The following is a 113,306-nucleotide window of genomic DNA, read 5'->3' as shown; positions in this document are numbered from 1 at the left end:
GCCGCGACGCCCGCCCGGCGCCGGGTGCTGGTCCTCGCCGGCGCCCCGGGGCCCTGGCTGCCGCCCGGCTTCGACGTCGTACCGCAGTGCGCGGGCGGCCTCGACGCACGGCTCGCGGACGCGTTCGCCGGGTGCGCGGGGCCCGCCCTGCTGATCGGGATGGACACCCCGCAGGTGACGCCGGAGCTGCTCGACGTGGACTTCGCGGGCTGCGACGCGTACTTCGGGCCGGCGGAGGACGGCGGCTTCTGGGCGCTGGGCCTGGCCCGCCCCGACCCGGCCCTGCTGCGGGGCGTGCCGATGTCGACGCCGGTGACGGGGGCCGTGCAGCGCGAGCGCCTGCTGGCGGCGGGGCTGCGGGTACGGGACCTGCCGCCCCTGCGCGACATCGACACCGCCGCCGACGCCCGGGCCGTCGCCGCACTGGCCCCGCACGGCCGTTTCGCCGCCCGGCTGGCGGCGTGCACGGCGGGCGCGGACGCGCGGGTGGGCCGATGAGCGGCCACGGGCGCGCGGTTGGGCGGCTCGAGAGCGGCCCAGCGGACGGACCGGGGTACGGCTCCGCCGACGGCCCGCCAAGCGGATCAGCCGGCAACCCGGCGAACGGAACGGCCGGCGGCCAGGCAAGTGGATCCCCCGACGGCCCGAGCAACGGACCGACGGTCGGCCGGACAACCGGATCCCCCGACCGCCCAGGCAACGGACCGACGGGTAGCCGGACAACCGGATCCCCCGACCGCCCGGCACACGGATCCCCCGACGGCCCGCCCCGCGCCGCAGTGAACGGCTCCGCCCGCCCGCTCAGCGGCCGGCCGACCGCCACACCCGGCCGTCTTGCGGAGTCGCCGTTCCCTCTGGCGGGTCCGGCGCCCTGGGCCGGCTCCGATCCCTACGCCGCCGCGCTGCGGGCCGGTCGCGGCCCGCTGTTCCTGCGGCGTACCGACGGGTGGCTGCTGCCGTTGGAGGTGGAGCGGTGGTGCGCGGAGCCCGACACGGTCGACCTGGAGGTGCTGGACCGGTGCGAGGGCGCCGTCCTCGACGTGGGCTGCGGACCCGGCCGGCTGGTCGCGGAACTCGCCGCCCGGGGCCGGACCGTCCTCGGCATCGACGTCAGCGAGGCCGCCGTGGCCCACACCGTGCGGTCCGGCGGCCAGTCGCTGCGGCGCTCCGTCTTCGAGCCGCTGCCGGGGGAGGGCCGCTGGGACACCGTGCTCCTCATGGACGGCAACGTCGGCATCGGCGGCGATCCCCGCGCCCTGCTCGCCCGCGTCGCCGCGCTGCTCGCCCCCGGCGGCCTGCTGATCGCCGAGACCGCGCGGGTGGACGTCGACGAGCGCGCCCATGTGCAGCTCGTCGACGTCACCGACGGCCACGCGTCCGGCAGCCCCTTTCCCTGGGCGCGGATCGGCACCCGCGCCCTGCTCGCCCGCGCGGCCGCCGAGGGCTGGCGGACCGTCGCTCAGTGGACGTCGGGGGACCGCCCCTTCGTCGCGCTGCGCAGCGACCGCAGCGACCGCACCGCCAGCAGCAGCGCCGAGCCGCCGAACAGCACGGCCGTGATCAGCAGCCAGCGGGCGAGGTAGCCGTCCGCCGACAGCCCGGTGACCCCCCGGTACCCCGCGTCGACCCGGCCGGCGATCAGCGGGAACCACACCAGCAGGAGCAGCCCCGAGAAGGCGGCCGGGACGCGCACGTACATCGCCCACCGACGGCGGCCGGCCGCGCCGAGCCCGCCGGTGACCGCCCGGTCCGCCGCCGAGTACAGCGGCAGCAGCACCAGGTCGTGCAGCAGCGCCGCCCCCACGAACCACAGGACCACGCCCAGCCAGTCGTCGGCGAGCAGCCGCACCCCCGCGTAGCCCGCGAGCGCGAAGGAGCAGGCCAGCAGGAGGATCTGGAGGGGGCTGCCGATCGCGGACCGGAGCCGGCCGCCCGGCCTGCCCGGCCTGCCCGGCCTGCCCGGCCCTCGCGACTCGTGTACACGGTTCATCCCAGGTCTCCGAACGTCATCCGGGCTACCCACTTGGTGTTCAGCACGCCGGGCGCGGCGGGCACGATGATCCGCGCCGGGTAGCCGTGGTCCGGGCTCAGCGCCTCGCCGTTGACGTACAGGGCGAGCAGGGAGCGCGGGTCGGCGACCTGGTTGGCGCGCAGGGCGCCGCTGCGGAAGGCGCCGCGCCGCTGGAGGGACTCGACGAACACGTCGGGCGGGTCGTCCTCGTGGCCCACGCGCGCGGCGAGGTCCCGCAGCCGCACCCCGCGCCACCACTGGTCGGACGTCGACCAGCCCTCGACGCAGGCGATGGGCAGGGCCTCGCTGTGCTGCTCCATGGCGAGCAGGTCGGCCCGGCTGAGCCGGACGGTCCCGGAGCGGCCCTCGAGGACGAGCCGCCACGTGTCCTCGCGGGTCTCGGCCGGGTCGATCCCGGCGTACGCGGCCGTCTTGTTGATCTGGAAGCCGTTGGGGCCGTTGCCCGGGTCGGGTCCGCCGTGCGGGGAGAGGACGGCCGTGGCCCGCAGCGGCGGGTCGAAGCTGCGGCCCGCGTTCGTGGCGAACATCAGCAGCGAGCCGCCGCCCACGAACCACAGGGCACCGCGCCGCGAGACGGTGGGCGGCGCGGGCCGGGGCGACACCAGGTCGTCAGCCTCCTCGCCACGCTCCCCCGCCGCCTCCGCACCGCGCTCCTCGCGCATCGCCCGGAGGTTGCGCAGCGCCAGCGGCGTCTTCAGCACGGCGTGCGCGACGAACGCGGCGAAGAAGACCCACGCGCCGTAGAAGTGCAGCGGGTAGAAGGAGCCGGGGAAGAGGTACTCCAACTGGATGTTGAGCACCCCGGTCACGAACTGGAACAGCGCGCCCCCGACCAGCAGCAGCAGCGAGATCCGCTCCAGCGCGTGCGCGGCCGAGCGGACCGGCGGCAGGGTGAACAGCCTCGGCACGACCGACCACAGCTTGGCCAGCAGCACCGGGATCAGGGTGAGCCCGAGGGTGACGTGGACACCCTGGTTGAGGCGGTACAGCCACGCGGGGTCGGTCGGCCACGCGAAGAGGTAGAAGCCGAGGAGCCCCTTGTCCGGGGTCTTGTCGTTGACCGGGGACAGGTCGGGGTTGTAGGCGGCGTACGAGAGCAGGCCGGTCACGAACAGCACGGTGATGCCGACGAGCAGCACGATGCCGAGCACGGACGTGAACCGGGGGCCGCGCACGGGGCTGCGCCAGAAACCCGGGGAGGAGGGAAGCCGTGTGGCGAGGTCTCGCATGTCCCGACCGTAGGCAGCGGGAGGCCCCGAAAGGGGTCCACGACCCATGACGAAACGCTGACGTCCGCCGTGTGCGCCGTCCGGCCCGCGATCTTCCGCCCTACGGTGCCGGTGTGACCCGCCTCCGCTCCGTCCCCCGCGACCTGTACGCCGCCGCGGCGGCCGTGCTGCTCGTGGCGGCCGCCATCCTGGTCGGCCGCCACGTGTACACCTACGACGACCTGATCGTCGGCTGGCCACCCCTGCTGGGCCGCTGGGACCCGCACCTGGGCCCCGGCACCCCGGCGGCCGTCCTGGTGGCGGCGGCGACCGTGGCGTACGGGCCGGCCGTCGCCGCCCGGCTGCGCTGGCGCGCGCTGCTCCCCGCGGCGTGGGGCGCGGCGATGGCGTGGACCTGGTCGCTGGCCCTGATCGACGGCTGGGAGCGGGGCATCGCCCGGCGGCTGACCACCGGTCAGGAGTACCTGTCGGTCATGGACCGCTGGCGGGACATCCCGGCGACCCTGCGCGACTTCAACGGGCACATCCTGCTGCACTCCCCCGACAACTGGCCCGCCCACGTCGCCGGCCACCCGCCGGGCGCCACGCTCACCTACGTGCTGCTCGACCGGATCGGGCTGGGCGGCGGGGGCTGGGCCGGGACATGGACGATCACCGTGGGCGCGACGGCGTGCGTGGCGGTCCTGGTGACAGTGCGGGCCCTGGCCGACGAGCGCCTCGCCCGCCGGGCGGCGCCGTTCCTCGTACTGGCACCGGCCGCGGTGTGGATGGGCACCTCCGCCGACGGCTACTTCGCGGCGGTCGCCGCCTGGTCGGTGGCACTGCTCGCCCTCACCGTCACCGGACGCTCCCTGTGGTGGGCGGCGGGCGCGGGCCTCCTCTTCGGCCTCACCTGCTACCTCTCGTACGGCCTCACGCTCTTCGCCGTGATCGGGGCGGCGGTGCTGCTGCTCGGCCGGCGCGGGGTCCGCGAGCGCCCGCTGCTGTTCGTGCCGCTGCTGGCGGGCATGGCGGTGGTGCCGGTCGCCTTCACCGTGATCGGCTTCGACTGGTGGGAGGCGTACCACCTGCTCGTCGAGCGCTACTACGAGGGCGCGGCCGCCGTCCGCCCCTACGCGTACTGGGTGTGGGCCAACCTCGCCTGCACGGTGCTGATCACGGGCGTCGCGACGGCGGCGGGCCTGCGCCGGGCGGTCGCCCGCCTCGCCGCCCGGCGACGCGGCGGGCCGCCCGAGACCGGCGGGACCCTCCGGGCGCAGGACACCGCGGACGCCACCGGGCAGGCCCGCCTCGCGTTCCTCGTCTGCGCGGGCCTGCTCACCCTGCTGATCGCCGACCTGTCCGGCATGAGCAAGGCGGAGACGGAACGCATCTGGCTCCCCTTCGCCCAGTGGCTCCTCCCGGCGTGCGCGTTCCTCCCTCACCCACGAGCCTGGCTCGCCGCCCAGGCGATCCTGGCCCTGCTCGTCAACCACCTGGTGGCGACGGGCTGGTAGGACCGCACGGGGTCAGCCGAGCGCGTCTGCCCGGTCGGCCGCCGGTGCCGACCGCGTCACCGGGCGGTCCAGCGCCTCGACGACCGAGCCGTGGAAGCGGTGCACCGCATCGTCGACGCTGCGGATGAAGCCGGACTCGGTCCTTCCCCGCGTGCTTCCCATGCCCTTGAAGAGGGAGAGCCGGAAGCCCGTGATCTGTGAGCCGTTCTTCGGGATCATGTCTCCGGGCTCCGGGCGCAGCCGTTCGAGAGTGCCGCGCGGCCCGCCCGTCTCAGCTTCGACGAGGGTCTCGACGTGCAGGTCCGCCGGCGCCTCAGCGAGCCGCCGGACCAGTCGCTTGGCCCAGGTGAGGGGGTAGCCCTGATCGGGTGCGGGGATGTCGAACGAGGTGCGAAGCTTTCCCGTGCGCAGGTCCGCGGTGATCGCGAGGACACCCGGGGTGCCCTCGATACGGAGTTCGGCGTGCAGCCTGCCGTCCGTGCAGAGCCGGTCCGCCATCTCGGCGCGACGGGCTCCGGGGTCGGCACCGCGCCTGGCGCGCCGCACGGGCAGCACCTTGTGCCCCAGCTCCCCGCCGAGGCCCAGGCAGACCTGCCTGATGAGGCGTTCCCAGCTCTCGACCACTTCGAGCAGGCGCGGATCTCCCTGGCACAGGGTCTCGTCGTCGATGCCCCGCCGGACCGGCACCCAGGCCGCGCCCATGTTCTGGAAGCCGTGGCAACCGGAGTTCTCGTGCTGGAGGTAGTGGAGAAGCTCTTGGAGCAGCCAGGCGTGGGCGGCGTTGCCCACGCCCTCGTGCCGCAGCAGCATCTGTGCCTGGTGCGCCACCTCGGCCCAGGACAGGTGCCAAAGCGCCACCTTGTGCTTGCGCCGACCGTCGATCTTGACATCGACGAGCGGACTGCCCTCCAAGGCCACATCGTTGGAGAGCGTGATGACGGCCTCGTAGCCTCGCCTCGCGGCGATGTCCGCGTACGCCTGCACCTGCTCGGGCTTGAGCGCGTTGCCGTTGGTCTTGGTCTCGACGAGTGCTGTCCACAACTTGCCCGCCCGTTCGACCCGGATGACGCCGTCGGGCCGGCGCGGGCTGTCCCCGTGGGGCAAGGAGACCTCGGTGAAGGTCTCCATGCGCCCCGCCGGGGCACCGAAGGCGGCCGTGAGCCTCCTGCCGAACTCCGGGACCTGTGCCATCACCGACAGCAGCACCGAGGTGGCGCGCGTCTCGCGGTCCCGGTCGCTCTTGAGGGCGGAGACCGGGAAGAGCCTCGCCTCCGACCAGGAGTCGTTCTCCGCCAGGGACTTCTTCACCGCCTTGGGCAGCGTGACCTTCTTCTTCGCGGTGCGCGGGCGCGCGGCGGCCTTCTTCGGCCGAGGGTCCTCCTGCGAGCGACGGGGAGCGGGTACGGACTCCAGCGGCGCCGCCGCCTCCGGCCCGGCTCCCGGCGCGCGGGGGACGTCCGATTCCCCGGCGGCCGGGCGGCTCTCCTCCGCTCCGTCCGGCTCGGGCACGGCGTCCTCCGCGTCGTCGTCGACGTCCACGCCGAAGTCCGTCGCCAGGCCGGCCAGGCCGTTGTCGTATCCCTGACCGACCGCCCGGAACTTCCACTCCTCGCCCCGGCGGTACAGCTCGCCGAAGATGAAGGCACTCACCGAACCGGCGTCGTCGATCGCGAACCGCAGCAGGTCGTCGCCGGAGCCGTCGGCCATGGTCACACGCAAGTCGTCGAGTTCACCGAACCGGGCGCCCTCGTACCGGCTCGCCGCCACCACCACTCGTTCCACGTCCGCCGGGATCGCCGTCAGATCGAAGCCGATGCGGTCCTCGCTGCCCTCTCCCGCCGGCGCCTTGCCCAGGAGCTGCACACTGCCGTCGGCGGCGACGGGGTTGTTGTAGAAGTAGAAATCGGCGTCGCTGCGCACCTTCCCGTGCCCGTCCAGCAGGAGGACGGACACGTCCGCATCGCCCTGGCCGGTCGGGCTGGCCCAGCCCAGGCTCACGATCACCGAATCGGCGTTCTCGCTCAGGGCCGACAGACCGATGTTGGACCCCTTGACCATGTCGTGCATCAAACCCCCCAGACACTCACGTTCGAGCACGAACGGGCTCCCCTAGCCCGTCCGATCTGACGCAGCGTGTGACCCAAGGCACACTCTGCGCACGGCGCACTCTAATGCGTGGCGAGGCCATTCGGGGGGCGGGCGCTCAAGGCGCCCGGCTGGGTGGAACGGCGTGCGGCCGGCCAACCGGGCCGGCCGCACGGGGTCAGGACGTCACCGGCGCCGGGCCCACCAGCTCCGTCAGGACGTCCTCCATCGTCACGAAGCCCAGGACGGCGCCCGTCTCGCCGGTGACCGCGGCCAGGTGGCTGTCCTCGGTGCGCAGGGCGGTGAGGGTGTCGTCGAGCGGGGTGTCGATGCGGACGCGGGTGACGCGGTGCAGGGCCGAGCGCGGGAACGGGCGGTCGCGGTCGGTGAGGCCCAGGGTGTCCTTGATGTGCAGGTAGCCCAGGACCGTACCGCCGGGGCCGGTGACCGGGAAGCGGGAGTAGCCCGCCTCGGCGGCCATGCGTTCCAGCTCGGCCGGGGTGACCGTGTGGGGGACCGTGCGCATCTTCTGCGACGGGACCAGGATCTCGCCGACCGGGCGGGTGCCCAGCTCCAGCGCGTCGCGCAGGCGCTCGCCGTCGGCCGGGGTGAGCAGCCCGGCCTCGCTGGCGTCGACCACCATGCGGGCCAGCTGGTCGTCCGTGAAGACGGCCTCGACCTCGTCCTTCGGCTCCACCCTGAGCAGCTTGAGCAGGGCGTTGGCGAAGGCGTTGATGCCGAAGACGAACGGCTTCAGGGCCCGGGTGAGGGCGACCAGCGCGGGACCGAGGAACAGGGCGGTGGTCGCCGGGGCGGCCAGCGCGATGTTCTTCGGGATCATCTCGCCGATCAGCATGTGCAGATACGTGGCGAGGGTCAGGGCGATCGCGAAGGCGACCGGGTGGACCAGCGCGTGCGGCATGTGGACCGCCTCGAACACCGGCTCCATCAGGTGCGCGATGGCCGGCTCCGCGACCGCGCCGAGCACCAGCGAGGAGACGGTGATGCCGAGCTGGGCCGTGGCCATCATCTGGGAGATGTGCTCCAGGCCCCACAGGGTCATCCGGGCGCGCTTGTCGCCCGCCTTCGCGCGCGGCTCGATCTGGCTGCGGCGCACCGAGATCAGGGCGAACTCGGCGCCCACGAAGAACGCGTTGGTCAGCAGCGTCAGCGCGCCGATGAAGAGCTGTACGGCGGTCATCGGGCCATCTCCCGCTGCTCGTGCTCCGGCTGCCCGCCCACCAGGGGCGCGGGCGCGGTGACGCGGAGGCGGTCCGCGCGGTGGTGGTCGACGTCTAGGACGTCGAGGTGCCAGCCGTCCAGGTCGACGACGTCGCCCTTGACGGGGATGCGCGCGAGGTGGGTGGCGACGAGACCGGCCAGGGTCTCGTACGGCCCCTCCGGCGCGGTCAGGCCGATGCGCCGCAGGTGGTCCAGGCGCAGCGAGCCGTCGGCCTCCCAGGCCGTCCGGCCGTCCGCCCGCGCGGGGGCGGGCAGCAGGTCCGGTATCTCGACCGGGTCGTGCTCGTCGCGCACCTCGCCGACGACCTCTTCGACGATGTCCTCGACGGTGGCCACGCCCGCCGTGCCGCCGTACTCGTCGATGACGACGGCCATGGTGCGGGCCCGGCGCATGCGCTCCAGGAGGCGGTCGGCGGGCAGGCTGTCCGGCACCAGGAGCGGCGCGGCGGCCAGCTCGGTGACGGGGGTGACCGCCCGGCGCTCCGGCTCCAGGGCCAGGACGTCGCGGATGTGGACGGTGCCGATGACCTCGTCCAGGCTGTCCCGGTAGACCGGGAAGCGGGACAGGCCGGTGGCGTGCGAGAGGTTCGCGGCGTCGGCGGCGGTGGCGTGGGCCTCCAGGGCCTTGACGTCCACGCGCGGGGTCATGACGTTCTCCGCGGTCAGCTCGCTCAGGTGCAGGGTGCGGACGAACAGCTCGGCCGAGTCCGCCTCCAGGGCGCCCTCGGCGGCCGAGTGCTGGGCGAGGGCGACCAGTTCCTCGGCGCTGCGGGCGGACGCCAGCTCCTCGGCAGGTTCCAGGCCGAAGCGGCGTACGAAACGGTTCGCCGTGTTGTTCAGGTGCCGGATGAACGGGCCGAAGGCGGTGGTGAATCCGCGCTGCGGGCCCGCGACGACCTTCGCGACGGCCATCGGGCGGGAGATCGCCCAGTTCTTGGGGACCAGCTCGCCGACGACCATCAGGACGACGGTGGAGAGCACCACACCGAGCAGCGTCGCCACCGTCGAGGCGGCGGCGCCCAGGCCGATCGCCGTCAGCGGGCCGCGCAGCAGCACCGCGATCGACGGCTCGGCCAGCATGCCGATGACCAGCGAGGTCACCGTGATGCCGAGCTGGGCGCCGGAGAGCTGGAGGGTCAGGGAACGTACGGCCTTCAGGGCTCCGTCGGCACCGCGCTCGCCGGACTCGGCGGCACGTTCCAGGTCACCGCGCTCGACGGTGGTGAGGGAGAACTCGGCCGCGACGAAGACCGCGCAGGCCAGGGTGAGCAGGAGGGCCAGCAGGAGCAGCAGGACCTCGGTCACCGTGCCACCCCGCTTCCTTCACGCGCATACGGGGGCACTGGCGGGCCGGCCGTGGCACGGCCGGTACTGGGAGGCTCCATTACGGAACGGGACTCCTTAACGGGGTCGGCGGGCGCCGGTACCAGCCGCGCGCCCGAGGGTTTCCCTCACATGGTAAAGGACCTGCAAAGAGAAGGGGAGTGCTCGCGCACCCCGCTTCTACTCACCTGTAGAGAACGGTGCGCCGGTCCGCGTTGTTCCGGCCCTGATAACTTCTACATGACTGTAGATACTAGGCTCTCCCGACCCGTACGGAGTTCTCATGGCCCTGTGGGACCGCTTCAAGGAGTCCGCGTCGCAGATGCAGACGCAGCTCGTGGCGAAGAAGAACGACCTCAAGAGCGGCGCCTTCCGCGACGCGAGCATGGCGATGTGCGCGCTGGTCGCCGCGGCCGACGGCACCGTCGACCCGGCGGAGCGGCAGCGGGTCGCCCAGCTGATCTCGGCCAACGAGGTGCTGCAGAACTTCCCCGCCGACGACCTGCGCCGCCGCTTCGAGGAGAACCTGGACAAGCTCACCGCCGACTTCGCCTTCGGCAAGGTCGGCATCCTCCAGGAGATCGCCAAGGCCAGGAAGAAGCCCGCCGAGGCGCGTGCCGTGGTGCAGATCGGCATCGTGATCGGCGGCGCCGACGGGGACTTCGACAAGGACGAGCGGGCCGTGGTGCGGGAGGCGTGCTACGCGCTGGACCTGCCGCCGCACGAGTTCGACCTCTGAGGTCTCACCCGCCGTCGCGGCCGCCCGCGCGGGTGCGGTGCGGGCCCAGTTCGCGCAGGACCTCGCCGAGGTCCGCGGCGGTGAGCGCGGGCGCCGGCAGGGCCGGTGCAGCCGGCCCGGCCCGCAGGCCGGCGAGGAACAGGGCGAGCGGGCGGCGCCAGGCGTCCGGCGCGGTCGCGGCGGTCAGCGCCGGGACCGCGCGGCCCAGCGCCGCCAGCCCGAACAGGACGTCCTCGGTGGTGACGTCGGCCCGCACGCTGCCCTCGTCCCGGCAGCGGACCAGCAGCGCGTCCACGGTCCGGCGGTTGTGCTCGTGCACGGCCTCCAGACTGTCCACGCCCCGCAGATGCGTGGTCATCAGGTCGTTGGAGCCGCGGTCGGCGGCCAGCGCCGCGAAGACGACGTCCAGATAGCCGGTGAGGCCCGCCCACGCGTCCGGCGCCCGCCGGGCCCGCTCACCCGCCTCCATCGTGCCGGTCAGCGAGTCCCGGAACACGGCGTCCACCAGCGCGGCGCGGGTGGGGAAGTGGCGGTAGAGCGTGGCGTTGCCGACCCCCGCCCGGCGCGCGATCACGTCCAGCGGCGCGTCAAGACCCTGCTCGGTGAACACCTCGTGGGCCGCCTCCAGCAGAAGCTCCCGGTTGCGTCGCGCGTCGCGTCGCTGCCGGGGCGCTCCCTCGCGTGCGCCGACGGTCATCCTCACCCTCCGGATCGTGCGAACCGGGGAGTACTCCCCGTGCCCTCGGTACCGATGCTATCGTCGGCCGCGCAAACGGGGAGCGCTCCCCGTTTAACGTCCCGTTCCATCGCCGTCCCCGGTTCGCAGGAGGTCCCATGGCCGCGCCCATCCCCGACGAACCGGGCGCCCTCCGGGCCGCGGGCGCCGTCCACCGGGTGTCGATGCCGGGGAGCGGGGAGAGCTGGCTGGTCGTCACGCGCGACGCGGCGCGGGCCGCGCTCACCGACCCCCGGCTGCGCAACGACATCCGGCACTCCGCCTCCTGGGACTCCGACGGCGGCCACGCCATCGGCCGCAACATGCTCCAGAGCGACCCGCCGCAGCACACCCGTCTCCGCCGCCTGGTCGCCGGCCACTTCGCACCGGGCCGGATCGCCGCCCTGCGCCCCGGCGTGGAGCGCGTCGCGGGGGACCTGCTGGACGCGCTGCCGCGCCGGGGCACGGCGGACCTGGTCGCCCGGTACGCGCTGCCCCTTCCGGTGACGGTGATCTGCGAACTGCTCGGCGTGCCCGGGGCCGACCGCGAGGTCTTCCACACCTGGTCCAACGAGCTGGTCATGCCCACCTCGCCCCAGGCGGCGGAGGCCGCGGCCGGCGCGCTGACCGGCTACCTCACCGATCTGACCGGCGCCGAGCGCGACGCGCCGGACGGCACCCTCCTCGGCGACCTGATCGCCGCCGCGGACGCCGGAGGCCTCACCGCCGAGGAACTGCTCGGCATGGCCTTCCTGATCCTGGTCGCCGGCCACGAGACGACGGTCAACCTGATCTCCGCGACCGTCCACAGCCTCCTCACCCACCCCGGCCAGCTCGACCGGCTGCGCGCCGAGCCGGACCTGGCCGGGAGAGCGGTGGAGGAGTCGCTGCGGTTCAACTCCCCCGTGCACGCCTCCGCGTTCCGCTTCGCGGCCGAGCCGCTGGAGCTGGCGGGCACTCCCGTCGCGGCCGGCGACTCGGTGCTCGTCTCCCTCGCCGCCGCCTCCCGCGACCCCGGCCACTTCCCCGACCCCGACCGCTTCGACATCGGCCGCGCGCCCCGCGGCCACCTCGGCTTCGGCCACGGCCTCCACCACTGCCTGGGCGCCCCGCTGGCCCGGATGGAGGCCACCGTCGCCGTACGCCTGCTCCTGGAGCGGTACCCCACGCTCGCGTTCGCCACCGACCCGGCGACGCTCACCTGGCGCACGAGCACCCTCCTGCGGGGGCTGGCGGAACTGCCGCTGCGCCTGGGCTGACCACGGGCGTCAGGACGGGTCCTCCGGTACGGCGGACAGCAGGCTGTGGACGACCGGGCCCGCCGAGCCGCCGCCGGTGACGCCCTCCTCGACGACCACGGCGACGGCCACGTTGCCGCGGTGGGCGACGAGCCAGCCGTTGTTGTCCTGGTCGTCGGAGACCTCGGCGGTGCCGGTCTTCGCGCCGACCTCGCCGGGCAGGTCGGCCAGGACGCGCGCGGTGCCGTCGGTGACGGTGTCCCGCATCAGCCCGCGCAGTTGGGAGACGACCTCGCGGGGGAGCGGTTCGGTGCGGGTGCCGTCCTCGTTGCCCGCGGTGACGGACGGCTGGTGGAACTCGCCGGAGACCGCGGTCGCCGTCACCGACGCCATGATCAGGGGGGTGGCCTGGATCCGGCCCTGCCCGATCATCGACGCGGCCTTCTCGGTCTCGTCCTTGGGCACCGGCACCGAGCCGTCGTACGTCGGGATGCCCACGTGCCACTCCTGGCCGACGCCGAAGTAGGTGCGGGCGACCTCGCCCAGCTCCCCCTCCCCGAGCTTGCCGCGCAGGCTGATGAAGGCCGTGTTGCACGACTCCATGAAGTCCTTGCGGAAGGTGGCACCCGGGTGCTCCGACGTCTCGACGTTGTGGAACTCCTTGCCGACCGTCAGGTACTTGGGACAGTCCACGACGTCGTCGGGGGCGACCGCGCCCTTGAGCAGCAGGGCGCTGCTGGTGACGATCTTCCAGGTGGAGCCGGGCGCGTAGGTGCCGGAGGCGGCGCGGTTGAAGCCGCCGGCGGGGGAGTTGGCGAAGGCCAGGACCTCGCCGTTGTCGACGCGCAGGGCGACGAGCGCGGCGTTCTTGCCGTCGGCCTTCTCGAGGGCCTGCTCGGCGGCGGACTGCCAGGTGGCGTCCAGGGTGGTGCGCACGGGCCGGTCCGCCGTCGCCGGGTCGGGCTTCTTGCCGAAGGACGCCTCGGTGCGCACGGTCTCGCCGCTGGCCCGGTCGACCAGTTCGACCGCGCCGCGCGGGCCACCGCCGCCCGAGTCGCCGGCGAGCCTGCCCAGGAGCGGTGCCAGGGACGGGTACCGCGCGCCGTTGAGGGAGGTCCCCTCGCGGTCGGTGACCTTCGGCGGGGTGGTCTCGGCGCGCTCCAGCCGGAACTTCTCCGTGTCGCTCAGCCGCGGGTGCACCAGGGACAGCCGCCAGTCCACCTTCCAGGCGCCGTCCTCCTGTTCGCGCAGCGGCAGCCGCGACTCGTACGTCCAGGTGCCGAGGCCGCTGATCGGCATCCGGGCGGTGAACGGGACGCCGAGGGTGCCGTCCTCGGCCTCCTTCGCCTCCTTCCCCGCCGTCAGCTTCGGCTTCTCGATGTCGAGCCCGGCGGTGAAGCTCTGCAGCACCTCCTCGGCCGGGCCGGGTCTGGTGGTGCGGCCGGCCGCGTCCGGCAGGCGTCCGGCGGACCAGTCGGCGAGGAACGCGCGCGCCTGCTCCATCGCGGCGGGGTCCGGGCCGTCGTCGCCGCCGCGCTCGAAGGGCCCGAGCCCGGCGGCGTACGAGCCGCCCGCGGCGATCGCGAGCACGACCGCCACCGCGGCGACGGCCCGCACGCCGTTGCGGGGGCCGCGGCGACGGGAGGAGGAGAGGTACGGGGCGTCGGGCATGGGAGTTCCCTGTCTGTCGGGGCGGTGGGGCGGTGGGGTGGCCGGGTGGCGGGGTGGCGGGGTGACCGGGTGGCCCGGGGGGCGGGGTGGCGGGGTGGCGGGGTGGCCGGGGGGCCGGGGGGCGGGGTGACCGAGGGGCGGGGTGACCGGGGGGCCGGGTGGCCGGGGGGGGCCGAGTGGCGGGGTGGCCGAGTGGCGGGGTAGTGGCATCGGGGGCGGCGCGGCGCGCGGCGGCGGGGTCAGCGGCCCGCGGCGGCGAAGAAGTCGAGGAGGGTGCCGGTGGCGTCCAGGTCCTTGCTGACGGGGCCGAAGCCCTCGGGCGGGGCGGCGGTCGTACCCGGCCAGGTGTGACCGGCGTCGTGGACGACGAGGAGCCGCACGGTGCCGGCGTCCGTGCCGCCCCGGCCGTCCTTCGGCCGCCAGACGGTCTCGTCGTAGCCCTTCCGCGCCCGCGTGACCGGGACGCCCGCGCCCCCGGCGTCCGCGAACGCCTCCGCGGTGTCCCGTGCCGACAGGCTCGGCAGGATCGGTTCCTCGGGGTCCGGCGGCGGGGAGGGCAGACCGGCCAGGGGCCGTACGGGGTCGTCGGCGCCGTAGACCACCAGGACCGGGACGGGGCCGGTGGGCTTCACGGCGGCGTCGCCCGCGGCGAGCTGGCCGGAGACCGAGGCCGCACCCGCCAGCAGGGCGGGGCGTTCGGCGGCCATGCGCAGGGCCATCGAGCCGCCGTTGGAGAACCCGGCGACGTAGACCCGCCGCGGGTCGGCGTGCTCGGTGCCGACCAGGTGCTTGATCAGCGCCTCGGTGAACCGCACGTCGCGCCCGGGGTCGGGACGCTGCCCGGTCGCCTCGGCGCCCGCGCCCCAGCCCTGGTCGAGGCCCTCGGGGAAGGCGACGAGCATGCCGCGCTGCTCGGCGGCCCGTTGCAGCCCGCTCTTCTCCCGCAGGTCCGCGGCGCTCTCACCGCGGCCGTGGAAGGCGATGACGAGGGGCCTGCGGCCGTCGGCGGCGGGCCGGTGCAGGAGGTAGCTGCGGGTGTGGCCGTCGACCCGCAGCTCCCCGGCGACCTCCGGCGCCGCCGTGGCCGTACCGCCGGTGCCGGACTGGCCGCTCGCCGGTGGCGCGGCGTCCGGGCGGGAGGAGTCGGCCGAGCAGCCGGCCAGGGGGAGCACGAGGCCGAGGGCGAGCGCACCGGGCCACCGGCGGAGGCGGGATGCGAGGTCGCGGAAGGAGAGCATGTCCCGAGGAGAGCAACCCCGCCGGGCCCTTGTCCAAGATTCATATGGATGTTGGATCGATCAATCCCCGATATGATTACTGCTCGTGGACCTGGTGCGGCACCTGGAGTGCTTCGTGGCTGTTGCAGAAGAGTCACACTTCGGGCGTGCCGCCACCCGGCTGGGCATGGCCCAGCCGCCCCTGTCGCAGCGCATCCAGCGGCTTGAGAAGGAGTTGGGCGTCCGGCTCTTCGAGCGCACCAGCCGCCAGGTGACCATCACCGAGGCGGGCACGCTGCTGCTCGCCGAGGCCCGTGAGCTGCTGGCCCGCGCCGAGTCCCTGCGGGCCACCGCGCGCCGGGTCCGCGACGGCGAGACCGGTCTGCTGCGCGCCGCCCTGTCCCCCGACATCTCCGGCGAGACCGTCGCCGCGCTGCTGGCGGACTTCCGGCGACGCCACGCGGGACTGGAGCTGGAGCTGCACGAGCTGTCCACCGCCCAGCAGCTCGCCGGGTTCGCCGCGCACGAGCTGGACGTCGGCCTGATCCACCACCCCTGCGACGTGGCCGGCCTGGAGCTGGGCCCGGTGCTCCGCCGCGACCTCGGCGTCCTGCTGCCGCGCGGCGCCCCCCAGGCGGACCGGGCGGAGGTGCCGCTCGCCGCCCTGACCGGCTACGACCTGGTCCTCTTCCCGCGCGCCGACGCCCCCGCGGTCTACGACGACCTGCTCACCGCGTGCGCCCGGGGCGGCTGGACGCCCGGTGCCGTACGGCACGGCCAGGGCGCCAGCTTCGTACGCGGCCTGGTGCTGTCGTCCGGGGCCGTCGCCCTGTGCCCGCGCGACACCCGGCTGGTGACGCCCGGCGACCAGGACCTGGTCTGGCGCCCGCTGGCCGGGGCCGCGCCCGCCTGGCGGCACTCCGTGGCCTGGCCGAAGGGGCGCGGCGACGCCGCCGTCGGCGCCTTCACGGACGCGGCCAACCACGCCCTGCGCACCACGGCCGACGCCCACTCGGAGGCCCCCGCCCGGCCCCTGCACCTTCGCCCGGCATCGGAGTACTGGCTATGACGGCCCGCGTCGCCTTCCCCCACCCACCGTCGCCCCGTGCCGCCGCGCCCGCGACGGGCCACCGCCCGGTGTTCCCCACCACCGCGCGCCCGGCGTCGCCCGATGCCGCCACACCTTCGACCGGCCTTCACCCCGCGCCTCCCGCCCCCACCCGAGCGGCCGGCCGGGCCGCCGCAACCCTCCCCCGACCGGGCAGGCGCCGGCGCACCCTCCCGGCCGGCCCGCCCCCCGGGACCGCCCGCACGACCCCCCGCCCCGGAACCCCCACCTCCCGCCCGCGCCCCGCACCCCTTTCGCCGTGCGCCGTCCCCACCCGTCCCCGTCCGGCATCGGAGCCACGGTCATGACCGACACCGCCACCGCGGCCCGGCTGGGCGCGGCCTTTGCCGAGGCCGGGGTCACCGGGTGGCTGCATGCCGTGGACGTGGACTCCGGTGCGCAGGTGGAGGCCGGTGCCGACCAGGCGGTGTGCACGGCGAGTGTCCACAAGGTGTGCGTGCTGGTGGCGCTGCACGAGCAGGCGGCGGCCGGGGTGCTCGACCTCACCGAGCAGGTCGAGTGCCCGGCCGAGGGGCGCACCCCGGGGCCCACCGGCCTGTCGGCGATGCTGGACCCGGTCCGGCTGTCACTGCGCGACGCGGCGTTCTGGATGATGTCCGTCAGCGACAACACGGCCGCCGACCTGCTGCTGCGCCGGGTCGGTCTGGACGTCGTCAACCGGACCACCGAGCGGCTCGGCCTGACCCGGACGCGGGCCGTGTACGGCTTCGGCGAGATGCTGTCCACCATGCGGGAGGACGCCGGGCCCGCCGGCGCCCGGGCCCTGACCGACCCGCACGTCATCACCCGGCTGCGCGCCCTGGACCCCGCCCGCACCAACCGCAGCACCCCCCGGGACATGACCCGGCTGCTCACCGCGGTCTGGCGGGACGAGGCGTGCCCGCCCGAGTACGGCGCCGCCATGCGCCGGATCATGGGCCTCCAGGTCTGGCCGCACCGCCTGGCCTCGGGCTTCCCCTTCGACGACGTCCACGTGGCCGGCAAGACCGGCAGCCTGCCGACCCTGCGCAACGAGGTCGGCGTCGTCGAGTACCCCGACGGGGGCCGCTACGCCGTCGCGGTCTTCACCCGCACCGCCCACACCGCCGCCACACTCCCGGCCGCGGACGCGGTCATCGGTACGGCGGCCCGGATCGCGGTGGACGCGCTGCGGGCGCCGTGAACCGCCGGGCCCGGAGACCGAAGAGACATATCGGGCGCTTTATCCCATTCGGGGGTACATAATCAGAACATGAGTACGGCAACGTATGAACTGCTGGCCGCCTCCGACGCGGTCAACGTGACAGTGGCCTTCATCCTCGGGCTGGTGGTCGCCGGCGCGCTCATCGGCGCCGTACGGATCGGCATGCGGGTCATGGACCGGGAGTCCGACCGCCCGCGCGCCGAGGATCAGCCCCACCTTCCGGAGACCGGCGCCGTCCGCGAGGAGCGGGAGATGCGGGAACCCGACGAGATCCCGCTGAACCAGGACGGCAGCCCACGGCTCATGCCCTACGAGCTGCACCACTCGGGCAGCCGCCGGGGCGAGGACCAGCGACGAAAGCGCTGGCTGCCCGGTTCCAGCGGAGCCTTCGGCAGCGGCGGCTCCGGGCACCACTGAGCGCTCCGGCGGCGAGCGGACACGGCGAGCCGTCCGGCAGACGCGGCGGATGCGCCCGGCGGACACGGCGGAACCGCATGCGCCTGGCGGACACGACGGAGCCGCCTGGCCCGGCGGTCCAGCGGCGAGCGGACACGACGGGAGCCGCCCAGCAGACACGGCGGATACGGCCGACGGACACGACGGAGCCACCCGGCAGACGCGGCGGAGCCGTCCGGCGGAGCCGCCCGGAGCGCGGGGGCGCGGGTGGGCGCGCGTAGGGTCGCCGGGACCGGCCCCCCGCAGCCCAAGGAGCCCCCGCCGTGACGACCGCCCCCGGCCCGCCGCAGCCCGTCCCCGTGATCATCGACTGCGACACCGGCGTCGACGACGCCCTCGCCCTGCTGCTCGCGGTCCGCCACCCCGGACTCGACCTGCGCGCGGTCACCTGCGTGGCCGGGAACACCGACGTGGCGGGCGTCGTACGGAACACGCTGACCGTGCTGGAGCAGGCCGGCGCCCCCGACATCCCCGTCGCCCGGGGCGCCGAGCGGCCGCTGATCGAGGGCGTACGCACCGCCCGGCACGTGCACGGCCACGACGGCATGGGCGACCTCGGGCTGCCCCCGCCCACCCGCACCGCCGCCGACGTGGACGCGGTGACCCTGCTGCGCCGGGAGATCCTCGCCTCCCCGCGCCCGGTCACCCTGATCCCCACCGCACCGGCGACCAACATCGCGCTGCTGCTGCGCACCCACCCGGAGGTCACCGCGAACATCGAGCGGATCGTGTTCATGGGCGGCGCGGTGACCACCGGGAACGCGACGCCGGTCGCCGAGTTCAACGTCTGGCACGACCCGGAGGCCGCCGCGATCCTGCTCGGCGCCGGGGTGCCGATCACGATGTACGGCCTCGACGTCTTCCAGCGGGTGATCGTCCCGGGCCCGGACGTGCGCCGCCTGCGCGCGAGCGGCGAGCCCGGCACCCGGCTCGCCGGTGAGCTGCTCGCCCACCGCGGCCCGGCCACCGACGAGTCGGACCCCGGCGGCGGCCTCGGCGACGCGGGCGCGGTCTGCGCGGTGCTCGACCCGGCGGGCCTGACCACGCACCGGCTGCCCGTCGAGGTATCCCTGGCTCCCGGCCCGGCCCGCGGGCAGACCGTCGTCGACCGCCGCGTCCGCCCCGGCGAGTCCGAACTCCATGACGGGACCCGGGAGCAGCCCCTGGTGGACGTGGCCCTGGACGTGGACGTGGACCGCTACGTGGAGCTGTATCTCTCGGCGGTCGAGCGCAGGACTCCGTAGCCCTCGGCGCGTCGCGGGCCCGCGGGTTCGCTTTTCGGGTGATGTGGACAGATCTATTCGTGTCGCCCGCACGCCCGCGAAGGAGACCGCGTGACCGTACGCAGCACCGCCGCCAAGCCCGACCTGTCGTCCAAGGACCCCAACTGGTGGCGGCAGGCCGTCATCTACCAGGTCTACCCCCGCAGTTTCGCCGACGCCGACGGCGACGGGCTCGGTGACCTGCGCGGCATCACCCAGCGCCTGACCCACCTGGCCGCCCTGGGCGTCGACGCCCTGTGGCTCAGCCCGTTCTACCCCTCCGAACTCGCCGACGGCGGCTACGACGTCGACGACTACCGCGACGTCGACCCGCGCCTCGGCACCCTGGACGACTTCGACGCGATGGCCGCCGAGGCGCACCGGCTGGGCCTCAAGGTGATCGTCGACCTGGTCCCCAACCACTCCTCGCACCGCCACGCGTGGTTCCTGGAGGCCCTGGAGGCGGGCCCCGGCTCCGCGGCCCGCGACCGCTACGTCTTCCGCGACGGCCGCGGCACGCGGGGCGAACTCCCGCCCACCGACTGGCAGTCGGTCTTCGGCGGCAGCGCCTGGAAACGGGTGCCGGACGGGCAGTGGTACCTGCACCTGTTCACCCCCGAACAGCCCGACTTGAACTGGGAGAACGAGCAGGTCCGCGCCGACTTCCGCACCACGCTGAAGTTCTGGTCGGACCGGGGCGTCGACGGCTTCCGCATCGACGTCGCGCACGCCCTGGTCAAGGACCTGGCCGAGCCGCTGCGGGACCTCGGCTCCCCCGAGCTGAGCGGCGAGGCGGCGCTCGCGGAGTTCGCTCCGGGCACCCACCCGTTCTACGACCGCGACGACGTCCACGAGGTCTACCGCGACTGGCGCAAGATCTTCGACACCTACACCCCGCCCCGCATGGCGGTGGCCGAGGCGTGGGTCCCGGGCGCCCGTCGCGCGCTGTACGCCCGCCCGGACGAACTGGGCCAGGCCTTCAACTTCGAGTATCTCCAGGGCGGCTGGGACGCGGCGGAGCTGCGCGCGATCATCACGGGCTCGCTGGCCGACGCGCACGCCGCCGGTGCCTCGGCGACCTGGGTGCTCTCCAACCACGACGTGGTCCGGCACGCCACCCGCCTGGTGCTGCCGCCGGGCACCGACACCGACGCCTGGCTGCTGTCCGGCGGCCACGCCCCGGCCGTGGACCCGGCGGCCGGACTGCGGCGGGCCCGCGCGGCGACGCTGCTGATGCTGGCGCTGCCCGGTTCGGCGTACGTCTACCAGGGGGAGGAGCTGGGGCTGCCCGAGGTGGCCGACCTGCCCACCGAGGTCCTCCAGGACCCGATCTGGGAGCAGACCGGACACGTCCGCAAGGGCCGCGACGGATGCCGGGTGCCGCTGCCGTGGACGACGGAGGGACCGTCGTACGGCTTCGGCGCGGGCGCCGCGTGGCTGCCGCAGCCGCCGGTCTTCTCGGCGTACTCGGTCCAGGCCCAGGACGGGGTGGCGGACTCGACCCTCGAGCTGTACCGCACGGCCCTGCGCCTGCGCCGCAAGCTGCTCGACGGCGAGTCGCTGACCTGGTCCGACGACGTGCCGGACGGGGTCCTGCGGTTCGACCGCACGGACCGCTGGCGCTGTGTCACCAACCTCAGCGGTGCCACGGTCGACCTCCCGGCCGGCGAGGTACTGCTGAGCAGCAGCCCGCTGGACGACGGCCGCCTGGGCCCGGACACGACGGTCTGGCTGGGGCTGTAACCGCGTACCGTCCCCAACCCTCACCCGGACGGCCGCGCGCGCTGGTGGCGGGGCGGGGACGGTGGTGGCCTGGGGGGTGCGGCCGGGCCCGGAGCGGCGCCGGCCGCACCGGCCCTCCAGGAGGCACCGATGCAGCACGCCCCCGCCGCCCGTCCCCGGCTCGCCGCCCTGCTGTCGGCGGTCCTGGCGCTCACGGCGGCCGCCTGTGCCGGGGGCGGGCGGACGGCGGAGCACCCCGCCACGCCCGCACCGACGGCTCCGCGGTCCCCGGCCGCGCCGGCACCGGCCGCCGTGCCGCCCGTGCTCACCGAGGGTCAGGCGCGGGCGGCCCTGATCACGGCGGACGACCTGGGGGAGGCGTGGGAGCCGACACGGGGCGCCGCGACCTGGCGGGACGAGCTGCTCAAGGCCACCGCCGAGCGGCCGGACTGCCGTCGCCTGCTGGACGTCCTGTACACCGAGGACCTCTTCGGCACCGCGCCGCGCGCCATGGCCGCCCTGGACGACACGGACGGCGGGGCCCAGCTGCACTACCGGGTCACCTCGCACCGCGCCGCCGACCTCGACCGGACACTGACCTGGCTCGGCACGCTGCCGGACACCTGCGGGCACTTCACGTCCCGCGCCGCCCACGGCCCCGCCCGGGACGTCCGGGTCACCGCCGTGCCGCTGCCGGAGGCGGGCGAGGCCCGACAGGGCGTCCGGGTCACGCTGAACGCCGGGGAATCCGTCCTCACCGTGGACCTCGTCGCCGTCCGCGTCGGCGACGACGCCGCCGCCCTGACCATCGGCACCCTCACCGAACCGTCCGACGACCCCACGTGGACAGCGACCGAAACGGGCGCCCGACGCTTGACGGAGGCCCGGCGACAGGGGCGGGTGCAGGTGTAGGGCGGGCGGCGGCGGGACGCCCGGGCCGGTCCGGGGCCGGCGGTCGGTCGCCGGGCGGCGGTCGGCCGGGCCCCGCGTCACGCTCGGCGGGCGGCCGGTCACGCCCCTGGCCGGCCGGCTGGACGACCGCCCGCACGAGCGCACGGCGCTTGGCGGACGCCCGGCGTCGAGGAACGGGCGCAGGTGCGGGACTGGCCTCCAGCGGGGCGACCGAGCCCTGGTCCGCGGGCAGCCGGGCCACGGTCTGCGGCCGGCGGGCGACCGACGCCCCCCCCCCCGCGGCCCGGGCGCGCAGCGCTCGGCACGGGCCCGCGGCAGCGACGGGCCCGGGCCGGGGTTCACGGCCCGGGGCCCCCGTCATGGCCGAAGTGTCTGCGGTGGGTCAGTACCTCGCGGGCCACGGCCTGGACCGTGCGGTCGCGGGCGAAGGCGTCGGCGCGCAGCCGGGCCAGGGCCTCGTCCGCGCCGATGCGCAGCTGGGCCATGATCATGCCGACGGCCCGGTAGACCTCGTCGTGGTCGCCGGCCACCTCGTCCAGCCAGGCCCCCTCCCGGCGCGGCAGGGCCATCAGGGCCACCGTGATGACCCCGGCCACCAGCCGTGCCGTGCGCAACTGCGGCGCGCTCAGGCCGCCGGGGCTGTCCCGGTAGAGGTCGAGCGTGCCCAGGCACGCGGCGTCGGTGCCCAGCGGCAGCGCGTAGACCGCGTGGACGCCGACCGCCGTGGCCTGCTGGGCGAAGAACGGCCACCGCCCGGCGTCCGCGCCGCACGTCAGGTCGCAGGCGAGCACCGGCACGCCCTCCTCGACGGCCGTCACGCAGGGGCCGGTGCCGAGCGTGGCCTGGATCTCCGCCAGGTACGACGCGCGGTCCCCGCTGGCGCACAGCCGCACCGGCACGCCCTCGCCGCGCAGCGACGCGCTCGCCCCGGTCACCGGCAGCAGCCGTACGGCCACCGCGCACATCCGCCCGGGCACCTCGGCCGGCGCCGCGCCGCGCACCTCGGCGGCGATCAGCTCGGCGGCGGCGGAGCCGTCCGGGAGCCCGCGGGGTTCGTCACTGGGCGGCACGCGCACCGCCTCCTTCCCACCCGGCGGCCGAGGGCCGACTACCCCTGCCCGACCGGCGGAAACCGGCGGAAACCGGCGGGACGTGACGCGCCGCGCTACAGCGGTGGCTGCGCCGGCGCCGGACCCAGGGTCGTGGTGCCCGGCGCGGTGCGGTGCCCCAGGCCGGTGCGGTACGCGTCGAGGGCCGCCTCCACACGGCCGGTGCGGCGCAGCAGGTCGCCGAGGAGCCGGCACAGGTCGGCCAGGTCACCGGCCGCGCCCGCCCGCTCCAGCAGGCTCAGCGCGCGGACGTAGTGCTCCTCCGCGGCCTCGGTGTCCCGGGCGTCCTCCGCGATGATGCCGAGCAGCCGGTGCGCGCCCGCGGAGTGCACGGCCCCGCGCTCGGAGGAGAGGTCGTCCAGCACCTCGTGCAGCAGTGCGGCGGCCTCCTCGGACTTGCCGCGCCGGTGCAGTACGTCGGCCAGCTCGACGGCGACCTGGCTGCTGTAGAGGGCGGCACGGGTGGCGGCGAGCATGCTCAGCGCCTCGCGCATCTCCTCCTCGGCGCGCGGCAGTTCGCCGTTCTGGGCGTAGACGTACCCGCGCATCCAGTGGCAGTTGGCCAGCTCGGTGCGCAGGTGCAGCGTGCGGTACAGCTCGGCGGCCTTGGCGAGCGACGCGTCCGCCTCGGCCAGGCGGCCCTCGGCGAGCAGGGTGCGGGCGACCGAGCGGTGCATCCGGGCGACCAGCGCGGGGTCGCCGGCGCTGGGGGCGAGGGAGAGCGCGAGTTCGGCGGCCTGGGCGGCGCGCGCGTGGGCGCCCATGTCCATGTACGGGCCGATCGCGCTGGCGTAGAGCAGCAGCAGCGCGTCGGGGTCGTGCAGGCCGCCGCGGTTCAGCTCGTCGAGGGTGGACTCCAGGAGGTAGACGGCGTACCGCAGTTCACCGGCGAGGTAGTGCGCGACGGCGCGGCCGCGCAGGGCGGGCACCCGGCCGGGCAGCGGGGCTCCGGCGTCGGCGAGGCACCGCTCGGCCCGTTCGAAGTACTGCCGTCCGGCGGCCAGTTCGCCGGTCTCCAAGGCGCATTCGCCGAGCCCGAGCAGCGCGGCGGCGCGTTCCTCGGGCAGTTCGTGCGCCTCGGCCTCGGCGAGCAGCGCGGTGTACTGCCCGGCGGCCTGTTCCGCGCCCTCGGTGGCGAGGGTGCGCTGCGCCTCGGTGAGCCTGAGCCGCAGATCCGTGGCGAGCCGTGCCGGACGCCCGGTGGCCAGCTCCTCGTAGCCCACGCCCAGCCGCTCGGCGAGGTGCCGCAGCGCCTCGTCGGAGGGGCGGACGCGGCCGGCCTCCAGGGTGGAGATGTAGGCGGGTGTGTACGCCGGTTCGGCGAGCTGGCGCTGGGTCATCCCGCGCTCGGCCCGCAGTCGTTGCACCCGGCGTCCGATGGCCCCTCGGTCGTCACGGTCCCCCACTGCCAACTCCCCTTGAGGCTCTTGCCGTTCGACTCGGACGGCTCTAGGTTAAACCGCGTATTAAGCGCGCTTAACAGTGCTTGACACGATCCCCGGATCCCGCAGAGGACGCCGTGCCCGTACGCACCCGCACCGCCGAACGCTACGCCAGAGCCGTCGCCGCCGCCCTCGCCGCCGTGGCCTGCCTCCTGCTGGCCGCGAACGCCGGCCCGACGTCCGCGGCCGGCGCACCCGTCCCCGTCGGGGAGACCGCCCCGCAGCCGGCGGACGTGGCGTCCGTGGACCGCTGAGGGACGTCCGGGCGACACCGGGGGCGCCGCACCCTGCCCCGGCGGCCGCGGACTGTGCCCGTCGACCGCCCCCTCCGCGGCCGCGTGCCGATGGGCCGATGGGCAGATGGGCAGATGGGTCAAGCCCGGACGGGTCCGGCTCAGGAAAGGAGCCGGCGTGCGGGCACACCGTGACCGGGACACCGACCGGGAGGCTGCCGCCGTCCAGCGTCAGGCGCTCCGCCGACCCGCGCAGGACCCGAGAGACGCCCGGATGCCGGGTCTCCCCGCTCAGCCCTGGGTCTGCAACCGGCTCAGCTCCCGCCGCACATGGTCCAGGGCGCCCTCGCGGCGCCCGGGTACGCGGCCGCGCAGCGCGGCGAGGGCCGCGCCCAGTTCCCGGGCCGGGACGGTGTCGCGCACCCGGCCCCACTGGTGGTGGGCCCGGTCGACGGCCGCCTCCACCGCGGGTGACTGCGGGGGCTGGCCGGCGCCGAGGCGCGCCTCGGCCACCGTCAGCCAGGCCCGGCAGCTGCGCACCGGGTCGCCCGCGAACATCGCCAGGTCGGCCCGGACCTCCGTCCAGTGCAGCGCCTCCTCGGAGGCGGGCCCGTACGCGTGCGCGGCGGCCCCCTCGTGCCGGGCGGCGAGGGCGTCCGCGTCCGGGTGCCGGCCCGCCTGAACGGCCGCGGCGATGACGGCGTGCGGGTCGCCCGCGGCCGGCCCCGGCCCCGTCAGCACCAGGTCCGCGCCGGCCGCCGCGCCGCTGCCCGCCGCCTCGGCCGCCGTTCGGGCCAGCGCCTGCTGGTGCAACGCGTCGGGGGGCGGCCGGTGCCCGCTGCGCAGGATCGTGGCGAGGGCCCGCATGTACGAGGGGACGGCCAGCGTCCGCCGCGCGGGCGGCGGCGCGACACGGCCGTAGACGGCGTTGTTGCGCCCGCAGTCCAACGCGTTCAGCGGATCGGGTGAACCCGCCCGCAGCCACTGCCAGGTCTCGTGGTCGGCGTGCAGGTCGAGCAGCAGCGTCGTCGCACCGCTCGGCCGCAGCCGCAGCTCCTCGCGGATCCAGTGCCAGGGCAGGGCCGTGTAGCGGACGGTGGCCGGGGTGGTGCGGGCCAGGGCCAGGTGCGGCAGGCGCTGGCGCCGGTCCAGCTGGAGCTGCCCGACGACGTAGACGGTCAGCGGTCCCGGGGCCGCCGCCGCGGCGCGCAGCCGGGTGAGCACGGCCTGCGGCTCCAGCGGGTCGGCGAGTTCGACGACGTTCGCCGTGTCGGTGCCGGACAGCACGGCGGGCGGCACGGCCGCGAGCACGGGGAGGACGGAGGCGGCGTCCACCAGGCATCCCCTGCCCACCGGCGACGCCGCGAGCAGCAGCACGGTTCCGGGCATGTCCCCTCCCCTGTCGATCACGTACGGCAGCACCGTAACCGCTGCGGCCGCGAAGCGGGGCGCTCAGGGCCACCTCGGGGGCCGCCCCACCCGCCGTACCGCGAAGACCGTGGTGTCGTCGGCCAGCCGCCCCCGGCAGTGCCGCAGCGTGCCGTCCCGTACGAGGGTCACCAGCCGCTGCGGCGCGGCGTTCGCGGCGTCGGCGGCGACGGCGCTGGCGACGGCCTCGCCGTGCGGGAAGAACCGCCCCTGGGGATCGCGGGCCTCGGTGACCCCGTCGGTGACCAGCAGCAGCGCCTCGTCGTCGGCGAGCGCCGCGCGGCTCACCGCCACCAGGGGGCGGGAGATGAGATCGCTCATGCCCAGGGGCAGCCCGCCGGCGACCGGAAGGGCGCGTACGCCGCCGGGGCTGACCGCCAGGGGCGGCTCGTGGCCGAAGACGACGATCTCCACGGCGTGGGGCAGGTCGAGGCGGAAGCTCACCAGCACGGCCGTGGCGAACCGGTCGCCGTCGGCTCGGCCGAGGGCCGCCGTGTGCGCGCGGTGGCGCAGCATGCGGATCTCCAGATGCCTGGCGACCACGGCGAGGTCCGGCTCGTGGTACGCGGCGTCCCGGAAGGTGCCCAGCAGGGCGGCGGCCGCGTCGACCGCGCCCAGGCCCTTGCCCTGCACGTCACCGAGGAGGACGCGGGTGCCGTGCGGCCCGGGCTGGATGTCGTAGAAGTCGCCGCCGACGCGGGCCTCGCTGTCCGCGGCGAGGTAGACGGCGGCGTGCTCCAGGCCGCCGAAGCCCACCGGGAGCGGGCGCAGCACGGTGCGGCGCGTCGTCTCCGCGATGTCCCGCATGTGCAGCATGCGCTGCTCACCGCCGACCCGGACCGCGGCCACCACCACCGCCACGCCGCCGCCGATCACGACGAGCATCAGACCGGGCAGCCCGGTCTCCTCCCGGTGCTTCCAGACCATGTCGGCGAGGAGGTAGACGACCACCGCCAGCAGCGAGAACACGGCCGTGGCCCGCACTCCGCATACCGCGGCGGCGACACCGGGGACGAGGACGGTCCAGGAGATGATCTGGAACACGTCGGTGCTGACGTCGGCCAGCGCGATGCCGGCGAGCAGCACCGCGGGGATCAGCCAGGCGACGCTGTGCCCGCGCACGCTGAGCAGTTCGTTGCGGGACACGACGTCGCCGCGGCCGGCCGCCTGGACCAGCCGTCCCCACTTCCACCGGCCACGCACCGGCCTGCGCACGCGACCCCTCACAGCAGCAAGCGAAGCACGCCCCCCGGCGCCCCGCATCCTGACTTGCCGCCCGGCCCGCCCAGGTGTGCCCTGGAAGTCGGGGCGAGCGAGAGGAGTGCTCCATGGCTCACGCGGCACCGACACACACACCGCCCGACGTCTACGGCGCGCGGACCCACCTGCTGATGAAATGGGCGATGCCGCTGGCGATCGGCCTGGTCTACGGCTACTGGGTCGCGTCCGTCCGCCGCCACGGCGGGCCCATCACCGGCTGGAACCTGCTGGTCGGCTTCCTGAGCGTTCTCGTGTTCTTCGTGCTCTTCGTCGCGGTCCGCGCGGTCGCGGCCCGGTTGCCGCGGGAGGGGCACGCGGTGCTGTGGGGCGCGTTCGCGGGCAGCGCGCTGGGGTTCCTGTACTCCGGCAGCGGCGTGGCCATGTTCACGTCCATCCTGGTGTCCCTGCTGCTGGCGGCGGCGGTGACGGCGTCGCTGTTCTACCGCTACTACACCCACCAGGACGCCGAGGAGGCGCGGGCGGCGCGTACGTAGGGGCCATATGCAGTCATCCCGGTCGCCGCGGGTGGCCGCCCGGGCTTGCCTGGGAGGGTGGCCCCGCGTCTGAGGAGCGGCCTGTCGGCCGTACTGATCTCGCTCGCCTGCCTGCTCGCACCGTGCGGCACGCTGGCGGGCTGGGTCGCGTACGGGCTGGCCGACACCGGGCGGTACGTCGCGGCCATGGCGCCGCTCGCCGACGACCCGGACGTACGGGACACGGTCGCCGACACCCTGGGCGCCGGAGTCGCCGACGAGGTCGCGGCCGGCCCCGGCAACGGCGCCGTGCGGCTCTTCGTGCGGGACGCGGCCCGTTCCTTCGCCCGGACCGAAGCCTTCCGCGTGGGCTGGGAGGCGGCGAACCGCGCCGTCCACGTCGCCGTGCTGCGCGCCCTGCGGGACGACGGGGCACGGGGCCGGCCGGTCACCGTCGACCTGGCGCCCGTCACCGCACGCGTACGGGAGCGGCTGGCCGCGGACCACGTGTCGTTCGCGCGGCGCATCCCGGTGCGGCACACCGCGGTCACCGTGCTCCCGGCCCACGAGGTGGACCGGCTCAGGAAGGGCTACCACGTGCTCGACGTCGCCGCCTTCTGGCTGCCGCTCGCGGCGGTCGTCTTCGCACTCGGCGGCATCGCGGTCGCCGCCTGCCGACGCCACGCACTGACGGCCGCCGGGATCGGCACGGCCCTGGGCGGGGCCCTGCTCGCCCTCGCCGTCGTGCTCGGCCGCAGACTCACCGTCGCCGACCTCCCCGGCCCGGTGGACGGTCCCGCCGCGGGCGCCGTCTACGACGCCCTCACCGAGACCCTGCGCACGGCCTCCTGGCTCCTCGTCGCCCTCGGCCTCACGGTGGCCCTGACCTCCTGGCTCACCACCCGCCTCCTGCACCGCCGCCGGCCTCCCGCACCACCGGCCCCGGATCCCACGGCCCCCGGACCGACCCGCACGAGGCTCTGAAATCGCTTGGCGGCGCCCGCCCGCGGTCGGCTACCGTCACCGCTCATGCCCGAGACGACGACCCTGTGGCGCCCCACGGGCCCCGAGGAGCTGGCACTGGTCGAGGCGGCCGACTGGACTGCCTGGCCGCCGCGCCTGCCCGAGCAGCCGATCTTCTACCCCGTCCTCAACGAGGACTACGCGGTCCGCATCGCGCGCGACTGGAACGTCCCCGCCTCCGGCTCCGGCTACGTCACCCGCTTCGAGGTCGACACCGCCTTCCTGGAGCGCTACCCGGTGCGCCAGGCCGGCGGGGAGACGATCCTGGAGCTGTGGGTCCCGGCGGAGGAGCTGGCCGAGTTCAACCGGCACATCGTCGGACGTATCGAGGTCGTGCGGGAGTTCCACGCACCGGCGTAGGGCCCGGCGCGCAACTTTCGCCGCACCGTCCCCGTCTTTGAGGGAGGATTCGGGCATCGCATCCGCGAGCGGAGGGCCGGTACGTGGACACGGACACCGACACGGCGACCGGTGAGTGGACGGACTCCCCCGGCCGACCGGCCGGGCGCCGCGCCGGACGGCGTTTCGGAGCCTGGTGCGCGGCGCTGCTCTTCGCCCTGGTGAGCGTGGTCGTCGGCTGCCGCGTCGCGGACACCGACGGCGTCACCCCCGTACCGCAGCTGCTCGCCTTCCTGCCCTGGCTGCTCGTGCCGGCCGGCGCCGGGCTGCTGCTGACGCTGCTCGCGCGGTGGTGGACCGGCGCGGTGTGGGGTGTCGCGCTGCTCGGCCTGCTGGCCTGGTTCATCGAGCCGTACGGCAAGTCCGCCGACCCGGCCGGACCGCCCCTCGCCGAGCTGCGGGTGCTGACCTCGAACGTCGAGTTCGGACAGGGCACCGACGCGCTCGTCGCGGCCGTCCGCGAGGAGCAGCCCGACCTCGTGTTCGTACAGGAGTGCGAGTACACGTGCGACGCGGCACTGCGCCGCGACCTCGCCGCCGACTACCCCCACCGGCAGGCCGTCGAGGGCGGCGGCTCCGAGGGGTCGGTCATCCTGAGCACCTACCCGCTCGAGGCCACCGCCGGCGTCCCCGCCACCATGGGCATGCCGGGCGCCGTCGCGGACGTGCGCGGCCACGCCGTACGGCTCCAGCTCGCCCACCCCATGCCGCCGCTGCCGGACCAGGTGGGCCTGTGGCGCGACGAGCTGGACGCGCTGCGGGACGCGGTCGCCGGGGACCGCTCCACGCCCGCCGTCGTGGCCGGAGACTTCAACGCCTCCCAGGACCACGCCGCCTTCCGCCGCATCCTCGACACCGGGCTGAGCGACGCCGCCCGGCTGTCCGGGGCCGACCGCACGGTCAGCTGGCCGGCCCGGACCAGCCCGGCGTTCGGCGCGCAGATCGACCACGTCCTCGTGTCGGAGGACTTCGCCGCGCGCGGCGCCCGGTTCCTGGACCTGGCCGACACCGACCACCGCGCGCTGGTCGTCGACCTCACGCTGCACGGGGCCGGCTGACACCGGCCCCGCACGGCGTGACCGCCGGGGCTCAGACGCCGATGTCCTCGCCGTCCGCGCGCCACACCGCCACGACCGCCGGCCGCACGATCTTCCCCGGCCCGTCGGGCCAGGTGCTGGCGGGCTCCTCCACCGACGCTCCGTCCACCTCGCCCGGGTGCTGCACGGCGACCAGCACACGCCGGTCCTGGATGAGCGGCCCGCAGGTCTCCGCGCCGGTCGGCACGGTCAGGAACTGCTTCAGCTCGCCGCGCCGGTCACCCTTGGTCGCGACACCGAAGAGGCCGTCGTGGGTGCCGAGCGCGTTGCCGTCCGTGGAGATCCACAGGTTGCCGTGGTCGTCGAAGGCCACGTTGTCCGGGCAGGAGATCGGGCTGACCCGGTCCTTCGGGAAGCCCGCGAAGTAGGTCGCCGGATCCTCCGGGTCGCCCGCGACCAGGAACAGCGACCAGGCGAAGCTGGTGGCGTCGGCCCGGTTCCAGCGCTCGGTCAGCTCCAGGACGTGCCCGTGCTTGTTGGCGTTGCGGGGGTTGGCCTCGTCCGGCTTGGCGTTGGACCCGACCCCGCGGTTGGTGTTGTTGGTGAGGGCGACGTACACCTTGCCGGTCGCCGGCGACGGCTCGATGTCCTCGGGCCGGTCCATCTTCGTCGCGCCGACCTTGTCCCCGGCGAGCCGCGTGAAGACGCACACCTCCTCGGCGCTCATGCCCTCGACGTGCGAGACGGCACCGTCCTCGGTCGCGGTGACCAGCGGGATCCAGCGGCCGCTGCCGTCGAACTCGCCGTCGCGCGGCAGCTTGCCCGTGCCGTCGATCTCGATCGCCGGGGAGTCGCCGCTGAGCTTCGCGACGTACAGGGTGCCCTCGTCGAGCAGCGACAGGTTGTGCTCGCGCGCCGAACGGCTGCCGCCGTGCCGCATCCGCTTGCTGCCGACGAACTTGTAGAAGTAGTCGAACCGCTCGTCGTCGCCGGTGTAGACGACCGGGCGGCCGTCCCAGGTCAGCCGCACGGTGGCGGCCTCGTGCTTGAAGCGGCCGAGGAGCGTGTGCTTGCGCGGCGTGGACTCGGGGTCGTACGGGTCCAGCTCGACGACGTACCCGAAGCGGTGCACCTCGTTCGGCTCCTTGGCCACGTCGAACCGCTTGTCGAACCGCTCCCACTTGCGCTCGGTGGCGCCGGTCCCGATCCCGTACCGCTTGTCGGTGTCGCGGTTGCTGTTGGCGAAGTACTGGTTGAAGTTCTCCTCGCCGTGCAGCGTCGTGCCCCACGGGGTGGTGCCGCCGGAGCAGTTGTTGAGGGTGCCGAGCACCTTGCGCCCGGACCGGTCGGCGGAGGTCCTCACCAGGTCGGAGCCGGCGGCGGGCCCGGTCAGCCGGAACTCGGTGGTGGCGGTGACCCGCCGGTTGAGCCGGTGCCGCGAGACGGGCGTCAGGTTGCCGCTCCTGCGCTCCTCCTCCACGGCGACGACGGACAGCCCGTGCGCCGCCCAGGCGATCTCGACCTGCTCGCGCGTCGGGTTCTCGGGGTCGTAGCCCCGGAACATGAGGACCTCGTCGGTGTACTCGTGGTTGGCGACGAGGACCTGCCGGTCGCGTTCGCCGCGCAGCGGCAGCAGCGCCAGGAAGTCGTTGTTGTACCCGAACTGACCGGCCTGGGCCTTCGCGGTCTGCTTCTCCGGGTCGAAGGCGGGCGCCCCGCGCAGAATGGGTTCACCCCAACGGATCACGACGTCCTGCCGGTAACCCTCCGGAACGGTGACCTTGTCGTCCTTGTTGGGTGCGACGGGCGTGAACCGCAGCCCGCGCGCGCCCTGCGGTTTCGGGTGGTGCCCGTGCCCCCGGCCCGCCACCGGCGCGGCCTGCGCCGACGGCGCCCCGGCCACGCCCACGGCCCCGGCACCCGCCGCGGCGACGGTGACGACGGCCGCGGCACGCATCATGGAACGGCGGCTGAGCGCACCGGCGATCACGTCACCGACGTATTCGTTGGAGCTGGTGTTGGGCACCTCGTGGAAGCAGGCGTCCCCACACCGGAAGCGACAGGTCATGGCGGACCGGCCGCCCGGGTGCGAACCGGACGACGGTGTCCCGATCAACGGCAGCAGCTTGCGCACTGTGTTCTCCCCTGAGAAACCCTTGGATGCCCTTGGTGTCAGCGCGACCGTAGGTGCACATACGTGCGGGAGCCGGGCGGCGCGGTGAACGGCGGGTGAACCCGTGGCAGCCGGAGGGGAATTGCCGCGCCGTCTCGATCCCACCTTGACGCGCCCGTGCTTTCGTGGCAGACCCTGCACAAGATCACAAGTCGGGACCGCTAACCTTACGTGTCCGTCCTGGCCAGGGATTGACGGGCATCAACTCACCCGAAGGGTTGCGCACATGGGCATTCTCACTCTCCTGCGGAACGCGTTCGGCCGGTCACGCAAGGAACAGACCGCCCCTGCGGAGGGTGCGACGCAGGAGACGGCACCGCCGGTCACCGCGCCGGAGCCGAAGCTCCCGTCCCAGCCCACCGCACCCCCGGAGACCCCGGCCCAGCCGGAGTCCACCCAGGTCCCCGAGCCCCGCTCGGAATCCACCCCTGACGAACACGACCTCGTCAAGGCCGCCTTCACCAACGTCAACGTCCCGAAGCCGTCCGCGGAACCGACCCCGGCCCCAGAGGCAGAGACGACCCCGGAGCCGAAGCCCGATCCCGAACCGGAGCCGAAGGCGAAGGCCGAGCCGAAGCCCGATCCCGAACCGGAACCGAAGGCGGAGGCCGAGCCGAAGCCCGAGCCGCACGCAAAGCCCGAACCGAAGCCGAAGGCGGAGGCCGAGGCGAAGCCCGAGCCGAAGGTCGAGGCGAAGCCCGAGCCGGAGGCGAAGGCAGAGCCGAAGGAGAAGGCGGAGGCCCCCCAGCCCGCAGCCGCCGACGACGAGGACGCCCCACAGGGGCCACCCGCACCCGACAACGAAAGCCGCACGGGTGGTGCGGGTGGGAACAAGGACTCCGAAGGCGAAGCCGAGGAGACCACGCACCCGGAGCCGGAGGCCCCCGCCGAGGAGACCACGCACCCGGAGCCGCAGGCCGACGCGACCCCGAAGCCGGCGACCACACCCGCCCGCCTCCGATCCCGCGCCCCCGCCCTCACCACCGCCTACAAGGCCGCCGCCACCACCCTCAAGACCCACGACCTCACCGGCACCCGCGCCAAGGTCCACCTCGTCCTCGACCGCTCCGCCTCCATGCGCCCGTACTACAAGGACGGCTCCGCCCAGGCCCTGGCCGAGCAGACCCTCGCCCTCGCCGCCCACCTCGACCCCGAGGCCACGGTCCACGTCACGTTCTTCTCCACGGAGCTGGACGGCACCGGCGACCTCACCCTCACCGACCACGAGAACAAGATCGACGAGCTGCACGCAGCGCTCGGCCGCATGGGCCGCACCAGCTACCACGCCGCCGTCGAGGCAGTCCTCGCCCACCACGAGAAGGAAGCCCCCGGCACCCCCGCCCTGGTGGTCTTCCAGACCGACGGCGCCCCGGACGCCAAGACCCCGGCCACCCAGTCCCTCACGGACGCCGCCAAGAACCACCCGAACGTCCACTTCTCCTTCGTCGCCTTCGGCGACCCGGAGAACAAGGCCTTCGAATACCTCCGCAAGCTCAAGACGGGCAACACGTCGCACTTCCTCGCCGGCGAGACCCCGAAGGAGCTGACCGACGAGGAGCTGTACGAGGGCGTACTGGCCAGCTGGCGCCCGTAGCGACAGCGCACCTCACCCGCAGCACCCGGGCCGCTCCCTTCCACTCACTGAAACGGAAGGGGGCGGCCCAACCCGTGTCGGCTACGATTTCAAGGTTCCACGGACGACCGGAAACACGTGATCGTCACTCCACGTAGCGACTTGGGAGCAGCCCGCGATGGCTCGACACCTCATCACCAGCGCCCTTCCGTACATCAACGGGATCAAGCACCTGGGCAACATGGTGGGGTCCATGCTCCCGGCCGACGTCTACGCCCGGTACCTGCGCCAGCGCGGCCACGAGGTCCTCTACATCTGCGCGACCGACGAGCACGGCACCCCCGCCGAGCTGGCCGCGAAGGAGCAGGGCGTGCCCGTCGCCGAGTTCTGCGCGTCCGCGCACGACGCCCAGAAGGCGGTCTACGACGGCTTCGCCCTCGCCTTCGACTACTTCGGCCGCAGCTCCTCGCCGCAGAATGTCGAGATCACCCAGCACTTCGCCCGCAGGCTCAACGAGAACGGGTTCATCGAGGAGCGCGCGATCCGCCAGGTGTACAGCCCGGCCGACGGCCGCTTCCTCCCGGACCGCTACGTGGAGGGCACCTGCCCCCACTGCGGCTACGACAAGGCCCGCGGCGACCAGTGCGAGAACTGCACCAGGGTCCTCGACCCCACCGACCTGATCGAGCCGCGCTCCGCGATCTCCGGCTCCACGGACCTGGAGGTCCGCGAGACCAAGCACCTCTTCCTCCTCCAGTCCAAGCTCCAGCACGAGGTCGAGGAGTGGGTGGCCCGCCACGAGGAGGAGTGGCCGCAGCTGGCCGCGTCCATCGCCCGCAAGTGGCTGAACGAGGGCCTGCACGACCGCGCGATCACCCGCGACCTGGACTGGGGCGTCCCCGTCCCGGCCGACACCTGGCCGGACCTGGCGGCCGAGGGCAAGGTCTTCTACGTGTGGTTCGACGCGCCGATCGAGTACATCGGGGCGACGAAGGAGTGGGCGGACCAGGACCCGGAGAACCGGGACTGGAAGTCCTGGTGGTACGACGCCGACGACACCGTCCGCTACACGGAGTTCATGGCCAAGGACAACGTCCCGTTCCACACGGTGATGTTCCCGGCCACCGAGCTGGGCGTCCGCGAGCCGTGGAAGAAGGTCGACTACGTCAAGGCGTTCAACTGGCTGACGTACTACGGCGGCAAGTTCTCCACGTCCCAGAAGCGCGGCGTCTTCACCGACCAGGCCCTGGACATCCTCCCGGCCGACTACTGGCGGTACTTCCTCATCGCCAACGCCCCGGAGTCCGACGACTCGTCGTTCACCTGGGAGCACTTCACCGCCACGGTCAACAAGGACCTCGCGGACACGCTCGGCAACTTCGTCAACCGCGTGCTGTCCTTCTCGAAGAAGCGCTTCGGCGAGGCGGTCCCGGCCGGCGGCGAGCCCGGTGAGGCGGAGACCCGGCTCGGCACTGAGATCGCCACGCTCCTCGCGGAGTACGAGGCGCAGATGGAGGCGCTCCAGTTCCGCAAGGCCGCCGCGGCCCTGCGCGCCCTGTGGTCGGCCGGCAACTCCTACCTGGAGGAGAAGGCCCCCTGGCTGGAGATCAAGACCGACAAGGACGGTGCCGCGCTCACCCTCCGCACGGCGATGAACCTGATCCACCTGTACGCGGTGGTCTCGGAGCCGTTCATCCCGGGCACCGCCGCGGCCATGCGCCAGGCCTTCTCCCTGGAGCAGGACACGGCGACCTGGATCACCCCCGACGAGGCCCGCGCCCTGACGACGGTGGCGGCCGGCACCCCCTTCACGGTCCCCCCGGTCCTCTTCGCCAAGCTGACGGACGACGACCTGGACGCGTACAAGGAGCGCTTCGGCGGCGAGCCGCAGCCCGCGTAGCAGCGCCACACGGGAGGGCCCGGGAGCAACCGCTCCCGGGCCCTCCTGCGTCCGTTACACCGAGCGCACCGCGAGGATCACGAGGGGGACCAGTCCATGGCACTGTTCGGCAACGCCCACAGCATCGACCCGGCCCAGGCCCAGCAGGAGTACGCGCGCCTGCTCGGCCAGGGAGAGCAGGTGTACGCCGCGTACCTGCTGATCCGCGACACGATCCTGTTCACCGACCGGCGCCTGATCCTGATCGACAAGCAGGGCATCACCGGCAAGAAGACGGAGTACCACTCGGTCCCGTACCGCAGCATCACGCACTTCGCGGTCGAGACGGCCGGCACCTTCGACCTCGACGCGGAACTGAAGATCTGGCTCTCCGGCTCCCAGGTCCCCATCCAGAAGACCTTCACCAAGGGCGTCGACATCTACGAGGTCCAGGCCATCCTGACCCAGTTCGTGGCCCGGTAGCCGAGGAGGTCAGCTCCCGGAGGCGTACGCCACGAAGTCCGCCCAGGCGTCGGCGCCGAGCGCGAGGCGCGGCCCGGCGTCGCGGTACTTGGAGTCGCGGACGTGGGTGGTGCGGGGTGTGAGGGCGATCTCGACGCAGGAGTTGCCGTCGCCGCTGCTGCTGTAGCTGCTCTTGAACCACGTCAGCGTGGAGTCGTCCCTGGTGCTCATGTCTCTCCAAGCATCTGCTCGATGAACGCCCGCGATTCCCGGGGCGTGAGCGCCTGGGCCCGGATCATGCTATAGCGCAGGTCAAGGATGCGGATCTGCTTCGGGTCGCTCACGGGGCGGCCGTTGAACGCGCCCTCGGAGCGGCCCACGGCCGTGCCTTCCGGGAACTTCAGCTCCTCGATGAGCCCGCCCGTGCCGAAGTGGTCCTCGACGTCCGTCGGCATCACCTGGATCGACACGTTCCGCAACTCCCCCAGCTCAAGCAGGCGTTCGAGCTGTCGACGCCACACCATTCTGCCCCCAACCGGCCGCCGGAGCGTCGACTCTTCCTGGACGAAGGTGAGCGTCGGCGCGGGTGACCGATCGAAGATCGCGCGGCGAGCCATGCGTGCGGCCACCATGCGCTCGGTCTCCTCGTCCGAGTAGGCGGGAAGCCACGCGCCGAACAGTGCCCGCATGTGCCCTTCGGTCTGCAACAGTCCCGCGACGTTGCTGTTCTCGTACACTCCGATCTCGACCGCCCGCGCCTCCATCTGCGCAAGATCCCGCACCTTCTTCGGGTACCGGACCTTGGCCACGTCCTCCCGCATCGCCGCGAGCAGCCCGCCCGCCCCCAGCACCTCGTCCGCCCGCTCCAGGTACTCGGGCCGGGGAATCCGCTTCCCGCCCTCGATCTTGTAGACGAGGTCCTCGCCGTACCCCACGGCCCTGCCGAAGTCGCCTGCCCGCATCCCCACGGCCTCGCGCCGCAGCTTCAACTGCCGCCCCACCGTGGCGATCACCGCCACGCCCCACTCGTCGTCCGGGTCGACCTCCCACCCCGGCTCGTCAGCCTCGGTCCTGAGCTGCCGAACCTCGCCGTCCACCGACATGCGCGCCCCTCCGTCGTACCGCCCCGTACCAGCCACGCCCTACCCGTCAACGACGCCCCGACAAGCCTGGACACGACCGGACAGATCACACCCGGCCCGCCCCCGAAGCCACCGCAACCTGACGCTTCAAGCTCCGGTCCGACCTGCGCCCCTATGAACTACTCACTGGAGAGAAAGAACCCACCCATGACAACGGCCAAGGGCCCGGAACCGACACACGGTTCCGGGCCCTTCGCCGGTAAGACGGTCGCCGCCTACTTCGGCTGCGGCTTGCGCACCGTCAGGTGCAGCTCCCTCAGCCGGGACTCGTCCAGCTCCGTCGGGGCGCCCATCATCAGGTCCTGGGCGTTGCCGTTGAGCGGGAAGGCGATGGTCTCGCGGATGTTGGGCTCGTCGGCCAGCAGCATCACGATGCGGTCCACGCCCGGGGCGATGCCACCGTGCGGCGGGGCGCCGAAGCGCAAGGCGCGCAGCATGCCGGCGAACTCGCGCTCGACGGTCTCCGCCTCGTAGCCCGCGATGCCGAAGGCCTTGAGCATGATCTCCGGCTCGTGGTTCCGGATCGCGCCCGAGGACAGCTCCACGCCGTTGCAGACGATGTCGTACTGCCAGGCCAGGATGTCCAGCGGGTCCTGGTTCTCCAGCGCGTCCATGCCGCCCTGCGGCATCGAGAACGGGTTGTGGGAGAAGTCGATCCTGCCCGTCTCCTCGTCCTTCTCGAACATCGGGAAGTCGACGATCCAGCAGAACCGGAAGACGTTCTCCTCGAAGTGCCCGGCGCGCTTGGCGGCCTCGACGCGGACCGCGCCCATGATCTTGGAGACCTCGTCGAACTCACCCGCGCCGAAGAACACCGCGTGCCCGGCGGCCAGCGAGAGGCGCTTGGTCAGCTCGGCGACGTTCGCCTCGGTGAGGAACTTCGCGATCGGGCCGGTCAGCGAGCCGTCCTCGGCGACGCGGACCCAGGCCAGGCCCTTGGCGCCCTGCTCCACCGCGTAGTCACCGAGCTGGTCGAAGAACTTGCGCGGCTGGCCGGAGACGTCCGGCACCGGCAGCGCGCGGACGTGCTTACCGGCGAAGGCCTTGAACTCCGAGCCCTCGAAGACGTCGGTGATGTCGACCAGCTCCAGCTGGGCGCGCAGGTCCGGCTTGTCGGAGCCGTACTTCAGCATCGCCTCGCGGAACGGGATGCGCGGGAACGGCGAGGTCACGTGGCGGCCGTTGCCGAACTCCTCGAACAGCTCCGTCATCAGCCGCTCGATCGGACGGAAGACGTCCTCCTGCTCGACGAAGCTCATCTCGACGTCGAGCTGGTAGAACTCGCCCGGCGAGCGGTCCGCGCGGGCGTCCTCGTCGCGGAAGCAGGGCGCGATCTGGAAGTACCGGTCGAAACCGGAGATCATCAGCAGCTGCTTGAACTGCTGCGGGGCCTGCGGCAGGGCGTAGAAGCGGCCTGCGTGGAGGCGGGAGGGGACGACGAAGTCGCGGGCGCCCTCGGGGGAGGTCGCGGTGAGGATCGGCGTCGCCATCTCGTTGAAGCCGAGGGTCACCATCTTGCTGCGGATCGAGGAGATCACCGACGTACGCAGCATGATGTTGCGGTGCATGCGCTCGCGGCGCAGGTCGAGGAAGCGGTACTCCAGCCGCCGCTCCTCGTTGACCCCGTCCTCGGTGTTGATCGTGAAGGGCAGCGGCTGGGCGGCGCCGAGCAGCTCGACCTCGCCGACCTCGACCTCGACCTCGCCGGTGGGCAGGTCGGGGTTGATGTTGTCGGCACCGCGGGAAACGACCTTGCCGTCGACCCGAACGGTCGATTCCTTGGTCAGCTTGTCCAGCGCCTCGTACGCCTCGGTGCCCGGACGGGCGACGAGCTGCGTGATGCCGTGGTGATCGCGCAGATCGATGAAGAGGATGCCGCCCAGGTCGCGCCGATTGTGCAGCCAGCCACTCAGCCGGACGTCGGTACCGACGTCAGAGGAGCGGAGCTCGCCGCAGGTGTGGGACCTGTACCGATGCATCGTCGTTCATCCAGCCTTCGCGGATCGGGGATGGTGTTTCGCGTTTCACGTGAAACAACCCCAGCGTACCGGGCACCCAAGGCTGCCCTCCTCCCCTTTGGCCGCCGGGGCCCCGCCGCGAGCGGTGGCAGCGGGCGAACACCTCTTCTTACAGTGGGCCCATGCGCACTGGTGAGCCCCTGCCCGAGGTGGGGGACGTCCTCGCCGCCCTGGCGACCGGCCTGTGGCACTGGGACACCGCCACGGGTGAGGTCACGGTCGACGCGGTGGCCGCCCGCCTGCTGGGGCTGTCCGCGCAGCAGGTGACCCTCACCGAGGCGCAGGTACGGTCCCGGCTGCATCCGGTCGACTGGAACGAGATCACCGGTGTGATCCAGCTCGCCGTCGCGGAGGGCACCCTCGCCGAGGTCCGGATCCGGATCATGGACGAGCGGGGCCATGTCGTCCGGGTGGTCCGCAGCCGCTCCAAGCCCTCCTTCGACCCGGTGCGCAAGGCGTACGAGCTGACCGGCACCCTCCAGGAGGTCACCGAGCCCACCCCCGGCAGCCGCGCGGGGCGCAGCGCGGTCACCGGGGACTGGCGCCGCTCGCGCGAGGCGTTCCTGCTGGACGCGGGCCGCGCCCTGGCCGAGGCACGCTCCACGGAGGAGGTGCTGCGGGTCGCCGCGGCCCTGTCGATGCCGGGGTTCACACCGGACGGGCTCGCGGTCTTCGGGGTCTCCGGCGACCGCCTCACCGTCATCGGCCACCACGGGCAGCCCGAGCCCGAGGTCAACCCGTTCGTGGACATGTCCCTGGACACCGACTACCCGGCCGCCGAGGTGGCCCGCACCGGCCGGGCCGTCTACCTCTCCTCGCCCCAGCAGTACCGCTCCCGCTACCCCACGACCTGGCATCTCGCCGAGCGCTTCGGCCGCCGCTCCTGGGCCTACCTGCCGCTGACGGTGGCCGGCCGCACCATGGGCGCCTGGCTGGCGGCCTTCGCGTACCCGGTCACGTTCACCCCGGACGAGCGGTCCGTGCTGACCACCGTGGCGCGGATGCTCGCGCAGGCCCTGACCCGGGCGGGCGCCGCCGAGACCCAGCGGGAGCTGACCGACGGGGTCCAGCGCTCCATGCTGCCCGCGCTGGGCCCGGACATCCCCGGCATGGACATCGCCGCCCGCTACGTCCCCACCGGCGGCGGACTCCAGGTCGGCGGCGACTGGTACGACATGATCCCGCTGCCCGGCGAGCGCTTCGCCATCGTCATCGGCGACGTACAGGGGCACGACGTGCGGGCGGCCGCGCTGATGGGCCAGCTGCGCATCGCGCTGCGCGCCTACGCCTCCGAGGGCCACCGCCCGGACGCGGTGCTCTCCCGCGCCTCGCACTTCTTCCACGGTCTGACCCGGTCCGACGAGGACCCCGGCGACATGCGCTTCGCGACCTGCTACTACGCCGAGGTCGACCCCGCGACCGGCACCGTGGAGAGCGCCCGCGCCGGACACCTGGACCCGGTCGTGCGCATGGCGGACGGGACGGCGCTGATCCTCGCCACGGCGGGCGGGCTGCCCCTCGGCATCGACCCGGACACCGACTACCCGACCACCCGGCTCGCCCTGGAGCCCGGAGACACCCTGATGCTGTGCACGGACGGCCTGGTCGAGACCGGCGGGCACGACCTCCAGACCGGCTGGCACCGCCTGCGCGTGGTCCTGGAGGACCACGAGGGCGGCCTGGAGGAACTCGCCGACGCACTGGTCCAGGCCGTGCACGGCCCCTCCTCGCACCACACCACCGGCCCGCTGGCCGACCGGCGGGAGGACGACATCGCCCTGCTGCTGCTGTGCCGGCAGGGCGAGGGCTGCGGCTGCGGCGACAGCACGGTGGCCCGGCCGACGGTGCGCCGCGCCATGCTCTCGGTCGCGCAGGCCGAGCCCGCCCGCATCGCCACCGCCCGGCAGCACCTGCGCGACCTGCTGCACGACTGGCCCGACGAGGACCAGCAGGACGCGGCGGTGCTGCTGCTCTCCGAGATGCTGACGAACGTCCTGGTGCACACCGACACCGACGCCCTGCTGGTCGCCGAGGTGGCCGGCGAGCCCGGCGAGCGGCGGATCCGGGTGGAGGTCACCGACAACGGCGACGATCTGCCGCACAAACGCCGCCCGGGGGAGATGGCCTCCTCGGGACGCGGCCTGATGCTGATCGAGCTGCTCGCCGACGCCTGGGGCGTCGCCCCGCGCGGCAAGGGCAAGAGCATCTGGTACGAGCTCTACGAGTCCGCGGGCCCGGCGGACGGCCCCGCCGACGATTCGGCGGCGGCGTAGCGCTTCTGCAGCTCGTGGACGATCCCGAACGCCGCCGCGGTCAGCGGCACGGCGAGGAGCATCCCGAGGATGCCGGCCACCGACGCCCCCGCGGTCAGCGCCAGCAGCACGACCGCCGGGTGCATCTGCACGGTCCGGCTCTGGATCATCGGCTGGAGCACGTGCCCCTCCAGCACCTGCACGGCCAGGACCACCCCGAGCGCCCAGAGCGCGATGACGAACCCCCGGTCCGCCAGCGCGACCAGCACGGCGACGGTGCCGGAGATGAACGCCCCCAGGTACGGGATGTAGGCGCCGACGAAGACCAGCGCGCCGAGCCCCACCGCGCCGGGGACGCGCAGGATCAGCAGCCCGACGGTGATGCAGAGCGCGTCGATGAGGGCGATCAGGGTGGTGCCGCGCATGAAGCCCTCGACGGCCCCGAAGGCGCGCCGGCCCATCGCCTCGACGGTGTCGGCGGCACCGGGCGGGGCGAGGGCGCGCACCGTGCCGACGGCCCGGTCGGAGTCGCGCAGGAAGAAGAAGACCAGCAGCAGGGCGAGCACCGCCACGGCGATCATCTCGCCGACCACGCTGAGCCCGGTCACCACGCCCGAGGCGGCCGTGCCGCCGAACTTGCCCAGCAGCTCGCGGGCGTTGGACGCCATGTCCTCCAGCGAGGTGCCCGCCGCCCCGAAGTGGTCGGCGATGTCGCGCGCCGCGTTCCGGACCGAGTCGACGATCTGGTCGCCGGTCTCGATGAGCGCGGACACCACGATGTACATCGCGCCGCCGACCACGGCGACGACGGCGACGCAGGTCAGCGCGGCCGCCAGCGAGCGCTGCACGTGGGCCTTCACCAGCCGCTTGTGCAGCGGTCTGAGCAGGGCGGTGCCGAGCAGCGCGAGCAGTGCCGGTGTCACCGCCGTGCGCAGCTCGACGCAGAGCCGGATCGCGACGTAGGCGACACCGCTGGCGAGCAGGATGACGGCGCACCAGGCGGCGAGCCGGCGGACCGGGCCGGGGAGCAGGTGCACGTCCCCAGCCGATCACGCCCCGGGCGGGCTGTCCTGCGCGGACGCCCCGCCCGGGTGACACGGCGTCAGGACCGGTCGCTCCTCAGGCCGGCGGGCGCGCGCCCGCCGGCCGAAGCCGCTCGTACACGGTCAGCCGCCGTCCGCGGACCTGCTCGTCGCCCACCACGGTGAAGTACTCCTCCAGCACCGCGGTCTTCGCCTGGTCCCGCCGCGCCGACGGCGGGCGGGCCACGCCGGGCGCGTCGGTGACCAGCAGGATGCGCCGCTGCGCCAGCATCGCGGACCGTATGCGGGCCGGGTCGGCCTCCTCGCCCTTCAGCGTCCCGGACTCCACGGGTGTCTCCCGCAGCGCGACGTCCCGCACTCCCGCGAAGGCGTCGGGGGAGACCAGCGCGGTGTCGCGGCGGGCCGCCGGTATGAAGACCACCGCGTCGCCGGGCCGCTTCACCCTGCGTACGTCCGCCGCCGCCGCGAGGACGTCGTCGACCCTGCTGGCCGGGGACCGCTTGGCCAGTGCCTGCGGCAGCAGCGCGACCACGGCGGCGGTGACCACCACGGGCACGAGCCAGGACGACGCTCCGGGGGAGCGTGCCGCGAGGGCCGCGGCGGCGGCGTTCAGGCCCGCCCCGATCAGCAGGGCCAGACCGAGCATGCTGAACAGGACGTAGCGGTCCAGGAACAGGGGACGGACCAGGGAGAGCGCGGCCAGGGCGAGCTGCGGCACCGCCAGCAGCGGCAGTCCGACGGCTGCCACCGACGGCCGTCCCGCCCTCGGCCGGCTCGGCAGGGCGCAGAGCGCGCCGATCGCCAGCAGGACGGCGGGGCCGATCATCATGTGCCAGGTCAGCGGCGGTATCCAGGAGACCTGGCCGGACTGGCGCCGACTGAAGAGGATCAACGGCAGCACACCGGCCACGGCGACCGCCGAGGCGGCCGCCCAGCGTCTGAGGACGGCCGGCGTCGCCCGCGCCCACACCAGCGTCGCCGCGTGCGCGGGCAGGATCAGCAGCGACAGCCAGTTCAGCAGCCCGCACGCCAGGAGCGCGGCGGCGTAGGCAGCCCAGTGCGGCGTCCGGCCGCGGCCCTGGAGCAGCGTCACCAGCAGCAGCGTCGAGATGGCCGCTCCGGCCGTGACCATGGCGTACGGGCGGCCCTCCTGCAGATAGAACTGCACGGCCGGGACCAGCCCCAGGACCAGCCCGCCGACCAGGCCCGCCCGGACTCCGGCCAGCCGGTGCCCGATGACCGTGACACAGGCGGCCGCCACCGCCGTGGCCAGCACGGAGGGCAGCCGCAGGGTCGTCGTGCCCGGCCCGAAGCAGGTGAAGAGCCCGTGCATCAGCAGGTAGTAGAGACCGTGCACGACGTCGACCCGGCCCAGCATGTGCACGGTGTCGGCGGCCGGCCGAAGGGCCACCTGCCAGGTCGCGGCCTCGTCCCGCCACACGCTGTCCTGCCGGGAGAGCCCCCACAGCCCGAGGGCGAGGGTCCACACGACCGGGATCGACCAGAGCGGCGGGCGCCGCCGGAGACAGGCCACGGCGGCGGCTTTCCAGGGATTCATGAAGCAGCGGACCGTTCGGCACCTCGAAGGTGGTGGTGCGTGTTCTCGTGGACGGCGAAGACGGAGTCGCACCGGTCACGGACACGGTCGTCGTGCGTGGCGATGACCACGGCGCATCCCGCGTCGCTCATGTCGCGCAGGACGTCGGTGACGACGTCGGCGTTGGCGTGGTCGAGGGCGCCGGTCGGCTCGTCGGCGAGCACCAGGGAGGGTTCCTTGACGATGAGCCGGGCGAGCGCCACCCGCTGCTGTTCCCCGCCGCTGAGCCGGTGGACCTTCTCCTGCTCCCGGCCCGCCAGGCCGACGCGGTCCAGGGCGCCCGCGACACTCACGCCGGTGCGGTTCCGCCGGCCCCGCCGCTTCGTGCGCGCGACCTCCAGGTTGTCGGCGACGGTGGCGTTGTCGATCAGGGCGTAGTTCTGGAAGAGGTGGCCGAGGACGTCGCGGCGGAAGCGCCGGGCCTCCTGCCTGCCGAAGCGGGTGATGTCGACGCCGTCGTGGAGTATCGCGCCCGCGGTCGGCCGGTCGAGGAGGCCGAGGCAGTGGAGGAGGGTCGACTTGCCCGATCCGCTGGGGCCGACGAGGGCCAGCATGCGGCCGCGGTCGATGTCGACGGTGACTTCGGACCACAGGGTGCGGCTGCCGAAGGTCTTCGCCAGTTTCACGATCTCGATCACAGGGGTGCTCCTGCCGGGTGGGGGGTTCTCGTCCGCGAGAGGCTCATGAGTCGGCCGCCCCCTCCTTGACGACGCGGCGGTGGAAGACGCCGAGTGCGATGAGCACGGCGCACACCTGGACGGCCACGAGAGCGGTGATGGCGGCGAGGTCCGACGTGGTCGTCTCGACCGCCGGGAACGGAGCGGGGATGCCGCGGTCGGTGAACTCCGCCAGCTCCTGGTTCTGCCGCCAGACCCGCACGGGAACCCAGCAGGCGAGGAACACGGCCAGAATCCCCTCCGAGGCGAGGACGAGGCGGTGGTTGGCCGTGAACCTCCAGCCGCTGACGTGCCGGGCGAAGACGGTCTGGGCACGTCTGCGCACGTGGATCATGCAGACACCGACGCCGGTGACGACCAGGACGGCCACAGCCGCGGCGAGGTTGAAGAGCTGCAGCCGGAAGTCGTGCACCGCGTCCCGCAGTTTCAGCGCGGCGCTCTGTCCCACCGGACGCACGGAGGTGACGTAGGTCCCCAGTCCGTTCGGGTCCGCCGTGATCGCGCCCAGGGCGTCCTCCCGGTCGGGAAAGACGATGCCTTCCTGACTGGCGAACGCGGTGTAGGTGTCGTCGGAGAGGATCCGGGAGCCGCTGGGCACCACGACCAGGACGGGGTCGCGCACCAGGGACCGGTCGTCGTCCGGGCGGTGGGCCGTGTTGGGGCTCAGAGCGCCGGAGTTGTAGCCGAACAGGCGCTGACCGTCCTTCGCCCGCAGCGACGTCACCTCCAGCTTGCGGCGGACCTCGGGTGCGAGCCGCCCGAACATGTCGGGGAGCCCGGCGCGGATGTCCGCGGTGTGGCCGGCGAGGGAGTCGGGGACGATGAGCCGCACGGCGTGGGCGTCCGGGCCGCTCCCGTCCGGCGACCGTGCCGCGTACCGGCGTCCGGTCGGGTCGAGGACCGGCTGCCGGGCGAGGAAGGTCTCGTTGACGACGAGCATCTCGCCCGCTGGGAGCCGGACTTCGGAGGAGGCGTCCCGGAGGTCGCGGCGCCCGGCGACGACGATCTCGCCCGCGGTGTCGGACCGGCGCAGCCACCCGCCGACCTGGGCGATGACCTTGCTCTGCTCACCCACCAGGCTGCCGTTGAGGCGGATGGTGACGGCGTCGCCCGCCCGGGCGTAGGCGCTCCGGGTGTCCTGCCGCGCCATGACGTGCTGCCAGGCCAGGGCCACGTCCATGGCGACGGCGAGCGCGAGGAGCAGCGCCGGGACACGCACCAGGTAGGTGGCGACGAGCGCCGCCCGCCCCGGCAGTTCGCCCTTGAGGGCGCGCACCAGCGCCACCTTGGAGATCAGGACGAGGGCGGCCGCGTGGGTGGCCAGGACCAGGAGGACCAGCGGTCCCGCCAGGGCGACGGCCACCGACGCGAACAGCCCCAGCCAGGCGAGTCCGTTGTAGTAGCCGAGAAAGCCGAGTGTCACGGCCGCCACCGCGCAGCCGGCGGCCGCCCAGAACCCCGCCAGTTGCCGGAGGTCACGGGCGAGGACGTCCCACAGGGACTTGCCCTGGAGGCGCAGCACCCCGTACGCCTTGGCACTCAGCAGTACGCTCGCGCCGGTCGTCGCCGCCGCGGCGAGGGCCACGACCCAGAAGGTCCAGAAGAGGTCGTCGCCCGAGAAGAACTGGGCCAGTTCACCGGCCGAGAGCGGGTGCTGCACGCTTGCGCGCAGTCCGAGCCCGCTGAACTCGGCCACCAGCGCGTCGGCGGCCTCGGGCGATCCGAACACGTAGTAGAAGCCCCGCGGATCCCGCTGCCCGATGTCGGCGAGGGGATGCACGCGCGTGTCGACGTGCGCGCTGAAGCCCGGGTATCCGTCGCGCAGCCACGAAGCGGCGTCGGAATGCGGGGCACCCGTGCTCAGATAAAGGTGCCGAATTCCGTCGGGATTCCGCACGTCGGGGGCCTCACGAGCCACCGAGATCTCGTGTTCCTCCGAGAACTCGGTGATCTCGCGGGCCACCCGGGCACCACTCACGGAATCGTCGGACTCGAACACCCAGACCTGGGCCGAATTTCCCAGTACCAGTTGCTCGTCCAGCCCCCGCACGAAGAGAAAGGCCATCATCGCTGAGGTGGCCAGTACGGCGGCATGGACGTATTTGATACCTCGGTGGAGCATCGGTCACCTAGGTCCGGGTATTCGATCGGTGAGCAGTGGCGTACGGCGGAAGGTCAGCAGGACGCGTCGTAATGGGCGCTGTTGGGGTGGACGCTCGACTTCTCCACCGAGGCCTTGGACCACTTCTTGTTGGCGGTGCAGCCGCTGTACGCCCAGCTCCTTCCGTGAACGGAGGAAGCGTGGTAATTGACGCTGTGGTAGAAGTTCGAGTAGGCGTAGTTGGCGCCCACGTCGTAGCTCCACCGGCCGCCACTGACGTCGACCGACTTGGCCAGCGCGGGAGTGGCGACGGCCATGACGATGGCACCGGCGGCGGCTGCGGCCTTGAGGCCGTTCTTCATACGCATGTGTGACTCGCTTCCGTTCTTGCCTGCTGAAACGCGCATGGGTGTGCCCTGACGCGCATGGGTGAGCCCCGACGGGCATGGGTGTGCCCGCAGGGATGGGTGTGCCCTGACGGGCGGAAGAAGACGGGCAGGCCCGGGTCAGAGCTGCTTGACCGACTTCTGGGTGCAGTGCTTGGCGCGATATCCGCGGGGCATCTGGTCGTTGGCGTTCTTCTTGGCCGCCTTCTTGGCGTCCGAAGCCGTCTTTCCGGTGCCGTGCCCCTGCACGAACCCATGAGCGGTGTCATCCGAAATGCGCTTCTTGGTGCACTGGAAGTGCGCCGTCCAGCCCCGTGCCGCTTCGGCGGGAGCGGCGACGCTCAGTGGAATCACCACCGCCACGGCAGTGGTGAGGAGTGGGCCGATGACAAGCATTCTGCGCATGAGTGTTGATCCCCCTTGAAATGTGTGGGGGCACACCTCATCCCGCCTTGGCCCAGAGGCCAATGCGGGATGTGAGTCTTGCTCTCGCCCCCGTGAAAAGCCACTCGTTCCCGGTGGTCGGCCGGGTGAGTGGACGTCCAGAAGTTACGCGGCGGGGACGGAGTTTATCCAGTCACTACGGGGTGACCATGATCACTGCACATTGATGGAACGCGGAGGACACCTGCTCCGGATGGCTCGCGCCACTTCGTCTCCGCTAACCTCCACACCCATGAAGCAGCGGCAGCAGAAGAAACTTTCCCGCCACCTCTTCGAAGCGATACTGCTGGGGGACGCCGCTCGTGCGCGGACGGTGCTGCGGGCCGGCGCCGACCCCGAGCGGGGCGACGGCGAGGGCACGCTCCCCCTGTACGAGGCGGCGGTGAGCGGCAGGACCGAGATCGTGCGACTGCTGCTGGAGGCGGGCGCCGCTCCCGACACCGAGAGCCGCGGAGTCGGCGCGGAGGGCACCCCGTTGTGCGCGGCGGCGTGCTGGGGGCACGCGGAAACCGTGCGGGAACTGCTGGCGCACGGCGCCGATCCGGGGCTCCGGGAGGACCACGGAGCCGGCCGCTCCCCCCTGGAATGGGCGAACGACGGCCCCCACCCCGAGACCGCCGCGCTCCTGATCGCGGCGGGGGCGGCGCCCTCCACGGAAACCGTGTAGCCACCGCCCCCCCGCCGGGCGCCGTCGGCGCCGGAGGACCTACAGACCGTCCTCGGTCATCCCGTGCACCGCCGGGACCGTCCCCAGCCGGCCCTTCTGGAAGTCCTCGAAGGCCTGCTGGAGCTCGTCGCGCGTGTTCATCACGAACGGCCCGTAGTGCGCCATCGGCTCCCGGATCGGCCGGCCGCCGAGCAGCACGACCTCCAGGTCCGGCGTGTGCGCGTCCTGCTTCTCGTCCGCGCGGACGGTCAGCGAGCCGCCGGCCCCGAAGACCGCCGTCTGCCCGAGGTGCACCGGACGCCGCTCGGCGCCCACCGAACCGCGGCCGGCCATCACGTACGCCAGGCCGTTGAAGTCCTCCCGCCAGGGCAGGGTGACCTCGGCGCCCGGGGCGAGCGTGGCGTGGACCATGGTGATCGGCGTGTGCGTGATCCCCGGGCCGTCGTGACCGTCCAGCTCACCGGCGATGACGCGGAGCAGCGCGCCGCCGTCGGGGGAGGTGAGCAGCTGGACGGAGCCGCTGCGGATGTCCTGGTACCTCGGGGCCATCATCTTGTCCCGGGCCGGCAGGTTCACCCACAGCTGGAGCCCGTGGAAGAGGCCGCCGGACATCACCAGCTGCTCCGGCGGCGCCTCGATGTGCAGCAGTCCGGAGCCCGCCGTCATCCACTGGGTGTCGCCGTTGGTGATGGTGCCGCCACCGCCCTGGCTGTCCTGGTGGTCGAAGATCCCGTCGATGATGTAGGTGACGGTCTCGAAGCCGCGGTGCGGGTGCCAGGGGGTGCCCTTGGGCTCTCCGGGCGCGTACTCCACCTCACCCATCTGGTCCATCATGATGAACGGGTCGAGATGGCGGTAGTTGATCCCGGCGAACGCGCGGCGCACCGGGAAGCCCTCCCCCTCGAAACCGCTGGGAGCGGTCGTGACGGTCAGCACGGGGCGTGCGACGGCGTCTGCGGACGCGGATACACGGGGCAGCGTCAACGGGTTCTCGACGGTCACTGCGGGCATGTCGGTACCTCCTCGGGTACGCCCACTTTAGTTGAGCGTTGAACTTCTTGCCAGTCCGAACCACGAAAGCCCGGAGGGCATTCCCTCCGGGCTCGTCCAGCAGTGGCGGCCGCGACGCCTAGCCATACATACGGCGCATCGCAAAATCGACCATCTGTTCGACGGCCTTCGCGTCGAAGACCATCCGGTGCTCGCCCTCCATGTCCAGGACGAAGCCGTAGCCGGTCGGCAGCAGGTCGATCACCTCCGCCCCGGTGATCACGAAGTACTTGGACTCCTTGCCCGCGTACCGGCGCAGTTCCTTCAGGCCGGTGAACATCGGGATCACGGGCTGCTGGGTGTTGTGCAGCGCGAGGAACCCGGGGTTGTCGCCGCGCGGGCAGTAGACCTTCGACGTCGCGAAGATCTGCTGGAAGTCCTCGGCGGACATCTGGCCGGTGGTGAAGGCGCGCACCGCGTCCGCAAGGGAGGGCGGGGACGGCTCGGGGTACAGCGGCGGCTGCTGCCCGTATCCGCCGCCCATCGGCTGCTGCGGCGGCGGGGCGTACTGCTGCTGCTGAGGACCCGCGGTCTGGTCGTAGCCGTACATGCCGCAAAGAGTAACGAGTAACGAGTCACAGATGACCCGCTCGGGGTTGCTTCTTATTACCGACGGGTAGCATCATCGGTAGCGAGGCTGAGCTACTGCTTGGTACGCACAGTCGGTATGTGTACAGATGCGAGGATCCAGTGCCTCGCCGATCTCTCAACGGAGCCGTCGCCATGGGGCACTACAAGCCGAATCTCCGGGACATCGAGTTCAACCTCTTCGAGGTGCTCGGCCGTGACAAGGTTTACGGCACCGGCCCGTTCGCGGAGATGGACACCGACACCGCCAAGAGCGTCCTGGAGGAGCTGACCCGCCTCTCGGAGAACGAGCTGGCCGAGTCCTTCGCCGACGCCGACCGCAACCCGCCGGTCTTCGACCCGGAGACCAACACCGCGCCGGTCCCGGCGTCCTTCAAGAAGAGCTACCAGGCCTTCATGGACTCCGAGTACTGGCGCCTGGGCCTGCCCGAGGAGATCGGCGGCACCACCGCGCCGCGCTCCCTGATCTGGGCCTACGCGGAGCTGATCCTCGGCGCCAACCCGGCCGTGTGGATGTACTCCTCCGGCCCGGCGTTCGCCGGCATCCTCTTCGAGGAGGGCAACGAGGTGCAGAAGCACATCGCCTCGTTCGCCGTCGAGAAGCAGTGGGGCTCCACCATGGTCCTCACCGAGCCGGACGCCGGCTCGGACGTCGGCGCGGGCCGCACCAAGGCGGTCCAGCAGGAGGACGGCTCCTGGCACATCGAGGGCGTGAAGCGCTTCATCACGTCCGGCGAGCACGACATGTCGGAGAACATCCTCCACTACGTCCTCGCCCGCCCCGAGGGCGCCGGCCCCGGCACCAAGGGCCTCTCCCTGTTCCTCGTCCCGAAGTACGAGTTCGACTTCGAGACCGGCGAGCTGGGCGCGCGCAACGGCGTCTACGCCACCAACGTCGAGCACAAGATGGGCCTGAAGGCCTCCAACACCTGCGAGATGACCTTCGGCGACCGCCACCCCGCCAAGGGCTGGCTGATCGGCGACCGGCACGACGGCATCCGCCAGATGTTCCGCATCATCGAGTTCGCCCGCATGATGGTCGGCACGAAGGCGATCTCCACCCTGTCGACGGGCTACCTGAACGCGCTGGAGTACGCCAAGGAGCGCGTCCAGGGCCCCGACCTGGCCAACTTCATGGACAAGTCGGCCCCCAAGGTCACCGTCACGCACCACCCGGACGTCCGCCGCTCCCTCATGACGCAGAAGGCGTACGCCGAGGGCATGCGCGCGCTGGTGATGTACACCGCGTCCGTGCAGGACGAGATCCAGGTCAAGGAGGCGAACGGCGAGGACGCGTCGACCGAGCACGCCCTCAACGACCTGCTCCTGCCGATCGTCAAGGGCTACGGCTCGGAGAAGGCCTACGAGCAGCTCGCCCAGTCGCTCCAGACCTTCGGCGGCTCCGGGTTCCTCCAGGAGTACCCGATCGAGCAGTACATCCGCGACGCCAAGATCGACACCCTGTACGAGGGCACCACGGCGATCCAGGGCCAGGACTACTTCTTCCGGAAGATCGTCCGCAACCAGGGCGCCGCGCTGAACTCGCTCGCCGAGGACATCAAGAAGTTCCTGGCGCTGGCCACCGGCGGCGAGGAGCTGTCCGGCGCCCGCGAGCACCTGGCCAAGGCGGCCGTGGAGCTGGAGGCCATCGTCGGCCTGATGCTCACCGACCTCGCGGCCACCGAGCAGGACGTCAAGAACATCTACAAGGTCGGGCTGAACACCACCCGCCTGCTGCTCGCCTCCGGCGACGTGGTCGTCGGCTATCTGCTGCTCAAGGGCGCCGCGGTGGCCGCCGAGAAGCTGCCGACCGCCTCCGCCCGGGACAAGGCCTTCTACACCGGCAAGATCGCCGCCGCGAAGTTCTTCGCCGCGAACGTCCTGCCCGGCCTGACCCTGGCCCGCAAGGTCGCCCAGGGTGTCGAGCTGGACCTGATGGAGCTGGACGAGGCCGCGTTCTAGGCCCTTCCGGCTCAGGGGCCCGCGCCTCCCCGGTCCGATCGGTACCGGGGAGTCCGGTCTCCACACTCCCCACACACCCTCACGAGGGCCCGCTCCCGGCAGACCGGGAGCGGGCCCTCGTACGTCGTTAAGGTGAACCCCATGAGCGCACCGTCCCGCTTCGACCGCGGCCACACCGACGACCTGATGTCCTTCCTGGCGGCCAGCCCGACGCCGTACCACGCGGTGGCGACCGCCGCCGAGCGGCTGGAGAAGGCCGGATTCCGGCAGGTCGCCGAGACGGACGCGTGGGAGGGGTCCGCCGGCGGCAGGTACGTGCTGCGCGGCGGCGCGCTCGTGGCCTGGTACGTGCCGGAGGGCGCCGAACCCCACACCCCCTTCCGCATCGTCGGCGCGCACACCGACTCCCCCAACCTGCGCGTCAAGCCGCGCCCGGACAGCGGGGCGCACGGCTGGCGCCAGGTCGCCGTGGAGGTCTACGGCGGCCCTCTGATGAACTCCTGGCTCGACCGCGACCTGGGCCTGGCCGGCCGGCTCTCGCTGCGCGACGGCTCCACCCGGCTGGTGAACATCGACCGCCCGCTGCTGCGCGTTCCGCAGCTCGCCATCCACATGGACCGCAACGTGTCCGCGGAGGGCCTGAAGCTCGACAAGCAGCGCCACCTCCAGCCCGTCTGGGGCCTCGGGGACTCCGTGCGCGACGGCGACCTGATCGCCTTCCTGGAGGAGGAGACGGGCCTGGCCCGCGGGGAGGTCACCGGCTGGGACCTGATGACCCACTCCGTGGAGGCCCCGGCCTACCTGGGCCGCGACAACGAGCTGGTGGCCGGGCCGCGCATGGACAACCTCCTGTCGGTGCACGCCGGAACGGCCGCGCTGATCGCGGCCGCCGCCTCGGCGGCCGACCTCTCGTGCATCCCCGTACTCGCCGCCTTCGACCACGAGGAGACCGGCTCCCAGTCGGACACGGGCGCCGACGGCCCGCTGCTCGGCAGCGTCCTGGAGCGCTCGGTGTTCGCGCGCGGCGGCTCGTACGAGGACCGGGCGCGCGCCTTCGCCGGCACCGCCTGCCTGTCCTCCGACACGGGCCACGCCGTCCACCCCAACTACGCGGAGCGGCACGACCCGACGCACCACCCGCGCGTCAACGGCGGCCCCCTCCTCAAGGTGAACGTCAACAACCGCTACGCCACCGACGGTTCGGGCCGCGCCGTCTTCGCCGCCGCCTGCGAGAAGGCCGACGTCCCCTTCCAGACCTTCGTCTCCAACAACTCCATGCCGTGCGGCACCACCATCGGCCCGATCACCGCGGCACGGCACGGCATCAGCACCGTGGACATCGGCGTGGCGATCCTGTCGATGCACAGCGCCCGGGAGCTGTGCGGCGCCGACGACCCGCACCTGCTGGCCAACGCGCTGGTGGCGTTCCTCCGTCCGTAGACCGCGAGACGCCGAACGGCGTTCCACGGCATGCGGGTTGACACCCGGGGTACCCGAACGGAACCGGATCGACCGGAAACCCGGATCCGACCGGCTCTACAGGGAGGCGACACTCATGGGCCTCGGCGGGTGCATCATCCTCATCGCCGTGGGAGCCATCCTCACGTTCGCGACCGACTGGGACATGCAGGGCGTCAACCTCGACCTGGTCGGGGTCATCTTCATGGTGGTCGGCCTGATCGGTGTCGCGACGTTCAGCAGCATCGCCCGGCGCAGGCGCGTCATGGTGCCGCCGACGACCCAGGTCGTCGAGGACCGCTCCCACCAGCCGCGCGACGGCTACAGCAACGGCTACGGCGCCTGACCGGCCGCACGCCGCGCGCGGGCACGCTCATCCTGTCGGCCTACCGGCCGCGTTCCCCGGCGTCCGGCGGGGAAGCGGTCCGGACATGAGATTCCTCGTGTACGACCGGCTCCTCGGCATCGGTGACGACTACTGGATCGAGGACGACACCGGCAGCAAGGTGTACCTCGTCGACGGCAAGGCGATGCGGCTGCGGGACACCTGGGAGCTGAAGGACGCCCAGGGACGCGTGCTCATCGACATCCACCAGAAGATGCTCGCCCTGCGCGACACCATGGTGATCGAGCGGGCCGGCGAGCCCCTGGCGCGGATCAAGCGGAAACGTCTCTCCCTGCTGCGCAACCACTACCGCGTCGCCCTGGCCGACGGCACCGAGCTGGACGTCAGCGGCAAGATCCTCGACCGGGAGTTCGCCGTCGAGTACGACGGCGAACTGCTGGCCGTCATCTCCCGCCGCTGGCTGACCCTCCGGGACACCTACGGTGTGGACGTCGTACGGGACGACGCGGACCCGGCGCTGCTGATCGCGCTGACCGTCTGCGTGATCCACCTGGCGGAGAAGGAACGGGAGAAGGACGACGGCGAGGACGACTGAACGGACGGGCCGGCCGGAGACGGGCCGGCCGGATACGGGGCGGCGGCTACCGCGGGCGCGGGGCCGCCAGCCCCATCACACGGTCCTTCAGGGCCGGGAACTGCTCCCGGGTCGTCGCCACCTTCGCCGGGTCGAACTCCACCGTGAGGACCTCCTCACCGGCCCCGGCCTCGGCCAGCACCTCGCCCCAGGGGTCGACCACGATCGAGTGGCCGGCCTGCGGAACTCCCGCGTGCGTCCCGGCCGTTCCGCAGGCGAGGACGAACGCCTGGTTCTCCACCGCCCGCGCCTGGGCGAGGAGCGTCCAGTGGGCCCGGCGGCGCTCCGGCCAGCCCGCCGGGATCACGAGCGTCTCGGCCCCGGCGTCGACGAGCGAGCGGAAGAGTTCGGGGAAGCGCAGGTCGTAGCAGGTCGCCACACCGAGACTGGTCTCCGGCAGACGGACCGTCACCGGCTCGCGCCCCGCGCCCATCAGCACGGCCTCGCCCTTGTCGAAGCCGAAGCGGTGGATCTTGCGGTAGGAGGCGGCAAGGTCGCCGGAGGGGGAGAAGACGAGCGAGGTGTTGTAGAGGACTCCGTCCGGGGCGCGCTCGGGGACCGAACCCGCGTGCAGCCACACGCCCGTGTCGCTCGCCGCCTTGGCCATCGCCTCGTGCGTGGGGCCGGTCAGCGGCTCGGCCCGCGCCTCGAAGTCGTCGAAGGCGAACGCCCCGGTGGTCCACAGCTCCGGCAGCACCACGAGATCGGCGCCCGCCTGCTCCCGTACCAGAGCCGCCGCGCGCACTCGGCGCGCTTCGGGAGTTTCGTCCTCATTCACGGCGATTTGGATCAAAGAGGCGCGCACACTACCACCGTCCTGGCGTTCGAGCCGTCCACACGGGCCTACGATCGTCACACGAAAGCACTGCCGGGGTGCCGCACAGCAGCGTAACTTAGCGTCCCAAGACGCCCGCCGACCGCAGCCACCGCCCACTGGCACCGCCGCCACCGCCCGCCCGTGTACCGACCGCCGAGGGGTCCCGTTCCGTGAGTCTGCATCCCACCCTCCAGCCCTACGCCGACGCCTGGACTCACTCCATCGAGGCGATATCCGAGCTGGTCCAGCCGCTTGCGGAAGCAGAGTGGAACCGCCGTACCCCCTGCCCGGGCTGGTCGGTGCGAGACATCGTCTCCCATGTCCTGGGCCTGGACTCCGAGATGCTCGGCGACCCCCGCCCCATCCACACCCTGCCGCGCGACCTCTACCACGTCACCAACGACCACCAGCGCTACACGGAGATGCAGGTCGACGTCCGCCGCCACCACACGGCCCCCGAGATGACGTCCGAGCTGGAGTACATGATCATCCGGCGCAACCGCCAGCTGCGGAACGAGTCGCGGGACCCCGGTACGAAGGTGCGCGGCCCGCTCTCCACCGAGCTGACCCTGGAGGAGGCGATGCGTGGGCACGCCTTCAACGTGTGGGCGCACGAGCAGGACCTGCGCACCGCCCTCGGCCGCCCCGGGAACCTCGACTCCCCGGGCGCGCACGTCGCCCGTGACGTCCTGCTCGACGAGCTGCCGGCCGTCGTCGCCGAACGCGCGGACGCGCCGCGCAGCTCGGCCGTCGTCTTCGACGTGCACGGCCCGGTCGAGTTCCTGCGCACGATCCGCGTCGACATCCAGGGCCGCGGCACCCTGGAGACGGCGCCCGCGCTCGGCCCGGCGGCGACGCTGACCATGGACTGGGAGACGTACTTCCGCCTGGCCTGCGGCCGCGTGAGCCTCCAGGCGTCGGCGGACCGCATCAAGACGGAGGGCGACCCGGACCTGACGGACGCGATCCTGCGCCACTTCACGGTAACCGCGTAGCTGCGGGCAGTCGTGCCTCCCCCAGTGCCTGAACGGCCTGGGAGGTACCCCCAGGGGCGGCACGGGTGGGCGCAGCGGCACCCCGTCACGCCGGGCTGCGCACCCACCCCCGCCCCGCACGCACGCCGGTGCCCTACACAGGAACGTGCACCGTCTCCACCCGACTGGCGACCAACCGCTCGCTCTCCCGCCGAGCGGCCCGCTTCCGCAGCCGCAGGATCTGCGTGATCCCCAGCGCCTGCAACACGAACACGGAAGAGAACGCGACGCCGTAGTCGTCCCCCGTCGCGTCCAGCAGCACCCCCACCGCGAACAACGTGGTCATCGACGCCACGAAGCCCCCCATGTTCGTGATCCCGGACGCCGTGCCCTGCCGCTCCGGCGGATTGGCCGGCCGCGCGAAGTCGAAGCCGATCATCGACGCCGGCCCGCACGCCCCGAGCACGGTGCAGAGCACGACCAGCAGCCACATCGGCGCGTGGTCGGCCGGGTAGGCCAGCGTCACCGCCCACAGGACCGACGTCGCGCCCACCGTGCCCAGCGCCAGCGGCAGCCGCGCCGCGTGGTGCCGGGCGATGATCTGGCCGTAGACCAGGCCGACGGTCATGTTGGACAGCACGACGAGGGTGAGCAGCGTGCCGGCCGTGGCCTGGGACAGCCCCTGCGCCTCGACCAGGAACGGCATGCCCCACAGCAGCAGGAAGACCATCGCCGGGAACTGGGTGGTGAAGTGCACCCACAGCCCCAGCCGCGTCCCCGGTTCCCGCCAGGACAGCGCGATCTGCCGCCGTACGTACGCGGCCCCCTGATGGGGCACCGGCTCCGGCTCGTGCCCCTCGGGGTGGTCCTTCAGGAAGAGCAGCAGCAGGACGAAGACCACCACACCGGCGAGCGCGCTGCCCGCGAACGCGGCCGTCCAGCCGACGCCGTGCAGCAGCCGGGCCAGGACGAGGGTGGAGACCAGGTTGCCCGCCATGCCGACGAGACCGGCGAGCTGGGCGACCATCGGCCCCCGGCGGGCGGGGAACCAGCGGGTGCCCAGCCGCAGCACGCTGATGAAGGTCATCGCGTCGCCGCAGCCCAGCAGCGCCCGCGAGGCGAGGGCCATCCCGTACGACGGTGAGAAGGCGAAGCCGAGCTGCCCGGCCGTGAACAGCACCACGCCGATCCCCAGCACCCGCTTGGTGCCGAGCCGGTCGACCAGCAGGCCGACGGGTATCTGCATACCGGCGTAGACCAGCAGTTGGAGGATGGAGAAGGTGGACAGCGCCGAGGCGTTGACGTGGAAGCGGTCGGCGGCGTCGAGACCGGCGACCCCCAGCGACGTGCGGAAGATGACGGCGACGAAGTAGACGGAGACGCCGATGCCCCACACGGCCATCGCGCGCCGGCCGCCCGGCGGATCGCCGGGCAGGCCGGTCCCGGCCGAGCCGGCCGTGCTCATCGGACCTCCCCCCGCGCCAGGTTCGAGAACCAGCCCACGTGGCGGCCGACGACGGCGACCGCCGCCTCCGCGTCCCCCGAACGCAGCGCGTCGAGGATCTCCTCGTGCTCGGTGAGGGTCTTGGCGATCCGGTCGGGATGCGAGTACATGACGGCGACGCCCATGCGCAGCTGGCGATCGCGGAGCTGGTCGTAGAGGCGGGAGAGGATCTCGTTGCCGCCGCTGCGGACGATCTCGGCGTGGAAGCAGCGGTCGGTGACGGAGGCGGCGACGAAGTCCCCGGCGGCGGCCTGCTCCTTCTGCCGGGCGAGCAGTTCCTCCAGCCGCTCGACGAGGCCGGGCGGTGCGGGTACGGCCTTCCTGGCCGCGTGCTCCTCGACCAGCAGCCGGGTCTCCACCACGTCCGCGATCTCCTGGGCGGACACCGGCAGGACCAGGGCCCCCTTCTTCGGGTAGAGCCGGATCAGGCCCTCGACCTCCAGCCGGAGCAGGGCCTCGCGCACCGGCGTGCGGGAGACCCCCACGGCCTCGGCCAGCTCGCCCTCGGTGAGCAGCGTCCCGCCCTCGTAGCGGCGCTCCAGGACGCCCTGCTTGACGTGGGTGTAGACGCGGTCCGCCGCGGGGGGTTGCTTCACTGCCGTGGTCATGCCGACAGGATAGATACAACAGGGACGCAAGACGGGGCCGGTCCAGCATGCGGACGTCCGGTCACCTTTGAGGGGGACCCCTCACCCCTACTACCAGGGGGACCCCTCACCCCGCCCTGCCGCAGGGCAACCTTCCGTGCTATTCACGAGTCGCACAGTCGCGGCCCCATCCGCACCGACCGCAAACAGGCCGCGCCTCAGGGGAATTCACCACAATCGGGGTACTTGACTTGATAAACAGCATTCTGGGCAGCCGCTCCCGCAGAGCCGCCGCCGTCACACTGACCGGCGGCGCCGTGCTCGCGGCCGGTGTCCTCGCCTCCGCACCCGCCCAGGCCGCCGAGCCCGGGTGGAAGGCCGGCGGCGTGCGCACCGTTTCCCAGCCCACTCACTCGTGGAAGGCCAACGGCGTCCGCACCGCCGTCCCGGCACCGTCGATCGCCGCCAAGGGCGGGTTCTTGATGAACGACGCGAACGGCGCTTCGCTGTACACCAAGGCCGCCGACACCAAGCTCTCCACCGGCTCCACGACCAAGATCATGACCGCCAAGGTCGTGCTCGCGCAGCCGAAGCTGGACCTGGACGCCAAGGTCACGATCCAGATGGCGTACAGCGACTACATCGTGTCGAAGAACGCCTCCTCCGCCCGTCTGATCGTCGGCGACAAGGTGACGGTCCGGCAGCTGCTCTACGGGCTGATGCTGCCCTCCGGCTGCGACGCGGCGTACGCGCTGGCCGACAAGTTCGGCTCGGGCTCCACGCGGGCGGCCCGGGTGAAGTCGTTCATCGGCAAGATGAACTCCACCGCCAAGAGCCTCGGCCTGAAGAACACGCACTTCGACTCGTTCGACGGCATCGGCAACGGCAAGAACTACTCCACGCCGCGCGACCTGACGAAGCTCGCGAGCAACACGATGAAGAGTTCGACCTTCCGCACCATCGTCAAGACCAAGAAGTACACGGCGAAGACGGTCACCAAGACGGGCGGCACCCGCACCATGGCGGCCTGGACCAACACCAACACGCTGCTGAGCAGTTACAGCGGCGCCATCGGCGTGAAGACGGGCTCGGGCCCGGAGGCCAAGTACTGCCTGGTCTTCGCGGCGACCCGGAAGGGCAAGACCGTCATCGGCACGGTCCTGGCGTCCACGTCGTCCACCCAGCGCGCGACCGACGCCACCAAGATCATGAACTACGGCTTCGGCAAGCTCTGACCGGACCGGGCCGCGCCTCCCCGGCGGGGACGCGCGGCCCGGTTCCTCCCGGCTACGCCCAGCTGATCAACCGCTTCGGCTGCTCCAGGACCGCCGCCACGTCGGCGAGGACCTTGGAGCCCAGTTCGCCGTCGACCAGGCGGTGGTCGAAGCTCAGGGCCAGGGTGGTCACCTGACGCGGCTTCACCTTGCCCTTGTGCACCCACGGCTGGAGCTTGATCGCGCCGACCGCGAGGATCGCGGACTCCCCGGGATTGAGGATCGGTGTGCCGGTGTCGACGCCGAAGACGCCGACGTTGGTGATGGTCACCGTGCCGCCCTGCATGGCGCCGGGGCTGGTCCTGCCCTCCCGCGCCGTCGACACCAGCTCGCCCAGGGACCCCGCCAGCTGCGGCAGCGTCTGGGCGTGGGCGTCCTTGATGTTCGGGACGATCAGGCCCCGCGGGGTCGCGGCGGCGATGCCCAGGTTGACGTAGTGCTTGACCACGATCTCCTGCGCGGCCTCGTCCCAGGAGGCGTTGACGTCCGGGTTGCGCTTGATCGCGACCAGCAGGGCCTTGGCGATCAGGAGGAGCGGGTTCACGCGCAGGCCCGCGTACTCCTTGTCCTGCTTCAGCTCCTCGACCAGCCTCATCGTGCGCGTCACGTCGACCGTCACGAACTCGGTGACGTGCGGCGCGGTGAACGCCGAGCCGACCATCGCCGCCGCCGTCGCCTTGCGGACGCCCTTGACCGGGATCCGGGTCTCGCGCGCGGTGTCGTGCGACGCCGGCGCCGCCGGGGCCGGGGCAGCCGCCACCGGGGCCGCCTGCGGTTCCGGCCGGGCCGGTGCGACGGCCGCGTGCACGTCCTCGCGCGTGATGATGCCGTCCGGGCCGGAGGGCACCACGGTCGCCAGGTCGACGCCGAGGTCCTTGGCCAGCTTGCGCACCGGCGGCTTGGCCAGCGGGCGCTCGCCGGGGACCGGCGCGGCGGCCGGGGCGTGGCCGTTGCCATGGCCGTTCATCTCGGCCTGGATCGCGGCCGCCGCCGGGGCCTGCCGGTCGTCCGGGGACTGTGCGCCCTTGCGGGGGCGGCGGCGGGTCGCCGAGGTGGAGACCCCGTACCCGACCAGGACCGGCTGGCGGCCTTCCGGCTTCTTCTCCTCCGCGTCGGCCGGCGCCTCCTCGGCCGCGGCCGGGGCCGCCTCCTGCACGGGGGCCTCGGCCGCCGCGCCGCCCACGGCGACCGCGATGATCGACGTGCCCACGTCGACGGTGGTGCCCTCGGGGAAGTGCAGCTCGCGGACCACGCCGTCGTAGGGGATGGGCAGCTCGACGGCGGCCTTGGCCGTCTCGACCTCGCACACCACCTGCCCGTCGGTGACCGTGTCACCGGGCTGGACGTACCACTTGAGGATCTCGGCCTCGGTGAGCCCCTCGCCCACGTCGGGCATCTTGAACTCACGCACGGAGCTGTCCGTCATCGTCGTCACGCTCCCCTCCTCAGTACGCCAGCGAGCGGTCGACGGCATCCAGCACCCGGTCCAGGTCGGGCAGGTACTCCTCCTCCAGACGCGCCGGCGGGTACGGGGCGTGGTAGCCGCCGACCCGGAGCACCGGGGCCTCCAGGTGGTAGAAGCAGCGCTCCGTGATCCGGGCCGCGATCTCCGCGCCCGAGCCCAGGAACACCGGTGCCTCGTGGACCACGACCAGGCGGCGGGTCTTCTCCACCGACGCCTGGATCGTGTCGAAGTCGACCGGGGAGATGGACCGCAGGTCCACCACCTCCAGCGACCTGCCCTCCTCGGCGGCCGCGTCGGCGACCTCCTGGCAGAGCTTCACCATCGGGCCGTACGCGGCCAGCGTGAGGTCGCCGCCCTCGCGCACCACGCGCGCGGTGTGCAGCGGGCCCGGGATGGCCTCCCGGTTGACCTCGGCCTTGTCCCAGTAGCGCCGCTTGGGCTCGAAGTAGATCACCGGGTCGTCGCTCTGGATGGCCTGCTGCATCATCCAGTAGGCGTCCGCCGAGTTCGACGGGGAGACCACCTTCAGGCCCGCCACGTGCGCGAACAGCGCCTCGGGGGACTCGGAGTGGTGCTCGACCGCGCCGATGCCGCCGCCGTAGGGGATGCGGATGACGATCGGCATCTTGACCTTGCCCAGCGAGCGGGCGTGCATCTTGGCCAGCTGGGTGACGATCTGGTCGTAGGCCGGGAAGACGAAACCGTCGAACTGGATCTCCACCACCGGGCGGTAGCCGCGCAGGGCCAGGCCGATGGCGGTGCCGACGATGCCGGACTCGGCCAGCGGGGTGTCGATGACCCGGTCCTCGCCGAAGTCCTTCTGGAGACCGTCGGTCACCCGGAAGACGCCGCCGAGCTTGCCGACGTCCTCGCCCATGATCAGGACCTTGGGGTCCGAGTCCAGTGCGCGGCGCAGCGACTCGTTGATCGCCTTGGCCAGCGCCATCTTTTCCGCTGCCATGTCAGACCCCCTCTGCCTCGGCGAACGACGCCTGGTAGGCGGCGAACTGGGCTCGCTCCTCGTCGACGAGCGCGTGCCCGTCCGCGTACACGTTCTCGAAGATGGCGAACCGGTCCGGGTCCGGCATGGCACGGACCACTTCGCGCACTCGTTTGCCCAACGCCTCGCTCTCCGCCTCCAGTTCCGCGAAGAATCCCTCGTCCGCGTGGTTTGCGGCCTCCAGGAAGCGGCGAAGACGCAGGATCGGGTCCTTCGCCTCCCAGGCGGCACGCTCGTCGTCGTGCCGGTAGCGGGAGGGGTCGTCCGAGGTGGTGTGGGCGCCCATGCGGTACGTGTACGCCTCGATGAGCGCCGGGCCCTCGCCGCGCCGCGCCCGCTCCAGCGCCCAGCGGGTGACCGCGAGGACGGCCAGCGCGTCGTTGCCGTCGACGCGGACGCCGGGGAAGCCGAAGCCCTGGGCACGCTGGTAGAGCGGCACGCGGGTCTGCTTCTCGTTGGACTCGGAGATCGCCCACTGGTTGTTCTGGCAGAAGAACACCACGGGGGCGTTGTAGACGGCGGCGAAGTTGAACGCCTCGCTGACGTCGCCCTGGCTGGAGGCGCCGTCACCGAAGTAGGCGATCACGGCCGAGTCCGCGCCGTCCTTGGTGATGCCCATCGCGTAGCCCGTGGCGTGCAGCGCCTGCGAGCCGATCACGATGGTGTACAGGTGGAAGTTGTTGCCGTTGGGGTCCCAGCCGCCGTTGTTCACGCCGCGGAACATGCCGAGGAGGTTGGTCGGGTCGACCCCGCGGCACCAGGCGACGCCGTGCTCGCGGTAGGTCGGGAAGACGTAGTCGTCCTCGCGGGTGGCCCGGCCGGAGCCGATCTGGGCGGCCTCCTGGCCGAGCAGCGAGGCCCACAGGCCCAGCTCGCCCTGGCGCTGGAGGGAGGTGGCCTCGGCGTCGAAGCGACGGGTGAGCACCATGTCGCGGTACAGGCCGCGCAGCTCGTCGGGGGTGATGCCGTCGACGAACGAGGCGTACTCGGCGTACGGCGAGTTCTTGCCGGGCTCGACGCGCTCGCCCTCGGGCGTCAGCAGCTGCACCAGCTCCGTCTCGGAGCCCTTCTGGGCAGCATTGCGTGTGGTGCGGGTGGTGCGTGCGGTGCGCTTGCCGGTGGTCTCGGCTTTGGTGCCGGTGGTACCGGCCGCCTTGCTTCCGGCGCTGCGTCGCGGCTTGCGCGCGGCAGTGCTCTCGGTCACGTGTGCTCCTCCGTCGGTCCGACCCCCGGGTTCGCCGGAAGCCAGTGCGGCTCACCTGTTTCCCGGTGGTCGCACGAGGGTGGGTGCGGCCCGATCGGGGGACAGGCGTGACAGGTGCCCCGGCGAGCGCCCTGCGAACAGCACGTTACCCAGTGCTCCACATTTCTGTGAAACCCCTCCTGACCTGCGTTTTTACTCGGATTTCCAAGTAAATCGGCGAAGTGCGGAAGTTGTCCTGGTCACAGCCTCGCAGGGGGCCGGAACAACGGCACGTTATCCCGGCCACCCCGGGCACGGGAAGAGCCGGTGTGTGAGACTGACCGCGTGCGCGAAGACGGAAATATCCGGGTATTCCTCCTCGACGACCACGAGGTGGTGCGCCGGGGGGTGCACGATCTGCTCTCGGGCGAGTCCGACATCGAGGTGGTCGGCGAGGCCGGCACGGTGGCCGACGCCGCGGCCCGGGTCATGGCCACCCGTCCGGACGTGGCGGTGCTGGACGTCCGGCTGCCCGACGGCAGCGGCGTCGAGGTGTGCCGCGACATCCGCTCCCGGGACGAGTCCGTCCGCTGCCTCATGCTGACCTCCTTCGCCGACGACGAGGCCCTCTTCGACGCGATCATGGCGGGCGCCTCCGGCTACGTCCTCAAGGACATCCGGGGCGCCGAGCTGCTGAGCGCCGTACGCGCCGTGGCGGCCGGAAAGTCGCTGCTCGACCCCGCGGCCACCGCGCGGGTGCTGGAGCGGCTGCGCGACGGCGGCGCCAAGCCCGACGACCGGCTGGCCCGTCTGACCGACCAGGAGCGCCGCATCCTGGAGCTGATCGGCGAGGGGATGACCAACCGCGCGATCGGCGAGCGGCTGAACCTGGCGGAGAAGACGATCAAGAACTACGTGTCGAGTCTGCTGGCCAAGCTCGGGATGCAGCGGCGTTCCCAGGCGGCGGCCTTCGTGGCCCGGCTCGAGGCGGAGAGCCGCTGAGCCGCCCGAACCGGGACTTACGTCCCGTCCTGCCGGGGCGGGCGACTCTGTCGCCGCCGCCTCCGCTCGCACACAGTGAGTGCATGCCCACCGACGCACAACACGCCGTAGGCCTGCTCGCCCGCACCGCCTACGGCCGCGCCGCCACGACCATGCGCGCCCTGCCCTTCCTCGCCTTCGCGCGCCACATCGTGACCGACGCCCGGGTCCTGCTGCGGATGCCGAGGAGCTGCGGCTACCACCAGGTCTGCGCCGGGAGCGTCGTCGCGTACGGCGCCGACAACCTGAGCACCGCCGGGCCCGGCGAGAGCCTGTGGACGGCGCAGGTGGTGGGCCGGTGCGAGGCGCACGAGCCGAGTGCCGCCGAGGTCGAGCGGTTCGGCCCCGCACGGCGCCGGGTGGACGGCGAGCCGTTCGATCCGGTCTATCTGCGGATCGACCCGCAGTTCGGTTCGGTGCACGTCACGGAGGGCGCCGTCGGCGCCCTGTGAACCCGCGGCGCTCCGGTCAGCCGTTGTCCCCTTCGCCGCCCGGGGCGCCGGTCCCGCCGCCGCCCTCGGTGCCGCCGGTCGGATCGCCGGTCGGGTCGCCGGTCGGCCCGGTCGGGTCCGTCGTCGGGTCGTCCGTGGGCGTCGTCGGATCGCCGGTCGGGTCGCCGGTGGGGTCGCCGGTCGGCTCCTCCGTCTGGCTCTGGGAGGGCGTGTACGAGGGTGAGTACGACGGCGTCCAGTCGCCGCCGCCGGTGCCGCCCCCGCCGTTGTCCTGGTCCGTGCCCGGGTCGGTGCTCTCCTGCGTCTCCTCGTCGCTGGGCGACGGGCTGGGCGACTCGTCGCCGGTGCTCTCCGAGACGCTGGCGGACGGACTCTTGTCCGTGTCGGTGCCGCCCTTGCCGTCATCGCCGTTGTTCAGGGCCAGCGCGACGCCGGCCGCGATGGCGATGACCGCGAGGACGGCCAGTATCCACAGCTTGCCGCGGCCGCTGCCCTTGTTGCCGTTGCCCTCGAAGCCGCCGTCGTCGCCCCCGCCGTAGCGGCCGGGCAGGATCGGCTGCGGGATCTGCTGGGTGCCCGACGCGCCGTGGCCGGGGTTCGGCATCACCGACGTGCCGGCGAGACCGGCCGCCGGCGTCTGCCGGCCGTCGTGGGCGGTGACCGGGCCGGTGTTCCAGGTGCCGGTGTGGCTGCCCTGCTCGTAGAGCATCTGGAGCCCGTACTGGACCAGCCCGCGCATCTCCTCGGCGGTCTGGAACCGGTCGTCGGGCTCCTTGGCCAGCGAGCGCATCACGAGGCCGTCCAGCTCCGGCGGGGTGGCGTCGGAGACCTCGGACGGGGGCGTCGGGATGTCCTGGACGTGCTGGTAGACCACGGACAGCGGGGTCTCGCCGGTGAACGGCGGGCGCAGCGCGAGCAGTTCGTAGAGCAGGCAGCCGGTCGCGTACAGGTCGGAGCGGTGGTCGACGGCCTTGCCGAGGGCCTGCTCCGGGGAGAGGTACTGCGGGGTGCCCATGACCATGCCGGTCTGCGTCATCGTCGTGGACGCGCCGTGCAGGGCGCGGGCGATGCCGAAGTCCATCACCTTCACCGCGCCGTTGTTGGTGATGATGACGTTGGCCGGCTTGATGTCGCGGTGCACGATGCCGTGCTGGTGCGAGTAGGCGAGCGCCTCCAGGACACCGGAGACGATGATCAGCGCCTGCTCGGGGCCGGGCGCCTCGGCGTTCAGGAGGAGGTCGCGGATGGTGCGGCCCTCGACGATCTCCATCACGATGTACGGGACGGACTGGCCGCCGACGAAGTCCTCGCCGGAGTCGTACACGGCGACGATGGCGTGGTGGTTGAGGCCGGCCACCGACTGCGCCTCGCGCGTGAAGCGCGCCTTGGAGACCGGGTCCTCGGCCAGGTCGGCACGGAGCAGCTTGACCGCCACGGTGCGGCCCAGGCGGACGTCCTCGGCCGCGAACACCTCGGCCATGCCGCCCCGCCCGAGTCTGCGGGTCAGCCGGTACCGGCCGTCGCCGACCAGGCCGCCGTTGCCCCAGGTCTCCGGCGCGTCAGCCATACCGCCGCCATTCGCCTCGGGATCGGACGGGCCCTGGGCGCGCTGCTGCTGTGCCATCAGTCCTCGCCGTCGTTTCTGCCCGCGGTGCGCGCGGTGTTGTTACGGTCTCCGTCGGCCACGCTACAGGCTCCGCGGCGGCCTCCGGTCCGGGATGGGGGGCCGGGACCGGACATGAGACGGACCGGTCATGAAACCCTGGTTCCTTACTGTCGTGCAAATTCTGTGTACCGGCGGTACGACGGCTGTAACGCTTCCGCGACGCTTCTTTCGCGTACGGTCACGGAACGGGCACCGCGCTTGACGTGTCAGTGCCCTCGGGCAGACTTGGCCGGGAATAGCACTTTCGATCACGAGCGCGCGGCCTGCTGCCACCGGCGCCGCGGCGCCTATGGGGGACGCAGAGACATGAGCCAGGACGCCGGACAGGGCCGGTACGCGGGGCGCGCGCTCGCCGGCGGCCGCTACCAGCTGCGCGACTTGCTCGGCGAGGGCGGTATGGCCTCCGTGCACCTGGCGTACGACTCGGTCCTCGACCGCCAGGTCGCGATCAAGACGCTCCACACCGAGCTGGGCCGGGAGCAGGCCTTCCGCGAGCGCTTCCGCCGCGAGGCCCAGGCCGTGGCCAAGCTCACGCACACCAACATCGTCTCGGTCTTCGACACCGGCGAGGACGAGCTGGACTCCATGACGACGCCGTACATCGTCATGGAGTACGTCGAGGGCCGCCCGCTGGGCTCGGTGCTCGACGAGGACGTCCGGCAGCAGGGCGCGATGCCCGCCGACAAGGCGCTGAAGATCACCGCGGACGTGCTGGCGGCCCTGGAGATCAGCCACGAGATGGGCCTGGTCCACCGGGACATCAAGCCGGGCAACGTGATGATGACCAAGCGCGGCGTGGTCAAGGTCATGGACTTCGGCATCGCCCGCGCCATGCAGTCCGGCGTCACCTCGATGACGCAGACCGGCATGGTGGTCGGCACCCCGCAGTACCTCTCGCCGGAACAGGCCCTCGGCCGCGGCGTCGACGCCCGCTCCGACCTGTACTCGGTCGGCATCATGCTGTTCCAACTGGTCACCGGGCGGCTGCCGTTCGACGCGGACTCGCCGCTGGCCATCGCGTACGCGCACGTGCAGGAGGAGCCGGTGGCCCCCTCCTCGGTCAACCGGTCGCTGCCCCCGGCGGTGGACGCGCTGGTGGCCCGCGCCCTGAAGAAGAACCCGAACGAACGCTTCCCGAGCGCCGAGGCCATGCGGGACGAGTGCCTGCGGGTGGCGCAGTCCTTCCACGCCGCCCCGCCGAGCATCGTGCCCGGCGCGGCCGCGGCGAGCGGCGCCGGTGTCGGCTCCGCGGTGTTCCCGCCGGTCGACCAGGGCACCCCGGCCCCCACCGGCCCCGTCCAGACGCCGTACCAGCCGACCCCGGCCCCGAACCCGTACGGCGGCCCGGCCCCCGCCACGCACTCGCCCGCCGCCTACGGCTACCCGCAGCAGGGCGGCTACCAGACGCCCGCCCCGTATGGGCAGCACGGGCAGCACGGGCAGCAGGGCGCGTCCACGCCGCCGCCGTACAACCTGACGCCGTCGGCCCCGGCCTCCGGCGGCGCGGGCGGCGGCAGGAACAACAAGCCGGTGATCATCGGCTCGATCGTGGTCGCCGTGGTGGCCGTCGGCGGACTGGTCGGCGCGCTGCTGATGAACGGCGGCGGCGGTGAGGACCCGGAGGGCGGCGCCTCCCCCAGCGCCTCCGTGTCGGCGTCGAAGGCGGCGGGCTACCGCGGGCCGGACAAGACGAAGACCATGGAGAAGGACGAGTGCACCGAGCCGGAGGAGTCGTACAACGACCCCGACAAGATCAAGGTGCCGGACTTCACGTTCAAGTACATCGCCTCGGTCAAGGAGTGCTTCAACGCCGCGGGCTGGCGGATGAAGGTCGTCGAGGTCGACGAGAACACGTACGGCGAGGGCTCGATCCGGGACCAGTTCCCGGCGGCCGGCACGGACGTCGACCCGGAGGACATGCCGGAGATCCAGCTCAAGGTCTCGACGGGCAACCCGGCCTCCGAGTGAGCGCGTGACACCGCGAAGGGCCCGGCAGCAGCTGCTGCCGGGCCCTTCGCCCTGTCCGACTAGAGGTAGGGGCCGCCCGAGCGGCCGCCCGGCTGCGGGGGCTCCTCGCCGTCCGGGGCGACCCCCGGCGGCAGGGCACGGCGCATCTGCTCCAGCTGCGCCCGCGCGGCCATCTGCTGGGCGAACAGCGTGGTCTGGATGCCGTGGAACAGGCCCTCCAGCCAGCCGACCAGCTGCGCCTGCGCGATCCGCAGTTCGGCGTCGGTCGGGGTCGCGCCGTCCGTGAACGGCAGCGAGAGCCGCTCCAGCTCCTCGACCAGCTCCGGGGCGAGTCCGTCCTCCAGCTCCTTCACCGAGCTGGAGTGGATCTCCTTGAGCCGGGCGCGGCTCGCCTCGTCCAGCGGTGCGACGCGCACCTCCTCCAGCAGCTGCTTGATCATGCTGCCGATCCGCATGACCTTGGCGGGCTGCTCCACCTGCTCGGTCACCGGGACCTCCCGGGAGTCGTCGTCCCCGCCGCCGCCCAGCGCCATTCCGTCCTGGCCGACGACCAGGATCTGGGGGTTCTCCGGCGACCTGTCGTTCCTCGGCATCTCCATGCCGCCATTGTCTCGCACCGGTGCGAGACGGGCGGGCGGTGCCCCCGCCCAAAGGTGCCGCACCGCGTTCGGACCCGTCCGAAATGCCGGAATGAGCGCCCGGTGTGAGGCTTGTTCCGTCGATTTTCCACGACTGGTTACACCGGGAGGGGGTCACGGACGTGACTCCATGGCTGCGCACACTGCGAGCGACGGGACTGGTGGGGGCACTGGGGCTCGGCGCGCTGGTGCCGTACGGGGCGGGGGCGGCGCACGGCGTCGCCGGGTTCGCGGCGGTGGGAGCCGCCCTGACCCCGTCCCCCTCGGGGCCGGGGCACGGTGCGGTGCCGGGGGCGGCCGCCGACGGCCCCGACGGCGCCGGGGACCAGGACGGACGGGGCGGGCACGCACGTCCCGGGCAGTCCGGCGGGCGCGAGCGCCCCCCGGAGCGCGCTGAGCGGCCCGAGGCCGGTCCCGCGGTGCCTTCCGCCGGGCAGACCCGGCCGGGGGGCGGCAGGGCGCACGGTTCCGCCACGCCCTCCACCACGGCCTCGCCCTCGAAGGCCAACGCCACGGCGCGTTCGGCGGCCCCCGCCGCCTCCACGGCCGAGCCGTCCCGGGCGGGGAGCGTGCCGGGGGAGGGAAGGCAACGGCCCGGCCGTGCCGGAGAGTGGAGGCCGGAGAAGGACCGCGGCCACGAGAACGCCGGCCGCAGGGCGCGGGGCGACCACGACGGCCCGGCCCAGGACCCGGCCACCGCCGAGCCGCCCGGCGAGGCCGCCCTGGTGCCCTCCGCCTCGCCGTCCCGGTCACAGCCCGGGACCGGCACGCGTGCCGCCGCCACCGGACCCGTGCTGCGGGTCCTCCCCCTCGGCAGCGGCCTGGTCCTCATCGGCCTCGGCCTGGCCCTCGCCTTCGTGGGCCTGCGCCTGCGCCGGGGCTAGCCCGACGCCATGACGGACCACGGCCCGCCCGCGGGGCACGGCGCCGCCCGTGCCCGGCGGGCCGGCCGGGCGGATGGCGCCCCGGACGCGGGGCCCACCGCGCTCACCGGCGCCTGCGGCATGACCCGGCGCCGACAAGGCGGCGTGCCATTCCAGCGCCCCAACCCGCCGGAGGCCACACGCACCGCAGCCCCCCAGCAACCCCATCCGCCGGAGGCCCTACGCACCGCAGCCTCCCAGCGACCCAATCCACCGGAGGCCACACGCACCGCGACCTCCTCCCAGCAACCCCATCCGCCGGAGGCCCTACGCCCCGCGACCTCCCAGCGACCCAACCCGCCGGAGGCCACACGCACCGCGACCTCCCAGCGACCCAACCCGCCGGAGGCCCTACGCCCCGGTGACCAGCAGCACCTTGCCGATGTGGCCGCTCTCCTCCACCACCCGGTGGCCGTCGGCGGCGGCGCTCATCGCCAGTTCGCGGTCGACGACCGGGCGCACGCGAGCACCGCCGTCTCCGGCGAACAGCGGCCAGACGTGCTCCCGTACCGCGGCCACGATGGCGGCCTTCTCCTCCGGCGGGCGGGCCCGCAGCGAGGTCGCGGTCACGGCGGCGCGCTTGGCGAGGAGCGTGCCGATGTCCAGCTCGCCCTTCCGGCCGCCCTGCATGCCGATGATCGCCAGCCGGCCGTTCACCGCGAGGGCCCGGACGTTGCGGTCCAGGTACTTGGCCCCCATGTTGTCGAGGATCACGTCGGCGCCCGCGCCGCCCGTCGCCTCCTTCACCTCGGCGACGAAGTCCTGCTCCCGGTAGTTGACCAGGATGTCGGCGCCCAGCTCGGCGCAGCGCTCCAGCTTCTCCGGGGTGCCCGCCGTCACGGCGATGCGCGCCCCCACCGCCTTGGCGAGCTGGATCGCCATCGTGCCGATGCCGCTGGAGCCGCCGTGCACGAGGAGGGTCTCGCCGGGCCGCAGATGGGCGACCATGAAGACGTTCGACCAGACGGTGCAGACCACCTCGGGCAGCGCCGCCGCCTCCTTGAGGCCGACGCCCTTGGGCACCGGCAGCAGCTGGCCGGACGGAACGACGACCTTCTCCGCGTAGCCGCCGCCCGAGAGCAGCGCGCACACCTCGTCGCCGACGGCCCAGCCGGACACGCCGGGCCCGAGCGCGGCGATCCGCCCGGAACACTCCAGGCCGGGGTACGGGGAGGCGCCGGGCGGGGGATCGTAGAACCCCTGGCGCTGCATGATGTCGGCGCGGTTGACGGCGCTGGCCGCCACCTCGACCAGGACCTCGCCGTCGCCGGGCACCGGGTCGGGGACCTCGGTCCAGACCAGCGCCTCGGGGCCGCCGGGTTCGGAAATCGTGATCGCATGCATGAGGCGACGCTACTCCTCTGGTCCCCCGTGCCCGGGTCCCCGGACCGAGCGCCCTGCGACTTTGGGACCGTCCTTCCTGAAATCCCTTCGCACGACCGATGAGTTTGCGCGACGGTAAAGGTCTCCCCATGCGTAGCCCAAGAAGGCGGAAGGACCACCAGCATGAGCACGCACACGTCCGACCCCGCGATCGAGACCGCGGGGCTGGTGAAGACGTTCGGTGAGACCCGGGCCGTGGACGGGGTGGACCTCTCGGTGCCCGCCGGCACGGTCTACGGCGTCCTCGGACCGAACGGCGCGGGCAAGACCACCACGGTGAAGATGCTCGCCACCCTGCTGCGGCCGGACGCCGGCCATGCCCGGGTCTTCGGCCGTGACGTCGTACACGAGGCGGACGAGGTGCGCAGCCGGGTGAGCCTCACCGGCCAGTACGCCTCCGTGGACGAGGACCTCACCGGCACCGAGAACCTGATCCTGCTGGGCCGCCTCCTCGGTCACGGCAAGGCGGCCGCGGCGGAGCGCGGTGAGCAGCTGCTGGCGGCCTTCGGGCTGACGGACGCCGCGGCGAAGCAGGTCAAGCACTACTCCGGCGGCATGCGGCGGCGCATCGACATCGCCGCGTCCATCCTCAACACCCCCGACCTGCTCTTCCTGGACGAGCCGACCACCGGTCTCGACCCGCGCAGCCGCAACCAGGTGTGGGACATCGTGCGCGCGGTCGTCGCCCAGGGCACCACCGTGCTGCTGACCACGCAGTACCTGGACGAGGCCGACCAATTGGCGTCCCGGATCGCCGTGATCGACAAGGGCAAGGTGATCGCCGAGGGCACCAAGGGCGAGCTGAAGGCGTCCGTCGGCGCCGGCTCCGTCCATCTGCGGCTGCGGGACGCCGAGGAGCGCCCCGAGGCCGAGCGGCTGCTGCGGAACCTGCTGGTCGCCGAGGTGCAGCAGGAGCCCGACCCGGTGGCACTGAGCGCCCGCCTCAGCGCGGCGGCCAGCGACACCGCCGCCGACCAGGCCGCCAAGGCGCTCGGTGAGCTGGCCCGGGCCGGCATCACCGTCGACAGCTTCTCCCTGGGACAGCCCAGCCTCGACGAGGTCTTCCTGGCGCTGACCGGACACGACACCGGCCAGAGCATCGGCCCCGGCGCCGGCTCCGGCACCGACAAGAAGGACGAGGTGGCGGCATGAGCACGGCCACGAGCCCCGAGGGCAAGGAGCTCTCCCCGGTCAGCGCCGAGTCCCTGGCGGCGCTGCTGGTGGCCAAGGAGCGCCCGCCCCGGCCGAGTGCCCTGTCCACGTCCGTGACGTTCGGCTGGCGCGCGATCCTCAAGATCAAGCACGTGCCGGAGCAGCTCTTCGACGTCACCGCCTTCCCGATCATGAACCTGCTGATGTTCACGTACCTCTTCGGCGGTGCGCTGGCGGGTTCGCCCGGCGACTACATCCAGTTCGTCCTGCCGGGCATCCTCGTGATGTCGGTGGTGATGATCACGATGTACACGGGCATCTCGGTGAACGTCGACATCGAGAAGGGCGTCTTCGACCGCTTCCGCTCGCTGCCGATCTGGCGGCCCTCGGCGATGGTCGGCTACCTGCTCGGCGACGCGCTGCGCTACACCATCGCGTCCGTCGTGATGCTCGCGGTGGGCCTGCTGCTCGGCTACCGGCCGGACGGCGGGTTCGTCGGCGTGGTCGCCGGCATCGCGCTGCTGCTGGTCTTCTCGTTCGCCTTCTCGTGGATCTGGACGATGTTCGGGCTGATGATGCGCACCGAGAAGTCGGTGATGAGCGTCAGCATGATGGTGATCTTCCCGCTCACCTTCCTGTCCAACGTCTTCGTCGACCCGAAGACCATGCCGGGCTGGCTCCAGGCCTTCGTCAACAACAGCCCGATCACCCACCTCGCGTCCTCGGTGCGCGGTCTGATGGCGGGCGAGTGGCCCGGCGTCGAGATCGCCTGGACGCTGGGCTGGGCGGGCGCGCTCCTGCTGGTCTTCGGCCCGGTCACGATGCGGCTCTACAACCGCAAGTAGCGGGCCCACGATCGCGAGGGGGCCGCGCCAGTCGCGGGGCCCCCTCAGTCGGGGGCCTTCAGTCGCGGGGCAGCGGGTCAGTCGCGGGGCAGCGGGCGGGCGTCGGGCGCCACTTGGGTGGTCGGCGTCGCCCGCACGATCGTGATCAGCCGGTCCGTCAGCTCCAGCCCGCCGACGGCCGCGTCGTCGTAGCCCAGGACCCGGTGCCCCCGCAGGACGCTCACCACCAGGTCGCTCACCTCGCGCAGGTTCTTGCCCACCTCGGCCTTTATGACGGGCCGCTCGATGAGGTCGAGTCCGCTGCCCTGGCTGATCAGATCCTCCATGACCATGCCGGCGGCGGGGCTGAGCACCGAGAGCCCGAGCAGCCGGCCCGCGGCGCTGGCGCTGGTGATCACGGCGTCGGCGCCGGACTGCTTCAGCAGCGGCGCGTTCTCCTCCTCGCGGACCGCGACCACGATCTTCGCGCCCCGGTTCATCTGCCGGGCCGTCAGCGTCACCAGCACCGCCGTGTCGTCCCGCTGCGTGGCGATGATGATCTGCTTCGCGCGGAACAGCTCGGCACGGTTGAGCACGTCACTGCGCGTCGCGTCGCCTATCACGCCGGCGTAGCCGTGCGCCGTCGCGGCCTCGATGGCCTTGCCGCTCGGGTCGACCACCACCACCTGCTCCTTGCGCAGGCCGGTCGCGCAGACGGTCTGGATCGCCGACCTCCCCTTGGTGCCGAAGCCGACGACGACGGTGTGATCGCGCAAGGTGGACCTCCAGCGGTTCAGGCGCCACTCCTCCCGAGTGCGCTCGGTGAGGGCTTCCAGCGTGGTGCCGACCAGGATGATCAGGAACATCACACGCAGGGGCGTGATGATGAAGATGTTGGTCAGCCGGGCGGCGTCGCTGACCGGTGTGATGTCGCCGTACCCGGTGGTGGAGAGGGTGACGGTGGCGTAGTAGAAGGCGTCGAGCAGATCGACCGAGCCGTCGGAGTTGTCGTTGTAGCCGTCGGCGTCGGCGTAGACGATGAACGCCGTCGCGACCAGCACCACCAGGGCCAGGGACAGCCGCTTGGCGACCTGGCGGATCGGGTGCTCCACCAGTTTCCTGGGGAGCTTCACCCGGTGGGTCACGAGATGCTCGTCCGCCTGGCGGGCGATCGCGTCCTGGCCCGGAAGTTTCACGTGAAACACACTCCGATTCCGGCGGTCGCCCAGGGCAGGTCCAGCAACTCCGCCTCCTGACCCGACCGTGCTCCGCCAGGGGGTACGACGGCCAGCGCGTCGGCGGCCGCGATCCCACGCAGCATGGCCGGGCCGTTGTAGTGCAGCGGCGCGGCGCCGTCCTCGCGCAGCACGACGGGGACGAGCCGGGTGTCGTAGGGGTGCCCGTGCACCGCGTCCCGCAGCGGCAGCGTGTACCGCTCGGGCGCCGGGCGGGCGGCGAGCGTGCGCAGCAGCGGCTCGGCGAGGGTGAGCAGTCCGGAGACGGCGGCCAGGGGATTGCCGGGCAGCCCGACGAGGTGCTGGTCGTCCTTGAGGCGGGCCAGCAGCATCGGGTGTCCCGGGCGCACCTTGACGCCGTCCACGAGGAGGTCGGCGCCGATCCGGAGCAGGATCGGGTGGACGTGGTCGACGGGCCCGGCGGCGGTACCGCCGGTCGTGACGATCAGGTCGGCGTCAGAGGTCGTGACGGCACGTTCCAGCGCCTCGGCGTCGTCGCCGATGCGGCGGACGGTGCGGACCTCGGCGCCCAGCGCGCGCAGCCAGTGCGGCAGCATCGGGCCGAGCGCGTCCCGGATCAGGCCGTCGTGCGGGAGGCCCCCGGTGAGCAGTTCGTCGCCGAGGACGAGGACGTCGACGCGGGGGCGGGGGACCGTGGTGAGGGTGTCGTACCCGGCGGCCGCCGCGAGACCCAGCACGGGCGGAGTCGTGAGGGTGCCGACGGGCAGCAACTGGTCGCCGCTGCGGCACTCCTGACCGCGCGGGCGGATGTCCTGGCCGTGGACGACCTCGCGGGTGGGGTGGAGCCGGTCCCGGTCGTCGGTGCGGCCGTGCTCGGTGCGCAGTACGGCGGTGGTGTCCGGGGGGATCCGGGCGCCGGTGGCGATCCGCGCGGCCTCGCCGTCGGTCAGGGGCGGGACCTCCGCGTGTCCGGCCAGGACGCCCTCGTCGCGCACGGTCCAGGGGCCCGGACCGGCGACGGCCCAGCCGTCCATCGCGGAGGTGTCGAAGGACGGCAGGTCGGTGAGGGCGGTCAAGGGCGCGGCGAGGGTGAGCCCGAGGGCCGCGTCGAGCGGCACGGAGACCGGGGTGCGGCGGGCGGCACGGGCGGCGGAGCGGGCGGCGCGCTCGGCGGCCGACCGGGCCTCCGGCCAAGGTGTCGCGTGGTGGTGGGACTTGGGGGAGCCGGGGGGCTCGGTGGGCCCGGCGGGGCCGTCCGAGGCGCCGTGCCGGTCGCCGTGCGCGGCGCGGGCCGCCGTGGGGCCGGGGTCGCCCTGGGAAGGGCCGGGACGGCCGGGCGGGTGGCCGGGGTTCTCCTTCACGAGGGCGAGCGCCTCCTCGACGTCGAGGTCTTCCTCGTCGGCCCATGTGCCGGGGGAGGCCATCAGGCGTCCGGGCGGGCGTCGGTGGCCTCGTCCGCCCAGCGCTGGGCGAGGGCCGCGGCCTTGCGGGCGGCCTCGGCGACCGCCTCGGGACCTCCTCCGGCCCGCCCGGCGACGTAGCCGACGAGGAAGGTGGTCAGCGGGGCCGCGGGCCGGGCCACTCCGTGGGCGGCGTCACGCGCGAGGTCGAGCAGGAGGCCGGTGTCGACGTCGAGGTCGATGCCCAGCTCGTCCTTGGCTGCGGAGATCCATTCATCCAACACGTGACCATGCTCCCTGATGCGTGCCCTTGCGGTGGCGATGTCGTCCCAGGTGTCGCAGTCGAAGGAGGCGACGGCGTCGGGGACCCGGTCGAGCCGGAGGGCGCCGGTGAGACGGCGCAGGGGCATCCCCGTGAGATCCGGACGGCCGCCGGAGCCCTCCCGGCCTTCGCGGCCCGCCGGCTTTGCCCGCCCGGCCCGGCCCTCGCGGCCCACGGGACCCTCCCCGCCAAACCCGCCCTCGCGGCCCACGGGACCCTCCCCGCCAAACCCGCCCTCGCGGCCCACGGGACCCTCCCCGCCAAACCCGCCCTCGCGGCCCACGAGATCCTCCCCGCCAAACCCGCCCTCGCGGCCCACGGGACCCTCCCCGCCAGACCGGTCCTCGCGGCCCTCCCCGCCAAGCCCGCCCTCGCGATCGGCCCGGCCCTTGCCGTCCGCCGGCTCCTCGCGGGCTTCCCGGCCCGCCGTGTCCCCGGCCAGTGCGGCGAGTTCGCGACGTACGGCGGCCGCGCGATAGGCCGCCACCAGGGGCTGGTCGCGGCCCTCGGCGTCGGTGAGCAGCACGCCGTCCGCCTCGCTCGCGGCGAGGGCCGACAGCAGCCGGGCGACAGTGGGTTCGCCCAGGAACGGCAGGTCGGCGGAGAGCACGACGACGTACTCGGCCGTGGTGTGCCGCAGTCCGGCCGCGAGGGCGGCGAGCGGTCCGCCGCCCGGCGGGTCCTCGCGGGCCCAGGTCACCGGGCGGGCGGTGGGCCGGGGGCCGGCGACGACGACGGTGGTGCGCGCTCCGGCACAGGCGGCGAGCACCCGGTCGAGGAGCGCGCGCCCGCCCACGCGCAGACCGGGTTTGTCAGCACCGCCGAGCCGCCGTGCGGCCCCGCCCGCGAGCACGACGGCGTCGTACCCGGCGGGGCCGGGGCCCGGCGCGGGGTCGGTACCGGCGCCGGGGTCACCCGGGGGCTCGTACGCGGTCACCCCCCGAGTATGGGGCCCTGAGCGATCACAGGGAACGTGGGGGAGGCCGCGCAATCAGGGTCTGCGCGGCCGCGCCCGCGTCACAGGGTGCGCAGCAGCACCGCCGGCTGTTCCACGCAGTCCGCCACGTACCGCAGGAAACCGCCCGCCGTGCCACCGTCGCAGACCCGGTGGTCGAAGGTGAGCGACAGCTGGACGACCTGACGCACTGCCAACTCGCCCTCGTGCACCCACGGCTTGGGGACGATGCGGCCGACGCCGAGCATCGCCGCCTCGGGGTGGTTGATGATCGGCGTGGAGCCGTCGACGCCGAACACGCCGTAGTTGTTCAACGTGAAGGTGCCGCCGGTCAGCTCACCGGGCGTCAGCCGGCTCGCGCGTGCCGCCTCGGTCAGCCGGGCGAACTCCGCGGTGAGTCCCTCGGCGTCCCGCGCGTGCGCGTCCCGGACGACCGGCACGACCAGCCCCCGGTCCGTCTGGGCGGCGAAGCCGAGGTGGAGGTGGTCGAACTGGACGACCTCCCGGGCCTCGGTGTCGACCGTGGAGTTCAGCTCCGGGAAGCGGGCCAGGGCGGCCGCGCAGATCCGGGCCAGCAGCGCGACGAGGGAGATCTTCGGGCCGCCCGCGGCGTTCATCGCGGTGCGCGCCCGCATCAGCTCGGTCGCGTCGGCGTCCACCCAGCAGGTCGCGTCGGGGATCTCGCGCCGGCTGCGGGAGAGCTTGTCGGCGACGGCGCCGCGCACGCCCTTGAGGGGGGTGCGGATGCCGCCGGGACGCGGCGCTGAGGACACGGGGGACCCGGCGAGCGGGACGCTCGGACCTTGGTCCGCAACGCCCGGCTGGACCGCCGTACGGCCGCCCTGGGCGGTGGCGGCGCGCAGCGCGTACTCCACGTCCGCCCGCAGGATCAGCCCGTCGGGGCCCGAGCCGGTCAGTTCGCGCAGGTCCAGGTCGTTCTGCCGGGCCAGCCTGCGGACCAGCGGGGAGATGACCGGGACGGGACCCTCCGGCTCGGCGGTGCGGACGGGCCGCCCGTTCGCCGCGGCGCCGGCCCGTGGGGCGGCGGGCTCCGGACGCACCGGACGCACCCGGCGCCGCCGCGCCGGTGCCTCCGAGGTGCCGTAGCCGACCAGAACGTTGCCGGAGCCCTCGGCCTTGGGCCGATCGGCCCCGGTCGCCGTGGACTTGGCCGTCCGGGCCCCCGCCTCCTCGGCGGCGCCGCCCGTGCCCGGGTCCCGCTCCGGACCGCCGGGGGCTGCTCCCTCGCCCACCGCGACCGTCAGCAGCGGCGCGCCGACGGGCAGTTCCGAGCCCTCGTCGCCGAAGCGGGCGGTGACCACGCCGCCGTAGGGGCAGGGCACCTCGACCATCGCCTTGGCCGTCTCGACCTCGACGACCGGCTGGTCGACGGCGACGACCTCGCCGACCTCGACGAGCCAGCGCACGATCTCCGCCTCGGTGAGCCCCTCACCGAGGTCCGGGAGCTTGAACTCCAGCACCTGTGCCATCAGCTTTCGGCCTCCCACTGCAGGCGCCCCACGGCGTCCAGGATCCGGTCCACACCGGGCAGGTGGTGGCGCTCCAGCATCGGCGGCGGGTACGGGATGTCGAACCCGGCCACACGCAGCACCGGCGCCTCCAGGTGGTGGAAGCAGCGCTCCGTGACCCGGGCCGCGATCTCCCCGCCCGGGCCCCCGAAGGAACCCGACTCGTGGACGACGACCGCGCGTCCCGTCCGCCGAACCGAAGCGCACACCGTCTCGTCGTCGAACGGCACCAGGGAGCGCAGATCGACGACTTCGAGGTCCCAGCCCTCGGCCCGGGCCGCCTCGGCCGCCTCCATGCAGACGGCCAGCGACGGCCCGTACGTGATGAGTGTGGCGCTCCGGCCGGAACGCCGCACCACCGCGCGGCCCACCGGTTCAACGGGTGCGGGCTCCTCGGGGTTCCAGGCGTCCTTCGACCAGTACAGGCGCTTGGGTTCGAGGAAGACCACCGGGTCGTCGGAGGCGATGGACGCGCGCAGCAGCCCGTAGGCGTCGGCGACGGTCGCGGGCGTGACGACATGGAGCCCCGGAGTCGCCATGTAGTACGCCTCGGACGAGTCGCTGTGGTGCTCGACGCCGCCGATGCCGCCGCCGTAGGGGACCCGGATGGTCAGCGGCAGGGGCATCTTCCCGCGCGTGCGGTTGCGCATCTTGGTGACGTGGCTGACGACCTGCTCGAACGCCGGATAGGCGAAGGCGTCGAACTGCATCTCCACGACCGGGCGCAGCCCGTACATCGCCATGCCGACCGCGGTGCCGAGGATGCCCGCCTCGGCGAGCGGGGTGTCGGTGCAGCGGTCCTCGCCGAACTCCTTCGCGAGGCCGTCGGTGACGCGGAAGACGCCGCCGAGGGTGCCCACGTCCTCGCCGAGGACGTGCACGGCCGGGTCGGCGGCCATGGCGTCGCGCAGCGCGCGGGTGAGGGCCTGCGCCATGGTGGCCGGCTTGGCGGCGACGGTGGTCATCGGTGCGTCCCTTCCGGCCCGGTCTCCGCCTCGGCCGCGGCCTCCAGCTCCGCGCGCAGCAGCGCCCGCTGCTCGCGCAGCTGCCCGGTGGGCTCGGCGTAGACGTGGGCGAACAGGTCCATCGGGTCCAGCTCCGGGTCCTGGTTCATGCGGGCGCGCAGGTCCGCGGCCATGGTCTCGGCGTCCTCGCGGGCCGCCAGGACGGCGTCCTCGTCGAGCAGGCCCCGGCCGGTCAGCTCCCGCTCCAGCAGCTCGATCGGGTCGTGCCGCCGCCAGGTCTCGACCTCGGCGTCGCCCCGGTAGCGCGTGGCGTCGTCGGCGTTGGTGTGCGCCTCGACCCGGTACGTCACCGCCTCCACCAGCGTGGGACCGCCGCCCTCACGCGCGCGGCGCACGGCGTCCGAGAGGACCTCGTGCACGGCGGCCGCGTCATTGCCGTCGACCAGGCGGCCCGGCATCCCGTAGCCGACGGCCTTGTGGGCCAGCGACGGGGCGGCGGTCTGCTTGGCGAGCGGGACGGAGATCGCGAAGCCGTTGTTCTGCACCAGGAAGACGACGGGCGCCTGCCAGACGGCGGCGAAGTTCAGCGCCTCGTGGAAGTCGCCCTCGCTGGTGCCGCCGTCGCCGACCATGGCGAGCGCGACCACGTCGTCGCCCTTGAGCCGGGCGGCGTGCGCGAGGCCCACGGCGTGCGGCAGCTGGGTGGCCAGCGGCGTGGACAGCGGGGCGACCCGGTGCTCGTAGGGGTCGTAACCGGTGTGCCAGTCGCCGCGCAGCAGGGTGAGGGCCTCGACGGGGTCGACGCCCCGGGCGACGACGGCGAGCGTGTCCCGGTAGCTGGGGAAGAGCCAGTCCCGCTCCTGGAGGGCCAGCGCGGCGGCGATCTCGCACGCCTCCTGGCCGGTGCTGGAGGGGTAGACGGCCAGTCGGCCCTGCTTGGTCAGCGCCGTCGCCTGCGCGTTGTACCGCCGGCCGTGGACCAGCCGGGCGTAGAGCGTGCGCAGCAGCTCGGGGTCGGCGTGCTCCGCCGCCTCCGTGCCGAGCACGCGGTACGGCTCGGCGTCGGGCAGCAGCGGCGCGGGGTCGGTACGGGGCTGCCAGGCGGGCGGCGGTGTGGGCCGGTACGCGCCCCGCTGCTCCATGACCGTCATGACGGCACCTCCTCGTGGGAGCGGCTGTCGGCTCGCCACGGGTGTGACGGGCCTCACCTACCGATTGTTCGGTCGCCGGCACATTTTGGCTACAGGCGGCCCCAGGCTGTGGACAAACGGTTCTCCACAGCCTGAGATGGACGCAGGACGTCCACGGCAGGGAGGCGGGGGCAGGTGGCATCTGAACAAATGGCCGAGCGCCCGGACGACGGCGGCCCCGAGGAGCCCGCTCCCCCGCCGCCCCCGCGCCCGCTGGACGCGATCGATCAGGACATCCTGCGCATGCTCCAGGCGGACGGCCGCGCCTCGATACGGTCGGTCGCCGAGCGGGTACACGTCTCGCGCGCGAACGCCTACGCCCGCATCAACCGGCTCGTCGAGGACGGCGTCATCCGCGGCTTCGGAGCCCGCGTCGACCACGAACGCGCGGGGCACGGGACCTCGGCGTACATCACCCTGAAGATCGTCCAGAACTCCTGGCGCACGGTCCGGGCGCAGCTGCGGCAGCTGCCCGGGGCCTCGCACATCGCCCTGGTGGGCGGTGACTTCGACGTCCTCCTGCTGGTGCACACGCCGGACAACCGGGCCCTGCGCGAGCTGGTGCTCAGCCGCCTCCAGGCCATCCCGGAGGTGCTGAGCACCCGCACCCTGCTGGTGTTCGAGACCGAGGACCTGGAACCGCAGAGCTGACCGCGCGGGCGCCGGGCGACACGGCCTAGGACGGCTTGCGCAGCCCGCCGAAGACCAGCCGCGCCACCGCGTCGGCCACCTCGCGCTCGCCCGCGCCGGCGCCCGTCCGGCCGTCGGGACCCTCGGGGCGGTACCACTCCACGATCGAGTTGATCATGCCGAAGACGAGGCGGGTCGCGAGCCGCACCTCCACGTCCGCGCGGACGTCCCCCTCGGCCGCCGCGGCCTTCAGCAGGGCGGCGACCCGGTGGTCGAACTCCCGCCGCCGCTCCAGCGCCCACCGCTCGGTGTCCGTGTTGCCGCGCACCCGCAGCAGCAGCGTCACGTAGGGCAGCTCGGCCATCAGCACCTCGACCATGCGGCGCACCACGTACTCCAGGCGCCCGGCGGCGGGCCCCACGCGCGCGTGCTCCTCGTCGAGGATCCCGAAGAGCTCGTCCAGCGCCCGGCTCACCGCCCGCCGCAGCAGCTCCTCCTTGCCCGTGACGTGGTGGTAGATCGACGACTTGGAGATCCCGGCGGCCTTGGAGAGGTGCTCCATGGAGGTGCCGTCGTAGCCGCGCTCGATGAAGACCTGCACGGCGACGGAGAGCAGCGTCTCGGGCGTGTACGTGTCGCGCCTGGCGGTGGTCATGAGGGGGTGCCCTCCTGCTTGTCGGCGGCGTACGCGTGGCGGTGCAGCGCGAGCGACGGCGCGTACCGGCCCGTGGGCGCGCACTCGTGCAGGTTGCCGAGGACCGAGCAGGCCCAGTCCCCGCCGAGACGACGGCTCCACTCCAGGGGGCCCAGCGGGTAGTTCACGCCGAGGCGCATCGCGGTGTCGACGTCCTCCTCGGTCGCCACGCCCTTGGCGACCGCCTCCACCGCCAGGTCGACGATCCGCGCGACCGTGCGGGCGACGATCATGCCGGGGACGTCTCCGATGACGCTGACCTTCTTGCCGAGCGCCTGGAACAGGCCCGTGGCCTCGGCGACCGTGCGCGGGGAGGTGCTCCGCGCGGCGGAGAGGGCGACCCGCGTCGCCGCGCGGTAGTCGAGCGCGAGGTCGAAGTAGACGACGTCCCGGAACTCCACCGAGGTCTGGCCGTCGGCGAGCACGAGCTGCCCGCCGCTGGGCAGGACCAGCCGCGTGCCGTTGTCCTCGGCCTCCTCGCGCACCTCGATGCCCGCCTCGCGGATCAGCGCGAGCACCTCGGCGGCCGGCCCCAGGTCGCCCTCGGCGACGACGTACGCGGGCGGTCCGGCCGGCTCGGCGGTGTGCGGCTCGGGCCGCTCGGCGCCGTCCCGGTAGTCGTACCAGCCCTGCCCGCTCTTGCGGCCGAGGCGCCCGGACTCGACCAGGCGGCGCTGGGCCAGCGAGGGTGTGAACCGTACGTCCTGGAAGAACGCCTGCCACACGGAGTGCGTGACGGACTCGTTGACGTCCTGCCCGATGAGGTCGGTCAGCTCGAAGGCGCCCATCCTGAAGCCGCCGGACTCGCGCAGCACGGCGTCGATGGTGGCCGGGTCGGCGCCCTGGTCCTCGTACACGGCCAGGGCCTCTGCGTAGAAGGGCCGGGCGATGCGGTTGACGATGAAGCCCGGGGTGTCGGCGCAGGCGACCGGCGTCTTGCCCCAGGCGCGGGCCGTCTCGTACGCGCGCGTGGCCGACGAGACGTCGGTGGCGAAGCCGGAGACGACCTCCACCAGCGGCAGCAGGGGCGCGGGGTTGAAGAAGTGCAGGCCGACGAAGCGGCCGGGATTGCCGAGCCCGCCGGCGATGGCGGTGACCGACAGGGAGGAGGTGTTGGTGGCGAGCAGGCAGTCGTCCCCGACGACGTCCTCCAGCGCCCGGAACAGCTCCTGCTTGGCGTCCAGCCGCTCCACGACGGCCTCGACGACCAGGGCGCAGTCGGCCAGGTCGGAGAGCGCCCCGGCGGGCTTCAGCCGGGCGCGGGCGGCGTCCCGCTCGGGGCCGGTGAACCGGCCCTTCTCGACGAGCCGGTCGAGCCGGGCGCCGATCGCGTCGGCCGCTTCCCGGGCCCGGCCGGGGGCGGCGTCGTACAGCCGCACGGGATGTCCCGCGACCAGCGCCACCTGGGCGATGCCCTGGCCCATGGTGCCGGTGCCGACGACGGCCACGGGGCTGCTGAGGTCGAGTGCTGTCATGTGCGCGATCCTCCCGCACGGGGTTTTCCACAGATGCGGCGGTCCCCCTTGTCCCGACCGATCGTTCGGTTACTCTAGCCGTGTCCGCCCGCCCGCCGCCCCCCACCACCCTGCCTGAGGCGCTGCGCGCCGCCCCTTTTGATATTCCTGCCCAGGTTTCCCCCAGTCCACAGACTCGACGGAGAGTCGACGCGGCGTCGACGGCGAGTCCGTGGGAGACGAGGAGTTGGTCCCGCATGGCCGCCGAACTCACCGCACACCAGCTGATCGCCCAGCACCGGCCGACCCTGGACCTGGCGCTGGAGACGATCCGCACGCGCGCGTACTGGTCCCCCCACCCCGAGCACCCCAAGGCCTACGGGGAGAACGGCAGCCTGGACATGGCCGCGGGCAAGGCCGCCTTCGACGCCCTGCTCGGCACCCGCCTCGACCTCGGCCAGCCCGGCACCGACGACTGGGTCGGCGGCGAGATCTCCCCGTACGGCGTCGAGCTGGGCGTCCAGTACCCGCACGCGGACCTCGACGTGCTGCTGCCCGCCATGAAGGCCGGCCAGAAGGCGTGGCGGGACGCGGGCGCCGAGCTGCGCGCGATGGTCTGCCTGGAGATCCTCCGCCGGATCGGCGCGCGGACCATGGAGTTCGCCCAGGCGGTCATGCACACCTCCGGACAGGCCTTCATGATGGCCTTCCAGGCGGGCGGCCCGCACGCCCAGGACCGCGGCATGGAGGCCGTGGCCTACGCGTACGTGGAGCAGGCCCGCACCCCCGACACGGCGGAGTGGACCAAGCCCCAGGGCAAGCGCGACCCGCTCGCGCTCACCAAGGCGTTCACACCCGTGCCCCGCGGCATCGGCCTGGTCATCGGCTGCAACACCTTCCCGACGTGGAACGGCTACCCGGGCCTGTTCGCCTCCCTCGCCACGGGCAACGCGGTCCTGGTCAAGCCCCACCCCCGCGCGGTGCTGCCGCTCGCCCTCACCGTGCAGGTCGCCCGCGACGTGCTCGCCGAGGCCGGATTCGACCCGAACCTGGTCGCGCTGGCCGCCGAGCGCCCCGGCGAGGGCATCGCCAAGACCCTGGCGACCCGCCCCGAGATCCGGATCATCGACTACACCGGCTCCACCGCCTTCGGCGACTGGCTGGAGGCCAACGCCGGCCAGGCGCAGGTCTTCACGGAGAAGGCCGGTGTCAACACGGTGCTCGTCGAGTCGACCGACGACTACAAGGGGATGCTCGCCAACCTGGCCTTCTCGCTGTCCCTGTACAGCGGCCAGATGTGCACCACCCCGCAGAACCTGCTGATCCCCCGCGACGGCATCCGCACCGACCAGGGCCCCAAGTCCTACGACGAGGTCACTGCCGACCTGGCGCGCGCCGTCGACGGCCTCCTCGGCGACGACGCCCGCGCGAACGCCCTGCTGGGCGCCATCGTCAACCCGGACGTCAAGGCCCGCCTGGAGGCCGCCGCCGGACTCGGCGAGGTCGCGCTGGCCTCCCGCGAGATCACCAACCCGGAGTTCCCGGACGCGGTCGTGCGCACCCCGGTGATCGTCAAGCTGGACGGCGCCAAGCCCGGCGACGAGGCCGTCTACACCAGCGAGTGCTTCGGCCCGGTCTCTTTCGCCGTCGCCGTCGACTCCGCCGCCGACGCCGTGGCGCTGCTGCGGCACAGCGTCCGGGAGAAGGGCGCGATGACGGTCGGCGCGTACACCACCGACCCGGAGTTCGAGGAGGCCGTCACGGAGGTCTGCCTGGACGAGGCCGCCCAGCTCTCCCTCAACCTCACGGGCGGGGTGTACGTCAACCAGACGGCCGCCTTCTCCGACTTCCACGGCTCCGGCGGCAACCCGGCGGCCAACGCGGCCCTGTGCGACGGAGCCTTCGTCGCCAACCGCTTCCGCGTGGTCGAGGTCCGCCGGCCCGCCTAGGGCCCGTTCCTACGGCACCCGCGGTGCGCCCCCGGTGGCGCTCCAGTGGTACAGCGTCATGGCCACACTGGTCGCGAGGTTGTAGCTGGAGACCTGGGGGCGCATCGGCAGCGCCACCAGGTGGTCGGCCCGCGCGCGCAGCTCCCGCGAGAGACCGCTGCGCTCGGAGCCGAAGGCGAGCAGCGCGTCGTCCGGCAGCTTCAGCCCGCGGATGTCCTCGCCCTCGGGGTCCAGCGCGAAGAGCGGCCCCGGCGGCAGCTCCGGCACCTCCAGCCGCTCCACGACCGTCGCGAAGTGCAGCCCGGCCCCGCCCCGCACCACCGTGGGGTGCCAGGGGTCCAGCGTGCCGGTGGTGACCACCCCGGTCGCCCCGAATCCGGCGGCCAGCCGGATGACCGCACCCGCGTTGCCGAGGTTGCGCGGCTGGTCAAGGACCACCACCGGGGCCCGGCGGGGCCTGCGTGCCAGCGCCTCCAGACCGGCCGCCCGCGAGGGCCGTACCGCCAGGGCGGCCACCGCCGTGGGGTGCGGCCGCGCGACCAGCGACGCGTACGCCTCGTGCTCCACCTCGGCCAGCAGACCGTCCAGCGTGTCGCGCACGTCGGGCGCCAGCTCGTCGGCGAGGGCGAGGGCGGCCGCCCGGTCGGTGGTGACGGCCACCGGCACCCGGGCGCCGAACCGCAGCGCGTGCTTGAGCGCGTGGAAGCCGTCCAGGAGCACACACGGCCCGGCGTGCCGGCGCCAGGCGGCCAACGGGTCGGGCTCGGTCATGCCTTGAAGCCTACGTGGGTCTGCTCGGAGCCCTCGGGCCCCTCAGGCCCCTCGGTCCCCTCCCCGGAGCGCTTGTCCCCCTCGGCCCCCTCCCCGGGGCCCTCCGTGCCGGATCCGGCCCGCGGGCCCGGCACCGTGGACACACGGGCGGCCCCGCCCCTGCTCCCGCCTCCGCCGGGGAACCCGGCGGGCAGCCGCGCACGCGCGCGTGCCGCCCAGTTGCCCAGGCGGCGCAGGAACGACGTCGGCAGGAACACCGCGTCGGCGGCGATCATCGCCAGCGAGAAGAACGGCAGCCCGAGCGTGACGGCGATCACCGCGTGCTCGGTCATCATGGCGGCCAGCAGCACGTTCTTGACCCGCCGGTTGAACAGCGTGAACGGGAAGGCGACCTGTACCGCGACCGTGCCGTAGGTGATGAGCATGACCATGGTGCCGTTGCCGGCCAGGGCGTCGGAGAGCGCGGGCCAGGGCGAGAAGTAGTCCAGGTGCAGCGGGTAGTAGACGGCCGTGCCGTCCTGCCAGCGCGAGCCCTGGATCTTGTACCAGCCGGCGGTCGCGTAGATCAGACACGCCTCGGCCATGATCACGAAGAGCGCGCCGTTGTGCACGATGTTGGTGACCACGTCCAGCAGGATCCGCGGCTGGCTGCCCTCGGCCGCACGCCCGACGACCCAGCCGATGCCCAGCGCCACCCACACCGCCCACAGCAGCGAGGGGACGAGCCAGTCGCCGTCCATGCCGCCCGCGAGCGTCACGGTGAGCAGGACGAAGCCGAACACGGACCACAGCAGCGGCCCGACCCGGTCCCGGACCCGCTCTCCACGCGCGCGTGCCTCGTCGCCGCGCCGCGCCCGGCGGGCGTCCAGCGACCAGACCCGGCCGCAGCGGGTGAGGACCAGGTAGATGCTCATCAGGTGCAGGACGTTGTCGCCGCCGTCGCCCATGAAGACGCTGCGGTTCTGCAGCGAGAGCACCCCGACCATGAACAGCACGGACATGGTCCGGGTGCGCCAGCCCAGCAGGAGCAGCACGCTGCTCAGCACGGCCAGCGCGTAGACGATCTCGAACCAGGCGGCCGAGTCGGACCACATCAGCGCCGTGAAGGCACCGTTGTCCGCGATCAGTTGCTCGGCGAGGTCGTGGCTCCAGGGGCTCTCGGGGCCGTACAGCTCGCTCCGGTGGGGGAGTTCGCGCAGCAGGAAGAGCAGCCAGGTGGCGCTGAAGCCGATGCGGATCACGGCGGTCTGGTACGGACCGAGCGCGGCGCCGGTGACGCGGGCGATGGAGCGGGAGACCGAGAGGGCGATGCCGTTCACGCGGCACCCCCGTTCGTCGCGGCGCCGTCGGCCGCGGCGCTGTCGGCCTTCGCGTCCGTGCCGCCGGGCACCGTCCACCAGGGCAGCTCGCGGTAGGCCGGCCGGTCGGAGACCTTCTCACCGGTCCACGACGGCGGCTCCACGTTGGTGGTCCGCGACCGGTACTGGACGCGCTCGACGGTCCCGCCCTCTCCGGCGGCGCCGTTCCGGTCCAGCCGCTGGACGGCGATGTGCCGCAGGTAGGTCTCGGAGAGGGTGCCCCGCATGCCCACCGGCCGGTTGTCGGAGTCATGGCTGGAGACGAAGAAGTCCCAGGCCCGGCGGAGTTCGTTCTGCTGCGTGTGGCTCGGCAGCGGATTGCCGTCGATGGCCCGGCCGTCCTCCGCGGACAGGTCGTACCAGCCGGTCGTGCGTATCTCGCCGTCCGCCGTGCTCACGTCGGCGCGGACCTGGACCGAGATGTTCTGCTGGAGCGGGTTGGGCGCGAAGAGCTTCCAGTTCTGTTCGAACTCCGGGAAGACCCACTCGTCCACCGCCTCGCCGTGCTGCTTGGTGAGGGTGTTGGACGGGGCCACGTGCAGGAACACCAGGCCTATGTGGGCGCAGACGGCGATCGCGACGACCGCGAGGGCGACCACGGCACCGACCTGGTAGCGCGGGGAGAGCGCGGCGACTCCGGTGCGGGGTGCCGAGGCCTCCGGGGTACCAGTGGTCCCGTCCGCCCCGCCGGACCGTTCCGACGCGCCGCCGGACTGTTCCGCCGCCTCGCCGGACTGTTCCCCCGCCCCTCCGGACTGTTCCCCCACCCCGCCGGGCTGTTCCCCCGCCCCTCCGGTCCGTTCGGACGCGCCGCCGGACCCGGCCGGGTCCTCCTGCCCGTCCCGCCCCTGCCGGGCCTCCGAGCCCGTGTCGTACGCTTCCATTCCGCCCCGTTCGGTCCCGATCCGTCCATCCGCCCGCGCACCGCGGAGCGCCCGCGCGGCACAGCCCGGCCGCCCGGCCATGTTCGAACGGGAACGGTACTCAGGACCGGCCGCCCGCACATCCCCCGGCGGACCGGCCGCACCGTGGCCGTCACCACATCCGCGGGACATCCACGGGACATCCACGGGACATCCGGGGACAGCTTAGAGAACGTGCCCCGGCTCGCCCTTCTCGTCCACGACCGCCCGGCCGGCCGCGGCCCACTCCTGCATGCCGCCGTCGACGTTCACGGCGTCGACGCCCTGCTGGACCAGGTACATGGTGACCTGCGCCGAACGCCCGCCGACGCGGCAGAGCACGTGGATCCTGCCGTCCTGCGGCGCGGCCTCGGCCAGCTCGCCGTACCGGGCCACGAACTCGCTGAGGGGAATGTGCAGCGCCCCGGCGGCGTGACCCGCCTGCCACTCGTCGTCCTCGCGGACGTCCAGCAGGAAGTCGCCGTCCTTGAGGTCTGAGACCCCGACCGTGGGCACACCAGCTCCGAAACTCATGCCCCAGACGCTACCCGAGCCGTCGCCCGGCCCCGTGCCGTGCCGCTCAGTCCCGCCCGAGCGCCGCCGCCAGCTCCGCCTCGCGCTCCCGCACCTGGGTGGCGAGCTGCTCGGCGATCTCCTCGAGGAGCCGGTCGGGGTCGTCCGGGGCCAGCCGCAGCATCGCGCCGATCGCGCTCTCCTCCAGCTCCTTGGCGAGCAGCGTCAGCATTTCCTTGCGCCGGTCCAGCCACTCCAGGCGGGCGTACAGCTCCTCACCCCGGCTCGGGCGCCGCTCGGGCACCGGCCCGGCGGCCCACTCCTCGGCCAGCTCACGCAGCTGGGCCGCGTCGCCGCGGGCGTAGGCGGCGTTGACGCGGGTGATGAACTCCTCGCGCCGGACCCGCTCGTCCTCCTCCTGGGCCAGGTCGGGATGGGCCTTGCGGGCCAGCTCGCGGTAGAGCTTGCGGGCCTCCTCGCTCGGCCGCACCCGCTGCGGGGGCCGTACCGCCTGGTCCGTGAGCATCGCCGTGGCCTCCGGGAACAGCCCGTCCCCGTCCATCCAGCCGTTCAGCAGCTCCTCGACCCCGGGGATCGGCATCAGCCGGGCCCGGGCCTCGTCGGCCCGCTCCCGGTCGGCGGCGTCGCCGGTGCGCGCCGCCCTGGCCTCCAGGATCTGCGCCTCCAGCTCCTCCAGACGCGCGTACACCGGGCCGAGCCGCTGTTCGTGCAGCCGCGAGAAGTTCTCGACCTCCACCCGGAAGGTCTCCAGCGCGATCTCGTACTCGATGAGTGCCTGCTCGGCGGCCCGTACGGCCTGTTCCAGCCGTTCCTCGGGACGCGGCGCACCCCCCTGCTCGGGCTCAGCTTCCGGCGTCGTCACCCGTCCAGCCTAGGCCACGATCGGGTCCGCCCCGGCGGGCCGCGAGGCCCCTCACACCCCCAGCTCGGCCGCCACCCGCCCGCTGCGTACCGCCGCGGCCAGTACCGCGTGGTCGGCCTCCGTCCGATCGGCGTAGGCCACGGCGAAGGCGGCCACCGCCTCGTCCAGCTCGTCGTTCTTGCCGCAGTAGCCCGCGACGGTCCGCGGGTCGGCGCTGTGCGCGTGGGCGCGGGCCAGCAGGGCGCCCGTCATGCGGCCGTAGTCGTCCAGCTGGTCGGCGGCCAGGGCCGTGGCGTCGACGCTGCCCTTGCGGTTGCGGAACTGCCGCACCTGGAAGGGCCGCCCGTCGACCGTCGTCCAGCCCAGCAGCATGTCGCTGACCACCTGCATCCGCTTCTGCCCCATGACCACCCGGCGGCCCTCGTGCCCGGGCTCGGGGGCGTCGAAGCCGGCCGTCGCCAGGTGGGGCAGCAGCGCGGACGGCCGGGCCTCCTTGACCTGGAGGACGAGCGGCTCGCCCCGGTGGTCCAGGAGCAGCGCGACGTACGACCGCGTGCCCACGCTGCCGGTGCCCACGACGCGGAACGCGACGTCGTGCACCGCGTACCGGGCGAGCAGCGGCAGCCGGTCCTCGGAGAGCGTGGCCAGGTACTGCTCCAGGGCGGCCGCGACCGTCGCCGCCTCCGGGTCCGTCACCCGGCGCAGCACCGGCGGCGCCTCCACGAAGCGCCGCCCGCCCTCCTCGGTGGCCTCGGTCGACCTGGCCGCGAAACGCCCGCTGGTGTTGGCCCGCGCCTTCTCGGCCACCCGCTCCAGGGTGCCGAGGAGGTCGTGGGCGTCGGTGTGGGAGACCAGTTCCTCGTCCGCGATGGCGTTCCAGGCGTCCAGCGCCGGGAGCTTGGCCAGCAGCCGCATGGTGCGCCGGTAGGCACCGGTCGCGCCGTGGGCGGCCTCGCGGCAGGTGTCCTCGTCGGCACCGGCCTCCCGGCCCGCGAGGACGAGCGAGGCGGCGAGCCGCTTGAGGTCCCACTCCCAGGGGCCGTGGACCGTCTCGTCGAAGTCGTTGAGGTCGATGACCAGGCCGCCGCGGGCGTCACCGTAGAGACCGAAGTTCGCCGCGTGCGCGTCGCCGCAGATCTGCGCGCCGATCCCGGTCATCGGCGTACGCGCCAGGTCGTACGCCATCAGGCCGGCCGACCCGCGCAGGAAGGCGAACGGCGTGGCCGCCATCCGCCCGGCCCGCAGCGGGGCGAGCCCGGGGATGCGGCCCCGGTTGGACTCCTCGACCGCGGCGAGCACGTCCGGGCGGCCGGCGTCCAGGTCGAGCGCGGCGTGCGCGGAGCGCGGGACGCGGGCGCGCACGGCCTTGCCCTCCGCCTTCGGCGAGCCCTCCGCGGGCCACCGCGCGAATCCCGGCACGACCGGCACCCGCACGCCCCCGTCCGGCCCCTCCGCGTCCGTGCGCGCCCCCGGCACCGCCCCGGTCGCCGACTCCGTGACCGCCCCCGCCGTCGCCCCGCTCATCCCGGCCGCCTTCCCCGTACTCGTCCGTCGCGCTCACGCCTGCCGATACGCGCCCCGACCGTACCTCCGGCCGAACCGCCCGTACACGCTCCGGCCCAGCCCGCATAACGCCGGGCAGAGGGCGGAACAGGAGGTGCCCGCGGCCCCGGGTGCGCGCCTACGGTTTCCAGCGCTCCCTGCCCCCGGCCCCGACGCCCGGACGCCGCACCTCCCGTCCGGCCGCCCCGGGGACCACCCACCGAGGAGACCGAGGAACCCGATGACCCCCGACGCCCCCACGCCCCCCGACAACCCCGGCACCGGCAGCGGCACCGACCGCGCCCTCAGCCGCAAGGCGCTCCTCAGGGCCGCGGTCGCCGCCGGCGCCGCCGTCCCGCTGCTCGCCACCGGCTCCATCGCGCTCGCCCGGGACGCCGCCCGCTCCTCCACCGGCCGCACGCTGACGCCGACCCCCTACTGCGACGACGGCGACGACCCGACGCCGGACCAGATAGAGGGCCCGTACTTCAGGCCGAACTCCCCGCGGCGCACCAGCCTGGTGACACCCGGCACCGTCGGCACCCCGCTGACCGTCACCGGCTACGTCTTCGGACGGAACTGCGCCCCGCTGCCCGGTGTGCTCCTCGACTTCTGGCAGGCGGACAACGCCGGCGCCTACGACATGGCCGGATACGCCTTCCGCGGCCACCAGTTCACCGACGCCACCGGCGCCTTCACCCTGCGCACGATCGTCCCGGGCCTCTACCCGGGCCGCACCCGGCACCTCCACGTCAAGGCGCAGGCACCCGGCCGACCCGTGCTGACCACCCAGCTCTACTTCCCCGGCGAACCCCGCAACGCCACGGACGCGCTCTTCGACCCGGCACTGCTGATGAACGTCCGCGCCGGGGGCGGCGGCAGGGAGGCCACCTTCGACTTCGTCCTGGACGTGGACGGCGGCCCCGGCCCCGACCCCACCGACCCGCCCACCGACCCGCCGAACGGCACCTGGGCACCCGGCCGCTCCTACACCGCGGGCGACCGCGTGACGTACGGCGGCCGCGGCTACCGCTGCCTCCAGGGGCACACCGCGACGACGGGCTGGGAGCCGCCCAACGTGCCTGCCCTGTGGCGCCCCGAGTCCTGAGACCTTCCTCACAGCAGGCCGCTCGCGGACCACTGCCCGCCTCCCCGCGTCCGGGCATGCGAAAGCCCCCCAGGTCCGAGACCTGGGGGGCTTCCGGCTGGTGCGCGAGGGGGGAGTTGAACCCCCACGCCCTTTCGGGCACTGGAACCTGAATCCAGCGCGTCTGCCTATTCCGCCACCCGCGCATTGGGTGTGTCCTCCGGTGCCCTGCCTTGCCTTTGGCTTGCGGCCTGGCCCCTTCCGACACGAGAACACTAGCACGCTGCCAGAGGTGGATTCACATCCCTTTACGGCCGGGAGCAGGGCGCCCGCCCCGCTCCCGGGCACTCGTCTCGACCCGTGGCCGTTCACGTATCAACCTCGTACCGGTACGGCCCGTCTCCCCAGGAGCCGGTAGGGGTCCACAGTCAGGTGCGGGACACTGGTCTGCGGCCGCCTCTACGATCCTGGGCATGAGTACCCGAGGGAGCGCATCCCGAAGGTCCCCCGGAGTTCGAAGGACGGCTCCAGCGGGAACTCCGAGAGGCGTCGACACCCGTCGACCGGGCCGACAGGGGGAACCAGCCGATCGAGCGGCGCGTGGATACGATCAGTAAGCAGTACCAGGTGGACAGTGCACGGACGAGCGGTGCGCACACCGGCAGTACGCAAGGCAGCAGTACGCAAGGCAGTGGACCGGACGGCAGCGACGGAGGAGGTGCCCCATGGGAGTCCTGAAGAAGTTCGAGCAGCGTCTCGAAGGTCTGGTCAACGGCACCTTCGCGAAGGTGTTCAAGTCCGAGGTGCAGCCCGTGGAGATCGCGGGAGCGCTCCAGCGCGAATGCGACAACAACGCGACCATCTGGAACCGCGACCGCACCGTCGTACCCAATGACTTCATCGTGGAGCTGAGCACGCCCGACTTCGAGCGGCTCAGCCCCTACTCGGGCCAGCTCGGCGACGAGCTGGCCGGCATGGTCCGCGACTACGCCAAGCAGCAGCGCTACACCTTCATGGGACCGATCAAGGTCCACCTGGAGAAGGCTGACGACCTCGACACCGGCCTGTACCGGGTGCGCAGCCGTACGCTCGCCTCCTCCAGCAGCCAGCAGGGCGGCGGCCCGGCCCCGGCGGGCCCCGCCGCTCCCCCGGCACCCGGCGGCCGGCCCGGCGCCCCGGGCGGTGGCTACGGCTACCCGCCGGCCGGAGCACCCGCCGGCGCCCCGCCCATGCCGTCCGCGCCGCCGCCCGGCGGCCGCCCCGGCGGTTACGGCTACCCGCAGCCCGCGGGCGGCCAGCAGCCACCGGCTCCACCCGCGTCCGGCGGACGCACCCGTCACTGGGTCGAGATCAACGGCAACCGCCACCAGATCTCCCGCGGGACCCTGGTCCTCGGCCGCAGCACCGAGGCCGACGTGCGCATCGACGACCCCGGCGTCTCCCGCCGGCACTGCGAGATCCGGACCGGAACGCCCTCGACGATCCAGGACCTCGGGTCCACGAACGGCATCGTGGTGGACGGGCAGCACACAACCCGCGCTACGCTCCGCGACGGCTCCCGCGTCGTCGTGGGCAGCACCACCGTTATCTACAGGCAAGCCGAAGGGTGATCCGGGGGCAATGTCAGAGCTGACCCTCACGGTCATGCGGCTGGGTTTTCTCGCCGTACTGTGGCTGTTCGTGATCGTGGCCGTGCAGGTCATCCGCAGCGACCTGTTCGGTACGCGGGTCACCCAGCGCGGAGCGCGGCGCGAAGCCGCCCGACCGCAGCAGGCCGCGCGCCAGAACCAGGCGCCTCCGCCGCAGCGCCAGCAGTCCGGCGGCGGCCGCGGCCGCCGGGGCGCGCCCACCAAGCTGGTCGTGACGGAAGGCACTCTCACCGGCACCACCGTTGCCCTCCAGGGGCAGACCATCACGCTCGGCCGGGCACACGACTCGACGATCGTGCTGGACGACGACTACGCCTCCAGCCGCCATGCCAGGATCTACCCGGACCAGAACGGGCAGTGGATCGTCGAGGACCTGGGCTCCACCAACGGCACCTACCTGGACCGGTCCCGGCTGACGACGCCGACACCGATCGGGCCGGGTTCGCCGATCCGCATCGGCAAGACCGTCATCGAGCTGCGGAAGTAGTGCTACACCAATGAAAGAGCGCGAGCGGAGCGAGCACGCGGCGGCGGCCGGCACCCCGGGCCCCGGCGCGCTCCCGACCGGAGGGTGGGCAGTGTGGCTCGACACGACCGGCTGTACCCGGAGCCGACGGGCGAGGTGCGCATGAGTCTGTCACTGCGCTTCGCCGCCGGTTCGCACAAGGGCATGATCCGGGAGGGCAACGAGGACTCCGGCTACGCCGGTCCGCGCCTGCTCGCCATCGCCGACGGCATGGGCGGCCAGGCCGCCGGTGAGGTCGCCTCCTCCGAGGTGATCTCCACCATCGTCGCCCTCGACGACGACGTGCCCGGCTCCGACGTCCTCACCTCCCTCGGCGCCGCCGTGCAGCGCGCCAACGACCAGCTGCGGCAGATGGTCGAGGAGGACCCCGCCCTGGAGGGCATGGGCACCACGCTGACCGCGCTGCTGTGGACCGGCCAGCGCCTGGGCATGGTGCACGTCGGCGACTCGCGGGCCTACCTGCTGCGCGACGGCGTCCTCACGCAGATCACGCAGGACCACACCTGGGTGCAGCGCCTCGTCGACGAGGGACGGATCACCGAGGAGGAGGCGGGCACCCACCCGCAGCGCTCCCTGCTGATGCGCGCCCTCGGCAGCGGCGACCACGTCGAACCCGACCTGTCCATCCGCGAGGTGCGGGCCGGCGACCGCTACCTCATCTGCTCCGACGGGCTCTCCGGCGTCGTCTCCCACCAGACGATGGAGGACACCCTCGCCAGCTACCAGGGCCCCCAGGAGACCGTCCAGGAGCTGATCCAGCTCGCCCTGCGCGGCGGCGGCCCGGACAACATCACCGTCATCGTCGCCGACGTCCTCGACCTCGACACCGGCGACACCCTCGCCGGACAGCTCTCCGACACCCCCGTGGTCGTCGGCGCCGTCGCCGAGAACCAGGCCCAGATGGGCGACAACGGCATCATGCAGACCCCGGCCGGCCGCGCCGCCGGCCTCGGCCGTCAGGGTCAACAGCACGGCGGGGGCGGCGAGTTCGGCCCGCCCGGCAGCGGCGACACCACCGGGTACGTCCCGGCGGGCGGCTTCGACGACTACGGCCCCGACGACTTCGTCAAGCCCCGCAAGGGCCGCAGGTGGCTGAAGAGATCCCTCTACACGGTGCTCGCCCTCGCCGTCATCGGCGGCGGCACGTACGGCGGCTGGCGCTGGACCCAGACCCAGTACTACGTCGGCACCAACGACGACCACGTCGCGCTGTACCGCGGCATCAGCCAGGACCTCGCCTGGGTCTCGCTCTCCAAGGTCCAGAAGGACCACCCCGAGATCGAACTCAAGTACCTGCCGCCCTACCAGCAGAAACTCGTCGAGGCCACCATCGCCGAAGGCGACCTGGCCGACGCCCGGGCGAAGATCGAGGAGCTGGCGGTGCAGGCCTCCGCCTGCAAGAAGCAGGCCGACCGGCGCTCCGCGGACGAGGAGAACGCCAAGACCGGCGAGGGCGAGGCCGGCGGCACCACGGGAACCACCCCCGCCTCCTTCACGTCCAAGGCCTCACCGACACCCAACCCGTCGCCGAACGCGTCGGAGTCGCAGAAGGCACCCGAGTCGTCCCAGTCCCCGACCGCACCCACCCCAGGTTCCGGCCCGACCCTCTCGGAGGAAGAGCAGAAGGTCGTCTCGCTGTGCGGTAAGCAGTAGGCAAGCCGTGAGAGGCCCCGACACACGATGAGCAGTACTACCAACCCGTCGACGCACCACACGTCCACGATCGGCGCCATCGGCGCCCCGAGCCGGCGCAACACCGAGCTGGCTCTGCTCGTGTTCGCCGTCCTCATCCCGGTCTTCGCCTACGCCAACGTGGGCCTGGCCATCAACGACGAGGTGCCCGCCGGCCTGCTGAGCTACGGCCTCGGCCTCGGCCTGCTGGCCGGCGTCGGGCACATCGTCGTACGCAAGTTCGCGCCGTACTCGGACCCGCTGCTGCTTCCGCTGGCCACCCTGCTCAACGGCCTCGGACTCGTCGCCATCTGGCGACTGGACCAGTCCGAACTCCTCCAGGACATCGAGCAGGCCGGCACCGCCGCGCCGCGCCAGCTGATGTACACGGCGATGGGCATCGCCCTCTTCGTCGCGGTGATGATCTTCCTGAAGGACCACCGCGTCCTGCAGCGCTACACCTACATCTCCATGCTCGGCGCCCTGTTCCTGCTGCTGCTCCCGCTCGTACCGGGCCTCGGCAAGAACATCTACGGCGCCAAGATCTGGATCCAGGTCGGCTCCTTCTCCATCCAGCCCGGCGAGTTCGCCAAGATCGTCCTCGCGATCTTCTTCGCCGGCTATCTGATGGTGAAGCGCGACGCCCTCGCGCTCGCCAGCCGCCGCTTCATGGGCCTCTACCTGCCGCGCGGCCGCGACCTCGGGCCGATCCTCGTGGTGTGGATGGTCTCGATCCTCATCCTGGTCTTCGAGACCGACCTCGGCACCTCGCTGCTCTTCTTCGGCATGTTCGTGATCATGCTGTACGTCGCCACCGAGCGGACCAGCTGGATCGTCTTCGGTCTGCTGATGTCCGCCGTCGGCGCCGTCGGCGTCGCCAGCTTCGAGCCGCACATCCAGCAGCGCGTGGACGCGTGGCTCGACCCGATGAAGGAGTACACGCTCTCCCGCGCGGGCGTCGGCGGCCACTCCGAGCAGGCCATGCAGGCCCTGTGGGCCTTCGGCTCCGGCGGCACCCTCGGCACCGGCTGGGGCCAGGGCCACTCCGAGCTGATCCGCTTCGCCGCCAACTCCGACTTCATCCTCGCCACCTTCGGCGAGGAACTGGGCCTCGCCGGCCTCATGGCGCTGCTCCTGCTCTACGCCTTGATCGTCGAACGCGGCGTGCGCACCGCCCTCGCCGCCCGCGACCCCTTCGGCAAGCTCCTCGCCATCGGCCTCTCCGGCGCCTTCGCCCTCCAGGTCTTCGTCGTCGCCGGCGGTGTCATGGGCCTCATCCCGCTCACGGGTATGACCATGCCCTTCCTGGCCTACGGCGGTTCCTCCGTCATCGCCAACTGGGCACTGATCGGCATCCTGCTGCGCATCAGCGACACCGCGCGCAGACCGGCACCCGCCGCTCCCGCCAGCCCCGACGCCGAGATGACCCAGGTGGTCCGACCGTGAACAAGCCACTGCGCCGGATCGCGATCTTCTGCGGCCTCCTCGTCCTGACCCTGCTCATCCGGGACAACTGGCTCCAGTACGTCCAGGCCGACGACCTCAAGGAGGACGAGCACAACCGCCGGGTCGCCATCGAGCGGTACGCCAGCCCGCGCGGCGACATCATCGTCGACGGCAAGGCCATCACCGGGCACGCCACCACCGAGGGCGACTTCAAGTACAAGCGGACCTACAAGGACGGCGCCATGTGGGCGCCCGTCACCGGGTACGTCTCCCAGGCCTACGGCGCCACCCAGCTCGAGTCCATCGACGACGGCATCCTCACGGGCAACGACGACCGGCTGTTCTTCCGCAACACCCTCGACATGGTCACGGGCAAGAGGCGCGAGGGCGGCAACGTCGTCACCACCCTCAACAGCGCCGCCCAGAAGGCCGCCTACGACGGTCTGAAGAAGCAGGGCGCCAAGGGCGCCGTCGTCGCGCTCGAACCGTCCACCGGCAAGATCCTGTCGATGGCCTCGTACCCGTCGTACGACCCCACCTCGATCGCCGGCAGCAACGAGGCGGCCGGGGAGGCCTGGAACAAGCTCCAGAAGAAGAACAACCCCGACGACCCGATGCTCAACCGCGCGCTGCGCGAGGTCTACCCGCCCGGCTCCACCTTCAAGGTGGTCACCGCGGCGGCCGCCCTGGAGAACGAGAAGTACACCTCGGCGGACGACAAGACCGAGACACCGCTGCCGTGGACCATGCCGGGCACCACGACCGAGCTGAAGAACGAGGGCGACCTCCCCTGCGAGAACGCCACGCTCCGCGAGGCGCTGCGGGTGTCCTGCAACACCGTCTTCGGCAAGATCGGATCCGACCTCGGCAACGAGAAGATGCTGGAGGAGGCCAAGAAGTTCGGCTTCACCGAGGAGCAGTTCGTCCCGGTCCGCTCCAACGCCTCCGTCTTCTCCGGCGACATGGCGCCCTCCGAGGTCGCGCTCTCCTCCATCGGCCAGTTCAACACCGCGGCGACCCCGCTGCAGATGGCCATGGTCACCTCGGCGATCGCCAACAACGGCACCCTGATGAAGCCGTACATGGTCGACGAACTCCAGGCCCCGAACCTCGACACCATCGAGAAGACGGACCCCGAGGAGATGAGCAAGCCGCTCTCCGCGGACAACGCCCAGGTCCTCCAGGACATGATGGAGACCGTCGTCCAGGACGGCACGGGAACCAACGCGCAGATCGACGGCGTCACCGTGGGCGGCAAGACCGGTACCGCACAGCACGGCGTCGACAACAAGGAGAACCCCTACGCCTGGTTCATCTCGTACGCCAAGGGCGAGGACGGCAGCGCGCCGGTCGCCGTGGCCGTGGTGATCGAGGACGAGAACGCCGTACGCGACGACATCTCCGGAGGCGGCCTCGCGGCGCCGATCGCGAAGAACGTCATGGAGGCCGTCATCGACAGCAAGAAGTAACCGCACCATGAACGGGACGTGACTCCTATCACGTCCCCTTCACATCGGCGCACGTTGCGATACCGGTCCTGTATCGGCTGCCAGGCTTGGCCAAGGCACACAGAGCGAGCCGGGTACCGTAGGCCGGACGGCAGCCTCCGACCGTACAAGCATGCCGGTCGGGACCGACGGAGAGGGCTGGTAGGTAGTTATGGAAGAGCCGCGTCGCCTCGGCGGCCGGTACGAGCTGGGCCCGGTGCTTGGCCGTGGTGGCATGGCGGAGGTTTACCACGCTCATGACACCCGGCTCGGACGCCAGGTGGCGGTGAAGACGCTGCGCGCGGACATGGCGCGCGACCCGTCCTTCCAGGCCCGCTTCCGCCGGGAGGCCCAGTCGGCCGCCTCGCTCAACCATCCCGCGATCGTGGCGGTCTACGACACGGGCGAGGACTACATCGACGGGGTCTCCATCCCGTACATCGTCATGGAGTACGTCGACGGCTCCACGCTCCGTGAGCTGCTCCACTCCGGCCGCAAGCTGCTGCCGGAGCGGACGCTGGAGATGACCATCGGCATCCTCCAGGCGCTGGAGTACTCGCACCGGGCCGGCATCGTCCACCGCGACATCAAGCCCGCCAACGTCATGCTCACGCGCAACGGCCAGGTCAAGGTCATGGACTTCGGCATCGCCCGCGCGATGGGCGACTCCGGCATGACCATGACGCAGACCGCCGCCGTGATCGGCACCGCCCAGTACCTCTCCCCGGAGCAGGCCAAGGGCGAGCAGGTCGACGCGCGGTCCGACCTGTACTCCACGGGCTGTCTGCTCTACGAGCTGCTGACCGTGCGACCGCCCTTCGTCGGCGACTCCCCGGTCGCCGTCGCGTACCAGCACGTGCGTGAGGAACCGCAGGCGCCGAGCGTCTTCGACCCCGAGATCACGCCCGAGATGGACGCGATCGTGCTGAAGGCGCTGGTCAAGGACCCCGACTACCGCTACCAGTCGGCCGACGAGATGCGGGCCGACATCGAGGCGTGCCTCGACGGCCAGCCCGTCGGCGCGACCGCCGCGATGGGCGCCATGGCCGCGGGGGGCTACGGGGCCTACCCCGACGACCAGCCGACCACCGCGCTGCGCTCGGACGGGGGCGGCGGCGCCACGACCATGCTGCCGCCCATGAACCCGGACGACGGCGGCTACGGCTACGACGACCGCCCCGACCGGCGCCGGCAGCAGCCGCGCAAGTCGAACACGTCCACGATCTTCCTGGTCCTGGCGGGCGTCCTCGTCCTCGTCGGCGCGATCCTGATCGGGAAGTACGCGTTCAGCGGGGACGGCGGACCCGGCAACGACAAGGTCGACGTCCCCGGATTCATCGGGCAGACCAAGGCCGACGCCGACCAGTTGGCGATCAACGCCGACCTCAAGCTGGCCTTCACGCAGAAGCCCTGCGAGGACCAGAAGAAGGGCAACATCTGCGACCAGGACCCCAAGCAGGGGACCTCGGTCGACAAGCAGTCCACCGTCAACCTGGTCGTCTCGACCGGCGCCCCGAAGGTCGCCGTGCCGAACGTCATCGACAAGGACGTCGACACGGCCACCGAGCAGCTCGAGAACAAGGGCTTCAGGGTCGAGACCAAGCAGACCGAGTCCTCCCAGGACGAGGGCACGGTCCTCAGCCAGGACCCGGACCCCGGCAGCGAGCTGGAGAAGGGCTCCACGGTGACCCTGGAGGTCGCCAAGGCCGAGGCGAAGGCCACGGTGCCGGACGTCGTCGGCCGCAGCTGCGACGAGGCCAAGGCCCAGATGCAGAACAACGACCTGGAAGCCACCTGCACCGACCAGCCGACCCAGGACCCGAACCAGGTCGACAAGGTGATCTCCACCACACCCGCGGCGAACCAGCAGGTCGACAAGGGCTCCAAGGTCACGATCGTCGTCGGCAAGGCCGTGGAGAAGAAGAAGGTGCCGGAGATCAAGCTCGGCACCCCGCTGCCCCAGGCCCAGCAGACGCTTCAGCAGGCCGGCTTCACCAACATCCAGGTGACCGGACCCAACGACGGCAACGCCGTGGTCATACAGCAGAACCCGCCGGCGGGCACCGAGGTCGACGACCCCGCCGCCACCCCGATCACCCTCACCACCGTGGGCGGCAACGGCGGCAACAACGGCGGTAACAACGGAGGCATCATCGGCGGCCTCCGCGGCGACGACTGAACCACGCCGCACCCGGCAACGACGAGAGCCCCGGCCCCTCAGCGGAGGGACCGGGGCTCTCGTCGGCCCGGAGCAGAACCGGGCCGCTCTGCTAGGCCGAGCGCCGGGCGAAGGCGCGGGCCTTCTCGCGGCGTGCGGGGTCGAACGCGTCGGTCGCCCCGGCGCCCTCGTCGCCGGGGCCCTTCCGCCAGCCCTCGATCTTGCGGGCGACACCCTTGAGCCGCGGATGTCCGGGCTTCACGGCGATCTCGAAGTGGGACTCCTTGACCGGTGTGAGATCCCCGCCCCAGACGACGACGCCGTCCAGTTCGGCGAGGATGTCCCGCACCACGACCAGCTCGTTCGGGTACAGGCCGTCCCGGGCCCCGGCCGGATACGAGAGGGGCCGCACGGCGATCGCCGTACCGGACAGGTAGTTCGACTCGTAGTCCTGTGCGACCCGGCGGCCGGACGTCCACCCGTGGATCTCGCCGGCCCTCAGCTCGCCGATCTCGTAGTGGAAGCGGCGCGCGACGTGCAGCAGAACCACGGCGGCGTCACCGCCGGCGAGTCTCACCTTCTGGTCGCTGCCCTCGACGCCGAACGTCTCCGGGGCCTCCAGGAGCGGCCAGCCGTTGCCGCTGCTCTCCCCGGCCCAGGAACCGGCCGCACCCGCCGCACCCGCCGGCTCGGCCGCGACGGCCGCCGTGGCGGGCAGCAGCGAGGTCAGGGCCGCCGCACCCGCCACACCGGCCGTCGCCCCCACGAAGCGGCGCCTCGTCAGTTCGCCCATCATCATCTGTCTCTCCTTGGTCTCAGAGCGGTCGCCACCGCGGCGGCGAGGCAGAGCACACCGGCCGCCGCCAGCAGGACGAAGAACACAATGGCCGGATTGACCCAGGAGGGAACGAGGTCGAAGTTCTCGTTGCACTTGCTGTGCAGCGGGAACCAGCGGCTGAACTCCTCCGCGTGCGCTTCCCGGTAGGCGTCGTCGTAGCGGACGCCGTGACCGTGGACACAGGCCTCCTCGACGTCGAGTCCTCCGGAGAAGATCCCGGTCAGGTAGGCGGCCGCGAACCCGACGACACCGGCCGACAGAGCGGCCACACCCAGTGACAGCCAGGTACGGGGCCGCCCCCACGCGCCCTCGCGGACGGCCCGGACGCCGCTACGGCCTCCGGCGACCATCCCGACGCACAGGATCCCCAGCACGACGGCGACGACGATGCCGCCGGTGCCGAGCAGGAACAGCAGCGCGATGCCCATCACCGCCAGCCCGCCCAGGTAGGCGAGCCGCTCGGGCCGGAAGGTCTTGTTCCCCGGGGTCATCCGTCAGCCCTTGGCGGAACGCGCGGCAGCCCGGCCGCGGGCCGCCTCGAGGAACGCCTCGTGATTGGCCCGGTACTGCGCCGCCTTCTTCTTCTCCATGCCCATGCGGGCGAGAAGGGCGTCCACGAATCCCTGCTCGAAGTTCTGCAGCTTGTCGAAACCACCCGGCGCATTCTGGTACACGGCCGGCAGCACGGCGCCCTTGAGGCTGATCAGCTGCTTGCGGGCCGGGCCCAGGACGGTGTCGGAGGCGGTCAGGGCGTTGTGCGCGGACTGCTTGCAGTCGGTGGCGTTGCCCCAGCGCTGCGTGAAGTAGGCGTTGAAGCGGGTCAGGCCGCCGCCACCCTGCTGGTACAGCGCCTGGACGGCCTCCACGACCGTCTTGTTGCCGCGGACCGCGCGGGCGATCAGATAGCCGTCGGCGTCCTCGATGAGGTCGTTGAAGCCGAACGAGGACGACACCCCGGGGACGGCGAGCCTGGCGTGGCAGAAGGCGAGCGGGTCGGCGTACTCCGTCTCGGAGTTGCGCCAGTCCGACCAGAACGTCATCAGGTCGCCGGCCCAGCCGCCGACGTCACCGCCGTTGGCACCCTGGCGGTCGGACGGCTGGTCCGTCAGCAGGTGCGCGTTGGCCGTGGCCATCATGTGCTCGGCGCCCAGGTCATAGCCGGTGAAGGGGTCCTTGAAGGACTTCCTGACGGACATGCCCCGCGCGTTGCAGTAATCGACGAACCCCTGGTCGAACCCGCCGATCAGGTACCACCAGCCGAGCTTGTTCAGGGTGTCCTTGTCGCCGTACTCGTAGTGGCGGATGTACTCCATCACGAGCTGGCTGCGCTTCTGGCCGGTCGCCCCGTAGGAACCGGCCAGGTCGTACAGCTTCTGGACGTAGGCGATGAAGTCGTCGGCCGGTCCGGCCTGGTCGTTGACCGAGCCCACGCCGCGGTCGAGACCCGAGATCACGTCGCGGTCGAGGTCGAAGGTGTCCGACCCGTTCTGGACCTTGAACTCCTTGATCTGGTTGAACGACCAGTTGCGCGGGATCGGGAAGCCGAGGTTGCCGGAGAAGCCCCAGGACATGCCGGAGACGAAGGAGTACCGGGCGAACGTCTTGTTGGTGACGTTGATGCAGACGTTGCGGGAGCCGTAGACGCCGTGGTTGTACTTCTTGCCCTTGCTGGCGAGCGCGGCCTGTACGCCGTGGAAGTAGACGACGATGCCCTTCGGAGAGCCGTCGATGGCCTCCTGGGTGGCGTCGTAGTCGACGGCGAAGTAGATCGTGGTGCCGGGGTTGAAGCCGTACCCGCTGGCCAGCTCGTGGGCGTTCAGGCCGTGCTGGTAGCCGTTGGCGTAGGTGAAGTCGTCCAGCTCGCGGGCGTTGTCCTGGTAGATCGGGAAGACGCGCAGCCCGTGCGAGAAGATCGTGTCCAGCTCGCCCGGCTTGATCTCCTTGTCCAGGGTGGAACCCGGCGGATCGTAGATGTAGCGGCCGACGATCTCGTACTTGTTGTCCTTGAGCCACTTCGCGCGCGACGGGGTGATCTCGTAGCGGGTGTCCGAGCCGGTGGCCGGACGGTCCGGGTCGCCCATGGAGACCAGCAGCTGCGACCAGGTCTGGAAGTCGCCGTCGCCGTTGACCGCCAGCTTGTTGAACTTCTGGAAGGCGCTGACCCATTCGGCGAGCTTGCCGTCGAAGGTGGACCGCCAGGTGGTGGGGACCTCGTTGAGCTCGCCGTCGTAGGTGGGGGAGTTGAACACGCAGGCGGCGGAGAATATCTGCACCAGCGTGCCGGAGGCGCCCTGGGCGACCGGGTGGGACCGCAGCCCCGCCTGCGTCGCCGGTCCGTAGTTGCCGTTCGGCGCGGCGATGCCCAGCTCGTACTGGAGGGCGATCATCAGGGACTTCTGGACGTCACGGGAGTAGATGCCGTCCGCGGGACCGATGCTGTAGGCGCTCCGGTTCCAGTAGCGCCCGTTGAGCCACCGCTGGATTCCCTGGACCTCGTCGCTGCCGCCCGCGACGACGACGTAGGCGTCCATGTTGAGGATGGCCTTGATGATCTTGACGTTGAGGACTCCGTCGCCCTCCGGGAGGCCCATGTTGGAGCGGAGCTCCTTGACGGCCTCCCGGGTGACGCCGGTGAACCAGCCCTCGCTCTCCGGCTCGACGGCCCAGTAGCCCTTGCACCACATGCCGAACTGGATACAGGCCAGCAGGTCGCGGTTCTCCTCCCAGCCGAACCCGATGTCGCCCAGGGCCTCGACGCGGGAGTAGGTTCCCGGGCCGAAGCTCGCGACGACCGGGCTGATGCCGAGTTCGTGCTGGAGCCCCATCGTCAGGCTGTACATGGTCGACCAGCCGGTACGGCCGTCTTCGGGGCAGCGCTGGTAGCCGGCGACGCTGCCGTACTTCTCGTTGACCCACTTCTGGGCTCTGAGGACTTGCTGATCCATGCGGGATCCTCTCTGCGGGACGGGGAGGAGCTGGGACGTGCGGGTGGTCCGGGTCCGGGGACGGATCAGCAGCGCGGGCCGTAGCTGCGCTTGCCGTTGATGAGCCAGGTGGTGTCCTTCTCGTTCCGCAGCATGTACGCGGCGGTGAAGCACCCCGTGTCGGTGATGCGGATCGGCCCCGCGTAGGTGGCGTAGTCGCCGTGGTCGGTGCCGCACCCGGAGCCGCTGGTCTTGCCGGGACAGACGTTGAAGTACATCTCGTTCGCCCCGCCGGGCGTGCCGTTGTAGAAGACGACGCACAGGTAGCCGGTGCCGCCGGCGTACGCGACCATGTCGCCGTCGTCGTTGCCGCTGTCGCCCGGCAGCCGGCCGTCGACGTAGGCGATGGTCTGGTACGGCCCGCCGCAGGGGTTCGACGCGGCCTGGGCAGGCGCCGCGCTGAGCGGCAGGAGGGCGGCGGCGAGGGCGAAGACGCCGGCGACCACGGACTTCTTGTTCATGCGGAAGTTCCTCTTGACATCGTTTTCTTGATCATGGTTCGGGCATGGCGAAGCGGCTCCGACAGACCGGAGCGGCTGCTTCAGCAGGGCTGGACGGGGGCCGGCGCGACCGGCCGCCGGTGGGTCACTGGACCGGAATTCCCGGTGAAGACCGACCGTGAGCGGACGGCACGTGTTCCACCGGGCCAGCGGTGGAGGGGAGTTGTGGGTGCCGCGTCAGCGGCACGGCTCCGGCAAGGCCCTCGTAAGACGGGCACGCAACGGCACGGAATACATGGACAACACTTCCCCCCAGGTGGTCAGCCCGGGAAGCACCTTAACCGACCGGCAGGACATGACAACAGACGGGCCGCCACCCTCGAACTTGCCGGAGAACGCCCTGACCTGCTGAGAAGTGAAGACCGCGCAGTTCCGCCGGGCGAGCTACTGCATCGCGGGCGCGGCACGCGCCATCGACCAGGCGGACGTCGCCCTGTTCGTCGCCACGTCCAACTTCAGCCACGAATCGGAGGCGATCGCCGAACTCAGCGGAGTCATCACGGTGAACCGCGAGGAGTTGGAGGCCTGGAGCGCCGGAGTGCTGCTCAAGGCGTTGCGGTAGGCAGCACCACAGCACGGCAAGAGGCCCGGCCCCCTCAGGGGGTCGGTCAGCGCAACTCCTTGGGCGGCGTCCGGTCCCCGTCCACCTTCTCCGTGCGGACCAGTTCGCCCCAGACCACGTACCGGTACTTGCTCGTGTACACCGGGGTGCAGGTCGTCAGGGTGATGTAGTGGCCGGGCTTCTTCTTGCCGGACTCCAGGGGGACCTCGTCGAGGACCTTGACGTTGAACTTCGAGGTCTCGCGAAGGACGGCGTAGGTCTTGTAGACGTACCAGGTGTCCTTCGTCTCGAAGACGATCGGGTCGCCCTCGTCGATCTTGTCGATCTTGTGGAACTTCGCCCCGTGCCCGTCACGGTGGGCCGCGAGCGAGAAGTTGCCCTCCTTGCCCGAAGTCGGCAGCGTCGCCTTCACCGGGTCCGTGTAGTAGCCGGCCACGCCGTCGTTGAGGATCTTCATCGACGTGCCCTTCTCCACGAGGATGTCGCCCTTGCCCATGGCCGGGACGTGCAGGAAGCCGATGCCCGCCTTGGTGTCCAGCGCGCCGGGACCGTCCGGGCCCACGCGGTCCTGGGCCCAGTTGTCCCGGACCTTGTCGGCCTGCTTGTCCGCCGCGCGGTCGGCGACCACGTTCGTCCACCAAAGGGAGTAGACGACGAACAGGCCCAGCACCAGGCCCGCGGTGATGAGGAGTTCACCGAAGACGCTCACCGCGCGCGCGACGATCCGCCCGGGACCCCGCCCGCGCCCGCGCGCGGCGGCCCGCTCCCGCTGCTCCGAGTCGTGCTCCGTGTCGGTGGTCGCTGCCACTGGTCATCCGCCCTTAACTGACGAGCGCATCCGGCTTGCCCTTGCTGCGCGGCCGTTCCTCGACCATCTTGCCCCACACGATCATGCGGTACTTGCTGGTGAACTCCGGCGTGCAGGTCGTCAGGGTGATGTAGCGGCCGGGCTCCTTGAATCCCGACTGCTTCGGGACCGGGTCCAGCACGCTGACATTGCTCGGCGACGTCACCGGCAGGATCGACGCCATCTTGTAGACGAAGTACTTGTCCTGCGTCTCCACGACGATCGGATCGCCCGGCTTGAGCTTGTTGATGTAACGGAACGGCTCGCCGTGCGTGTTGCGGTGCCCGGCCAGTCCGAAGTTGCCCGTCTTCGCGTCCGGCATCGCCGTCTTCAGCGCGTCCTCCCCGTAGTGCCCGACCATGCCGCGGTCCAGCACCTTCTTGCTGTTGATGCCCTCGGCGATCGGCACCACGACGTCCAGATCGGGGATGTGCAGCAGCGCGAAGCCCTGGCCCGGCTCGAAGGTCCCCGGGTTGCGCTTGCCGTTCGCCCAGTCGTCCTGGAGGTTGCTGGCCGCCTTGTCCGCCTGCGCGTGCGCCCGCACGTTCGTCCACCACAGCTGGTAGGTGACGAAGAGCAGCATCAGCACGCCGGTGGTGATGAAGACCTCACCGATCGCCCGGCTGGCGATCACCGCGGCACCGGGCTTGCGGGCCCGGGCCTGACGGCGGGCCTCCACGCGCGACAGCGGCGCTTTCGACTCCTCGGCCGACTCGGAGTCCACCGACGCCCCGCGCGGCGCTCCACGGCGCCCGTGACGCCGTTTCGCGGCCTTCCTGCGGGCCGCACGGCCGCCAGTAGGTGTCGGGGTCGCGGTCGTGGCCGTCCGCTCCGGCGGCGGCTCGGGGATCCGCAGCGCCACCGTCTCGTCGTCGACCGGGCCGGCGGGGCCGTTGGGACCCGCCGAGGTGAAGTCCTCCTGCCGCCCGCCCCCGAACGCACCGGAATCCCCGTACGGCCGTCCGTACGAGGATCCCTGGTCACCGGCCGTGCCGGAGTCGCGCTCGGGGCGCAGGGCGGTCACGCCGTGGCCCTGCCCACCACCGGGGCGAGCCCCGCCGACCTCGCCACCGCGTCCTGGTCGCCGCACTCCACCAGCCAGTTGGCCAGCATCCGGTGCCCGTGCTCGGTCAGCACCGACTCCGGATGGAACTGCACGCCCTCGACGGGCAGTTCACGGTGGCGCAGGCCCATCACGATGCCGTCGTGGGTGCGGGCCGTCACCTCCAGCTCGGCCGGCACCGTGCCCGGCTCCGCCGCCAGCGAGTGGTACCGGGTGGCGACGAAGGGGGAGGGCAGACCCGCGAAGACACCCGCGCCGGTGTGCTCGACCGGCGAGGTCTTGCCGTGCAGCAGCTCCGGCGCCCGGTCCACCACACCGCCGTACGCCACCTGCATCGACTGCATGCCGAGGCAGACGCCGAAGACCGGGACACCCGTGGCGGCGCAGTGCCGGACCATGTCGACGCAGACGCCCGCCTGCTCCGGGGCCCCCGGCCCCGGGGAGAGCAGCACGCCGTCGAAACCGTCCTGGGCGTGCGCCGTCGACACCTCGTCGTTGCGCAGCACCTCGCACTCGGCGCCCAGCTGGTACAGGTACTGGACCAGGTTGAAGACGAAGCTGTCGTAGTTGTCGACGACGAGGATGCGCGCGCTCACTGGTTGTCCACCGTCACATCGTTGAAGGGAAGCAGCGGTTCGGCCCACGGGAAGACGTACTGGAAGAGGACGTAGACCACGGCCACGACCAGCACGAGCGAGAGCAGCGCCCTCACCCACGCGTTCCCCGGCAGATGCCGCCAGATCCAGCCGTACATGCCGTCCCTTCCGTCGCACCGCGGCGCCAGACTCACGCCGCACCGCACCAGACTAGCGGCGCGGGGCCCTCCGGAACGGCCTCACTCCACAGGCTGGGCGTAGTGCAGGTCCGCCGTGCCCGAGTAGCCGGGCAGCGTCGCCCTCCCGTCCTCCTCGACCTTCCAGCCGAGTCCGTACACGTTGACGTACACCATGTAGTTCTGGATCGCCGGCGACGCGGCCAGCGTCTCCTTGAGCCGCTCCGGATCACCGACCGCCTGGATCTTGTACGGCGGTGAGTAGACGCGGCCCTGCAGGATCAGGGTGTTGCCCACGCAGCGGACCGCGCTGGTGGAGATCAGCCGCTGGTCCATGACCTTGATGCCCTTGGCGCCGCCCTGCCACAGCGCGTTCACCACGGCCTGGAGGTCCTGCTGGTGGATCACCAGGTAGTCGGGCTGCGGCTCGGGGTAGCCCGGCAGCTTGGCGGTGGCGTCCGGCGGCGCGTCGTCGAGTGTGACGGAGATCGCCTCTCCGGTCAGCTTCTGCGTGCCCGCTTCCTCCTCCAACGCGGCGAGCTCGTCGTCCTCCGACTTCGAGCGTCCGTCGTCGCGCTCGGCGAGCGACTCGATGTCGCGACGCAGGCTCGCGTTCGCCTCCTCCTGCTGCCCGTTCTCCAGGCTCCGCTCGTGGATGAGGTCGGACAACTTGAGCAGAGAGGCGTCCGTCCGGATATTGGTGCCCTTCGCGGTGTTGAAGCTGGTGAAGAAAATGAGTCCCGCGAGAGCGAAGACGGCTGCCGTGAGTACGCGCACGGGCCGGAAACGGCGCCGGCGGGCAGGGCTGGATCCCGTCCCGGGGGAGTCGGCAGAATTGCTCAACGTACCCTTATCTCCTTCGGCGCCACGGAAGGACTACGCTAACGGACGCCCGGGGGAGCGCTCAGAGTCCCCTTGTAGCGCATCGACAGGAGAGACCCTCGTGCCGAAGTCACGTATCCGCAAGAAGGCCGATTACACGCCGCCGCCCGCCAAGCAGTCGACCAGCATCAAGCTGACCAGCCGCGGCTGGGTGGCACCCGTCATGCTGGCCATGTTCGTCATCGGCCTCGCCTGGATCGTCGTCTTCTACGTCACCGACGGTTCACTGCCGATCGACTCCCTGGGCAACTGGAACATCGTCGTGGGCTTCGGCTTCATCGCCGCCGGGTTCGGCGTCTCCACGCAGTGGAAGTAGCGCCCCAGTAGCTCTGCCCAGGGCTATCCGCGGAGTTATCCACAGGCGTTATCCACATGGGGAAAAGAAAGACGATCTGTGGATAACCCCTAGGACGTTGACGCCGGTGTGACGGAAGTACTGGCATCCGAAAACATGTTCGCCCCCTGCCTGACCTGCGGAAACACTGGTCAGTGACAGGGGGCACATCTGTTCCCGCACACTGTGCACAAGATCCGACACCCACTGTGGAAAACGGATGCTCAGGTGAGCTGTGCGCTCCTCAACAGGGTCAGCCCCACGACGACCAGCAGGACCAGCGCACAGGCGCCGTACTGCACGAGGGTCCGGCGCTCGCGCGGTGCGTGGAGCATGGCGTAGCCGATCACACCGCCGGCGACGAGACCGCCGATGTGTGCCTGCCAGGCGATATTGGCCCAGGTGAACGTGAAGACGAGGTTGATCGCCAGCAGGATGACGACCGGTCGCATGTCCGCGTTGAGGCGGCGCACGAGCGCGGCGGTGGCGCCGAAGAGGCCGAAGACCGCGCCGGAGGCGCCGAGGGTCGCCGTGGTGGGCGAGGCCAGCAGATAGGTGAGGGCGCTGCCGGCCAGTCCGGAGACCAGGTAGAGCGTGAGGTAGCGGGCTCTGCCCAGCGCGGCTTCCAGCGGACCGCCGAGGAACCAGAGGCTGATCATGTTGAAGCCGATGTGCCAGATCTCCTCGTGGGTGAACATCGTGGTGACCAGGCGGTACCACTCGCCCTCCGCGACGCCCTCGGTCGGGACGAAGGGGGCGGGGGGCCAGCGTCCGATGAGCACCATGTCGCTGAGGAAGGACGACGGGAGCGCCTGAACGGCGATGAACACCGCCGCGTTGATCCCGATCAGGATCTTGGTGAGCAGGTGCGGGTCGGCGGCGACCGTTCCCCCGGCCAGGGTGCGGGGCCGGGAGGCGGCGGGCGCGGGGCCACCGCCCGTGCGGCCGGCGGCGCAGTCGGGGCAGTGGAAGCCGACGGACGCGTTGATCATGCAGTCCGTGCAGATGGGGCGTTCGCAGCGGGTGCAGCGGATGCCGGTCTCACGGTCCGGGTGGCGATAGCAGCCGGGCAGGCTCTGGGCGTCCGGCGGGCCTGCTGCCGCGTGGTCCATGACTTCCCCTCGGTCGTCCCTGCGGGCGGTGTGCGCGCGTGCGCCGCCCCGCCCCTTTTTACGGATGGGCGGAGCGTTTGGTTCCTGCCCAGTGCGGGGGGAGGTCAGCCCTGACGGGTTTCCACGACGACGGTCTCGATGACGACGTCGTTGAGCGGGCGGTGCGTGCGCGGGTTGGTCTGCGCGGCGGCGATGGTGTCCACCACCTTCTGGCTGGCCGGGTCGGTGACCTCGCCGAAGATGGTGTGCTTGCGGTTCAGCCAGGTCGTCGGGGAGACGGTGACGAAGAACTGCGAGCCGTTGGTGCCGGGACCGGCGTTGGCCATGGCGAGCAGGTAGGGCTTGTCGAAGGCGAGGTCGGGGTGGAACTCGTCGGCGAACTGGTAGCCGGGGTCGCCGGTGCCGTTGCCGAGCGGGTCGCCGCCCTGGATCATGAAGCCGCTGAGGACCCGGTGGAAGACGGTGCCGTCGTAGAGCCTGTCCGTGGTCTTCTCGCCGGTGGCGGGGTGGGTCCACTCGCGCTCGCCTCGGGCGAGTTCGACGAAGTTCCTGACCGTCCTGGGTGCGTGGTTCGGGAGCAGCCGGATCTCGATGTCGCCTTGGCTGGTCTTGAGAGTGGCGTAGAGCTGCTCGGCCACGGGGTGCCTTCCGTCGTCTGGTGGTGCGCACCGATCCTCCCATGGGCGAGGGCGCGTTCGGCGCCGATACCGCGGGGTCCGAGCGCGGGGAGCCGATCCGTGGCATTGTCGGGTACGGGCTCGTGTTGGCCGGTATTCACCCGGTATTGAGCTTGATCCGCTCTTGTTCGCAACTTCATCACCACTTGTCCCGGAGAGCCCGAGGGCATCGTCGGTGACCCGGATGGCCGCCCTCGCATGCCTGGCTTTGCGTCCACAGGCATGATCCGTAAAAGGGTGGAAAGTCGAATTACCGTACGCCACCGAGGAGGAGGAACCCGTGACCCGCATCGACAGCGTGCGCGCCGCGACCGGTTCGGCGAAGGACAGCGTGCTGCACGCCGCGGAAGTGGTGGCGCCCTACGCCGACACGGCCAAGGACAGGGCCGCTCACTATGCACAGGAGGCGCGCGTACGGCTGGCGCCCAAGGTGTCGCAGGCCGCAGACCAGGCCCGCCACCAGTACGGGGCGCATGTCGCGCCGCGACTGGAGCAGGCCCTTACGCATGTGCCGCCGAAGGTGGACGCCGCCGCACAGGAGGCGGCTGTCCGCACCCGTCTGGCCGCTCGGCAGGCGGCCGACTTTTCACGGCCGAGGATCGAGCAGGCGGTGGCCGCGGCCGGTCCCGTGCGGGACGAGGCGACCGCGCGGGGTGCCGCCGCGCTGGCCGCGCTCCGGGGTCAGGTCACGGCGAAGGAGATCGAGAAGCTGGCCCGCAAGCACCAGCGGCGTGCGCGGGCCGGCCGGATCGCCAGGGTTCTGGCGGTGGCGGGTCTCGTCGCCGGCGGCGCTTTCGCAGCCTGGAAGTGGTGGGACAAGCAGGCCAACCCGGACTGGCTGGTGGAGCCGCCGGAGGCAACGGAGGTGCCCGAGTCCGGGCGGCTGACGTCGGTGGACGGCACCGGTGAGGCGATTCTCGACCCCGAGGTGCAGGCCAAGCAGGCACAGGAGGAGGCGGCGGAGGGCGACGAGCCCCGCTGACCCTTCTCCGGACCGGTATCGGGGGGGGGGGGGGGGGGGGGGGGGGGGGGGGGGCCCCCCCCCCCCGGGCGGGCCCCCCCCCCGGCGCGGCCCCCCCCGCGGCGGGGGGGCGCGCGGG

The 113,306-nt window shown here is 72.5% G+C and carries 102 protein-coding genes and 1 tRNA gene (1 of these 103 only partly in view); 45 read left to right on the top strand and 58 right to left on the bottom strand.

Going from position 1 to position 113,306, the window contains the following annotated elements; translation table 11 throughout:
* A protein-coding gene (locus ACGF3J_RS16070) for a DUF2064 domain-containing protein (RefSeq protein WP_161330087.1) crosses the window boundary here: on the top strand, positions 1-498 show its 3' portion. Its footprint begins 132 nt before the window's first position; 498 of the gene's 630 nt are visible here — the last part of the coding sequence; the start codon falls outside the window, past its left edge; its stop codon occupies positions 496-498.
* Between the two features lie 281 nt (positions 499-779).
* The gene (locus ACGF3J_RS16065; RefSeq protein WP_393854216.1) at positions 780-1,583 is read left to right on the top strand and encodes a class I SAM-dependent methyltransferase; all 804 of its coding nucleotides are present in this window, start codon (positions 780-782) and stop codon (positions 1,581-1,583) included.
* A 403-nt stretch (positions 1,584-1,986) separates the two neighbouring features.
* Here ACGF3J_RS16065 and ACGF3J_RS16060 read toward each other — a convergent pair whose 3' ends face one another.
* Positions 1,987-3,261: a molybdopterin-dependent oxidoreductase gene (locus tag ACGF3J_RS16060; RefSeq protein WP_161330077.1), complete on the bottom strand. Its 1,275-nt coding sequence runs from the start codon at positions 3,259-3,261 to the stop codon at positions 1,987-1,989.
* A 113-nt stretch (positions 3,262-3,374) separates the two neighbouring features.
* On the opposite strand from ACGF3J_RS16060, the gene ACGF3J_RS16055 reads away from it, so the two are divergent.
* Positions 3,375-4,757 carry a hypothetical protein gene (locus ACGF3J_RS16055; protein ID WP_161330078.1) on the top strand — a complete coding sequence of 461 codons (1,383 nt, stop codon included), beginning with the start codon at positions 3,375-3,377 and terminating at the stop codon, positions 4,755-4,757.
* A 12-nt stretch (positions 4,758-4,769) separates the two neighbouring features.
* Here the strand turns inward: ACGF3J_RS16055 and ACGF3J_RS16050 are convergent, their stop codons facing one another.
* From ACGF3J_RS16050 to ACGF3J_RS16040, 3 genes are all read right to left on the bottom strand, one after another.
* The gene (locus tag ACGF3J_RS16050) at positions 4,770-6,824 is read right to left on the bottom strand and encodes a TerD family protein (protein WP_161330089.1); all 2,055 of its coding nucleotides are present in this window, start codon (positions 6,822-6,824) and stop codon (positions 4,770-4,772) included.
* A gap of 196 nt (positions 6,825-7,020) precedes the next feature.
* Positions 7,021-8,043: a hemolysin family protein gene (locus ACGF3J_RS16045; protein WP_161330079.1), complete on the bottom strand. Its 1,023-nt coding sequence runs from the start codon at positions 8,041-8,043 to the stop codon at positions 7,021-7,023.
* Positions 8,040-9,389, bottom strand: coding sequence for a hemolysin family protein (locus ACGF3J_RS16040; RefSeq protein ID WP_161330080.1), 1,350 nt, complete (start codon positions 9,387-9,389; stop codon positions 8,040-8,042). The genes ACGF3J_RS16045 and ACGF3J_RS16040 overlap by 4 nt, the downstream gene beginning before the upstream one ends.
* A 301-nt stretch (positions 9,390-9,690) precedes the next feature.
* Between ACGF3J_RS16040 and ACGF3J_RS16035 the strand changes: the two genes are divergently transcribed.
* A complete protein-coding gene (locus ACGF3J_RS16035; protein WP_161330081.1) occupies positions 9,691-10,146 on the top strand; it encodes a tellurite resistance TerB family protein in 456 nt (151 codons plus the stop codon).
* Positions 10,147-10,150: 4 nt separating this feature from the next.
* On the opposite strand, the gene ACGF3J_RS16030 is transcribed toward ACGF3J_RS16035, so the two are convergent.
* Positions 10,151-10,843 (bottom strand): TetR/AcrR family transcriptional regulator, encoded by a 693-nt coding sequence (locus ACGF3J_RS16030; RefSeq protein WP_161330082.1) that lies wholly within the window; start codon positions 10,841-10,843, stop codon positions 10,151-10,153.
* A gap of 137 nt (positions 10,844-10,980) precedes the next feature.
* Between ACGF3J_RS16030 and ACGF3J_RS16025 the strand changes: the two genes are divergently transcribed.
* Complete coding sequence (locus tag ACGF3J_RS16025; RefSeq protein WP_161330083.1) at positions 10,981-12,120, top strand: cytochrome P450; 1,140 nt, start codon at positions 10,981-10,983, stop codon at positions 12,118-12,120.
* A 9-nt stretch (positions 12,121-12,129) separates the two neighbouring features.
* Here the strand turns inward: ACGF3J_RS16025 and ACGF3J_RS16020 are convergent, their stop codons facing one another.
* Both ACGF3J_RS16020 and ACGF3J_RS16015 read right to left on the bottom strand, forming a co-directional pair.
* Positions 12,130-13,770, bottom strand: coding sequence for a penicillin-binding transpeptidase domain-containing protein (locus tag ACGF3J_RS16020; protein WP_393854215.1), 1,641 nt, complete (start codon positions 13,768-13,770; stop codon positions 12,130-12,132).
* Positions 13,771-14,009: 239 nt separating this feature from the next.
* A complete protein-coding gene (locus ACGF3J_RS16015) occupies positions 14,010-15,008 on the bottom strand; it encodes a PHB depolymerase family esterase (protein WP_161332085.1) in 999 nt (332 codons plus the stop codon).
* Positions 15,009-15,123: 115 nt separating this feature from the next.
* Between ACGF3J_RS16015 and ACGF3J_RS16010 the strand changes: the two genes are divergently transcribed.
* The 6 genes from ACGF3J_RS16010 (at position 15,124) to ACGF3J_RS15985 (ending at position 21,651) form a co-directional block, all read left to right on the top strand.
* On the top strand, positions 15,124-16,056 hold the full coding sequence (locus tag ACGF3J_RS16010) for a LysR family transcriptional regulator (RefSeq protein ID WP_346346308.1): 933 nt from the start codon (positions 15,124-15,126) through the stop codon (positions 16,054-16,056).
* A 343-nt stretch (positions 16,057-16,399) separates the two neighbouring features.
* Positions 16,400-17,278, top strand: coding sequence for a serine hydrolase (locus ACGF3J_RS16005; RefSeq protein ID WP_161330405.1), 879 nt, complete (start codon positions 16,400-16,402; stop codon positions 17,276-17,278).
* A gap of 69 nt (positions 17,279-17,347) precedes the next feature.
* A complete protein-coding gene (locus ACGF3J_RS16000; RefSeq protein ID WP_161330406.1) occupies positions 17,348-17,716 on the top strand; it encodes a DUF6479 family protein in 369 nt (122 codons plus the stop codon).
* 302 nt (positions 17,717-18,018) lie between these two features.
* The gene (locus tag ACGF3J_RS15995; RefSeq protein ID WP_161330407.1) at positions 18,019-18,999 is read left to right on the top strand and encodes a nucleoside hydrolase; all 981 of its coding nucleotides are present in this window, start codon (positions 18,019-18,021) and stop codon (positions 18,997-18,999) included.
* Positions 19,000-19,089: 90 nt separating this feature from the next.
* On the top strand, positions 19,090-20,760 hold the full coding sequence (locus tag ACGF3J_RS15990) for a glycoside hydrolase family 13 protein (protein ID WP_161330408.1): 1,671 nt from the start codon (positions 19,090-19,092) through the stop codon (positions 20,758-20,760).
* Positions 20,761-20,889: 129 nt separating this feature from the next.
* Positions 20,890-21,651 carry a hypothetical protein gene (locus ACGF3J_RS15985; protein WP_393854214.1) on the top strand — a complete coding sequence of 254 codons (762 nt, stop codon included), beginning with the start codon at positions 20,890-20,892 and terminating at the stop codon, positions 21,649-21,651.
* Positions 21,652-21,989: 338 nt separating this feature from the next.
* On the opposite strand, the gene ACGF3J_RS15980 is transcribed toward ACGF3J_RS15985, so the two are convergent.
* On the bottom strand, positions 21,990-22,727 hold the full coding sequence (locus ACGF3J_RS15980) for a GAF and ANTAR domain-containing protein (protein ID WP_393854213.1): 738 nt from the start codon (positions 22,725-22,727) through the stop codon (positions 21,990-21,992).
* 89 nt (positions 22,728-22,816) lie between these two features.
* Entirely contained in the window at positions 22,817-24,166 is a 1,350-nt protein-coding gene (locus ACGF3J_RS15975; protein WP_161326522.1) for a helix-turn-helix transcriptional regulator, read from the bottom strand.
* A 113-nt stretch (positions 24,167-24,279) separates the two neighbouring features.
* Between ACGF3J_RS15975 and ACGF3J_RS15970 the strand changes: the two genes are divergently transcribed.
* Positions 24,280-24,456 (top strand): hypothetical protein, encoded by a 177-nt coding sequence (locus ACGF3J_RS15970; RefSeq protein ID WP_346345953.1) that lies wholly within the window; start codon positions 24,280-24,282, stop codon positions 24,454-24,456.
* Positions 24,457-24,726: 270 nt separating this feature from the next.
* Here the strand turns inward: ACGF3J_RS15970 and ACGF3J_RS15965 are convergent, their stop codons facing one another.
* Both ACGF3J_RS15965 and ACGF3J_RS15960 read right to left on the bottom strand, forming a co-directional pair.
* Complete coding sequence (locus ACGF3J_RS15965; protein WP_393854212.1) at positions 24,727-25,824, bottom strand: hypothetical protein; 1,098 nt, start codon at positions 25,822-25,824, stop codon at positions 24,727-24,729.
* 63 nt (positions 25,825-25,887) lie between these two features.
* Positions 25,888-27,078 carry a PP2C family protein-serine/threonine phosphatase gene (locus tag ACGF3J_RS15960; protein ID WP_161329545.1) on the bottom strand — a complete coding sequence of 397 codons (1,191 nt, stop codon included), beginning with the start codon at positions 27,076-27,078 and terminating at the stop codon, positions 25,888-25,890.
* A gap of 113 nt (positions 27,079-27,191) precedes the next feature.
* Between ACGF3J_RS15960 and ACGF3J_RS15955 the strand changes: the two genes are divergently transcribed.
* From ACGF3J_RS15955 to ACGF3J_RS15940, 4 genes are all read left to right on the top strand, one after another.
* Positions 27,192-27,617, top strand: coding sequence for a hypothetical protein (locus ACGF3J_RS15955; RefSeq protein ID WP_161329544.1), 426 nt, complete (start codon positions 27,192-27,194; stop codon positions 27,615-27,617).
* A gap of 57 nt (positions 27,618-27,674) precedes the next feature.
* A complete protein-coding gene (locus tag ACGF3J_RS15950) occupies positions 27,675-28,580 on the top strand; it encodes a hypothetical protein (RefSeq protein ID WP_161329543.1) in 906 nt (301 codons plus the stop codon).
* A 45-nt stretch (positions 28,581-28,625) separates the two neighbouring features.
* The gene (locus tag ACGF3J_RS15945; RefSeq protein WP_161329542.1) at positions 28,626-28,979 is read left to right on the top strand and encodes an ADP-ribosylation/crystallin J1; all 354 of its coding nucleotides are present in this window, start codon (positions 28,626-28,628) and stop codon (positions 28,977-28,979) included.
* Positions 28,980-29,062: 83 nt separating this feature from the next.
* Positions 29,063-30,076 carry an endonuclease/exonuclease/phosphatase family protein gene (locus ACGF3J_RS15940; RefSeq protein WP_161329541.1) on the top strand — a complete coding sequence of 338 codons (1,014 nt, stop codon included), beginning with the start codon at positions 29,063-29,065 and terminating at the stop codon, positions 30,074-30,076.
* A 31-nt stretch (positions 30,077-30,107) separates the two neighbouring features.
* Here the strand turns inward: ACGF3J_RS15940 and ACGF3J_RS15935 are convergent, their stop codons facing one another.
* On the bottom strand, positions 30,108-32,189 hold the full coding sequence (locus ACGF3J_RS15935; RefSeq protein ID WP_393854211.1) for a PhoX family protein: 2,082 nt from the start codon (positions 32,187-32,189) through the stop codon (positions 30,108-30,110).
* A gap of 265 nt (positions 32,190-32,454) precedes the next feature.
* Here ACGF3J_RS15935 and ACGF3J_RS15930 point away from each other — a divergent pair, with 265 nt between their 5' ends.
* The 3 genes from ACGF3J_RS15930 (at position 32,455) to ACGF3J_RS15920 (ending at position 36,163) form a co-directional block, all read left to right on the top strand.
* Entirely contained in the window at positions 32,455-33,822 is a 1,368-nt protein-coding gene (locus ACGF3J_RS15930; protein WP_161327601.1) for a VWA domain-containing protein, read from the top strand.
* Positions 33,823-33,979: 157 nt separating this feature from the next.
* Positions 33,980-35,701: a methionine--tRNA ligase gene (gene metG / locus ACGF3J_RS15925; protein WP_161327602.1), complete on the top strand. Its 1,722-nt coding sequence runs from the start codon at positions 33,980-33,982 to the stop codon at positions 35,699-35,701.
* 96 nt (positions 35,702-35,797) lie between these two features.
* Positions 35,798-36,163, top strand: a complete 366-nt coding sequence (locus tag ACGF3J_RS15920) for a PH domain-containing protein (RefSeq protein WP_064728890.1) — start codon at positions 35,798-35,800, stop codon at positions 36,161-36,163.
* Between the two features lie 9 nt (positions 36,164-36,172).
* Here the strand turns inward: ACGF3J_RS15920 and ACGF3J_RS15915 are convergent, their stop codons facing one another.
* From ACGF3J_RS15915 to aspS, 3 genes are all read right to left on the bottom strand, one after another.
* Positions 36,173-36,373, bottom strand: a complete 201-nt coding sequence (locus ACGF3J_RS15915; RefSeq protein WP_161327603.1) for a DUF397 domain-containing protein — start codon at positions 36,371-36,373, stop codon at positions 36,173-36,175.
* Entirely contained in the window at positions 36,370-37,245 is an 876-nt protein-coding gene (locus tag ACGF3J_RS15910; RefSeq protein WP_161327604.1) for a helix-turn-helix transcriptional regulator, read from the bottom strand. The genes ACGF3J_RS15915 and ACGF3J_RS15910 overlap by 4 nt, the downstream gene beginning before the upstream one ends.
* 254 nt (positions 37,246-37,499) lie before the next feature.
* The gene (aspS, locus tag ACGF3J_RS15905; RefSeq protein ID WP_161327605.1) at positions 37,500-39,263 is read right to left on the bottom strand and encodes an aspartate--tRNA ligase; all 1,764 of its coding nucleotides are present in this window, start codon (positions 39,261-39,263) and stop codon (positions 37,500-37,502) included.
* Positions 39,264-39,424: 161 nt separating this feature from the next.
* Here aspS and ACGF3J_RS15900 point away from each other — a divergent pair, with 161 nt between their 5' ends.
* Complete coding sequence (locus ACGF3J_RS15900; RefSeq protein WP_161327606.1) at positions 39,425-41,575, top strand: SpoIIE family protein phosphatase; 2,151 nt, start codon at positions 39,425-39,427, stop codon at positions 41,573-41,575.
* On the opposite strand, the gene ACGF3J_RS15895 is transcribed toward ACGF3J_RS15900, so the two are convergent.
* The 6 genes from ACGF3J_RS15895 to ACGF3J_RS15870 form a co-directional block, all read right to left on the bottom strand.
* A complete protein-coding gene (locus ACGF3J_RS15895; protein ID WP_161327607.1) occupies positions 41,521-42,591 on the bottom strand; it encodes an AI-2E family transporter in 1,071 nt (356 codons plus the stop codon). The two genes, ACGF3J_RS15900 and ACGF3J_RS15895, sit on opposite strands and share 55 nt — an antisense overlap.
* Positions 42,592-42,673: 82 nt before the next feature.
* Complete coding sequence (locus tag ACGF3J_RS15890; protein ID WP_161327608.1) at positions 42,674-44,155, bottom strand: glycosyltransferase family 39 protein; 1,482 nt, start codon at positions 44,153-44,155, stop codon at positions 42,674-42,676.
* Entirely contained in the window at positions 44,152-44,832 is a 681-nt protein-coding gene (locus ACGF3J_RS15885; protein WP_161327609.1) for an ATP-binding cassette domain-containing protein, read from the bottom strand. Before ACGF3J_RS15885 ends, ACGF3J_RS15890 begins: the two co-directional genes overlap by 4 nt.
* Positions 44,833-44,875: 43 nt before the next feature.
* Positions 44,876-46,993 carry a hypothetical protein gene (locus ACGF3J_RS15880; protein WP_161327610.1) on the bottom strand — a complete coding sequence of 706 codons (2,118 nt, stop codon included), beginning with the start codon at positions 46,991-46,993 and terminating at the stop codon, positions 44,876-44,878.
* Between the two features lie 53 nt (positions 46,994-47,046).
* Positions 47,047-47,340 carry a lactococcin 972 family bacteriocin gene (locus ACGF3J_RS15875; protein ID WP_161327611.1) on the bottom strand — a complete coding sequence of 98 codons (294 nt, stop codon included), beginning with the start codon at positions 47,338-47,340 and terminating at the stop codon, positions 47,047-47,049.
* 138 nt (positions 47,341-47,478) lie between these two features.
* On the bottom strand, positions 47,479-47,763 hold the full coding sequence (locus ACGF3J_RS15870; RefSeq protein ID WP_161327612.1) for a hypothetical protein: 285 nt from the start codon (positions 47,761-47,763) through the stop codon (positions 47,479-47,481).
* 271 nt (positions 47,764-48,034) lie between these two features.
* On the opposite strand from ACGF3J_RS15870, the gene ACGF3J_RS15865 reads away from it, so the two are divergent.
* Positions 48,035-48,469: an ankyrin repeat domain-containing protein gene (locus ACGF3J_RS15865; protein WP_161327613.1), complete on the top strand. Its 435-nt coding sequence runs from the start codon at positions 48,035-48,037 to the stop codon at positions 48,467-48,469.
* Between the two features lie 39 nt (positions 48,470-48,508).
* On the opposite strand, the gene ACGF3J_RS15860 is transcribed toward ACGF3J_RS15865, so the two are convergent.
* Both ACGF3J_RS15860 and ACGF3J_RS15855 read right to left on the bottom strand, forming a co-directional pair.
* On the bottom strand, positions 48,509-49,480 hold the full coding sequence (locus ACGF3J_RS15860; protein ID WP_161327614.1) for a pirin family protein: 972 nt from the start codon (positions 49,478-49,480) through the stop codon (positions 48,509-48,511).
* 118 nt (positions 49,481-49,598) lie between these two features.
* Positions 49,599-50,069: an SseB family protein gene (locus ACGF3J_RS15855; protein ID WP_064728881.1), complete on the bottom strand. Its 471-nt coding sequence runs from the start codon at positions 50,067-50,069 to the stop codon at positions 49,599-49,601.
* A gap of 173 nt (positions 50,070-50,242) precedes the next feature.
* Between ACGF3J_RS15855 and ACGF3J_RS15850 the strand changes: the two genes are divergently transcribed.
* The 4 genes from ACGF3J_RS15850 (at position 50,243) to ACGF3J_RS15835 (ending at position 54,468) form a co-directional block, all read left to right on the top strand.
* Positions 50,243-52,069 carry an acyl-CoA dehydrogenase gene (locus ACGF3J_RS15850; protein ID WP_161327615.1) on the top strand — a complete coding sequence of 609 codons (1,827 nt, stop codon included), beginning with the start codon at positions 50,243-50,245 and terminating at the stop codon, positions 52,067-52,069.
* Between the two features lie 141 nt (positions 52,070-52,210).
* Positions 52,211-53,509, top strand: coding sequence for a M18 family aminopeptidase (locus ACGF3J_RS15845; RefSeq protein WP_161327616.1), 1,299 nt, complete (start codon positions 52,211-52,213; stop codon positions 53,507-53,509).
* Positions 53,510-53,624: 115 nt separating this feature from the next.
* The gene (locus ACGF3J_RS15840) at positions 53,625-53,873 is read left to right on the top strand and encodes a DUF6458 family protein (RefSeq protein ID WP_064731862.1); all 249 of its coding nucleotides are present in this window, start codon (positions 53,625-53,627) and stop codon (positions 53,871-53,873) included.
* Between the two features lie 85 nt (positions 53,874-53,958).
* Positions 53,959-54,468, top strand: coding sequence for an LURP-one-related/scramblase family protein (locus ACGF3J_RS15835; protein ID WP_161327617.1), 510 nt, complete (start codon positions 53,959-53,961; stop codon positions 54,466-54,468).
* Between the two features lie 46 nt (positions 54,469-54,514).
* On the opposite strand, the gene ACGF3J_RS15830 is transcribed toward ACGF3J_RS15835, so the two are convergent.
* On the bottom strand, positions 54,515-55,312 hold the full coding sequence (locus ACGF3J_RS15830) for a carbon-nitrogen family hydrolase (protein ID WP_161327618.1): 798 nt from the start codon (positions 55,310-55,312) through the stop codon (positions 54,515-54,517).
* A 182-nt stretch (positions 55,313-55,494) separates the two neighbouring features.
* Here ACGF3J_RS15830 and ACGF3J_RS15825 point away from each other — a divergent pair, with 182 nt between their 5' ends.
* Positions 55,495-56,319 (top strand): maleylpyruvate isomerase family mycothiol-dependent enzyme, encoded by an 825-nt coding sequence (locus tag ACGF3J_RS15825; protein WP_161327619.1) that lies wholly within the window; start codon positions 55,495-55,497, stop codon positions 56,317-56,319.
* A gap of 133 nt (positions 56,320-56,452) precedes the next feature.
* Here the strand turns inward: ACGF3J_RS15825 and ACGF3J_RS15820 are convergent, their stop codons facing one another.
* Positions 56,453-57,763 (bottom strand): nitrate/nitrite transporter, encoded by a 1,311-nt coding sequence (locus ACGF3J_RS15820; RefSeq protein WP_161327620.1) that lies wholly within the window; start codon positions 57,761-57,763, stop codon positions 56,453-56,455.
* Entirely contained in the window at positions 57,760-58,410 is a 651-nt protein-coding gene (locus tag ACGF3J_RS15815) for a GntR family transcriptional regulator (RefSeq protein WP_161327621.1), read from the bottom strand. Before ACGF3J_RS15815 ends, ACGF3J_RS15820 begins: the two co-directional genes overlap by 4 nt.
* Positions 58,411-58,640: 230 nt before the next feature.
* Between ACGF3J_RS15815 and ACGF3J_RS15810 the strand changes: the two genes are divergently transcribed.
* Positions 58,641-59,624: a D-alanyl-D-alanine carboxypeptidase family protein gene (locus tag ACGF3J_RS15810; RefSeq protein WP_161327622.1), complete on the top strand. Its 984-nt coding sequence runs from the start codon at positions 58,641-58,643 to the stop codon at positions 59,622-59,624.
* A gap of 52 nt (positions 59,625-59,676) precedes the next feature.
* Here ACGF3J_RS15810 and ACGF3J_RS15805 read toward each other — a convergent pair whose 3' ends face one another.
* From ACGF3J_RS15805 to pdhA (ACGF3J_RS15795), 3 genes are read right to left on the bottom strand one after another with little or no spacing between them, the layout of a single operon-like run.
* On the bottom strand, positions 59,677-61,089 hold the full coding sequence (locus tag ACGF3J_RS15805; RefSeq protein ID WP_161325864.1) for a dihydrolipoamide acetyltransferase family protein: 1,413 nt from the start codon (positions 61,087-61,089) through the stop codon (positions 59,677-59,679).
* Between the two features lie 19 nt (positions 61,090-61,108).
* The gene (locus ACGF3J_RS15800; RefSeq protein WP_122616625.1) at positions 61,109-62,089 is read right to left on the bottom strand and encodes an alpha-ketoacid dehydrogenase subunit beta; all 981 of its coding nucleotides are present in this window, start codon (positions 62,087-62,089) and stop codon (positions 61,109-61,111) included.
* Between the two features lies 1 nt (position 62,090).
* Positions 62,091-63,332, bottom strand: a complete 1,242-nt coding sequence (pdhA, locus tag ACGF3J_RS15795; RefSeq protein ID WP_161325862.1) for a pyruvate dehydrogenase (acetyl-transferring) E1 component subunit alpha — start codon at positions 63,330-63,332, stop codon at positions 62,091-62,093.
* Positions 63,333-63,656: 324 nt separating this feature from the next.
* Between pdhA (ACGF3J_RS15795) and ACGF3J_RS15790 the strand changes: the two genes are divergently transcribed.
* Together ACGF3J_RS15790 and ACGF3J_RS15785 are read left to right on the top strand one after the other, a co-directional pair.
* Positions 63,657-64,313 (top strand): response regulator transcription factor, encoded by a 657-nt coding sequence (locus tag ACGF3J_RS15790; RefSeq protein WP_161325861.1) that lies wholly within the window; start codon positions 63,657-63,659, stop codon positions 64,311-64,313.
* An 83-nt stretch (positions 64,314-64,396) separates the two neighbouring features.
* Positions 64,397-64,804 (top strand): pyridoxamine 5'-phosphate oxidase family protein, encoded by a 408-nt coding sequence (locus ACGF3J_RS15785; protein WP_393854210.1) that lies wholly within the window; start codon positions 64,397-64,399, stop codon positions 64,802-64,804.
* 16 nt (positions 64,805-64,820) lie between these two features.
* On the opposite strand, the gene ACGF3J_RS15780 is transcribed toward ACGF3J_RS15785, so the two are convergent.
* Positions 64,821-66,428 carry a protein kinase gene (locus ACGF3J_RS15780; protein WP_161325859.1) on the bottom strand — a complete coding sequence of 536 codons (1,608 nt, stop codon included), beginning with the start codon at positions 66,426-66,428 and terminating at the stop codon, positions 64,821-64,823.
* A 348-nt stretch (positions 66,429-66,776) separates the two neighbouring features.
* On the opposite strand from ACGF3J_RS15780, the gene ACGF3J_RS15775 reads away from it, so the two are divergent.
* Entirely contained in the window at positions 66,777-68,438 is a 1,662-nt protein-coding gene (locus ACGF3J_RS15775) for a Stk1 family PASTA domain-containing Ser/Thr kinase (protein WP_161325858.1), read from the top strand.
* A 59-nt stretch (positions 68,439-68,497) separates the two neighbouring features.
* On the opposite strand, the gene ACGF3J_RS15770 is transcribed toward ACGF3J_RS15775, so the two are convergent.
* Positions 68,498-69,037: a bacterial proteasome activator family protein gene (locus tag ACGF3J_RS15770; protein WP_161326331.1), complete on the bottom strand. Its 540-nt coding sequence runs from the start codon at positions 69,035-69,037 to the stop codon at positions 68,498-68,500.
* 161 nt (positions 69,038-69,198) lie between these two features.
* Between ACGF3J_RS15770 and ACGF3J_RS15765 the strand changes: the two genes are divergently transcribed.
* A complete protein-coding gene (locus ACGF3J_RS15765; RefSeq protein WP_202557465.1) occupies positions 69,199-69,960 on the top strand; it encodes a hypothetical protein in 762 nt (253 codons plus the stop codon).
* A 390-nt stretch (positions 69,961-70,350) separates the two neighbouring features.
* On the opposite strand, the gene ACGF3J_RS15760 is transcribed toward ACGF3J_RS15765, so the two are convergent.
* The gene (locus ACGF3J_RS15760; protein WP_161332048.1) at positions 70,351-71,343 is read right to left on the bottom strand and encodes an NAD(P)H-quinone oxidoreductase; all 993 of its coding nucleotides are present in this window, start codon (positions 71,341-71,343) and stop codon (positions 70,351-70,353) included.
* A gap of 162 nt (positions 71,344-71,505) precedes the next feature.
* Here ACGF3J_RS15760 and ACGF3J_RS15755 point away from each other — a divergent pair, with 162 nt between their 5' ends.
* Positions 71,506-72,534, top strand: coding sequence for an ATP-binding cassette domain-containing protein (locus tag ACGF3J_RS15755; protein ID WP_161332047.1), 1,029 nt, complete (start codon positions 71,506-71,508; stop codon positions 72,532-72,534).
* On the top strand, positions 72,531-73,379 hold the full coding sequence (locus ACGF3J_RS15750) for an ABC transporter permease (protein WP_161332046.1): 849 nt from the start codon (positions 72,531-72,533) through the stop codon (positions 73,377-73,379). Before ACGF3J_RS15755 ends, ACGF3J_RS15750 begins: the two co-directional genes overlap by 4 nt.
* Positions 73,380-73,456: 77 nt before the next feature.
* On the opposite strand, the gene ACGF3J_RS15745 is transcribed toward ACGF3J_RS15750, so the two are convergent.
* The 6 genes from ACGF3J_RS15745 to pdhA (ACGF3J_RS15720) form a co-directional block, all read right to left on the bottom strand.
* Complete coding sequence (locus tag ACGF3J_RS15745; protein WP_161332045.1) at positions 73,457-74,554, bottom strand: potassium channel protein; 1,098 nt, start codon at positions 74,552-74,554, stop codon at positions 73,457-73,459.
* Positions 74,551-75,978 carry a molybdopterin molybdotransferase MoeA gene (locus tag ACGF3J_RS15740; RefSeq protein ID WP_161332044.1) on the bottom strand — a complete coding sequence of 476 codons (1,428 nt, stop codon included), beginning with the start codon at positions 75,976-75,978 and terminating at the stop codon, positions 74,551-74,553. The genes ACGF3J_RS15745 and ACGF3J_RS15740 overlap by 4 nt, the downstream gene beginning before the upstream one ends.
* Positions 75,978-77,213, bottom strand: a complete 1,236-nt coding sequence (locus ACGF3J_RS15735) for an NTP transferase domain-containing protein (protein WP_393854209.1) — start codon at positions 77,211-77,213, stop codon at positions 75,978-75,980. The genes ACGF3J_RS15740 and ACGF3J_RS15735 overlap by 1 nt, the downstream gene beginning before the upstream one ends.
* Before the next feature lie 80 nt (positions 77,214-77,293).
* Entirely contained in the window at positions 77,294-78,721 is a 1,428-nt protein-coding gene (locus tag ACGF3J_RS15730; protein WP_161332043.1) for a dihydrolipoamide acetyltransferase family protein, read from the bottom strand.
* On the bottom strand, positions 78,721-79,725 hold the full coding sequence (locus ACGF3J_RS15725) for an alpha-ketoacid dehydrogenase subunit beta (protein ID WP_161332042.1): 1,005 nt from the start codon (positions 79,723-79,725) through the stop codon (positions 78,721-78,723). Before ACGF3J_RS15725 ends, ACGF3J_RS15730 begins: the two co-directional genes overlap by 1 nt.
* A complete protein-coding gene (gene pdhA / locus ACGF3J_RS15720) occupies positions 79,722-80,876 on the bottom strand; it encodes a pyruvate dehydrogenase (acetyl-transferring) E1 component subunit alpha (protein WP_161332041.1) in 1,155 nt (384 codons plus the stop codon). The genes ACGF3J_RS15725 and pdhA (ACGF3J_RS15720) overlap by 4 nt, the downstream gene beginning before the upstream one ends.
* 189 nt (positions 80,877-81,065) lie before the next feature.
* On the opposite strand from pdhA (ACGF3J_RS15720), the gene ACGF3J_RS15715 reads away from it, so the two are divergent.
* Positions 81,066-81,566, top strand: coding sequence for an Lrp/AsnC family transcriptional regulator (locus tag ACGF3J_RS15715; RefSeq protein WP_161332054.1), 501 nt, complete (start codon positions 81,066-81,068; stop codon positions 81,564-81,566).
* 25 nt (positions 81,567-81,591) lie between these two features.
* Here ACGF3J_RS15715 and ACGF3J_RS15710 read toward each other — a convergent pair whose 3' ends face one another.
* Positions 81,592-82,200: a TetR/AcrR family transcriptional regulator gene (locus tag ACGF3J_RS15710; RefSeq protein ID WP_161332040.1), complete on the bottom strand. Its 609-nt coding sequence runs from the start codon at positions 82,198-82,200 to the stop codon at positions 81,592-81,594.
* Entirely contained in the window at positions 82,197-83,714 is a 1,518-nt protein-coding gene (locus ACGF3J_RS15705; RefSeq protein ID WP_161332039.1) for a 3-hydroxyacyl-CoA dehydrogenase, read from the bottom strand. Before ACGF3J_RS15705 ends, ACGF3J_RS15710 begins: the two co-directional genes overlap by 4 nt.
* A gap of 236 nt (positions 83,715-83,950) precedes the next feature.
* Here ACGF3J_RS15705 and paaN point away from each other — a divergent pair, with 236 nt between their 5' ends.
* Complete coding sequence (gene paaN / locus ACGF3J_RS15700) at positions 83,951-85,642, top strand: phenylacetic acid degradation protein PaaN (protein ID WP_161332038.1); 1,692 nt, start codon at positions 83,951-83,953, stop codon at positions 85,640-85,642.
* A gap of 9 nt (positions 85,643-85,651) precedes the next feature.
* Here paaN and ACGF3J_RS15695 read toward each other — a convergent pair whose 3' ends face one another.
* The 6 genes from ACGF3J_RS15695 to ACGF3J_RS15670 all read right to left on the bottom strand — a co-directional run bounded on the left by ACGF3J_RS15695 (position 85,652) and on the right by ACGF3J_RS15670 (position 91,593).
* Entirely contained in the window at positions 85,652-86,413 is a 762-nt protein-coding gene (locus tag ACGF3J_RS15695) for an RNA methyltransferase (RefSeq protein ID WP_161332037.1), read from the bottom strand.
* Positions 86,410-87,732: an HTTM domain-containing protein gene (locus ACGF3J_RS15690; protein WP_161332036.1), complete on the bottom strand. Its 1,323-nt coding sequence runs from the start codon at positions 87,730-87,732 to the stop codon at positions 86,410-86,412. Before ACGF3J_RS15690 ends, ACGF3J_RS15695 begins: the two co-directional genes overlap by 4 nt.
* Positions 87,729-88,655: a DUF5819 family protein gene (locus ACGF3J_RS15685; protein ID WP_161332035.1), complete on the bottom strand. Its 927-nt coding sequence runs from the start codon at positions 88,653-88,655 to the stop codon at positions 87,729-87,731. Before ACGF3J_RS15685 ends, ACGF3J_RS15690 begins: the two co-directional genes overlap by 4 nt.
* A gap of 204 nt (positions 88,656-88,859) precedes the next feature.
* Positions 88,860-89,189, bottom strand: a complete 330-nt coding sequence (locus ACGF3J_RS15680; protein WP_161332053.1) for a rhodanese-like domain-containing protein — start codon at positions 89,187-89,189, stop codon at positions 88,860-88,862.
* 64 nt (positions 89,190-89,253) lie between these two features.
* Positions 89,254-90,069 (bottom strand): hypothetical protein, encoded by an 816-nt coding sequence (locus ACGF3J_RS15675; protein WP_161332034.1) that lies wholly within the window; start codon positions 90,067-90,069, stop codon positions 89,254-89,256.
* Between the two features lie 51 nt (positions 90,070-90,120).
* On the bottom strand, positions 90,121-91,593 hold the full coding sequence (locus tag ACGF3J_RS15670) for a DUF2252 domain-containing protein (RefSeq protein ID WP_161332033.1): 1,473 nt from the start codon (positions 91,591-91,593) through the stop codon (positions 90,121-90,123).
* Positions 91,594-91,852: 259 nt separating this feature from the next.
* Here ACGF3J_RS15670 and ACGF3J_RS15665 point away from each other — a divergent pair, with 259 nt between their 5' ends.
* Positions 91,853-92,719: a carbohydrate-binding protein gene (locus tag ACGF3J_RS15665; protein WP_161332032.1), complete on the top strand. Its 867-nt coding sequence runs from the start codon at positions 91,853-91,855 to the stop codon at positions 92,717-92,719.
* A 98-nt stretch (positions 92,720-92,817) separates the two neighbouring features.
* Here ACGF3J_RS15665 and ACGF3J_RS15660 read toward each other — a convergent pair.
* Positions 92,818-92,904 (bottom strand) — tRNA-Leu (locus ACGF3J_RS15660).
* A gap of 519 nt (positions 92,905-93,423) precedes the next feature.
* Here ACGF3J_RS15660 and ACGF3J_RS15655 point away from each other — a divergent pair.
* The 6 genes from ACGF3J_RS15655 (at position 93,424) to pknB (ending at position 101,656) form a co-directional block, all read left to right on the top strand.
* Positions 93,424-94,308, top strand: a complete 885-nt coding sequence (locus tag ACGF3J_RS15655) for a DUF3662 and FHA domain-containing protein (protein WP_161332031.1) — start codon at positions 93,424-93,426, stop codon at positions 94,306-94,308.
* Positions 94,309-94,318: 10 nt separating this feature from the next.
* Entirely contained in the window at positions 94,319-94,834 is a 516-nt protein-coding gene (gene fhaB / locus ACGF3J_RS15650; RefSeq protein WP_114528370.1) for an antibiotic biosynthesis regulator FhaB, read from the top strand.
* A 141-nt stretch (positions 94,835-94,975) separates the two neighbouring features.
* Complete coding sequence (locus ACGF3J_RS15645) at positions 94,976-96,526, top strand: Stp1/IreP family PP2C-type Ser/Thr phosphatase (RefSeq protein ID WP_161332052.1); 1,551 nt, start codon at positions 94,976-94,978, stop codon at positions 96,524-96,526.
* Positions 96,527-96,553: 27 nt separating this feature from the next.
* The gene (locus ACGF3J_RS15640; protein ID WP_161332030.1) at positions 96,554-97,990 is read left to right on the top strand and encodes an FtsW/RodA/SpoVE family cell cycle protein; all 1,437 of its coding nucleotides are present in this window, start codon (positions 96,554-96,556) and stop codon (positions 97,988-97,990) included.
* Positions 97,987-99,459 carry a penicillin-binding protein 2 gene (locus ACGF3J_RS15635; protein WP_161332029.1) on the top strand — a complete coding sequence of 491 codons (1,473 nt, stop codon included), beginning with the start codon at positions 97,987-97,989 and terminating at the stop codon, positions 99,457-99,459. The genes ACGF3J_RS15640 and ACGF3J_RS15635 overlap by 4 nt, the downstream gene beginning before the upstream one ends.
* A gap of 190 nt (positions 99,460-99,649) precedes the next feature.
* Positions 99,650-101,656, top strand: a complete 2,007-nt coding sequence (gene pknB / locus ACGF3J_RS15630) for a Stk1 family PASTA domain-containing Ser/Thr kinase (protein ID WP_393854208.1) — start codon at positions 99,650-99,652, stop codon at positions 101,654-101,656.
* 91 nt (positions 101,657-101,747) lie between these two features.
* Here pknB and ACGF3J_RS15625 read toward each other — a convergent pair whose 3' ends face one another.
* The 4 genes from ACGF3J_RS15625 to ACGF3J_RS15610 all read right to left on the bottom strand — a co-directional run bounded on the left by ACGF3J_RS15625 (position 101,748) and on the right by ACGF3J_RS15610 (position 105,918).
* Positions 101,748-102,428: a hypothetical protein gene (locus tag ACGF3J_RS15625; protein ID WP_161332051.1), complete on the bottom strand. Its 681-nt coding sequence runs from the start codon at positions 102,426-102,428 to the stop codon at positions 101,748-101,750.
* Positions 102,429-102,430: 2 nt separating this feature from the next.
* Positions 102,431-102,964, bottom strand: coding sequence for a hypothetical protein (locus ACGF3J_RS15620; RefSeq protein ID WP_393854207.1), 534 nt, complete (start codon positions 102,962-102,964; stop codon positions 102,431-102,433).
* A 3-nt stretch (positions 102,965-102,967) separates the two neighbouring features.
* On the bottom strand, positions 102,968-105,418 hold the full coding sequence (locus tag ACGF3J_RS15615; protein WP_161332026.1) for a glycoside hydrolase domain-containing protein: 2,451 nt from the start codon (positions 105,416-105,418) through the stop codon (positions 102,968-102,970).
* A 65-nt stretch (positions 105,419-105,483) separates the two neighbouring features.
* On the bottom strand, positions 105,484-105,918 hold the full coding sequence (locus tag ACGF3J_RS15610; RefSeq protein ID WP_122616590.1) for a hypothetical protein: 435 nt from the start codon (positions 105,916-105,918) through the stop codon (positions 105,484-105,486).
* A 394-nt stretch (positions 105,919-106,312) separates the two neighbouring features.
* Between ACGF3J_RS15610 and ACGF3J_RS15605 the strand changes: the two genes are divergently transcribed.
* The gene (locus ACGF3J_RS15605; RefSeq protein ID WP_393854206.1) at positions 106,313-106,519 is read left to right on the top strand and encodes a hypothetical protein; all 207 of its coding nucleotides are present in this window, start codon (positions 106,313-106,315) and stop codon (positions 106,517-106,519) included.
* 46 nt (positions 106,520-106,565) lie between these two features.
* Here ACGF3J_RS15605 and ACGF3J_RS15600 read toward each other — a convergent pair whose 3' ends face one another.
* The 5 genes from ACGF3J_RS15600 to ACGF3J_RS15580 are packed head-to-tail and all read right to left on the bottom strand — an operon-like array spanning position 106,566 to position 110,044.
* Complete coding sequence (locus tag ACGF3J_RS15600; protein WP_393854205.1) at positions 106,566-107,327, bottom strand: class E sortase; 762 nt, start codon at positions 107,325-107,327, stop codon at positions 106,566-106,568.
* 13 nt (positions 107,328-107,340) lie between these two features.
* A complete protein-coding gene (locus ACGF3J_RS15595; RefSeq protein WP_161332023.1) occupies positions 107,341-108,390 on the bottom strand; it encodes a class E sortase in 1,050 nt (349 codons plus the stop codon).
* Positions 108,387-109,025, bottom strand: a complete 639-nt coding sequence (locus tag ACGF3J_RS15590) for an aminodeoxychorismate/anthranilate synthase component II (protein WP_161332022.1) — start codon at positions 109,023-109,025, stop codon at positions 108,387-108,389. The genes ACGF3J_RS15595 and ACGF3J_RS15590 overlap by 4 nt, the downstream gene beginning before the upstream one ends.
* On the bottom strand, positions 109,022-109,219 hold the full coding sequence (locus ACGF3J_RS15585) for a hypothetical protein (RefSeq protein WP_206328638.1): 198 nt from the start codon (positions 109,217-109,219) through the stop codon (positions 109,022-109,024). The genes ACGF3J_RS15590 and ACGF3J_RS15585 overlap by 4 nt, the downstream gene beginning before the upstream one ends.
* Positions 109,220-109,264: 45 nt before the next feature.
* On the bottom strand, positions 109,265-110,044 hold the full coding sequence (locus ACGF3J_RS15580; protein WP_161332021.1) for a DUF881 domain-containing protein: 780 nt from the start codon (positions 110,042-110,044) through the stop codon (positions 109,265-109,267).
* A 100-nt stretch (positions 110,045-110,144) separates the two neighbouring features.
* On the opposite strand from ACGF3J_RS15580, the gene crgA reads away from it, so the two are divergent.
* On the top strand, positions 110,145-110,399 hold the full coding sequence (gene crgA, locus ACGF3J_RS15575; protein WP_122616583.1) for a cell division protein CrgA: 255 nt from the start codon (positions 110,145-110,147) through the stop codon (positions 110,397-110,399).
* 242 nt (positions 110,400-110,641) lie between these two features.
* Here the strand turns inward: crgA and ACGF3J_RS15570 are convergent, their stop codons facing one another.
* Positions 110,642-111,529 (bottom strand): rhomboid family intramembrane serine protease, encoded by an 888-nt coding sequence (locus ACGF3J_RS15570; RefSeq protein WP_161332020.1) that lies wholly within the window; start codon positions 111,527-111,529, stop codon positions 110,642-110,644.
* Between the two features lie 104 nt (positions 111,530-111,633).
* Complete coding sequence (locus ACGF3J_RS15565) at positions 111,634-112,167, bottom strand: peptidylprolyl isomerase (protein ID WP_161332019.1); 534 nt, start codon at positions 112,165-112,167, stop codon at positions 111,634-111,636.
* Positions 112,168-112,486: 319 nt separating this feature from the next.
* Here ACGF3J_RS15565 and ACGF3J_RS15560 point away from each other — a divergent pair, with 319 nt between their 5' ends.
* A complete protein-coding gene (locus ACGF3J_RS15560; protein ID WP_161332018.1) occupies positions 112,487-113,188 on the top strand; it encodes a DUF5324 family protein in 702 nt (233 codons plus the stop codon).
* Positions 113,189-113,306 lie beyond the last annotated feature (118 nt).

Origin of the sequence: Streptomyces sp. NPDC048171, from assembly GCF_043202655.1 — a bacterium.
Classification (GTDB): Bacteria; Actinomycetota; Actinomycetes; order Streptomycetales; family Streptomycetaceae; genus Streptomyces.
Note: the sequence above shows the minus strand (reverse complement) of the source record. Positions and strands in the feature narration are given on the sequence as shown.

Bases quoted from the DNA above. Each gene is read 5' to 3' on its own strand.
- ACGF3J_RS16060 (WP_161330077.1), bottom strand. From the start codon at position 3,261: ATGCGAGACCTCGCCACACGGCTTCCCTCCTCCCCGGGTTTCTGGCGC.
- ACGF3J_RS16050 (WP_161330089.1), bottom strand. From the start codon at position 6,824: ATGCACGACATGGTCAAGGGGTCCAACATCGGTCTGTCGGCCCTGAGC.
- ACGF3J_RS16045 (WP_161330079.1), bottom strand. From the start codon at position 8,043: ATGACCGCCGTACAGCTCTTCATCGGCGCGCTGACGCTGCTGACCAAC.
- ACGF3J_RS16035 (WP_161330081.1), top strand. From the start codon at position 9,691: ATGGCCCTGTGGGACCGCTTCAAGGAGTCCGCGTCGCAGATGCAGACG.
- ACGF3J_RS16030 (WP_161330082.1), bottom strand. From the start codon at position 10,843: ATGACCGTCGGCGCACGCGAGGGAGCGCCCCGGCAGCGACGCGACGCG.
- ACGF3J_RS16025 (WP_161330083.1), top strand. From the start codon at position 10,981: ATGGCCGCGCCCATCCCCGACGAACCGGGCGCCCTCCGGGCCGCGGGC.
- ACGF3J_RS16020 (WP_393854215.1), bottom strand. From the start codon at position 13,770: ATGCCCGACGCCCCGTACCTCTCCTCCTCCCGTCGCCGCGGCCCCCGC.
- ACGF3J_RS16015 (WP_161332085.1), bottom strand. From the start codon at position 15,008: ATGCTCTCCTTCCGCGACCTCGCATCCCGCCTCCGCCGGTGGCCCGGT.
- ACGF3J_RS16005 (WP_161330405.1), top strand. From the start codon at position 16,400: ATGACCGACACCGCCACCGCGGCCCGGCTGGGCGCGGCCTTTGCCGAG.
- ACGF3J_RS16000 (WP_161330406.1), top strand. From the start codon at position 17,348: ATGAGTACGGCAACGTATGAACTGCTGGCCGCCTCCGACGCGGTCAAC.
- ACGF3J_RS15985 (WP_393854214.1), top strand. From the start codon at position 20,890: ATGCAGCACGCCCCCGCCGCCCGTCCCCGGCTCGCCGCCCTGCTGTCG.
- ACGF3J_RS15965 (WP_393854212.1), bottom strand. From the start codon at position 25,824: ATGCCCGGAACCGTGCTGCTGCTCGCGGCGTCGCCGGTGGGCAGGGGA.
- ACGF3J_RS15955 (WP_161329544.1), top strand. From the start codon at position 27,192: ATGGCTCACGCGGCACCGACACACACACCGCCCGACGTCTACGGCGCG.
- ACGF3J_RS15945 (WP_161329542.1), top strand. From the start codon at position 28,626: ATGCCCGAGACGACGACCCTGTGGCGCCCCACGGGCCCCGAGGAGCTG.
- ACGF3J_RS15930 (WP_161327601.1), top strand. From the start codon at position 32,455: ATGGGCATTCTCACTCTCCTGCGGAACGCGTTCGGCCGGTCACGCAAG.
- metG (WP_161327602.1), top strand. From the start codon at position 33,980: ATGGCTCGACACCTCATCACCAGCGCCCTTCCGTACATCAACGGGATC.
- ACGF3J_RS15920 (WP_064728890.1), top strand. From the start codon at position 35,798: ATGGCACTGTTCGGCAACGCCCACAGCATCGACCCGGCCCAGGCCCAG.
- ACGF3J_RS15915 (WP_161327603.1), bottom strand. From the start codon at position 36,373: ATGAGCACCAGGGACGACTCCACGCTGACGTGGTTCAAGAGCAGCTAC.
- ACGF3J_RS15910 (WP_161327604.1), bottom strand. From the start codon at position 37,245: ATGTCGGTGGACGGCGAGGTTCGGCAGCTCAGGACCGAGGCTGACGAG.
- aspS (WP_161327605.1), bottom strand. From the start codon at position 39,263: ATGCATCGGTACAGGTCCCACACCTGCGGCGAGCTCCGCTCCTCTGAC.
- ACGF3J_RS15900 (WP_161327606.1), top strand. From the start codon at position 39,425: ATGCGCACTGGTGAGCCCCTGCCCGAGGTGGGGGACGTCCTCGCCGCC.
- ACGF3J_RS15890 (WP_161327608.1), bottom strand. From the start codon at position 44,155: ATGAATCCCTGGAAAGCCGCCGCCGTGGCCTGTCTCCGGCGGCGCCCG.
- ACGF3J_RS15880 (WP_161327610.1), bottom strand. From the start codon at position 46,993: ATGCTCCACCGAGGTATCAAATACGTCCATGCCGCCGTACTGGCCACC.
- ACGF3J_RS15875 (WP_161327611.1), bottom strand. From the start codon at position 47,340: ATGCGTATGAAGAACGGCCTCAAGGCCGCAGCCGCCGCCGGTGCCATC.
- ACGF3J_RS15870 (WP_161327612.1), bottom strand. From the start codon at position 47,763: ATGCGCAGAATGCTTGTCATCGGCCCACTCCTCACCACTGCCGTGGCG.
- ACGF3J_RS15865 (WP_161327613.1), top strand. From the start codon at position 48,035: ATGAAGCAGCGGCAGCAGAAGAAACTTTCCCGCCACCTCTTCGAAGCG.
- ACGF3J_RS15860 (WP_161327614.1), bottom strand. From the start codon at position 49,480: ATGCCCGCAGTGACCGTCGAGAACCCGTTGACGCTGCCCCGTGTATCC.
- ACGF3J_RS15855 (WP_064728881.1), bottom strand. From the start codon at position 50,069: ATGTACGGCTACGACCAGACCGCGGGTCCTCAGCAGCAGCAGTACGCC.
- ACGF3J_RS15850 (WP_161327615.1), top strand. From the start codon at position 50,243: ATGGGGCACTACAAGCCGAATCTCCGGGACATCGAGTTCAACCTCTTC.
- ACGF3J_RS15845 (WP_161327616.1), top strand. From the start codon at position 52,211: ATGAGCGCACCGTCCCGCTTCGACCGCGGCCACACCGACGACCTGATG.
- ACGF3J_RS15840 (WP_064731862.1), top strand. From the start codon at position 53,625: ATGGGCCTCGGCGGGTGCATCATCCTCATCGCCGTGGGAGCCATCCTC.
- ACGF3J_RS15835 (WP_161327617.1), top strand. From the start codon at position 53,959: ATGAGATTCCTCGTGTACGACCGGCTCCTCGGCATCGGTGACGACTAC.
- ACGF3J_RS15820 (WP_161327620.1), bottom strand. From the start codon at position 57,763: ATGAGCACGGCCGGCTCGGCCGGGACCGGCCTGCCCGGCGATCCGCCG.
- ACGF3J_RS15815 (WP_161327621.1), bottom strand. From the start codon at position 58,410: ATGACCACGGCAGTGAAGCAACCCCCCGCGGCGGACCGCGTCTACACC.
- ACGF3J_RS15805 (WP_161325864.1), bottom strand. From the start codon at position 61,089: ATGACGGACAGCTCCGTGCGTGAGTTCAAGATGCCCGACGTGGGCGAG.
- ACGF3J_RS15800 (WP_122616625.1), bottom strand. From the start codon at position 62,089: ATGGCAGCGGAAAAGATGGCGCTGGCCAAGGCGATCAACGAGTCGCTG.
- ACGF3J_RS15785 (WP_393854210.1), top strand. From the start codon at position 64,397: ATGCCCACCGACGCACAACACGCCGTAGGCCTGCTCGCCCGCACCGCC.
- ACGF3J_RS15780 (WP_161325859.1), bottom strand. From the start codon at position 66,428: ATGGCACAGCAGCAGCGCGCCCAGGGCCCGTCCGATCCCGAGGCGAAT.
- ACGF3J_RS15775 (WP_161325858.1), top strand. From the start codon at position 66,777: ATGAGCCAGGACGCCGGACAGGGCCGGTACGCGGGGCGCGCGCTCGCC.
- ACGF3J_RS15770 (WP_161326331.1), bottom strand. From the start codon at position 69,037: ATGGAGATGCCGAGGAACGACAGGTCGCCGGAGAACCCCCAGATCCTG.
- ACGF3J_RS15760 (WP_161332048.1), bottom strand. From the start codon at position 71,343: ATGCATGCGATCACGATTTCCGAACCCGGCGGCCCCGAGGCGCTGGTC.
- ACGF3J_RS15755 (WP_161332047.1), top strand. From the start codon at position 71,506: ATGAGCACGCACACGTCCGACCCCGCGATCGAGACCGCGGGGCTGGTG.
- ACGF3J_RS15750 (WP_161332046.1), top strand. From the start codon at position 72,531: ATGAGCACGGCCACGAGCCCCGAGGGCAAGGAGCTCTCCCCGGTCAGC.
- ACGF3J_RS15740 (WP_161332044.1), bottom strand. From the start codon at position 75,978: ATGGCCTCCCCCGGCACATGGGCCGACGAGGAAGACCTCGACGTCGAG.
- ACGF3J_RS15730 (WP_161332043.1), bottom strand. From the start codon at position 78,721: ATGGCACAGGTGCTGGAGTTCAAGCTCCCGGACCTCGGTGAGGGGCTC.
- ACGF3J_RS15725 (WP_161332042.1), bottom strand. From the start codon at position 79,725: ATGACCACCGTCGCCGCCAAGCCGGCCACCATGGCGCAGGCCCTCACC.
- pdhA (WP_161332041.1), bottom strand. From the start codon at position 80,876: ATGACGGTCATGGAGCAGCGGGGCGCGTACCGGCCCACACCGCCGCCC.
- ACGF3J_RS15715 (WP_161332054.1), top strand. From the start codon at position 81,066: ATGGCCGAGCGCCCGGACGACGGCGGCCCCGAGGAGCCCGCTCCCCCG.
- ACGF3J_RS15710 (WP_161332040.1), bottom strand. From the start codon at position 82,200: ATGACCACCGCCAGGCGCGACACGTACACGCCCGAGACGCTGCTCTCC.
- ACGF3J_RS15705 (WP_161332039.1), bottom strand. From the start codon at position 83,714: ATGACAGCACTCGACCTCAGCAGCCCCGTGGCCGTCGTCGGCACCGGC.
- paaN (WP_161332038.1), top strand. From the start codon at position 83,951: ATGGCCGCCGAACTCACCGCACACCAGCTGATCGCCCAGCACCGGCCG.
- ACGF3J_RS15695 (WP_161332037.1), bottom strand. From the start codon at position 86,413: ATGACCGAGCCCGACCCGTTGGCCGCCTGGCGCCGGCACGCCGGGCCG.
- ACGF3J_RS15685 (WP_161332035.1), bottom strand. From the start codon at position 88,655: ATGGAAGCGTACGACACGGGCTCGGAGGCCCGGCAGGGGCGGGACGGG.
- ACGF3J_RS15670 (WP_161332033.1), bottom strand. From the start codon at position 91,593: ATGAGCGGGGCGACGGCGGGGGCGGTCACGGAGTCGGCGACCGGGGCG.
- ACGF3J_RS15665 (WP_161332032.1), top strand. From the start codon at position 91,853: ATGACCCCCGACGCCCCCACGCCCCCCGACAACCCCGGCACCGGCAGC.
- ACGF3J_RS15655 (WP_161332031.1), top strand. From the start codon at position 93,424: ATGGGAGTCCTGAAGAAGTTCGAGCAGCGTCTCGAAGGTCTGGTCAAC.
- fhaB (WP_114528370.1), top strand. From the start codon at position 94,319: ATGTCAGAGCTGACCCTCACGGTCATGCGGCTGGGTTTTCTCGCCGTA.
- ACGF3J_RS15645 (WP_161332052.1), top strand. From the start codon at position 94,976: ATGAGTCTGTCACTGCGCTTCGCCGCCGGTTCGCACAAGGGCATGATC.
- ACGF3J_RS15640 (WP_161332030.1), top strand. From the start codon at position 96,554: ATGAGCAGTACTACCAACCCGTCGACGCACCACACGTCCACGATCGGC.
- pknB (WP_393854208.1), top strand. From the start codon at position 99,650: ATGGAAGAGCCGCGTCGCCTCGGCGGCCGGTACGAGCTGGGCCCGGTG.
- ACGF3J_RS15625 (WP_161332051.1), bottom strand. From the start codon at position 102,428: ATGGGCGAACTGACGAGGCGCCGCTTCGTGGGGGCGACGGCCGGTGTG.
- ACGF3J_RS15620 (WP_393854207.1), bottom strand. From the start codon at position 102,964: ATGACCCCGGGGAACAAGACCTTCCGGCCCGAGCGGCTCGCCTACCTG.
- ACGF3J_RS15615 (WP_161332026.1), bottom strand. From the start codon at position 105,418: ATGGATCAGCAAGTCCTCAGAGCCCAGAAGTGGGTCAACGAGAAGTAC.
- ACGF3J_RS15610 (WP_122616590.1), bottom strand. From the start codon at position 105,918: ATGAACAAGAAGTCCGTGGTCGCCGGCGTCTTCGCCCTCGCCGCCGCC.
- ACGF3J_RS15570 (WP_161332020.1), bottom strand. From the start codon at position 111,529: ATGGACCACGCGGCAGCAGGCCCGCCGGACGCCCAGAGCCTGCCCGGC.